Annotated in this window: 77 protein-coding genes, 1 tRNA gene and 1 other RNA gene (1 of these 79 only partly in view); 68 read left to right on the forward strand and 11 right to left on the reverse strand. The window is 34.5% G+C overall.

The genetic code is table 11. The features are described 5' to 3' along the window. The 3 genes from BN3326_RS13100 to ppnP all read left to right on the forward strand — a co-directional run. Window positions 1-203: the 3' portion of a DUF2225 domain-containing protein gene (locus BN3326_RS13100; protein WP_069999691.1), read on the forward strand. The gene continues 616 nt to the left of window position 1, outside the view; 203 of the gene's 819 nt are visible here — the last part of the coding sequence; the start codon falls outside the window, past its left edge; the stop codon is at window positions 201-203. 426 nt (window positions 204-629) lie between these two features. Beyond that, the gene (gene pyk, locus BN3326_RS13105; protein ID WP_069999692.1) at window positions 630-2,369 is read left to right on the forward strand and encodes a pyruvate kinase; all 1,740 of its coding nucleotides are present in this window, start codon (window positions 630-632) and stop codon (window positions 2,367-2,369) included. A 54-nt stretch (window positions 2,370-2,423) separates the two neighbouring features. Next, complete coding sequence (gene ppnP, locus BN3326_RS13110) at window positions 2,424-2,741, forward strand: pyrimidine/purine nucleoside phosphorylase (RefSeq protein ID WP_069999693.1); 318 nt, start codon at window positions 2,424-2,426, stop codon at window positions 2,739-2,741. Between the two features lie 21 nt (window positions 2,742-2,762). Here ppnP and BN3326_RS13115 read toward each other — a convergent pair whose 3' ends face one another. From BN3326_RS13115 to BN3326_RS13125, 3 genes are all read right to left on the reverse strand, one after another. Continuing rightward, a complete protein-coding gene (locus BN3326_RS13115; RefSeq protein WP_069999694.1) occupies window positions 2,763-3,521 on the reverse strand; it encodes a hypothetical protein in 759 nt (252 codons plus the stop codon). A gap of 339 nt (window positions 3,522-3,860) precedes the next feature. Continuing rightward, a complete protein-coding gene (locus BN3326_RS13120; protein WP_069999695.1) occupies window positions 3,861-4,424 on the reverse strand; it encodes a chromate transporter in 564 nt (187 codons plus the stop codon). Continuing rightward, window positions 4,421-4,966 (reverse strand): chromate transporter, encoded by a 546-nt coding sequence (locus BN3326_RS13125; protein WP_069999696.1) that lies wholly within the window; start codon window positions 4,964-4,966, stop codon window positions 4,421-4,423. The genes BN3326_RS13120 and BN3326_RS13125 overlap by 4 nt, the downstream gene beginning before the upstream one ends. 201 nt (window positions 4,967-5,167) lie before the next feature. Here BN3326_RS13125 and BN3326_RS13130 point away from each other — a divergent pair, with 201 nt between their 5' ends. From BN3326_RS13130 to BN3326_RS13140, 3 genes are all read left to right on the forward strand, one after another. Further along, complete coding sequence (locus BN3326_RS13130; protein ID WP_069999697.1) at window positions 5,168-6,052, forward strand: isoamylase early set domain-containing protein; 885 nt, start codon at window positions 5,168-5,170, stop codon at window positions 6,050-6,052. 17 nt (window positions 6,053-6,069) lie between these two features. Continuing rightward, entirely contained in the window at window positions 6,070-8,661 is a 2,592-nt protein-coding gene (locus BN3326_RS13135) for a PEP/pyruvate-binding domain-containing protein (RefSeq protein ID WP_069999698.1), read from the forward strand. A gap of 79 nt (window positions 8,662-8,740) precedes the next feature. Further along, the gene (locus BN3326_RS13140; RefSeq protein WP_069999699.1) at window positions 8,741-10,192 is read left to right on the forward strand and encodes a peptide chain release factor 1; all 1,452 of its coding nucleotides are present in this window, start codon (window positions 8,741-8,743) and stop codon (window positions 10,190-10,192) included. Window positions 10,193-10,312: 120 nt separating this feature from the next. Here BN3326_RS13140 and BN3326_RS13145 read toward each other — a convergent pair whose 3' ends face one another. Beyond that, the gene (locus BN3326_RS13145; RefSeq protein ID WP_069999700.1) at window positions 10,313-11,074 is read right to left on the reverse strand and encodes a DeoR/GlpR family DNA-binding transcription regulator; all 762 of its coding nucleotides are present in this window, start codon (window positions 11,072-11,074) and stop codon (window positions 10,313-10,315) included. Window positions 11,075-11,304: 230 nt separating this feature from the next. On the opposite strand from BN3326_RS13145, the gene BN3326_RS13150 reads away from it, so the two are divergent. The 9 genes from BN3326_RS13150 (at window position 11,305) to BN3326_RS13190 (ending at window position 21,120) form a co-directional block, all read left to right on the forward strand. After that, the gene (locus BN3326_RS13150; protein WP_069999701.1) at window positions 11,305-12,144 is read left to right on the forward strand and encodes a class II fructose-bisphosphate aldolase; all 840 of its coding nucleotides are present in this window, start codon (window positions 11,305-11,307) and stop codon (window positions 12,142-12,144) included. A 13-nt stretch (window positions 12,145-12,157) separates the two neighbouring features. Then, entirely contained in the window at window positions 12,158-13,159 is a 1,002-nt protein-coding gene (locus BN3326_RS13155; RefSeq protein ID WP_069999702.1) for a carbohydrate kinase family protein, read from the forward strand. Between the two features lie 37 nt (window positions 13,160-13,196). After that, window positions 13,197-13,742 carry a D-lyxose/D-mannose family sugar isomerase gene (locus BN3326_RS13160; RefSeq protein ID WP_141722916.1) on the forward strand — a complete coding sequence of 182 codons (546 nt, stop codon included), beginning with the start codon at window positions 13,197-13,199 and terminating at the stop codon, window positions 13,740-13,742. A gap of 203 nt (window positions 13,743-13,945) precedes the next feature. Further along, window positions 13,946-15,277, forward strand: coding sequence for a sensor histidine kinase (locus tag BN3326_RS13165; RefSeq protein ID WP_069999703.1), 1,332 nt, complete (start codon window positions 13,946-13,948; stop codon window positions 15,275-15,277). Continuing rightward, window positions 15,270-15,947, forward strand: a complete 678-nt coding sequence (locus BN3326_RS13170; protein WP_069999704.1) for a response regulator transcription factor — start codon at window positions 15,270-15,272, stop codon at window positions 15,945-15,947. Before BN3326_RS13165 ends, BN3326_RS13170 begins: the two co-directional genes overlap by 8 nt. Continuing rightward, window positions 15,944-17,281, forward strand: coding sequence for an ABC transporter substrate-binding protein (locus tag BN3326_RS13175; protein WP_069999705.1), 1,338 nt, complete (start codon window positions 15,944-15,946; stop codon window positions 17,279-17,281). The genes BN3326_RS13170 and BN3326_RS13175 overlap by 4 nt, the downstream gene beginning before the upstream one ends. Before the next feature lie 127 nt (window positions 17,282-17,408). Then, a complete protein-coding gene (locus BN3326_RS13180; RefSeq protein ID WP_069999706.1) occupies window positions 17,409-18,416 on the forward strand; it encodes a sugar ABC transporter substrate-binding protein in 1,008 nt (335 codons plus the stop codon). A 160-nt stretch (window positions 18,417-18,576) separates the two neighbouring features. Next, a complete protein-coding gene (locus tag BN3326_RS13185; RefSeq protein ID WP_069999707.1) occupies window positions 18,577-20,085 on the forward strand; it encodes a sugar ABC transporter ATP-binding protein in 1,509 nt (502 codons plus the stop codon). Window positions 20,086-20,157: 72 nt separating this feature from the next. Next, window positions 20,158-21,120, forward strand: coding sequence for an ABC transporter permease (locus tag BN3326_RS13190; protein WP_069999775.1), 963 nt, complete (start codon window positions 20,158-20,160; stop codon window positions 21,118-21,120). Between the two features lie 62 nt (window positions 21,121-21,182). On the opposite strand, the gene BN3326_RS13195 is transcribed toward BN3326_RS13190, so the two are convergent. After that, the gene (locus BN3326_RS13195) at window positions 21,183-22,610 is read right to left on the reverse strand and encodes a spore germination protein (RefSeq protein WP_069999708.1); all 1,428 of its coding nucleotides are present in this window, start codon (window positions 22,608-22,610) and stop codon (window positions 21,183-21,185) included. Window positions 22,611-22,778: 168 nt separating this feature from the next. Between BN3326_RS13195 and BN3326_RS13200 the strand changes: the two genes are divergently transcribed. From BN3326_RS13200 to ffs, 4 genes are all read left to right on the forward strand, one after another. Then, complete coding sequence (locus BN3326_RS13200) at window positions 22,779-23,762, forward strand: Gfo/Idh/MocA family protein (RefSeq protein WP_069999709.1); 984 nt, start codon at window positions 22,779-22,781, stop codon at window positions 23,760-23,762. Between the two features lie 29 nt (window positions 23,763-23,791). Further along, window positions 23,792-24,259, forward strand: coding sequence for a tRNA adenosine(34) deaminase TadA (gene tadA, locus BN3326_RS13205; RefSeq protein WP_069999710.1), 468 nt, complete (start codon window positions 23,792-23,794; stop codon window positions 24,257-24,259). A gap of 16 nt (window positions 24,260-24,275) precedes the next feature. Next, window positions 24,276-24,710 (forward strand): hypothetical protein, encoded by a 435-nt coding sequence (locus tag BN3326_RS13210; RefSeq protein WP_069999711.1) that lies wholly within the window; start codon window positions 24,276-24,278, stop codon window positions 24,708-24,710. An 83-nt stretch (window positions 24,711-24,793) separates the two neighbouring features. Continuing rightward, window positions 24,794-25,058: signal recognition particle sRNA large type (gene ffs, locus BN3326_RS13215), an RNA gene on the forward strand. Window positions 25,059-25,130: 72 nt separating this feature from the next. Here ffs and BN3326_RS13220 read toward each other — a convergent pair. Continuing rightward, window positions 25,131-25,979, reverse strand: coding sequence for a transglutaminase domain-containing protein (locus BN3326_RS13220; protein ID WP_069999712.1), 849 nt, complete (start codon window positions 25,977-25,979; stop codon window positions 25,131-25,133). A gap of 374 nt (window positions 25,980-26,353) precedes the next feature. Here BN3326_RS13220 and BN3326_RS13225 point away from each other — a divergent pair, with 374 nt between their 5' ends. From BN3326_RS13225 to BN3326_RS13240, 5 genes are all read left to right on the forward strand, one after another. Further along, window positions 26,354-26,860: a thioredoxin family protein gene (locus tag BN3326_RS13225; protein WP_083258711.1), complete on the forward strand. Its 507-nt coding sequence runs from the start codon at window positions 26,354-26,356 to the stop codon at window positions 26,858-26,860. Beyond that, window positions 26,857-27,549 (forward strand): cytochrome c biogenesis CcdA family protein, encoded by a 693-nt coding sequence (locus tag BN3326_RS13230; protein ID WP_242876000.1) that lies wholly within the window; start codon window positions 26,857-26,859, stop codon window positions 27,547-27,549. Before BN3326_RS13225 ends, BN3326_RS13230 begins: the two co-directional genes overlap by 4 nt. 24 nt (window positions 27,550-27,573) lie before the next feature. Then, window positions 27,574-27,696 (forward strand): thioredoxin family protein, encoded by a 123-nt coding sequence (locus BN3326_RS21745; protein ID WP_141722917.1) that lies wholly within the window; start codon window positions 27,574-27,576, stop codon window positions 27,694-27,696. A gap of 37 nt (window positions 27,697-27,733) precedes the next feature. Further along, entirely contained in the window at window positions 27,734-29,593 is a 1,860-nt protein-coding gene (locus tag BN3326_RS13235; RefSeq protein ID WP_069999714.1) for a hypothetical protein, read from the forward strand. 110 nt (window positions 29,594-29,703) lie between these two features. After that, window positions 29,704-30,105 (forward strand): arsenate reductase ArsC, encoded by a 402-nt coding sequence (locus tag BN3326_RS13240; RefSeq protein ID WP_069999715.1) that lies wholly within the window; start codon window positions 29,704-29,706, stop codon window positions 30,103-30,105. A gap of 81 nt (window positions 30,106-30,186) precedes the next feature. Here BN3326_RS13240 and BN3326_RS13245 read toward each other — a convergent pair whose 3' ends face one another. Then, window positions 30,187-30,504: a winged helix-turn-helix domain-containing protein gene (locus tag BN3326_RS13245; RefSeq protein WP_069999716.1), complete on the reverse strand. Its 318-nt coding sequence runs from the start codon at window positions 30,502-30,504 to the stop codon at window positions 30,187-30,189. A gap of 186 nt (window positions 30,505-30,690) precedes the next feature. Between BN3326_RS13245 and BN3326_RS13250 the strand changes: the two genes are divergently transcribed. From BN3326_RS13250 to arsB, 13 genes are all read left to right on the forward strand, one after another. After that, the gene (locus BN3326_RS13250) at window positions 30,691-31,020 is read left to right on the forward strand and encodes an ArsR/SmtB family transcription factor (RefSeq protein WP_069999717.1); all 330 of its coding nucleotides are present in this window, start codon (window positions 30,691-30,693) and stop codon (window positions 31,018-31,020) included. A 135-nt stretch (window positions 31,021-31,155) separates the two neighbouring features. Beyond that, a complete protein-coding gene (locus BN3326_RS13255) occupies window positions 31,156-32,154 on the forward strand; it encodes a PstS family phosphate ABC transporter substrate-binding protein (RefSeq protein WP_069999718.1) in 999 nt (332 codons plus the stop codon). A gap of 64 nt (window positions 32,155-32,218) precedes the next feature. Further along, window positions 32,219-34,315, forward strand: coding sequence for a methyl-accepting chemotaxis protein (locus tag BN3326_RS13260; protein ID WP_171903833.1), 2,097 nt, complete (start codon window positions 32,219-32,221; stop codon window positions 34,313-34,315). 17 nt (window positions 34,316-34,332) lie between these two features. Then, window positions 34,333-35,121, forward strand: coding sequence for a metallophosphoesterase family protein (locus BN3326_RS13265; protein ID WP_069999720.1), 789 nt, complete (start codon window positions 34,333-34,335; stop codon window positions 35,119-35,121). 125 nt (window positions 35,122-35,246) lie between these two features. Then, window positions 35,247-36,149 carry a phosphate ABC transporter permease subunit PstC gene (gene pstC / locus BN3326_RS13270; protein ID WP_069999721.1) on the forward strand — a complete coding sequence of 301 codons (903 nt, stop codon included), beginning with the start codon at window positions 35,247-35,249 and terminating at the stop codon, window positions 36,147-36,149. A gap of 23 nt (window positions 36,150-36,172) precedes the next feature. Next, the gene (gene pstA, locus BN3326_RS13275; protein WP_069999777.1) at window positions 36,173-37,021 is read left to right on the forward strand and encodes a phosphate ABC transporter permease PstA; all 849 of its coding nucleotides are present in this window, start codon (window positions 36,173-36,175) and stop codon (window positions 37,019-37,021) included. Window positions 37,022-37,053: 32 nt separating this feature from the next. Beyond that, window positions 37,054-37,812 carry a phosphate ABC transporter ATP-binding protein PstB gene (gene pstB / locus BN3326_RS13280; RefSeq protein ID WP_069999722.1) on the forward strand — a complete coding sequence of 253 codons (759 nt, stop codon included), beginning with the start codon at window positions 37,054-37,056 and terminating at the stop codon, window positions 37,810-37,812. Window positions 37,813-38,025: 213 nt separating this feature from the next. After that, entirely contained in the window at window positions 38,026-38,349 is a 324-nt protein-coding gene (locus BN3326_RS13285; protein ID WP_069999723.1) for an ArsR/SmtB family transcription factor, read from the forward strand. 16 nt (window positions 38,350-38,365) lie between these two features. Next, window positions 38,366-38,737 carry an arsenite efflux transporter metallochaperone ArsD gene (arsD, locus tag BN3326_RS13290; RefSeq protein WP_069999724.1) on the forward strand — a complete coding sequence of 124 codons (372 nt, stop codon included), beginning with the start codon at window positions 38,366-38,368 and terminating at the stop codon, window positions 38,735-38,737. A 28-nt stretch (window positions 38,738-38,765) separates the two neighbouring features. Further along, window positions 38,766-40,511 (forward strand): arsenical pump-driving ATPase, encoded by a 1,746-nt coding sequence (gene arsA / locus BN3326_RS13295; protein WP_069999725.1) that lies wholly within the window; start codon window positions 38,766-38,768, stop codon window positions 40,509-40,511. Continuing rightward, window positions 40,493-41,209 carry a metallophosphoesterase family protein gene (locus BN3326_RS13300; protein WP_069999726.1) on the forward strand — a complete coding sequence of 239 codons (717 nt, stop codon included), beginning with the start codon at window positions 40,493-40,495 and terminating at the stop codon, window positions 41,207-41,209. Before arsA ends, BN3326_RS13300 begins: the two co-directional genes overlap by 19 nt. A 61-nt stretch (window positions 41,210-41,270) precedes the next feature. Continuing rightward, window positions 41,271-42,911, forward strand: a complete 1,641-nt coding sequence (locus tag BN3326_RS13305; protein ID WP_069999727.1) for an FAD-dependent oxidoreductase — start codon at window positions 41,271-41,273, stop codon at window positions 42,909-42,911. 211 nt (window positions 42,912-43,122) lie between these two features. Then, window positions 43,123-44,181, forward strand: a complete 1,059-nt coding sequence (gene arsB, locus BN3326_RS13310) for an ACR3 family arsenite efflux transporter (protein ID WP_069999728.1) — start codon at window positions 43,123-43,125, stop codon at window positions 44,179-44,181. A gap of 120 nt (window positions 44,182-44,301) precedes the next feature. On the opposite strand, the gene BN3326_RS13315 is transcribed toward arsB, so the two are convergent. Further along, complete coding sequence (locus BN3326_RS13315) at window positions 44,302-44,550, reverse strand: HPr family phosphocarrier protein (protein ID WP_069999729.1); 249 nt, start codon at window positions 44,548-44,550, stop codon at window positions 44,302-44,304. A 269-nt stretch (window positions 44,551-44,819) separates the two neighbouring features. Between BN3326_RS13315 and BN3326_RS13320 the strand changes: the two genes are divergently transcribed. The 11 genes from BN3326_RS13320 (at window position 44,820) to BN3326_RS13370 (ending at window position 58,302) form a co-directional block, all read left to right on the forward strand. After that, on the forward strand, window positions 44,820-45,347 hold the full coding sequence (locus BN3326_RS13320; RefSeq protein WP_069999730.1) for an RNA polymerase sigma factor: 528 nt from the start codon (window positions 44,820-44,822) through the stop codon (window positions 45,345-45,347). After that, window positions 45,334-46,641 carry a DUF4179 domain-containing protein gene (locus BN3326_RS13325; protein ID WP_069999731.1) on the forward strand — a complete coding sequence of 436 codons (1,308 nt, stop codon included), beginning with the start codon at window positions 45,334-45,336 and terminating at the stop codon, window positions 46,639-46,641. Before BN3326_RS13320 ends, BN3326_RS13325 begins: the two co-directional genes overlap by 14 nt. 172 nt (window positions 46,642-46,813) lie before the next feature. Then, on the forward strand, window positions 46,814-47,335 hold the full coding sequence (dcd, locus tag BN3326_RS13330; RefSeq protein ID WP_069999732.1) for a dCTP deaminase: 522 nt from the start codon (window positions 46,814-46,816) through the stop codon (window positions 47,333-47,335). Window positions 47,336-47,369: 34 nt separating this feature from the next. Then, entirely contained in the window at window positions 47,370-48,476 is a 1,107-nt protein-coding gene (locus BN3326_RS13335) for a GIY-YIG nuclease family protein (protein ID WP_069999733.1), read from the forward strand. Between the two features lie 46 nt (window positions 48,477-48,522). Further along, window positions 48,523-49,263 carry an EcsC family protein gene (locus BN3326_RS13340; protein ID WP_069999734.1) on the forward strand — a complete coding sequence of 247 codons (741 nt, stop codon included), beginning with the start codon at window positions 48,523-48,525 and terminating at the stop codon, window positions 49,261-49,263. 21 nt (window positions 49,264-49,284) lie between these two features. Beyond that, window positions 49,285-49,905, forward strand: a complete 621-nt coding sequence (locus BN3326_RS13345; RefSeq protein WP_069999735.1) for a DUF488 domain-containing protein — start codon at window positions 49,285-49,287, stop codon at window positions 49,903-49,905. A 167-nt stretch (window positions 49,906-50,072) separates the two neighbouring features. Then, on the forward strand, window positions 50,073-52,547 hold the full coding sequence (locus tag BN3326_RS13350; protein WP_069999736.1) for a heavy metal translocating P-type ATPase: 2,475 nt from the start codon (window positions 50,073-50,075) through the stop codon (window positions 52,545-52,547). A gap of 158 nt (window positions 52,548-52,705) precedes the next feature. Then, window positions 52,706-53,809: a sensor histidine kinase gene (locus tag BN3326_RS13355; protein WP_069999737.1), complete on the forward strand. Its 1,104-nt coding sequence runs from the start codon at window positions 52,706-52,708 to the stop codon at window positions 53,807-53,809. Next, on the forward strand, window positions 53,806-54,432 hold the full coding sequence (locus BN3326_RS13360; RefSeq protein ID WP_083258712.1) for a response regulator: 627 nt from the start codon (window positions 53,806-53,808) through the stop codon (window positions 54,430-54,432). Before BN3326_RS13355 ends, BN3326_RS13360 begins: the two co-directional genes overlap by 4 nt. A 167-nt stretch (window positions 54,433-54,599) precedes the next feature. Continuing rightward, complete coding sequence (locus tag BN3326_RS13365; RefSeq protein WP_069999738.1) at window positions 54,600-56,309, forward strand: methyl-accepting chemotaxis protein; 1,710 nt, start codon at window positions 54,600-54,602, stop codon at window positions 56,307-56,309. 283 nt (window positions 56,310-56,592) lie between these two features. Continuing rightward, window positions 56,593-58,302: a methyl-accepting chemotaxis protein gene (locus tag BN3326_RS13370; protein WP_069999739.1), complete on the forward strand. Its 1,710-nt coding sequence runs from the start codon at window positions 56,593-56,595 to the stop codon at window positions 58,300-58,302. A 74-nt stretch (window positions 58,303-58,376) separates the two neighbouring features. On the opposite strand, the gene ytaF is transcribed toward BN3326_RS13370, so the two are convergent. Next, window positions 58,377-59,000 carry a sporulation membrane protein YtaF gene (gene ytaF, locus BN3326_RS13375; protein ID WP_069999740.1) on the reverse strand — a complete coding sequence of 208 codons (624 nt, stop codon included), beginning with the start codon at window positions 58,998-59,000 and terminating at the stop codon, window positions 58,377-58,379. Window positions 59,001-59,247: 247 nt separating this feature from the next. On the opposite strand from ytaF, the gene BN3326_RS13380 reads away from it, so the two are divergent. The 20 genes from BN3326_RS13380 (at window position 59,248) to xylB (ending at window position 83,361) form a co-directional block, all read left to right on the forward strand. Beyond that, window positions 59,248-60,183, forward strand: a complete 936-nt coding sequence (locus tag BN3326_RS13380; RefSeq protein ID WP_069999741.1) for an ABC transporter ATP-binding protein — start codon at window positions 59,248-59,250, stop codon at window positions 60,181-60,183. A gap of 10 nt (window positions 60,184-60,193) precedes the next feature. Next, on the forward strand, window positions 60,194-61,315 hold the full coding sequence (locus tag BN3326_RS13385) for an ABC transporter permease (RefSeq protein WP_069999742.1): 1,122 nt from the start codon (window positions 60,194-60,196) through the stop codon (window positions 61,313-61,315). Between the two features lies 1 nt (window position 61,316). Continuing rightward, entirely contained in the window at window positions 61,317-62,435 is a 1,119-nt protein-coding gene (locus BN3326_RS13390) for an ABC transporter permease (RefSeq protein WP_069999743.1), read from the forward strand. Window positions 62,436-62,539: 104 nt separating this feature from the next. Further along, window positions 62,540-62,680: a hypothetical protein gene (locus BN3326_RS22045; RefSeq protein WP_171903834.1), complete on the forward strand. Its 141-nt coding sequence runs from the start codon at window positions 62,540-62,542 to the stop codon at window positions 62,678-62,680. Window positions 62,681-62,939: 259 nt separating this feature from the next. Further along, window positions 62,940-63,012, forward strand: a tRNA-Met gene (locus tag BN3326_RS13395). Window positions 63,013-63,151: 139 nt separating this feature from the next. Further along, on the forward strand, window positions 63,152-64,495 hold the full coding sequence (locus BN3326_RS13400; protein ID WP_069999744.1) for a hypothetical protein: 1,344 nt from the start codon (window positions 63,152-63,154) through the stop codon (window positions 64,493-64,495). A 244-nt stretch (window positions 64,496-64,739) separates the two neighbouring features. Next, window positions 64,740-65,774, forward strand: coding sequence for a substrate-binding domain-containing protein (locus BN3326_RS13405; RefSeq protein WP_069999745.1), 1,035 nt, complete (start codon window positions 64,740-64,742; stop codon window positions 65,772-65,774). A 43-nt stretch (window positions 65,775-65,817) separates the two neighbouring features. Next, window positions 65,818-67,323, forward strand: a complete 1,506-nt coding sequence (locus BN3326_RS13410) for a sensor histidine kinase (protein WP_069999746.1) — start codon at window positions 65,818-65,820, stop codon at window positions 67,321-67,323. 4 nt (window positions 67,324-67,327) lie between these two features. Continuing rightward, window positions 67,328-68,935 carry a response regulator gene (locus tag BN3326_RS13415; RefSeq protein ID WP_069999747.1) on the forward strand — a complete coding sequence of 536 codons (1,608 nt, stop codon included), beginning with the start codon at window positions 67,328-67,330 and terminating at the stop codon, window positions 68,933-68,935. After that, window positions 68,919-69,962 carry a sugar ABC transporter substrate-binding protein gene (locus tag BN3326_RS13420; protein ID WP_069999748.1) on the forward strand — a complete coding sequence of 348 codons (1,044 nt, stop codon included), beginning with the start codon at window positions 68,919-68,921 and terminating at the stop codon, window positions 69,960-69,962. Before BN3326_RS13415 ends, BN3326_RS13420 begins: the two co-directional genes overlap by 17 nt. Before the next feature lie 183 nt (window positions 69,963-70,145). Continuing rightward, window positions 70,146-71,288 carry a multiple monosaccharide ABC transporter substrate-binding protein gene (gene chvE, locus BN3326_RS13425; RefSeq protein ID WP_069999749.1) on the forward strand — a complete coding sequence of 381 codons (1,143 nt, stop codon included), beginning with the start codon at window positions 70,146-70,148 and terminating at the stop codon, window positions 71,286-71,288. Window positions 71,289-71,391: 103 nt separating this feature from the next. Next, on the forward strand, window positions 71,392-72,936 hold the full coding sequence (gene mmsA / locus BN3326_RS13430) for a multiple monosaccharide ABC transporter ATP-binding protein (protein ID WP_069999750.1): 1,545 nt from the start codon (window positions 71,392-71,394) through the stop codon (window positions 72,934-72,936). Beyond that, a complete protein-coding gene (gene mmsB / locus BN3326_RS13435) occupies window positions 72,933-74,093 on the forward strand; it encodes a multiple monosaccharide ABC transporter permease (RefSeq protein WP_442857207.1) in 1,161 nt (386 codons plus the stop codon). The genes mmsA and mmsB overlap by 4 nt, the downstream gene beginning before the upstream one ends. 65 nt (window positions 74,094-74,158) lie before the next feature. Further along, window positions 74,159-76,177, forward strand: coding sequence for a methyl-accepting chemotaxis protein (locus tag BN3326_RS13440; RefSeq protein ID WP_069999752.1), 2,019 nt, complete (start codon window positions 74,159-74,161; stop codon window positions 76,175-76,177). A gap of 147 nt (window positions 76,178-76,324) precedes the next feature. After that, window positions 76,325-77,938: a DNA polymerase III subunit gamma/tau gene (gene dnaX / locus BN3326_RS13445; RefSeq protein ID WP_069999753.1), complete on the forward strand. Its 1,614-nt coding sequence runs from the start codon at window positions 76,325-76,327 to the stop codon at window positions 77,936-77,938. Between the two features lie 12 nt (window positions 77,939-77,950). Continuing rightward, entirely contained in the window at window positions 77,951-78,283 is a 333-nt protein-coding gene (locus tag BN3326_RS13450; RefSeq protein WP_069999754.1) for a YbaB/EbfC family nucleoid-associated protein, read from the forward strand. Window positions 78,284-78,306: 23 nt separating this feature from the next. Then, complete coding sequence (gene recR / locus BN3326_RS13455) at window positions 78,307-78,885, forward strand: recombination mediator RecR (RefSeq protein WP_069999779.1); 579 nt, start codon at window positions 78,307-78,309, stop codon at window positions 78,883-78,885. Window positions 78,886-79,083: 198 nt separating this feature from the next. Further along, window positions 79,084-80,217, forward strand: a complete 1,134-nt coding sequence (locus tag BN3326_RS13460; RefSeq protein WP_069999755.1) for an ROK family transcriptional regulator — start codon at window positions 79,084-79,086, stop codon at window positions 80,215-80,217. A gap of 128 nt (window positions 80,218-80,345) precedes the next feature. Next, window positions 80,346-81,665: a xylose isomerase gene (gene xylA, locus BN3326_RS13465; protein ID WP_069999756.1), complete on the forward strand. Its 1,320-nt coding sequence runs from the start codon at window positions 80,346-80,348 to the stop codon at window positions 81,663-81,665. 199 nt (window positions 81,666-81,864) lie between these two features. Then, window positions 81,865-83,361: a xylulokinase gene (gene xylB, locus BN3326_RS13470; protein WP_069999757.1), complete on the forward strand. Its 1,497-nt coding sequence runs from the start codon at window positions 81,865-81,867 to the stop codon at window positions 83,359-83,361. Window positions 83,362-83,418: 57 nt separating this feature from the next. Here the strand turns inward: xylB and BN3326_RS13475 are convergent, their stop codons facing one another. Together BN3326_RS13475 and BN3326_RS13480 are read right to left on the reverse strand one after the other, a co-directional pair. Beyond that, window positions 83,419-83,715: an ArsR/SmtB family transcription factor gene (locus BN3326_RS13475; protein ID WP_069999758.1), complete on the reverse strand. Its 297-nt coding sequence runs from the start codon at window positions 83,713-83,715 to the stop codon at window positions 83,419-83,421. A 146-nt stretch (window positions 83,716-83,861) separates the two neighbouring features. Then, window positions 83,862-84,061: transketolase-like TK C-terminal-containing protein (locus BN3326_RS13480; RefSeq protein ID WP_141722919.1), on the reverse strand; the 200-nt coding region annotated here is incomplete at its 5' end.

Consider the following 84,061-nt stretch of genomic DNA (forward strand, 5'->3'; position numbering starts at 1 on the left):
AATTGGATGAATTAACAACAGCCTATATTATTTCAGACCTTTACAGACGCTTTAAAGAATACGATAAGGCACTGCAATGGGTAGGGTGTGTTATATTAGAGAGAAATGCATCTTTAAAGCTTAAAACAAGAGCGCTACATTTGAAAAGTTTAATTCGAGAAGAAAAAAGTGCTCAAGTAGAAAATCAATCCAAAAGCAAATGATAATAGACGTTTATGTTGTAGTGGCAGGCCTTGCGGTCTGCCCTTTTATTGTGAAATAGTAAAGTTCGTCTTGCTCGCAAGGAATCAAACTTTATTATTTTACAATTGCGTGCATTTTTTGTACGCCACTTTGTTAAATATAAAACTTACTCGATTAAAATATACCAATTTTTTCTTTAAAAATCTTTATATTTTTGAGAAAATGCTCATAGTTTATCATGCTAAAATCAGGTATTATTATAAGGAGATGTCTATTGAATTGTAATAAAGTGCTATTATATAATAGCAATATATAATAGCATATCAAATAAGAAACATATAATTTTGAATAACTCTAATGAGTTGGGAGAAAAATATAATGTAGTGTATTTTACAAGATTTATGAACTTAGTTTTAAGAATTAATAATGAATATTGGAGAGATGATATGAGAAAAACAAAAATAATATGTACATTAGGTCCAGCTACAGACGATGAGCAAATTTTAAAAGAATTAATAATCTCAGGTATGGATGTAGCCCGCTTTAACTTCTCCCATGGTGATCATGACAGCCATAAAGAAACATTTGACAAACTGGTAAGACTAAGAAAAGAACTTAATAAACCGATTGCTACGCTGCTTGATACTAAAGGTCCGGAAATAAGAATACAGAAGTTTGAACAGGGCAAAGTGGTTCTTAATAAAGGGAATACATTTACTTTAACGACAAGAGAGATAGTAGGTAATGAAGAAGAGGTAAGTGTAACTTATAAAGAAATGCCAAGAGATGTGCGTGAAGGACAACTCATTCTACTGGATGATGGACTTATAGAACTTTCTGTACAAAGAATTGAAGATACTGATATCATATGTAAGATTATGAACAATGGTGTTATATCTAATAATAAAGGGGTTAATTTACCAGGAACCCGTCTTTCAATGCCTTATATAAGTGCAAAGGACAGAGCAGATATTATTTTTGGTATTCAAACTGGCTTTGATTTTATAGCGGCTTCTTTTACAAGAACGGCTAAAGATATACTTGAGATCCGTCAGATTTTAGATGAGTATAATTGTCATACAGTTAATATTATAGCTAAAATTGAAAACAGAGAAGGCGTTGATAATATTGATGAGATTATTCGCGTAGCTGATGGTATTATGGTCGCAAGAGGAGATATGGGAGTAGAGATACCAGCAGAAGAAGTACCAGCTCTGCAAAAAATGATCATTACTAAGGTTTACAATAGTGGCAAGCAGGTTATTACAGCTACACAAATGCTAGACTCCATGATGAAAAATCCAAGACCAACAAGAGCTGAGACTAATGATGTAGCTAATGCGATCTATGATGGAACAAGTGCTATTATGCTTTCAGGAGAGACTGCAGCAGGTCTTTATCCAGTAGAAGCAGTTAAAACTATGGTTAGAATAGCTTTAAGAACAGAAAATGATATAGATTATATTAAGCGTTTTAAAAATAATTCAAATGATGAGCTTCCTAATGTAACGAGTGCGATTTCTCATGCTACTTGTACTACAGCTCATGATTTAGGAGCTGCAGCGATTATTACGGTCACTAAATCAGGAAGAACGGCTAGAATGATTTCAAAGTATAGACCGGTACCCCCTGTTATTGGATGTACAAGTTCACCACATGTTTATCATCAGCTTAATTTGTCTTGGGGGGTTACACCACTTTTTATTCCAGAGGAAGAAAATAGTGATTCATTATTTGAACGTGCAATAGAAGCTGCAGAGAATACAGGTATTGTACAAAGTGGAGATTTAATAGTTATAACAAGTGGTATTCCGCTTGGGATTTCTGGGACAACTAATATGATAAAAGTTGATGTTGTAGGGAATATTTTAGTCTCAGGAAAAGGTATTACAAATAAAAGTGTTTGCGCTAATATTTGTGTTTGTAAAAATGATGAAGAAGCAATTAAGAAATTTAATGAAGGCGACATTCTTGTTATTCCTCAAACATCTAACGAACTGCTGCCGCTTTTAAAGAAGGCTGCAGGTATCATTACAGAGCAAGATGGATTAAATTCACATGCAGCTATTGTAGGACTCGCAATAGACATTCCAGTTATTGTAGGAGCATCACAAGCTACAAGTATTCTAAAATCTGGAACAGTTGTTATGATAGATGCATTAAGAGGCATCGTCTCTAACAAATAAGGGTTAAAATTAAAAAGGCAGCTTTAAAATCTAACTTTAGAGGAGAATAGGGACATGTCGAAGTTTGAAAATATTACAATTGTTAAAAAGGCTAATGTATATTTTGAAGGTAAAGTAACAAGCAGAACAGTGATTTTTGAAAGTGGGGAAAAGAAAACCCTAGGCATTATGTTGCCAGGGACCTATACATTTTCTACGGCTGATAAAGAAATTATGGAAATATTAGGGGGAAGTATGGAAGTAAAACTGCCTGGAAGTGATGCATTTATCACCTATAAAGAAGGCGAAAGTTTTACAGTGCCTAGTAACTCAAGTTTTGATCTTGTTATTAACGAAGTCAGCGACTACTGCTGTTCCTACATTAAAGAATAGTATAGTACTTGAAAATATATTTTAAGGAACAAGTTCAACAATATCTAAATGTGAAATCTTAACGACTTCACCTTCTTTTAAAGATATTTTAAGAGCTGTATCAGGAGCTAGGGATGAATGCATAGTAAGCAGCTCGTTAAATCTGATATGCTGTGTGTCGTCATAAATAATAAAACTTCCGGATCCTTCGGGCGTTACAAGGGTATAATCTCCTACAGGGACATCTCTTCCAACTAAATGATAGCCAGGGAGTAGGATTGTTTTTTGAAATATAGGGGCTGGGGAAAAAGTAACACTATCGAGGCCGGATATCAAAATGAGATCTCCTTGATCTATATTGGTTTCTATTTTAGTTACACCAACTGTAGAGTCAGAATTATGAGGATAGGTAAGTACTTCATTGATATAAGGTAGCTCTTCTTTATAGATAAAAAGATTGCCTATTCCTTTAGTAGTAGTTATAATATAGCGTCCTGGGAGAATATCTTTACCGGTTATAAAAGAGCCGGAAGTTAATGTTAGCGTTAGAGGTGTTTTTGGACTGCTAAATACCTCACCTATTTGTATGGGAGAGCGACCAGCAGGCATAAGAGAGCTATCTTCTTTAGCGTTGGTATAATCAGATTTTGATGTAAAAACACCTAATACAACGAAGGTAAGAAGTATAGGGATCACCCATAACCAGCCACTCATATGGATTGGTGTGTGTACAAGCTTTCCGCACTTGTTGCAGACTTTGTGAGTGGGATTAACAGTATGGTTACAGAATTTACATTTCATATTTAGTCCTCCAAATTCTATAAATATATCCATAGTATTCCCAATAATAATCAAAGCATACTTAAAGAAATATAGTTAAGATAGCGCATTTTAATCAACAATAAGGCATTAAGAATATAAAAAAAAGTAACCTATAAGATAGACATGTAAAAAAGTCTACCTGAATAGGTTCTTTTTTATTACTTGAAAATTTTTATAAAATGAAAAGGACATATGTTAGGGAGAAAGGAATCTAACATATGTCCAGGGAAAGGATGCTACAAAGCAGAACACAATAAGAATAGCGCTAATTGCATTAAAAAACAAGGTATGGGGGGTAAAAAAGATAGACTAAAAAGATTAAATTTTAAATAGGATTCCCACAATAGCTGCGCCTAATATATAGACAATTGGGTGCTTTTTTGTTTTATTAGTTATAAAAAGTAAAGCTACAAATAATAAAGTTGCTTTAATATCAAAAACGTCTATTAATTTCTGAGAGAGTTTAAATTGTTCAAGTGTAATGATGGACACCTTAAATACTTCAAAACCGGCAAGTGCAATAAGTGCTGTTACTGCAGGTCTTAGGCCATAGAAAGCACCTTGGACATAAAAGTTCTCATTAAATCGATTAAGAAATTTTGCGACAAGGATAATAACAATAACAGATGGGGTGATAAGGCCTAATGTTGCTATAATGCCTCCTAATACACCAGCTGAAGAGTAGCCGGCATAGGTAGCCATATTAACCCCAATAGGGCCAGGCGTAGATTCTGAGATAGCTATCATATCAGGTAGAACGGCAGCATCCAGCCAGGAATATTTATCTGAGAGAGCATATAAAAAGGGCAAGGTAGCCAGCCCGCCTCCTACAGCAAACAAGCCGATCTTAAAGAATTCTATAAAAAGGATTAAATAAATCATAGTTTTTTTACCTCACGTATCTTTTGGGCAAGAATACCTATAAGTGCAGCAGAAACGATAATGTAGGCTGGAGAAATATTAAAAAGTATGCCTATTGCAAGTGATCCTATAAATAGAACAACCCCTATCCAATCGATGATGGCTGTTTTTAGCATTTTGACAACAATATTAATAACTAAAACAGAAACAATAACACGTACACCAGCAAATGCATGTTGAACCACCTCAAGATCGTTAAAGTTTTTAAGAATAGAAGCAATAAGCGTAATGATAATAAGTGAAGGAAAAACCATTCCTAAAGTTGCAGCTACGGCGCCAATAATGCCCTTATGTTTATAACCTATAAAAGTTGATGTATTAATAGCAATAACACCAGGTGTGCATTGGCCTATTGCATAATAATCCATTATTTCTGACTCAGTTGCCCAGCCATGTTTATCTACAATCTCTTTTTGCAGCATAGGCAGCATGGCATAACCACCGCCAAAGGTAAAACAACCTACACGGGCAAAGGCAGAAAATAAAATCCACAGTTCTTTCATGATCTAATCTCCTTTTAAAATTTTTATGCGCTATTATTATAACAGTAATAGGAATGATTTATAAGATTAAAATATAAAATAGTAAAGTAGCTGCCAATAAATTATTTATAAGATGCTTATTTAACTTATCTGCTGAATAACTTATAATAAGATATAAGGCTGTAAATAAAGGGCGATAATTGTAGAATTGGGGGGGCGGAGATGCAGCAAAATAAAAAGGATCATTCAATAATTATAGGTCTTAGTATTTCATTAGCTATTATAGTATTTGGGGTTATGTTTTTTATAGTGCTTGGAATATTGGGGTATACAAGTCAATCAGTTGATAGGAGCGAGGTAGTTATTAAGAATACAAAAATTATGCCGCATACTATAACACCAGAAGTAAAACAAAAGCCTTATTTCACTTATGAAGAACAACAAGGTTTTAAGATATATAGTGTGTCTGTAATAGGGGCATTTAATAACTGGAATAAAAGCGCAACACTGTGTCAAAGAGATGATGCTGGGGTGTGGTTTGTTACAGTTGATTTAGAACCAGGTGAATATGAATATAGATTTTTTATTAATAATGAACTTGTACTTAATGATCCGTGGGCGGATAAATATATGCTGGATCAAAACAATGAAGTAGTATCCGTTGTAATCATAAATGATGACGGACAAAGAGCAAATACAACGGGTGTGCAGTATGATCTTTCTATAAGACAGTATGCGACACATTCTTTTGAACAAGAAGACAGGATTTTTGAGAACTATAAAATATTTAATATTTATAAAGATAAGCAGGTCGTTCATTCTATAGATTGTACAGATATAAGCGGGTTAAGTGCTATAGTAGCTGTTTGGTATAGACCGGATGGCAGATTGTATGGCTATACGGGGGAGGTTTTGAGTGCAAGCAGCAAGGATGAGGGCTATTTTCTTTATTATAGCTTTCCGATTGATGAAGGCACTATGCTTGGCAAGTGGAAGGTGCATATTTTTGCAAATGGTTATTTTTTAATAGAAGATTCTTTTACAATTACAGATGGCAATTCTATAGAAATACAAGATATAGTGCAAGAAGGAGAAGAGATACTGTAGAAAGAGGAGGCATGTATATGGGAACGTTTGATAAGATTAACTCAGGTATTGAAGGCATAGATAAGGCCCTGCATTCTATTAGAATCGGTGACAATGTAGTATGGCAGGTTTCTGATATTAAAGCGTATAAATATGTGGCAGTATCTTTTGCTAAACAGGCACTCTTAGAACAAAGAAAGATCATTTACATTCGTTTTGCTGAACATGAAGCCATCTTAGAAGAGGATCTTGGTGCTAAAATTATAAAACTTGATAGTGAACCAGGTTTTGAAGGCTTTACCGTAAAAGTAAATGAGATTATTACCGAAGAAGGTAAAGAAGCATTCTATGTTTTTGACTGTCTTTCGGAACTACAGGCTGTATGGGCTACAGATCTTATGATGAGTAATTTCTTTCAAGTAACGTGTCCTTATTTGTATGAAATGGATACTGTGGCATATTTTGCTTTGCTTAGGAACAGGCATTCTTACGCATCCATTGCCAAGATAAGGGAGACTACGCAGCTATTTATAGATATTTACAGTAAGAATCAAGATATGTTTATACATCCATTAAAAGTTTTTAATAGATACAGTTCAACAATGTTTCTGCCCCATGTTTTTAAAGATAAATTAGGTATAAGATTAGAACCGTTAGTTGATGGCATAAGTGCCAGCAAGTTTTATTTTATTATGTCTGAGAGTTATAATGGGCAAAATGAAAAAGCGCTTGATAATTGGGATAATTTTTTTATCAAAACAAATGTGGAGCTTCGAGGCGGTGTTGGTGATAAGCACCTTATATTAAAAAAACTCTGTAAGATGTTTATAGGAAAAGATAAGAAAATTATTGAGCTTGTAAAAAATGAGCTAACTATAAGCGATTTTTTTAATATCAAAGAAAGAATGGTAGGTACAGGGTCTATAGGCGGAAAAGCGGTAGGGATGCTTTTAGCCCGCAAAATAGTAGAAAATCATCTACCGGCTTTAGGGCTGTTTATGGAGCCCCATGACTCTTTTTATATAGGGGCTGACGTATTTTATACTTTTATTGTACAGAACGGCTGGTGGAGGTTAAGAATAGCTCAAAGAACAAAAGAAGGGTATTTTACAGCAGCAAAGAGGCTCCAGGAAAAAATCTTAGACGGACATTTCGCAGAAAGTATAAGGGAGCAGTTTAGGAGACTCTTAGAGTATTATGGGCAGAATCCAATTATAGTACGCTCAAGCAGCTTATTAGAAGATGGATTTGGCAATGCTTTTGCAGGCAAGTATGAATCCGTTTTTTGTGCAAATACAGGGACGTTAGAAGAGAGACTTAAGGCTTTTGAAAAGGCTGTGAAGAAAGTTTACGCAAGTGCTATGGATGAATCAGCCCTTGTATATCGTAAGCAAAGGGGTATGGGGGAACAAGATGAACAAATGGCAATTTTGGTTCAAAGGGTATCTGGTTCAAGGTTTGAGGATATCTTTATGCCCTGTGTTGGTGGGGTAGGCCACTCTTATAATGCTTATGTATGGCATAAAGATATTGATCCTAAGGCTGGTATGGTAAGAGTTGTATTTGGACTTGGAACAAGAGCTGTTGACAGAACTGATGGGGATTATCCAAGAGTAGCTGCACTTGATAGACCAGAAATGACTACAGCGATGAGTACAGAAGAGAAATATAAATTTTCACAGCACTATATAGATGTTATTAATCTTACTGAAGGTAAATTAGATACAATAGGTATTAAGGCTTTGAGTCAAAAGGTGCCGCAGTGGGTAAAAAATGCATTGCTGGAAAATGATTATGAGGCTGAAGCAAGGCTTAGGGAACTTGGCAGAAGAGAAGAGGTTTTTGCTATAACCTGCGATAAAATACTTAAGAAGCAAGAAATAGTAAGCCATCTTAAAGAGATGATGCATATTTTGCAAAGCACCTATAACTATCCTGTAGACATTGAATTTACGATTAATATCTCTGACCAAGGAGAATATGTTGTCAATTTACTGCAGTGCAGACCGCTGCAAGTAAAAGGCCTTGGTAAAAATATTACACTGCCCCAGATAGAGCGCCAAAAGGCACTGTTTGAACTCACAAATGCAACGATGGGGGGGCCGATTTTTCAAAAGATAGATCAGGTAGCAGTGATTGACATGCATAACTATTATCATGCTCCACTTCATATAAAATATAGTGTTGCAAGAATAATAGGACAAATTAACTTTTGGGCAAAGAAAAACAAACAAGTTGTTATGCTTATAGGGCCGGGCCGGTGGGGAACGAGTTCGCCGGAACTTGGCGTTCCTGTGAAGTTTGCAGAAATCAGCTATATTAAAGTTTTATGTGAAGTGCCTTATGAAGGGGTAGATATTATGCCAGAGCTTTCATATGGCAGTCATTTTTTCCAGGACTTAGTTGAGACAGATATTTTTTATGCAGCCATTATAAAAAATAACAGCACAAATTACTATCAGCCTGAGCTCTTAGAAAAAACCAAAAATATTTATAGAGAGATTATACCTAATAGCGAAGAGTTTGAAGCCATTATTAAAGTATATGATGTGAGAAACATGAGTCTTACACTCATGTCAGATACAATAACGCATAAGACCGTATGTATGTCGTATAAAAATGTTGAATAAAGTCTGTAAGTGTAATTCTATATGCAGTATAATGAAATAAAGTGCAATAATAAATGATTAAGGATATGAGGAAGTACATATGGAAAAAATAAAAGAAGAACTTAAACGATACAAATGGCTTTGGATTTTTGGAGTCGTAGTGGCATTAAGTATGGGAGTGCTGGCAGCTAATATGCACGTCATCACGTTTATGCACGCTTATATAAAAGAGGATACTGCAAATGTTATCAGGCTGATAAGTAAAGATATAAAAAATGAAGCGAGACAAGATAGTTGGTATTTTAAGAAGGGAATAGACTATCTTCTTGAGGATGCATCAGAGGAAAGCCTCGATTTTCTTGAAGAAAGTCTAGAAGAACTTAATGCAGATAGGCAATATGATGTTATAAAAGCGTATAACAGCAAAAAAATACTTTTCAAAGATCATAAAGTGGTTATCCAAATACTTATGCAAGATTTAGGAAATAGTATAGCTCAAGATTATCTCAAGCGAGTAGATGTAAGTAAACTCGATCAAGAATTATTTTACTATTTTGGAGATAAACCGGCTATAACTAATGAGTTTATAGATACACTCTATCAAATACTAACTGTTTATCCAAAACAATTGCCCTTAGATCAATTCCAGTTTGATTTATATAATATATTAACGCTGGAGGGAGAAGAGGGAGAGACAAAAAAGAGTCAAATATTTAGTAAGCTTGAACCAGAAGCTGCAAAATTACTTTTATTTAAAGAACTTAAAACTAAACCAGTTGATTTAGATGTACTTAATACGTGGGTCGAATTTTTAAATAAAAGTAAAGTTTTAACAGGTGAAGAATATGCAGGATTTACTAATCATTATGCTCAGATTCAGCTCATGCGTAGTCAGTATAAACGCTTAAGTGAACAAGAAGTCGATCTTAAGAATAAAAAAGAAATGATAGAGGTAGAAATTGGAGATAAACTAAAGCTTTTAGAATCAAACCAAAAAGCAATTAATGCACTAAAGTATGAAGTATCTGACTTAGAGCAAGAGCTTGAAAAGCTTACAGACTATGCACATATGGCATTTTATATTGATAAAGCCTATGGAAATGGGGAGTATGAGGCTTCAGTTCCAAGAAAAAACCTATTTGGCAACTATAAATCGTCCAGCCAGAAGTATATTCTTAAGTTAAGTACAACAGAGTTTTATCAAGAAGGCGTATACTATGTAGATGTTTATTTAAATGGCACGAAAGTAAATCCTAAAGGCAATGAGTATCCGCACTACATAGAAGTACCAAAAGGCAATTTAGAACGTATCAGTACATTAAGCCGCAGCAGGGGGCTAAAAGTAGATGAATTAGAAAGTCTCACCAATGAAACAGCTAAGCTTCAAACTCAAGTAGAAAGCGTAAAAAAAGAAACAGGCTATGAGGAGAATGAATTAGCTTTAGAAAATCTTCATAAGGAAAGAGAAGGGTTGACTAAAAAGATAGGGAGTAAAATAGTAGAGATTAAAAATATGCTTGGAATAGGCAATGTAAGTATGAGAGATCTATAATATAAGCTAAAAATAGGGTTAAAAAAATAAGAGATATAAAAAAGCACTTATGTAATCTAATTGCTTGAAGAAAATACCTTTCTTCATTGCTATTAAAGATATATAAGTGCTTTTTAGTTATTAAGGATAAATAAGTTGAACATTTTGTGTGTGAATATGCTCGAGGATATCTTGAGGAGGTTTTTGATTAAGGATAATAGTATGAACATCTCCAACACGGGCAAATGTGAAGGGCAAGACACGATTGAGTTTTGATATATCTAGCAAAATAATAACGTGTTTAGCCATATTAATTACTTTTTGCTTTAAGCTGCATTCATCAGAATAAGCATTAGTAAAACCACTTGTTAAAGAAAAGCCACTAGCAGCAATAAAGGCGATATCAATATTTAAGTGATCTAATTCTTGCAATGGTATAGCACCTGCAACAGAAAGGGTTGATTTATTAAGAATACCTCCTAGCAAAATAACTTGGGCATTTGGGTTTTTTAGAAGTTCAATACCTACATTCGGTGCATTAGTAATTCCGTGAATTTTAAGATTTGAAATATTTTGGGCGAGCTCAAGCGTTGTACTTCCTGCATCAAAAAATATAGAACACTCGTTATCTATAAAAGAAAGGGCCTGCTTAGCAATAATAGATTTTGAAGTTTTATTAAGTGTTGCTCTTGTATCAAAATCATAGGCAGAATCAGGTGATGAGGGGAGAAGTTTAGCACCTCCATGAGTCCTTACTAAAAAGCCTTTTTTAGCTAAAAAATCTAAGTCACGTCGAATCGTCATCTCAGAGACATCAGGAAGCAGAGCAATCAGCTCACTAATACGTAGTTCATTATGTTTATTAAGTTCCTCTAAAATGAAATCGCGTCTTGTCTGTTTCAAATAAGCGTCCTCCTTGGTATGTGTATATTTGTGAGTTTATAAAAGAAGTATATCAAAAAAAATTTAATAAATAAAGAATAAACTTAAAATATAACATATAATAGCAATGAAATAACATTATAAATAAAAATATAACAATTAATGTTTGATTATATAACATATAATGATATAATAAACATATAATTTATCATAATAACAATAAATGATATTATGAAAAGGGGGAAGTAAATATGGCAATTGTAACACTGGCAGATATATTAAAAGATGCTAAGGAAAATAAATATGGTGTGGGGATGTTTAATACTGTTAATCTAGAAATGGCTAGAGCAGTTATTGGGGCAGCAGAAGAGGAAAACTCACCTGTAATTATTGCTCTTGCAGAGGTACATATCCCTTATGGAGATTTAAATACTTTAGCACCGATTATGGTTAAGTTTGCAAAGGAGGCAAAGGTGCCGGTAGCGGTTCATCTTGACCATGGAATGAGTTTTGAACTTATTTTAAAGGCTATGCAGTCAGGGTTTACATCTATTATGTATGATGGTTCAACATTATCTTATGAAGAAAATATTGAAAAGACCAGGGAAATTGTAAAAATAGCTCATACATTAGGTATTTCGGTTGAAGCAGAGCTTGGTCATGTGGGGGGAGCAGAAGGCGGCAATGAAGATGGACATGAAACCTATTATACAAAAATAGAAGAAGCTGGCGAGTTTGTTCAAAGAACAGGGATTGATGCTTTAGCAGTAGCTATTGGTACCGCTCATGGAGAATACAAGGTTAAGCCTAAACTGGATATCAATAGACTTAGGGATATCCACAATGTAGTAAGTGCACCTTTAGTATTACATGGAGGTTCAGGATTATCAGATGATGATTTTAGAAATTGTATTGAGAATGGAATCAGCAAGGTGAATGTTTTTACAGATATGTCAATAGCAGCTTTAAATGCTATTGCAGACAGACCCAAAAAAACAAGTTATCCCGATCTTATTAACTTAACAATGGAAGCTATTAAAGCTGAAGTAGCATCTAAAATAAGGTTATTTGGCGGTTCAAACCGAGCATAAAGAGGTGAAGAAAATGGAGAAGGGAATAATTGTAGCAGGGAACTTACTTGTTGATTATGTAAAAATGATTGACAACTATCCTAAAAAAGGTATGCTCGCTAATATAACGCATGTTACAAGAGGAGTTGGCGGATGTGCTGCTAATACACTATCTAATTTAGCGATTATTGACTCAAGTATTCCTCTAAAGTGTATAGGCGCTGTGGGGAGAGATGAGAATGGTAGGTACCTTATGAACTTTCTTGAAAATCTGGGAATTGATATAACCTGCGTTAAAGAATGGGATAAGGAAATGACTTCATTCTCAGATGTAATGACAGTTAAAGAATCGGGAGAAAGAACTTTTTTTCATGCAAGAGGTGCTAATGCTGTTTTGAGTGAACAAGATATTCCCTTTGAAACTATCACGGCGGATATTTTTCATATAGGCTATGCACTGCTATTGGATCGATTTGATAGGGAAGATGCGGAATATGGAACGGTTATGGCAAGGGTACTTCATAGGATTCAAAAAACAGGTATAAAAACTTCTATAGATCTCGTAAGTGAGGATAGTGAACGTTTTGAAAAGGTTGTCAGGCCAAGCTTAAAGTATTGTAACTATTTTATTGCAAATGAGATAGAAGGAGGCAGAACAGTATCTATTACACCAAGAAAAGAAGATGACACGATTGATAGAGAACATATTAAGGCTATTTGTAAGGAACTTTTAGATTTAGGTGTCAAAGATTTAGTAGTCATTCATGCACCAGAAGGCGGATGGGCTATGACTCGTGAAGGTGCATTTTATGATGTACCAGCCTTGCAACTGCCATGTGGGTATATTAAAGGGAGTGTAGGCGCTGGAGATGCGTTTTGTGCGGGGATGCTTTATGGCATTTATAAACAGTATGGTATAGAAGAATGTCTTCAAATTGCCTGCGCGGCGGCGGCAGCAAATCTTGCATGTAGCGACTCGGTGTCCGGTATGAAGCCAATAGAGACTATCAAACAACTTTACAATTTATATCATTAATAAATGAATGATACTATATTAGATGGGGGATGGTTAGATGATATCAAAGGAGCAATTTGAGAAGTATCAACAAATTACTATAAACTATTTTAATAAAGCAGGTATAGTACTTACAGAAGAAGAGAAAAAAAGAATTGAAGTAGCTGATTTGGGACTTGGGCAATTAGAAACAACTGGTTTACAGCTTCTTACTTATGTTAATACGGATAGATGCTGCGCAAAAGAGCTAGTACTTATTCCTTATCAAACATGCCCAGAACATAGACATCCAAATATTGGAGATCGATCAGGTAAAGAAGAAACCTTTAGATGCCGTTTTGGAAAAGTATATCTTTATGTTGAAGGAGAACCCACTCAAAATATTAAGGCAGTTATTCCTAAGGGGAAAGAACATGCCTATACTGTTTTTAATGAGATAGAGTTAAATCCTGGAGAGCAGTATACCTTAGCACCTAATACGCTTCATTGGTTTCAAGGTGGAGAAGAAGGAGCTGTTATATCAGAGTTTTCCACTGCGAGCACAGATGAATTAGACATTTTTACAGATTCAGAGATACAGCGTATTCCTGTAATAAATGAATAGAGTGTAAGAGAAAGCCTTATCATTAAGTTCTGATATGAACTAATGATGAGGCTTTAATTTATTACTAATTTAGAAATATCTATAATTATTAGATTTTATTAAATAATAATATAAAATACGATTAATTTTGGTATAATAGATTAGAAATAGAAACTATCCTAAAATAATTCACTTTAATGCTAGTTACATTAGGAGATGATTACATGAGTAAGTGGTCGAGTGTTAAATATTTGCATTGGTCAATGTATGTTATTAATTTTATTATTATTACTTTTATAGCACTTATTATTTACAGTACCTCACATGAGATATGTGACAGTTTTAGGGCAAGGTCATTTCTAGAAGAAGCTAAGTACCTGCCGATGATACCTTGGAAAGTTCCAGTATATGCTATGGGGTGTTTTGTTCTCCTAGGTCTGTCTAATTTATTGAAAGGTTATGTGAGTCAAAATGCTAGTTGGTTTCTTATTGTACTATTTATAGGAGATATTTTACTCTGTGGATTCATTACATATTCTATTAACTTTAGTTATACCGGGCTTTACCTCATTCTTATAGCGAGTATTTTTTTGTATATTCCAAACCTAGGGGCTAAAATATTCTTTTTAGCTATTGCTCTTGGGAGCTTTATTTTATTGGACTACGACATGATGACGGTAAAGACAAACGTAGTTTCTTTTCAGGATTATATTAATTTTTATAATACAGGAGCCAGGTTATATTTGTATGGTATTAAAAATATTTTGGACTCTCTTAATCAAGTTTTTTTTATAATCTTTTTCTCACTGCTTATACAAAATAAGATAACTGAAAATAAGCAATATATAGCATTGAATAACATGCTTATTGAAAAAGTAGAAGAACTAAATGTTGCTAATAAAAAATTAGAAGTATTAACTGAAGAATCGGCACAGATGGCTAAAATGAAAGAGCGAAATCGCCTAGCAAGGGAAATCCATGATATATTAGGACACTCTTTAACGAGTATTATAACAGGCTTAGATGCTTGTATAAGTTTATTAGATATAGACTTAGAGATTGCAAAAAAACAGCTATTTAAAATACGAGAAATAGGGCAGAAGGGGTTAGTTGATGTTAGACGTTCTGTAAGAGAACTTAAAATAGATACCATTCAGAAATATGATTTTATACCAGCAATAGAAAATCTTATAGAAGAACTTAATACTTTGTCCTCTGCACATATTAACCTTGAGATTACAGGGCAGGTTCTTAAAATGAAAGATGATGAAGAACAGACTATTTATAGGATTATTCAAGAAAGTCTTACAAATGCCATACGGCACGGAAAAGCAGCCTATATTACTGTACAACTGTCTTTTACATACCATGAGCTTGATTTGCTTATAAAAGATGATGGGATAGGATGTGATGCTATAGAGAAAGGGTTTGGGTTAACGCATATAGAAGAAAGAGTTCATATGCTGAATGGACAAGTAATATTTAATACTAGAGAAAGTGAAGGGTTTGCAACACATGTAGTTATTCCAATAAGATGGGGGAATGCATATGATTAAAGTTTTAATTGTAGATGATCAAGAATTAATCAGGGAAAGCCTTACACTTATACTTAATGTAACAGAGAATATTGAAATAGTAGGCTCAGCATCAAATGGAAGAGAGGCAATAGTTTTAACAAGGGCTTATAAACCAGATGTCATTTTAATGGATATTCGCATGCCAGAGGTAGATGGCATTGAATGTATCAAAATGATTAAAGAGTTTTATAGAAATACTAAAATTATTGTTCTTACCACTTTTGATGATGATGAATATATTTATGAGTCTTTAAAAAATGGTGCAGATGGCTTTTTATTAAAGGGAATATCTAAAGATGAATTAGTAAAGGCTATCCTAACAGTCTATAATAATGGCGCATCTATTGATCCAGAGATCATTAAAAAAGTATTCTCGCTTTTTGGTAAGCTTGCAAAATCAAGTGTTGTCAGTAAAGTGGAGGGGCAAGATGTAGAATCCTTATCTAATAATGAAATCAGAATTATTCAGCTTATTGGCAGAGGGCTATCTAATAAAGAAATTACTCAGGCGTTAAATTTTAGTGAGGGGACGGTAAGGAACTATATTAGCAGTATTTTAAGAAAATTAAATCTAAGAGATCGTACGCAGATCGCTATTTTTGCAGTTCAATCTAGTATTATGTTAAAAGATATAGAGGATAAGGCATGAAAAAAAATGAGAAGAAGTATAAAAGGATGATAGGTTTTTTAGTCATTATTGGACTACTAATAATGGTTGGGCTTTGGGTACAAGCACATACTGAAAAATCTATGGTACTCAATGTTGCACTCTATTCGGGGAACAGCTGGGGGGTCCCTCAAAAACATACGTATAAAATTTATGATGAAGCGGCTGAGCTTTTTGAAGAAGCCTATAAAGACCTTGATGTACGTATCCACTATAAAACTGGCATGCTGATTCAGCATTATTCAGAATGGTTTGCAGGACAAGTATTAAGAGGGGTAGAGCCAGATGTTTTTTTAGTATTAGAAGAAGATTTTAGTACTTATGCTTCTATTGGATTATTCGAAGATTTATCCCCGTACATACAAAAGGATGCTGAATTTAAAGAAGAATACTTTTATGCTAAGGCCTTACAAGCGGGGCAATATGAAGGCAGCCAGTATACTTTACCTTTTCAAATAGCCCCCTCTTTTATGGTAGTTAATAAAACTTTACTTGAAAAAGAAAACATTACGATAAATCCAGATAACTGGACATGGGAGCATTTCTATAATATTTGTAAAAGAGTAACTAAAGATTTAGATAAAGATGGGGTATTAGATCAATTTGGTGTCTATGGATATGAGTGGGAGCATGCTTTTTATACCAATGATCACTACCTATTTACTAACAATGGAAGTAAAATGGCTTTTGATGATGAGCGACTTTATGAAAGTATTGAATTTATGAAGAAAATGTATGGGCTTAATAGAGGAACTATTATCAAAGAAAGTTATTTTGATAAGGGTCAAGTTGCTTTTAAAACCTTTACTTTACCAGAATATAGAGCTTACGGAACTTATCCTTACCGCATATTAAAATATGAAAGTTTTAAGTGGGAAGCTATTCCGTTTCCTAAAGGACCCTATGGGGAAAGTTCATCTAAACTTTATACTGTCCAAATTGGCATGAGTTCCAGATCTGACTCCAAAAAACTTGCCTATGAGTTTATTAAGTTTATTACTCAAAATGAGGCAGTGCAGCAAAAGGTGTGGGATGATACCTATGCTTTATCAACAAATAAAGAATTAGTAGAAGAAATCTATGCCTCAGATCACCCAGAAATACTACAAAATAAGGTAGTTAATGGAGTATTTCTCAATGATATTATAGGCAAGTCTTATATCATTCCTAGGTTTAAACTTTATAGACAGCTTAAGAGTGTTATGGATCAGAAAATTTTTCAAATTATTGCACAAGATAGTGATACGCGTATAGGCATAAAAGAGTTAAAAGAAGACATCCAACATGCTTTAGATGAATCCCAAAGAGATTTTTAGGCCAAGCATTTATTTTGTCATAAGATAGGTGACAAATGTCACTTGTAAACTGTGACAAATTGTAATTATTTTTTTTTGAGTTAAAGAATAGAATAAAACTATATTTACATATTAAAGGGGGATTACAATGAAAAAGACCTTATCAATTATTTTATCAGCTGTTATGATGTTAACAGTTTTTGCAGGTTGTTCAGGCGCTCAGCCTACAGCAGCAGAATCAGCTGAGCCTGCTGCAAAAACAGCAGAAGCAAAGCCAGCAGAAACAAAGACTGAAAGCAAGAAGCAGTATAAGTTTGGTTATACCTGTATGACTATGAACAACCCTTTCTTCATTACACTTGAAAAAGCAATCAGAGAAAAAGTAGAAGCTAATGGAGACGTACTTATTACAACAGATCCAGCTATGGATGTAGCTAAGCAAATTAATCAAATAGAAGATATGATTACACAAGGCATTGATGCTATTTATCTTAATCCAGTTGACTGGGAAGGGATAAGGCCAGCTCTTGAGGCTTTAAAACAAGCTAATATTCCAATTATTAACTTTGATACACGTGTTAAAGATATGGATTTTGTAACAGCATATGCAGGTTCTGATAATAAAAATGCAGGTAAAGTATGTGGGGAAGACCTTGTAAAAAGATTTCCAAATGGCGGTAAAATTGTTATCCTTGATTCACCAACTATGAATTCTGTTAATGACAGGATTGAAGGGTTTATGTCCGCTATTGAAGGTAAGGGGTTTGAAATTGTAGCACAACAAGATGCTAGAGGAGACCTTCAGACTTCACTTAAAATATCTGAAGATATTCTTCAAGCCAATCCAGATATTGTAGCTATTATGGGTGGAAATGACCCTACGGCTCTTGGAGCATTGGCAGCATGTAAAGCAGCTAATCTTCCAGATATTCTTATTTATGGGGTAGATGGTTCTCCAGAAGCTAAAGCAGAAATTGCTTCTGGTGGTCAGTTTACAGGTTCTGGGGCTCAATCACCTATTTCAATAGGAGTTGAATCAGTAAACTTAGCTTATAAAGTACTTAATGGCGAATCTTATGAAAAAGATATTCCAGTTGAAACATTCTTAATTAATAAAGATAACGTAGCAAAATATGGTACAGATGGGTGGCAATAAAACTGTAAAGTAAAGGCAGGCTTTCGTGCCTGCCTTCTTATTTTGCAATAGGAAAGTGCGTCTTGCTTACAAGGGACCAAACTTTTCTATTTCATAAGCGTGTGCGTTTTTTGCACACTTTCTTGAACTATCATGCATCTATAAAAGGAGGGTGAGATGAGTGGAGAACAATACGCTGCTTGTAATGAAAGGCATAGATAAGCAATTTCCGGGTGTGTATGCCCTTAAAAGTGTAGATTTTGATTTAAGAGCAGGAGAAGTACATGCACTATTAGGAGAAAACGGAGCCGGAAAATCTACATTGATTAAAATATTAGGGGGGATTTATACTATAGATCAAGGTGAAATATTTGTTGAAGGAAAACAAGTAGCTATCCATAGTGTAAAAGATGCACAAGCTAATGGGATTAGTATTATACACCAGGAATTGGTTCTTGTTCCTTATATGACCGTTGCTGAAAATATATTTCTGGGAAGAGAAAGTATTAATGCTGTGCGTTTTGTAAATAAGCAAGACATGATTAGAAAAACAGAGGAACTTTTAAATGCATTTGGATTAGATATTAAAGCAACTGCTAAAGTAGGCAGTCTGACAACAGCGAACCAACAGATGGTAGAAATTATTAAGGCCATTTCTTTTAATGCCAGAATTATTGTTATGGATGAGCCCACTTCTTCACTTTCAGAAAAAGAAGTATCTCATCTGTTCGAAACGATTAAACGTTTAAAATCTCAAGGTGTAGGTATTATTTATATTTCCCATAGAATGTCTGAGTTAATGGAGATTACAGACCGTGTAACGGTTATGCGTGATGGAGAATATATAGGTACCAAAATGACTAGTGAAACTACTAATGATGAACTTATTGCTATGATGGTAGGGCGGGAACTGACTCATTACTATACCAGAACTTATAATAATCCATCAGAAACAGTTTTAGATGTTAAAAACCTAAACGCTGGTTTTCTAAAGGATATCAACTTTGAACTAAAAAAAGGTGAAATACTAGGTTTTGCAGGATTAGTAGGAGCAGGGCGTAGTGAAGTTATGAAATGCATATTTGGCATTGACCCAATAACTTTAGGAGAAATATGGGTTAATGGAAGAAAAGTTGCTATTAAAAATCCTAATGATGCTATTGGTTATGGTATAGGCTTGATACCTGAAAACCGGAAAGAAGAAGCTTTATTTTTACAAAGAAGTGTCAAGTTTAATATGACTATAAAAGTGTTGGAGCAGTTTATTAAAGGTATTTTTGTTAATATAAACAAAGAAAATGAAATAGCTCATAAATATGTAGAAGGGATGTCCGTTAAAACCCCTCATTTAAATCAGTTGGCGGGGCATCTAAGCGGGGGGAACCAGCAGAAAATTGTAATAGGAAGATGGCTTGCTACCCAGCCTAAAATCCTTATATTAGATGAACCTACCCGGGGGGTAGATGTCGGAGCAAAAGCAGAAATTTATGCCATTATGAACGAGTTGGTTAAAAATGGGGTATCTATTATTATGATTTCTTCAGAGCTTCCAGAAGTTATTAATATGAGTGATAGAGTAGTTGTTATGTGTAATGGAAGAATTACAGGGTGTTTGGACAGAAGTGGACTTAGTCAAGAAAAGATTATGCATTTAGCAACAATACAAGAAGATACTTTAAAAAGCAGTTAGTAGAATGGAGGGAATACAAAAATGATATCACCAAATAACGCACCTGCTATCAAAACGCATAAGTCTAGTAATATGTTTGTAGGATTTTTAGAAGGCTGTTTAGAATTTGTAAAAGAGAATTTAGGCATACTTATAGGATTTTTAATACTATGTATTATTCTTTCATTTATATCACCTGTATTTTTAACACAAAAGAATTTGTTAAATGTCCTTAGACAAACGTCTACCAATCTTTATCTTGCCTGCGCAATGACAATGATTATTATCCTAGGAGGTATTGATTTATCAGTAGGATCTGTTATCGCTTTATCAGGCGTTGTAACAGGAGGACTTATTGCTTTTAATAATTTCCCTGTACCTGCAGCCATTATTTTTGGCTTGTTATCGGGGCTTTTAGTAGGTGCATTTAATGGGATGATCGTAGCTAAAACAACTATACCACCTTTTATTGTGACACTCGCTACAATGAATATTGCCCGTGGGGCAGCATACCTTTATACAGGGGGGCAACCTATTAGAGTTATGTCAGATAACTTCAATTTTATAGGAGCAGGATACGTAGGTCAGATTCCAACTCCTATTATTTATCTCGTTATTATTTTAATTATATGTGCACTTATTATGAATAAAAGCCGATTAGGAAGACATATCTATGCAGTTGGAGGCAACAGACAAGCAGCTAAGTTTTCGGGGATTAAAATTAATAGGGTTTTATTTTTTGCCTATACATTCAGTGGTTTTTTAGCTTCCATTGCAGGTATTGTTCTTGCATCACGTATGTTTTCGGGTCAGCCTACAGCAGGAGATGGCGCAGAGATGGATGCTATTGCAGCTGTTGTACTTGGAGGAACAAGTATGAGCGGAGGTATAGGGAAAATTGGTGGAACAGTGATTGGTGGATTAGTTATTGGCGTACTCAACAATGGCCTTAACTTAATGAATGTTAACTCTTTTTGGCAATACATTGTAAAGGGAGTTGTTATTCTGATAGCTGTTTATGTAGACTATATTAAAAAGCAAAAATCAAAAATTTAATAATAAAAGGACTATAAATGCTATAGCGTGAGCAGCATTTATAGTCCTTTGTTATTTGAATACTAATTTTTTTTAACAGACTGTTTGACACCTAGCCTTGTTCTAAAAAGCAGGTGACTAAGGGCATTCCAGTTAAAGGGAATAAGTGGATAGATATAGGACTGAGCAGTGAAAGTTTTAGTAAAGCCAATAGTTAAAAGTGTGATAATGGCAGCTATAATGAAGCCTGGTGTGCCTAAAAGGCCTGTTAATAGCAAGAAAAGCATACGGCAGAATTTTAGGGCGTAGGTTAATTCTATGCTAGGCTGGGCAAAGCTGGATAAGGCAACAACCGCCATATAAAGAATAGCTTGAGGAATAAGCCAGCCCGTTTTAACAGCATAATCTCCCAGAATAAGACCACCGATAATTGACAAGGAAGTTCCAAGTACATCAGGGGTACTTACTGAGGCCAGCATAAGACCATCAATACCTATTTCAAGCAGCAGAAACTGCACAAATATAGGAATGTTGTAAGGCTCTCCAGGAAATAAAAAGTTTAGCCCAGCTGGGAGCCAATCAGGATTCTGCATTAAGAGTACAAATACAGGAGTAAGCATTAAGTTGACGATAAAAATGATATAACGTATAAGCCGCAGATAATTGCCTGTAAGAACAGGCATATAATAGTCATCTACGGTTTGCATAAAGTCAAATATATTAGTAGGCAGGATAAGCGCTGTAGGGGTATTATCTACAAGTACAACCACTTTGCCCTCGGCAATATGCGCAGCAGCAATATCAGGTCTTTCAGTGTAACGCACCTTTGGAAATGGATTAAGCCAAGATTTAGAGTGAATGGCTTCAACAAGACTTTGATCCCCTAAGGTAAGCGCATCTACACTTAAGGTTTCCAGATATTCCTGAACCTTAGCGAGTGTTTTTGTATCAACCTTATTACGCATAAAGCCTACAGCAACATCGGTTTTTGATACTTTTCCAACACTATACATCTTAAATATAAGGTGAGGGTCGCGAATACGTCTGCGAATAAGAGCTGTATTAAATACAATAGTCTCTACAAAGCCATCATGTGCACCTCTTAGGACTCTTTCTTTTGCTGGTTCTTCGGTACCTCTTGCGACATAGGTTCTAAAATCTAAAAGAAGGGCTTCATCAAAATTGGGACCTAAAAAAGCTGTTTGACCAGATAGAATTAAGGTAACGATCTGACCTAGATCGCGTTCTGTTGCAACTTCAATAGAACTAAGTGCCTTTTCAGCAAGATCCTTCATAGAAGTGATGCTGTCAAAGTCTTCTTTTTTGAAATTATATAAGTCGCGGCGCGCATGTTCAAGATTGAGATCTTTTACAAACCCGTCTAAATAATATAAATAAAATTTAGTACCATGTATATTAATAATTCTTTCAATAATGTCGAAACTTTCTCCTACTTTTAATGCAGACTTAAGCTTTAGAAGATTATCTTCTAAGTTGTTAGTTAGGTTCACTCTCTCACCACCATTTCTATAATTAATAATAGATTTCCTAGATTTTATCAAAATATACCAAGAAGAATAGTGTTTCTAAAAACAGATTATTAAAACAACAAATTTAACTATGGAAAGATTAACCAATACATTATATAATTTAAGAGAGAAAACAATAGGAGGTTAAGTATGACAAAACAATTTAATATTGGTTTTTTAGGAGCAAGCAGAATTGCTAGAAAGTTTGCATCAGATGCTAAATGTGTTCAAAGTGCTAAGCTTTATGCAGCAGCGGCTAGAAATTTAGAGTCCGCAGAAACGTTTGCACAAGAATATGACATGGCATGCAGCTATGGCTCGTATGAAGAATTGGTTAACGATGAAAATGTAGATATTATCTATATTTCTACGCCAAATTCACTTCATAAAGAGCATGTCATACTATGCCTTGAGGCAGGTAAAGCAGTCATTTGCGAAAAGCCCTTTGCTTTAAATGTGCAAGAAGTACAAGAGATGATACAAATAGCGCAAGATAAAAATGTATTTTTAATGGAGGCCATGTGGACAAGATATTTGCCAAGCATCAATAGGGCAAAAGCGTGGATAGATGAAGGAAAAATAGGAAATATTAAAATGTTTCAAGGTGATTTTGGTTTTAAAAGTGAAAGTCAGGATGATATTAGGTTTCAAAAAGCGCTTGGGGGAGGTGCTTTGTTAGATGTTGGCATTTATCCAGTTTCTTTAGCTTCCTTCATCTTTGGCAAGCAGCCAGATCATATAGAAGCCAAAGCCGTCTTAACGGAGCAGGGGGTAGATGAGACAATTGCTATGCAGTTTATCTATGGCAAAGGGCAGATGGCACAGCTGAACGCTTCGATTAACTTATGTACACCAAGAAATGCGTATATTATTGGTGAAAATGGCTATATTCATCTGCCGGGGGCGTGGTATGGAAAGCTTGCATATCTCTATAACAGTGAGGGTAAACTAATAGAGCACTTTGTAGATCAAAGTAAAGAACTAGGCTATAATTTTGAATTAGAAGAAGTTATAAATTGCTTAACGGCAAGTAAAACAGAGAGTGATAGAATGCGTTTGCAAGAAAGCTTGGAAATTACTCAAACACTTGATGCCATTAGAAATATTATTGGCGTTAAATATTCTATAGAATAAATAGACGAGAAGCTATTAAAGGTGACATAATGAATGAAGATTTATTATTTATGCAAGAAGCTTTACTAGAAGCCAGAAAAGCTTATGAACTTGATGAAACCCCCATCGGAGCGGTTGTTGTATATCAAGGAAAGATAATAGGAAGAGGCTATAACAGAAGAAATACAGAAAAGAACGCACTAGCCCACGCAGAAATGATCGCTATTAATGAGGCGTGCAGCGTTATTGGAGACTGGCGGCTTGAAGAGTGTACGATGTATATTACACTTGAACCCTGTCCAATGTGTGCGGGTGCTATTGTACAAGCCAGGGTACAAAGAGTAGTATTTGGGACAAGAAGCCCTAAGGCTGGATGCGCAGGCTCAGTCATTAATATTTTACAAATGAGTGAACTTAACCATCAGTGTGAAATAATAGAAGATGTGTGCAAAGAAGATTGCAGTATGCTTATTAAAAATTATTTTAGACAGATGAGAAATAAAAACAATATTTTATAAATCATGGGGGAAAACAATGGCAACTTATCCAAGACACAAGAAAGCAAGACTTCTAAGAGATTTTATGATAGAAACAGACATGGTTAAATTATTTAAAGAAGACGAAACAGAAAATACGATTCTTTTTAGAACAGCTTACCCAATGCTTGGAGAGCATAAACAAGTCGTTATTAATATAGATGATTCAATATACGTAGGAGTTCAAACTTTATTAATAGAAGAGGTTCCAGCGGATAAAAGGGAGGTAGTACTTAACTGCCTAAATGATTTTAATTTACAGTATCCGACGCTCAAATATGTACTTACTAAAGATCATCATGTTATGACATCCATGTTTTTTAATGGAGATGAAAATACATTTAATGCCAATTTAATATTAGGAACTACTATTCAAATGATGAAAAATATAGCAGACCAGCATTATGGTGAGTTAAAGAAAATTTTAGGATAATAATGGTAATATAGATCCCGTTGACATATAGCATGAAACGCTGTATACTAATAGATGCGACATCTATAGATGTCAAACAATTTCCGTGCTAGCCGGGGAGGTAGCGGTGCCCTGTACCTGCAACCCGCTGTAGCAGGGGTGATGCTTCGACTGAGGCAATAACTTGTGCGGCTCTGCCCTTAGCAAGTGGCGATGATAATTGGGTCTTACGCAATAGGCACTTATGAACCGTGTCAGGTCCGGAAGGAAGCAGCACTAAGTAAGACCGTCTATGTGCCGTAAGGGTGCCTGGCTTGAGTTAACTACTAAGGTAACGCGCATAGGTTATTGTCGAAGCGAAGTGCACGGATTCTAATTTAAAATATGATAAGAGCTATTCTTTTTAAGAATAGCTCTTTTTGTGCTACTTTTAAGTATGGGTTAATAAATAGTATAGCTATTTGGAGAAGCAGGATAGTCACTTTCATGCCAAACACGTCCGTTATGTAGCAGAACTTGATCGGAGGTGAGGAAATATTTGGCTTTGTTTTCTGAATAGATCGAATCGCCCCAAGTAGGATCGATGTTGTACCAATTGCCATTAAGTTTAACTTTATTCCAGACATGGAGCTCACCATAAGCTGTGCCCATTACGATTACATTTTCGATTTCTTTGGCGGTAAGCATTTTAGAAAGAAGCATAACATACGCATCGCATACAACTCCATTAGTTCCTTTTAATCCATTCAAAAGATTTCTTTCTAAAAGGATATTTTCAGTATCCGTGTCATCTACGGCCATTTTTTCATAACGATAGGTTTTAAGCACATAGTTATAAATAGCTTCTATAGTTTTGTAGTCATTTTGACATGCAGCAGTTATTTGTTTGAGAACATCATTAACGATAAGATCAACTTCTTGCAGTTCTTGAGCAGAGTTCTTATACTGAATTTCATACTGTGCAATCCGTAGGAGTTGTTTTTTTCCTACTGGCTGTTCTGCTGAAAGCATTCTTATACTGTAAATATTTTGTTTGTCAAAAGTAGATAAATTTTGAGCAGACTCATTATAAAGTTTATGTAATTGAGAGCCAATCTCTGTTTTTAAAAATTTCTCATTACCTAAGTAATGAATTGTAATAACCTCTTTATAATCAGACATTCCCCTTAAAAGAAATTCGGTATACTCTTTAAAATTTTTTGCGGTATAATTTTTTGCATAAACTGTTGGGCTTATAACCAGAGAAAGCAATAGGGTTAGTACAATAACTTTTATTTTTAGTTTATTCATCCTTCAACCTCCTTGTGCAGACCTATAAGATGTAGTTATTCTATAATGTTATAAATGCGTATGACGTTTTTAGATTTTTATCTTAGTATAACTTATGATACTTATAATTGTAAATTCTATATTTTAAACTTTCTATACTCTACATATAGACAAATATCTATATGTGAAGCATACTTAATGTAGAAGTTTAGTAGGTGTATTTGTTGGGATTGTTGCAAGTGGCATTGTTTTTATAGGCTATGTGTTTAATTTATTTGGATATTTATTTAAATAACATAATTTTATAGTATAATAAGAGTTCAAGATGGCAGAGAATGGACAAATGAGAGTAGAATTCGAAAGGCTATAGTTATAAGATGAAGGAGGATAGCGTGATGAAAAATTATAAAAAGATTGTACCTATTATAGTAGTGCTGGCGATTATAAGTATTTGGTTTTACAAAAATAATACGTCTAATAATACTAAAACAGCATCTGATAGTTCTGAATTTGCATTAGATGCTACAGAGAATTTTGATATGGAGCAGCTCAAATCTTATGGACTGCCTATTATTATTGCTTTTGGCTCAGATGGATGTCAGCCTTGCAGAGAAATGGCACCCGTTTTAGAAGAAGTGCATGAGACATATCAGGGAAAAGTGCTTATAAAGTTCGTAGATGTTTGGAAAAATACAGAGGCGGCTAAAGATTTTCCCTTAAGAGTTATTCCAACTCAATTTTTCTTTAATGCAGACGGCACACCACTTACCCCTGAGAATAATCAGGATAAATTTATATTATATTCAAAAAAAGAAACAACAGATCATGTATATACAGCACATGAAGGGCCTCTAAGTAAAGAAGAATTTATACAGGTGATAAAGGAGATGGGCATAGAGTGATAGAAACATTGCTGCAGTATATATCGGAAATGATCATGTCTAATGTGTGGATTGCCCCTATTATGGCGCTTGCTGCAGGTGTAATAACTTCTTTTTCACCTTGCTGTCTTTCAAGTATACCTCTTGTTATAGGTTATGTCGGTGGAACTGGAGGCAATGATACCAAGAGAGCTTTTAGATTATCCTTAACTTTTGCTGCGGGGTCAGCTATAACGTTTACAGTACTTGGAACAATAGCTTCAATAATCGGAAAACTCATGGGGAGATCTGCCTCATGGTGGTATATTCTATTAGGTATTTTGATGACACTTATGGCACTCCAAATTTTGGAGATTTATGAGTTTATTCCATCGACGTACTTAATGTCCAAAAGTACGAGAAAAGGCTATTTAGGAGCATTTAGTGCAGGGGTTCTTGGAGGCATCTTTTCTTCGCCTTGTGCGACACCGATACTGATTGTGCTTTTAGCACTTGTAGCCCAAAAAGGGAGTCTTATATGGGGTGTTATGCTTCTTTTATTATATGCGATAGGTCACAGTACCCTCGTACTAATAGCCGGAACCTCAGTTGGGTTTGTTAAAAAGCTTACGTCCAGTAATAAGTATGGGAAATTTAACCGAATAATTAAGATAGTAATGGGAGTTCTTATTCTAGCTATAGGATTTTATATGTTTTATTTAGGATTTTAAATACTTGATAGGGAGAGAATGCTTATGCGTATTAAAATTTTAGGTTCAGGCTGCAAAAATCTCACGCTACTTGCAGAAAACACAAAAGAGGCGCTTAAAACGTTAAATGTTCAGGCTGAGATTGAAAAAAATAAACTAATTAACTAATTGTCTAAACTAAACTATAAACATAATGGGGGACATGATGAGTAAACAATTTAATATTAATTACAGTGAAATTTTATTAACGGATGAGATGTTAGCCTATAATGACCTAAAATTACATTTCAAAGATTTATCTGGGAAGTGGCAAGCGAATTTTGAAGAAGACTATAGAAAAAAATATCAAAAGATTGAAGATGTAGTACAAGAGGTATTTGATTTAGGGTGTGTCTATATTCAGAAGTCAGTAGAAGAGGCAATAAATATCTTAGCGCAGCAAGGTGTTTTTGATATTGATGAAAAAGTTTTTGTCAATAAGTACTTTGATAAATATTTTGATTGGGAAGAGGAGTATCAAAAAGTTGAAGATAAGTATATGGCAATTGTTTTAGAACAGCAAGATTTGGATGAATATCGCACAGCGAGAAGACATAATAGAGGAAAATGGCAAGGTGGAGGTTTTGGGTTAAGTGGCGCCCTTGTAGGTGCAACACAAGCTGGAGCTGTAAACCTTGCAACAGGAGCAGTACATGGTCTTGTAAATTTAGGGGGAAAAGCAATTAGTTCAGCTATTGCAAAGAGCGACAAATCAAAATTATTTAAAGACACCGGCACATTACAAACTTTGGCTGATGGTGTTATGAATAACTGTTATAAAGTGCACTACGCTCTAATTGACGCATTAAGAGACAAAAGAATTACAATAGGTTGTTATGTGACACAGCCCAACAGTGAAAAAGCACAAGCTTTATTTAATAATTATAGTAAAGGAATTATTGATAAAGAACAGCAAGCAGGTATTTTAGAAGAAATTATAACGCTTAATCCCTATCACTATAAAGTATATGAGTTTATTATTAAAGAGTATGGTGATGAAAAAGGTGAAGTTGATAGATTGACACAACTTTTAGGACTGGACATGACTTATTATAAGAACAAACTTGTTGATCAATATTACAAAGCTTTGTCAGTAGATACAGAACAATCTACGTTAGAATCTCGAGAAAAGTTTATTCAATATAGTAAATTTTTAGGGGTAGAAGATATTAAGATATATCTAGATGAAATGGCTGATATTTTAACTGAACATGATAGAAAGATTCGTACAGTAGACGAAATAGAATTTTCTACAAGAGACGAAGCAAAAAAGGCAGCAGAAGAGCTTAGTATAATTAAAAGAATTCTAGCCGGGATTTCAGAAGAAAAAGAAGAAATTTTACTCGAAGGGCTCGAATGTCTGATTCATGCAAATATCACTACTTGCTTAAATGAAAAATATCAAAAACAGTTAGAGCAGAGAATTCAACAAGCTATTCAAGATGCAGATCAAGCTTATATGGATATAAAGTTTAATTTAACTGAGTTAGAGACAGAAATAGAACTTAATCAAGCTTTAGAGAATATTAAATCGATAGAATTAAGAACAATCTGGATTATAGAAAATAAGGTGAAAGATCTAGAAGCAAAACGAGAGCTTATTATAGAAAATCAAGATAGAGCTTTTATTGAAAAGATATTTGAAACCTATTTATTTCTAACACCTTTACATATAGAACAAGTTATTCATCAAATTCAATCAGCCTGTATTCGTACGGAGAAAGTAAAAGAAGAAAAGATTAGATGGATTCAGGCATCTAGTGAAAAACTTATAAAACAACATAGTAAGCATTTAGAAAAAGCTATTCAATATGAAGATCATATGAATGCACCAATAGTAGTAAAAGAAGAGAAGTCAAGCTTTTTTGGACGGCTTTCAAAGGCCATTTCGACGAGCATAGATGTTGTAAAAGATAAATTGTTTATAGAAGATCAAAAAAGATCATGGGAATTTGTTATGCAAAAGCAAAATGTTAATATTAAAGGCATTATAGCAGCAAGAAATCATTCACTTAATCAAAATTAATTCATAAATAGAACTTTTAGTAAAGGACCTTATTATAAAATAAGTATAATGTGTATAGATACTTACTATTAAAGAAATAGTAAGTTAAAAGAAGAAACGGGGTGTTACTTATGAAAAAAGTAGTTGGGTTTATATGTGTGCATAATTCCTGCCGCTCTCAAATGGCAGAAGGGTGGGCCAAAAAGCTAGGAAGTGATGTGTTAGAGGCTTATTCAGCAGGGACAGAAGATTATCCGGAAGTTAAGCCTTTAGCTGTACAAGCGATGGAAGAAGCAGGTGTAGATATGAGCAGTCATCGTCCTAAATTATTAAGTGATATTCCAGCTGAACTTGATATCCTTATTACGATGGGGTGTAATGTAGCTTGTCCATATGTACCTTGTAAACATAGAGAAGATTGGGGGCTTACAGATCCGTCTGGCGGGCCAGTAGAAGATTATAGAGAGACAAGTCAGCTCATTAAACATAAGGTAGAAGAGTTAATCAAACGTATTAAACATAATGAAATTTAAATAAATAGAAAGTTTATCAGGATTAAAGGCACTTCCCACTCAGATCGGAAGTGCTTTTAATAGTTAGAAGAGTTATAGTATTTAATCTTGAGTCAAATGCTGCAGGCGTAATAGATCGTCCTGATAAAGCGGATTTTGATTCATTTGGGCAAGAGCCATTTCATAAAAAAATGGATTGTCTTCTATAAAAGAATCATTTATACGGCACATATCAAGTGGTGAGGTTAAATCACAGTTGATAAGACCTATTTGATGAAGTTTTTTTAGGTGTTGCCGTATTTCGTTTATTGGCATATTAAGAATCTTTTGTAAGTCATCTGCAGATAATCTTTTGTTTCTTAAAAGGTTCATTAGTCGAAAGTGAATAGGGTCTCGTATAACTTGATAGGATCTAAACACATCATTACCTCCTTATATGTTGATGTGTTGATATAATATCATATACGCGTTAGAGGTAAGCGTTTATTTTGAGAAGTTTAGGTTAAAATAAGGTTAAACCGTAAAGAACAGAGCTAAGATATTGCTAATAAATATAGATATGTGTTAATATCATTGTATGATAATATGTGAGGAAGGTATAGGAATATGGAAAATACAGAAGCAAAGCTTTCTAAAATTAGATTGCTCAGCAAACTGTTTAAAGGTTTTGCGGATTACTCAAGGCTTATGATCTTTTATAGCTTGCTTGAAGGTGAAAAAACAGTTAGTGAACTTGTAGAGGCAAGTGGCATCAGCCAATCAGGTATTTCAAACCATTTAAAGTGTTTGAGAGAATGTGATCTTTTAATAGACCGACAAGATGGGAAATATGTATATTATAGTATTAAGGATGAACGTGCCAAAGAAATATTACTTTTAGCAGAAAAGATGATGGCAGACATATCAGAAGAAAAATACCAATGTATGCGATACTGAGTTATTCGAGTATCGCTTTTTTTGTGGCTTAATCTAAACTTAACATAGACTTTACCTAAAATATATTTACGTTAAAACATATCATGATATAATGATACATGTAAGTACTACTGAATTTAAGAAGGAGATAATGATATGAAAAAAATAATAAGATTGATTTTGGCAGGTTCAGTCCTTTTAACGCTGTTAACAGGCTGTGGGACTAAAACAGAATCAGATGCGTCTAGTCAACAACCAACAAATGAAGTAGCTACACAAAAACAAGAAAATTCGCAGACAGAACAAACTAATGCAGCACCTAGCTTATCGGGGGATATTATTATTGATGGTTCAAGTACTGTATTTCCAATTACAGAGGCAGTAGCAGAAGAGTTTAGAAAACTTCACCCACAAGTAAATGTGCCTATTGGCGTATCAGGTACAGGTGGCGGATTTAAAAAGTTTGCACTTGGAGAAATAGATATGAATGATGCATCAAGACCTATTAAAGACGGTGAAAAGGAAGACGCTAAAGCAAATGGCATAGAATTCATAGACCTTGAAATAGCTTATGATGGATTATCAATTGTTGTTAACTCAGCTAATGATTGGGTAGAGAGTATGACAATAGAAGAACTTCATACAATATGGGGACCAGAAAGTACTGTGAAAAAATGGAGTGACGTTAGACCAGAGTGGCCTAATGAGACCATTAAACTTTATGCGCCAGGAACTGATTCAGGCACATTTGATTACTTTACAGAAGCTGTTAATGGCAAGTCAGGTGCAGTTAGAACAGATTTTACACCAAGTGAAGACGATAACGTATTAGTACAAGGGATCGCAGGCGATAAATATGCCTTAGGATTCTTTGGATATTCTTACTATGAGGAGAACAAAGATGTACTAAAAGCTCTCCAGATAGACGGCGGCAATGGCCCAGTAGGTCCTACATTTGAAACGATAAAGAACGGTTCTTACGCACCACTTTCAAGACCACTTTTCCTCTATGTTAATAAGGAGTCATTAAAACAAGAACATGTTAAAGAATTCTTAAGATTTTATTTAGGTGAAGGTACTAAGGTTATTAAAGACGTTGGTTATGTAGAACTAGAGCAAGCAGATTATACAAAACAACTAGATTTATTAAAATAGTAGTTTAATCCCCAGGAAAGGATGTCTGATGCAAGACATCCTTTTTAAAATCAAGGAGTATGGCATGAATCTAAAAATATTCAAAAGACAACTCAAACTCAAATTACCTTCTTTACAACTTAATAAAAATATTAATAAATCTTTGAAATTTCAACTGATCACTATCTTTTTGCTGATTGCACTTACGCCGTTAATCGTTGTCAGTTTTATTATATATAGTCAAACTATTCGTAATATAGAAGAAGAAAAAAGAAATATAATGCTTGCCTATGCTGAGGGGATTGCACAGAATGTTGAACTGCAGATGGAGGGGGCAGATAATTTGCTGAAGGTATTGCAGGCGCAATCGGATATTATGGTGGCGCTGGAAGACTATAATATAGACGCAAAACTAGATGATATTGCAAGATATAACAATATTTTAATGTCACTAAAGAATGTTGTTAATCAATCTGAAGAACTTTATGAAGCGATTTTTATAACAGGAGAAGATGGGAAAATCATTATTGCGGGTTCGCCGTATGCCAATATGTATAAAGACAGCTTGTACCATAATATGGATGATTTTGAAGTGCTTAAAAATACTAAAGATCTTTTAATAGGGCTTGCCATTAAGTCTCAAGCTACAGGACACATTGTGCTGCCTGTATCAAGACCTATACGAAGCTTATCAGGTTTTTTAGGAACAGTAACTATTTTATTTAATTTAAGTGAGTTCAATGAAGGCATTAATTTTGTTACCATGGGCCAGTCGGGTTCTGTTTATATTATTCAGCAAGATGGAAAATATTTATATCATAATAAGGAAGAGATGATTTATCAAGAAAGTCTTATAAAGAATTTAGATGATTATTTGGTAAGTACCAAGGAGCAAGCAGCAGATTTTAAGGTTATTACAGAAGATAAGCTTAAAAAAGCCGTTGCATACAGTTCATCAAACCTAACCACATGGATTATAGGTCTAGATATGGATTATAATGAATTTACAGAAGGCGCTAGAGCTTTTAGGAAACTTATAACATTTGTTATTTTGGGTATAACATTTATAGCAGTAATACTTTCTATTACATTTTCCAATACGATTATTCAGCCTATTAAAAAGATACTTAATATTATCAAAGTGATTGAAAAAGGAAATCTTAACACGACTCCAAGTGTAAGAGCGGCTACTGAAATTGTAGAGCTTAAGAGTGGTTTTGATGGGATGGTTATAAATTTAAAAAACCTTATTCATCAGATAGCAGAGGCTTCTAAACAAGTAGGGGGGGCATCCAAAAATCTTTTTGCAACCTCACAGAATGCGCTTGCTATTGGTAATCAATCGCACCAAACCATCAGTGAAATATCAGATGGGATGAGTCATCAAGCTGAGGGAACCAAAAATGCCAGAAAGAATATTGGGGAAATGGCAGTAAGAATAAAACAGGTAAAAGACTTTTCAGAAGAAATCAAAGATACAACAAGGGCAATGAATGTGAGAATAGACGAGGGAACCCATAGATTGCATATTTTAAAGCAAAAATCAGAAGACAGCTACCAAATGACAAAGATGATTGATACGATTATTGGTGTGCTGAACGATGAAATTATAGAGGTTAATAAGATAGCAAACACAATTTCTAATATAGCTAAGAAGACTAATTTATTAGCACTTAATGCAGCAATAGAAGCAGCTCGGGCTGGAGAATCGGGCAGAGGTTTTTCGGTAGTTGCCCATGAAATTAAAGAACTGGCTAATCAAGCAACGATTGAGGCAAAAGATATTCATACCATTATATCAAATGTTCATAAAAAAGCAGAAGAGTCTGTAGCACATATCAAGGAGGCAGGTCACACTGTTGAAGAACAAAATAGAGCAGTTCTTGAAACGCAGGAGGCTTTTATAAGTGTAGATCAATCTGTAAAAGAAATTACACAAAAAGTTGAACTCATTACAGAAAGCTTACAAGAGATGGATATCGAAAAAGATGATATTGTACACGCCATTAATGCTATACATGTTATTTCAGAAAGGTCAGCTGATGCTTCACTGCGTATTAAAAATATGGCGATCCAACAAGTTGATATTAACGAACATGTAACAAAATATGCAGAAGAACTTAATTATTTAGCAGATGATCTGCAAAGCTGTATTAAGATATTTCAATATGATATAAACTAAGTATGAGGTGATATGAAATGAAAAGAATTGCTATTATTTCGGACATTCATGGCAATATTGAAGCTTTAAATGCAGTTCTTAAACATATAAAAGATCAAAAGTGTGATCAAATATTCTGTACAGGAGACTTAGTGGGCTATGGACCAAGACCTAATGAAGTGATTGAAACAATTAGATCCCTTCGTATACCTACTATTATGGGAAATTACGATGAAGCAGTAGGATTCTTATTACCAGCTTGTGGCTGCTATAATAGTGATGCTAATGCAAAAAAATATGCTGCTAATTCTCTGAAATGGAGTATTACCCATACTACGCAAAAAAACAGAGAATTCTTAAGAGGGTTGCCGGAACAATTAGAAATTGAAGTAGGCGATAAAAAAATGCTGCTTATTCATGCGACCTCAGATTCTATTAGTGAATATGTCTATGAGAATGACACTGAACGTTTGATGGATTTATTAGACTATGTATCCCAGGATATTTATGTATATGGACATACGCACTTTCCTTATAGTGTTACACTACCAGGCAGAAATAAAACGATTATTAATGCTGGAAGCGTAGGCAGGCCTAAAAATGGAGATGCCAGAGCCACTTATATCGTGCTAGGGGTGGAAGATGGGAGCGTCTCTGGTGTTATTCATAAGGTTTCCTATGATGTTGCAAAAGTCATAAAAGAAATTGAAGAGAGTGGGCTTGACAATTACTTTGCAGAGTTCTTGAAAAATGGCGGGGCTCATGTTAAAGACTGCAAGTGTAGTGGAGAAGATACTACATACAGCATTAGTCCAAAATGCACTTAATCTATTTATTTGTGCAATAATTAAAGATAATTTATTGAAAAGAACTATAAAATATGCTAATGTATCATTAAATTGTGATATGTAAATATGATTATGAGATTGAGTATAATGAGGAGGGTAAGTGAATGAAAACGCCAAGCAGAGATATACGGCTAAAATATACAGAGGTATTTATAAAAAACATATTGCTTTTTTGTGCAGTACTTTCTATTTTTACGACCATAGCAATTGTATTGTCTCTTTCTTTTAATGCCATAGAGTTTTTTAAAGAGGTATCTGTTTTTGAGTTTTTATTTGGGACTGAGTGGACACCACTGTTTATGAATCCAAAATATGGTGTTTTGCCCCTGATTTCTGGAACACTTATTGTTACAGTCGGGGCTGCTATTATAGCTATACCTATTGGATTATTTAGTGCTATTTATTTGAGTGAATATGCACCTAAAACGATAAGAAAAATCTTAAAACCATTTTTAGAAATATTGGCGGGGATTCCCTCTATTGTCTATGGATTTTTCGCGTTAACTTATATTACACCGCTTCTTCAAAAGCTCATTCCAAGAACAGAAATCTACAATGCAGCCAGTGCTAGTATAGCGGTGGGGATTATGATTATGCCGATTGTAGCGTCACTTAGTGAAGATGCTATGATGAGTGTACCGAATGCTTTAAGACATGGGGGGTATGCTTTAGGAGCTACCAAGTTTGAAGTCGTAAAAGGTATTGTTATTCCTAGTGCGCTATCAGGCATTGTAGCGTCTTTTGTACTAGCTGTATCAAGGGCTATTGGAGAAACGATGATTGTCGTTTTAGCAGCAGGCGCAAGACCTAATTTAACGCTTAATCCACTTGAAAGTGTTCAGACACTAACAGCATTTATTGTGCAGGCGAGCAAAGGGGATCTTCAGCATGGTACAAGAAGCTACTACGCACTATATGCCGTAGGTATGGTGTTATTTATAATTACATTTGGAATGAATATTTTCTCAAGATATATTGTAAGAAGAAGAGAGGTGGCGATGAAATGATGATTCCAGATAGTAAAAAAATAATGAAAAAAAGAAAAAAAATGAATGATCTTGCCCATGCTATTTTTTTATTATGTACGCTGGCTGGAATAATGATACTCTTTATTCTGATTTATGATATTTCAAAAGATGGTTTCAGATGGCTTACAAAAGTGTTTTTTGAAAATTTCCCTTCTAGATTTCCAGATCAATCAGGAATTAAACCAGCCTTGTATGGCAGTATGTGGATTATTGGGTTTACAGCACTGTTTTCAATACCTGTAGGAATTGGAGCTGCTATTTATTTAGAGGAGTATGCTAAAAATAATTGGTTTAAAAAATTAATTGTTATTAATATAGCTAATCTGGCGGGTGTACCTTCTATTGTTTATGGGATGCTTGGACTCACAATATTTGTCCGTACTTTAGGCTTTGGAAGAAGTATTTTATCAGGAGCACTTACGATGTCACTGCTTGTTTTGCCTATTATTATTGTAGCCTCTCAAGAAGCCATAAGAACCGTTTCGATTGCAATGAAAGCAGGTTCATATGCCTTAGGAGCGACTAAGTGGCAAACTATTACAAAAATTGTAGTTCCCACAGCACTTCCTGGGATGCTAACAGGTATTATCTTTGCTATTTCAAGAGCACTTGGAGAGACAGCACCGCTTTTAATGGTAGGCGCATTTAGTTATATTTCTACATTGCCAAAAGGTCCTATGGATTCATTTATAGTCCTTCCGATTCAAATATATATGTGGGCAGGAAGGCCACAAGCTGATTTTAGAGGTATTGCAGCAGCAGCAATTATTGTCCTTCTTGCACTGCTTTTAACAAGTAATGGCTTAGCTATTTTGCTCAGAAATAAATATCAGGTAAGATCTGAAGAATAACTAGAAAGACTATACTATACAAGGTGAGGCTTATGGAGAAAATTGCAAAGTTTGACGTTAAAAATTTAAGTTTCTATTATGGAGAGGTACAGGCACTTCAAAATATTAATATGACAATACAGCAAAAAGAAATCACTGCTTTTATAGGGCCTTCAGGGTGTGGCAAATCTACTTTTTTAAGAACCTTAAATCGTATGAATGATTTAATTGAAGAAGTAAGAATAGAGGGGACTATTCTATTAGATAACAAAAATATTTATGAAGATCTCGATATCATAAAGTTGCGTTCGCGAATTGGAATGGTTTTTCAAAAACCAAACCCATTTCCGATGAGTGTGTATGATAATATTGCTTATGGTCCAAGAATCCATGGGATTAATAATAAAGCGGCCTTAGATGAGATTGTAGAAAAAAGTTTACGGCAGGCATGTATTTGGGATGAAGTAAGCCACTATCTTAAAAGAAATGCATTAAGTTTTTCAGGAGGGCAGCAGCAGCGTATTTGTATTGCAAGAGCACTTTCTATACAGCCAGAGGTGATTTTGATGGATGAACCTACATCGGCACTTGATCCTATTTCAACATTAAAAGTAGAGGATTTAGTTACAGAGCTTAAAAAAGACTATACGGTTGTAATAGTTACCCATAATATGCAGCAAGCGGCGAGAATATCAGATAAAACAGCATTCTTTTTATCAGGAGAGCTTATTGAGTATGATGAAACTAAAAAAATATTTAATCATTCAACGCACAAAAAGACAGAGGATTATATAACAGGACGTTTTGGATAAAAATAAGGTGGAAGGGATAATGCCCAATCACCTTATTTTTTTGTAATAATAGGTGGATTCACCTATTATTATATAAATGCATAATATAACTATAAATAGAAGATAATATATGTACTGTGATATTTTATATAAAGGATATAAAGATATATTGACAATACATAGAAGATGATCTATATTATAGATAGAAGAACATCTATATAAGGAGGTGGCTGAATGAAGATGAATTATGAAGAAAATGCTAAAATTATTAAAGCATTAGCTGATCCCAATAGATTAAAGATTATTGATATCTTGTCTTGTGGAGAAAAGTGTGCTTGTGATCTGCTGGAAGAGTTTGATTTTACCCAGCCTACTCTTTCACATCATATGAAGGTACTTATGGAGTGCGGACTTGTAAGCTGCAGAAAAGAAGGGCTGTGGAGCCATTATTCTCTGAATCGTGTCCAGTGTGATAAACTGATGTTATTTTTAATGAATTTAGTAACAGATACAGATGAGTGTATTTGTAAAGATAAATCCCATTGTGGATGTAAATGAAAAGGAGTGAATGATTATGAAAAAGATGATTATTTTTGAACCAGCAATGTGTTGTTCTACAGGGGTTTGCGGGCCTTCAGTTGATCCAGAATTATTACGCATTTCTACTGCGCTTAATAATCTTAAAAATAAAGGGATAGAAGTAGAGCGATATAACTTAAACAGTAATCCTCAAATGTTTTTAGACAATAAAGTTATCAATCAAATTTTAACTGAGGATGGTGTTGAAAAACTCCCTGTTACACTAGTCGATGATACTGTTGTCAAAATAAAAGCTTATCCAACGAACGAAGAACTTTGCGAACTGCTAGGCATACCAGAAGATTACCTTAAAGCTAAAGCAACGGCTAAAAGAAGACGATGTGGCTGCAAAGATGGAAGCTGCTAAACTGCTAAAATAGAAAAGAGGGATATCAATGTTAAAAAACTTCAATGTATCAGACATTAAGCTTACAAAATATTTATTCTTTACAGGAAAAGGCGGTGTAGGTAAAACATCAACAGCTTCTGCAGTAGCGGCTACACTTGCTGATGCAGGCAAAAAGATTATGCTGATTAGTACGGATCCGGCGTCCAATCTACAGGATGTTTTTAATACAGAATTAACTAATAAAGGAATAGCCATCAAAGAGATTCCGGGACTTGTTGTAGCTAATTTTGATCCAGAAGAAGCAGCTGCTGAGTATAGAGAAAGTGTAGTAGGGCCTTATCGCGGTAAATTACCAGATGTTGTTCTAAAAAATATGGAGGAGCAGCTTTCAGGTTCATGTACTGTTGAAATTGCAGCCTTTAATGAGTTTTCAAACTTTATTACAGATGAAAAGGCCAAAGATGCATATGATCATATTATCTTTGATACTGCACCAACAGGACATACGTTAAGAATGCTTCAGCTGCCATCAGCTTGGAGTAACTTTATTAGTGAAAATAAGCATGGGGCATCATGTCTTGGGCAGCTTGCAGGTCTTGAGAGTAAAAAAGAAGTTTATAAAAAGGCAGTAAGTACTTTAGCTGATGGTAATATGACAACACTTGTACTTGTTGCCAGGGCAGAAGCCTCGCCTTTAAAAGAAGCCGAAAGAGCTTCAAAAGAGCTTCAAGATATAGGGGTCAATAACCAAATATTAGTGATTAATGGGGTATTAGAAGCCCGTGATGATACGCTTTCAACTGCAATCTATGAAAAACAGAATAAGGCACTTCTTAATATGCCGCAAGGTTTGCAGCATATTGAAAAATTTAAAATTCCATTAAGACCTTATAATGTTACAGGAATAGAAAATGTAAGAGCCTTTTTAAATAAAGATGCTATGGAACGTCATACTGAAACTTTAAAAGTTGACCAAATGCCAAAATTAAAAGATGTTATCGAAGACCTATATGCCAGTGATAAAAAGATTATTTTTACAATGGGTAAGGGTGGTGTAGGCAAAACAACTCTAGCTGCTGCCATAGCCGTAGGGCTGGCACAGAAAGGCAAAAGGGTCCATTTAACAACAACTGATCCTGCAGCGCATTTAAAGTTTGTATTAGATGAAAGAGATGGGATTACACTTAGTCGTATTGATGAGAAGGAAGAACTTGAAAAGTACAAAGAGCAAGTACTTGCAAAAGCAAGAGAGACGATGAGTGAAGCGGACTTAGAATATGTTGAGGAAGATTTAAGATCGCCTTGTACCCAGGAGATTGCAGTATTTAGAGCTTTTGCAGAGATTGTAGAAAGATCAGAAGATGAAGTGGTAGTCATTGATACAGCGCCAACGGGGCATACGCTTCTATTATTAGATTCGACGCAAAGTTATCATAAAGAGATTGAAAGATCTGCGGGCGATATTCCAGAGTCGGTTCGAAAACTTCTTCCTAAACTGCGAGATGAAAAACAAACGCAAGTTATTATTGTTACCCTTGCTGAGACAACACCAGTTCATGAGGCTTATAGACTTCAAAAAGATTTAGACAGAGCCGGGATTCATAGTAAATGGTGGGTTATTAACGCAAGTCTTTATGCTGCCAAGACAACTAATGAAATTTTAAGTGCAAAAGCAGATAATGAAATAGAGTGGATTAATAAAGTAAGTGAGATATCAAAAGGAAATTTTGCAATGATTGAGTGGATACCAGAGGATGTTAAAGGGGATAAACTATGCGATTTGCTGTTATAGGAGATGTGCATAGTAATATCTTTGCACTAGATAGTGTTTTAAAAGATATCGAAAATAAGCAGGTTGATTTTATAATTTCGACAGGAGATTTAGTAGGTTATATGCCTTTTCCTAATGAAGTTATTGAGAAGATTAGAGCGAGTAGAATACTTGTTATACAGGGCAATCATGATAAGGTGATTGCCCAGGCTGCGGAGGTATCTGATGAGTTGATTCGTAACATGTCTGACGTAGAAGTACAAAAAAGTGCTTCCGCAGCTTTTACTAATTGGGTAATTACTAAAGAGAATAGAGCGTATCTAAGAAATCTTCCAAGACAGCTTAGAATAAGCAGTGGCAGATTAAAGGTACTACTTGTACATGGGAGTCCTAGAATGATTGGTGAATATTTATACGAGGACATAGAAAAACTAACTGAGTTATCAAAAGAAGTGGAGGAAGACATCATTATCTGCGGGCACACCCATAAGCCTTATCATCAAATAATTGATAATAAGCATTTTATTAATGCAGGCTCAGTAGGTAAGCCTAAACATGGAAGCTCTCAGGCTACATATGTTATTGTAACCATAGAAGGGGATACTGTGAAGAGTGATATCATTGAAGTGAACTATGAGATAGAAAGCATTATTGAAGCGATTAAAGCAAACCCAATGATAGCAGATGAATTGATACCAATGTTAAAACGAGGACTTTAACATGTTAAAAAGGATTTGATTTATTACAACAGATATTTTAGATTATAAGGGAGGTTTGAGAATGCGAATACTTGTAATAGGAGCTGTAGCAGCGGGGACATCAGCGGCTGCGAAGGCTAGAAGAAACAATGATAAGGCAGAGATTGTGATTTATGAAAAAGACCAAGACATTTCTTATTCTGGATGTGGGCTTCCGTACTATATTGGTGGAGAAATAGAAGATATTGGAGAACTTACTCCGAGAGACCCTTTGTTTTTTAGGAAGAAATATAATATAGATATTCATACGGGACATGAGGTTATCAAGATTAATCCCGAAGAGAAGAAATTAGTGATTAAAAATATACAAACAAATGAAGCATTTGAAGATTATTATGATAAATTAGTTATCGCAACAGGGGCGACACCTTTTGTGCCACATGTTAATGCCAGAGGGAATCAACATGTGTTTTTTCTACGAAATGTACAGAGTGCAAGAAGTATTAGAGATTTTATTGAAGTACAAAAGCCTCAACGTGCACTTATTGCAGGAACAGGATTTATTGGATTTGAGATGCTTGAAAACCTTATGGCTGAGGGAATCGATGTAACCATCATTGAAAAAGACAGTAAAATAACGCCAAACCTTGATGAAGATATGGCAGCTTTTCTAGAGAATACTTTAATTAAAAAGAACATAACCATCTTAAAAAATAACAGTATTACTACAATAAGTGAGAAGAGTGTTATTTTACAAGATGGGACAGAAGTAACAAGTGACATGGTAATTATGGCGGCAGGGGTAAGACCTAATGTAACTTTAGCTAAGGAAGCTGGTATTGTGCTTGGCGCAACAGGGGCAATTAAGGTTGATCATCAGATGAAAACCAGTGTAAAGGATATTTATGCTTGTGGAGACTGTATCGAAACTTTTTCGGTTATTACAGGGAAACCGGTCTATAGACCTCTTGGTTCAACTGCTAATAAGACAGGAAGGATTGCAGGAGACGCCCTAACTGGAGGCTCATTAAGTTATAGAGGCAACTTAAGTACAGGTATCTTTAAGTTATTTGACCTAACGGTTGCCAATACGGGGCTTACTGAAAAAGAAGCGTTACAAGAAGGGTATGATATAGTTATCTGTCATAATATTAAGCCAGATAAACCCTCTTATTTTCAGGGCAAAGAAATGGTGATTAAGGCTATTGCTGATAAAAAAACGCAGAAGCTATTAGGTGTACAAATTATAGGTTATGAGGGTGTGGATAAGCGTATAGATGTTTTTGCAACGCTCATTACTTATGGGGCTAAAGTGGATGAACTTTTTCATCTGGACTTAGCTTATGCACCGCCGTTTTCAACCACTAAAGATCCTGTTCATTATACCGGTATGATACTTGATAATGCACTAAGCAAGGGAAGACCTATTATTACAGCTAAAAAAGCTAGAGAACTTATTAGTAAAGGGGAAAAGGTACAGGTCGTAGATGCAAGGGTGAGTAAACAGTATGAAGAAGCCCGTGTGGATACGGCAGTCAATATGCCTCACAGTAAGCTTAGAGAAGAGATCAAGAAGCTGGATAAAGAAATTCCGACGATTACTTATTGTAATAAAGGGGTTACGGGCAATGCAGCTCAAAATATACTGATTAATGAAGGCTTTAAAGAGGTTTATAACCTTTCGGGGGGGCATAAGTTTTATAAGGCGACTAAGGGGGAGTAAAGGGTATTATCACTAGGGTCGCTTGGGTGGAGGGAGTTTTTGGGGCTCCCGCCTACCCACTGCCAAACCCGAGTCGCCCCAAAAATTCCCCCCACCCAAGCTAGGATTCTATCAGGCATAGGCTTTTAGAATGAAGTAAAATGGGGAATGTTTTTGAGATGGATTTGAGATGTAAAATTAAATCATAAAAAATGATGGAGGAAGATTTGTTATGGCAGAAAATCAAGAGGTTAAGGGAAAAGGTTTGAGTGTTTTTGAAAAGTATTTAACAGTGTGGGTTGCGGCGTGTATTATTGTGGGGATTTTAATAGGACAGTTTTTACCTATCATTCCGAATACGCTTAGTAACTTTGAGTATTACAATGTATCTATACCGGTAGCTATATTGATATGGCTGATGATTTATCCGATGATGCTTAAAATAGATTTTACAAGTATCGTTAATGCAACTAAAAAGCCAAAGGGGCTTGTTGTAACTTGTGTAACGAACTGGCTGATTAAACCGTTTACAATGTATGCCATAGCAGCATTCTTTTTCTATGTTGTATTTAGTAACTTTATTGCGCCAGATTTAGCTAAAGAATACCTTGCGGGTGCAGTATTATTAGGAGCAGCTCCTTGTACAGCAATGGTATTTGTATGGAGCCATTTAACCAAAGGAGATCCCGCGTATACATTGGTACAGGTTGCTGTTAATGACCTTATTATACTGGTAGCTTTTGCACCAATTGTGGCGTTCTTATTGGGGGTTAGTAATGTCATAGTACCTATTGAAACTTTAGTTTTATCAACTGTATTATTTGTCGTGATACCACTGGCATTTGGTTATATAACAAGAACATTAATGATTAAGCAAAAAGGGCTTGATTATTTTCAAAATACTTTTTTGAAGAAGTTTGATAATGTAACAATCGTTGGACTACTTTTAACACTTATTATTATCTTTTCTTTCCAAGGTGATATTATTTTAAATAATCCACTTCATATTGTACTTATTGCGATTCCACTTACGATTCAGACTTTCTTTATCTTTGGGATTGCATACATTTGGGCAAAGCTTTGGAAACTGCCTCATAGTGTTGCTGCACCAGCCGGAATGATAGGAGCAAGTAACTTCTTTGAACTTGCTGTTGCCGTTGCAATCTCATTATTTGGACTGCAATCAGGCGCTGCACTTGCAACAGTCGTTGGGGTGTTAGTTGAAGTACCTGTTATGCTGGCACTTGTTAGGATTGCTAATAATACAAGAGGACATTTCCCACAGGAATAAAAAGCAGATAAAAATAGATTTAAAAAAGAATCTGTATATCTATCAAACATAGATATGCAGATTCTTTTTTACGAGTAGATTGGGTGATAGTTTAAGTTAGTTTTAACGTAGAATACGTTACTAGGCAAAAAACTCCTTAATCTTTTGGGCCATTAGTTCTTCATCCTCACCATTAACTGCAACCTTAAGTTCATTGCCGTGGCCAGCAGCAAGTGTAAGTATCCCTAAGATACTTTTGGGATTTATTTCAAACTCATCTTTAGCCAGCGTAATATCTGAGACGGATGTCTTGCAGACATTAACGAGTTCTGCTGCTGGTCTTGCATGAAGGCCTTCTTTGAATGGTACTTTTACTGTAAAGTGAATCATGTTATGTCTCCTATTCTATTGCTTTTTTGATAAATCAAAGCGTAAGCTGCTTTATTAATTGGTCCATCCATATTAAAGACCATTATAAGATTTTTATTTACATTTATACTTTATCACGGGAAGCACATAAATACTATATATAACATATAGAGTATTTAAACCGTTAAATGGATGAGATCCAACAGTTTAAGAGGCATTATAAATTTTATCCTTTATAAATGAACTTTTTATAGGTTAGAATACTCTTAGATAAGAAAAGAGGTGGGAAAGTGGAAGTAGAGGAAGTCATAAAGAAAGCCAAACAAGGAGACAAAGAAGCGTTGGTTAGGCTCGTTATGTTGCAAAAAGAGGCTTACTATAAACTTGCATATGTATATATGAAAAATAAAGAAGATGCCTTGGATGCCATACAAGATATGATAATCATTGTATACGAAAATATATATAGACTTAGAAATGAAGAAGCATTTTATAGCTGGAGTAAAACCATTCTTGTAAATCGCTGCAAAGTGCTTTTAAAAGCCAAAAGCAAAATTAACTCATTGGGGAGTGCGGAAGAAGGTGCTTATGATGCAGCTATTTCACAGCAGGAGGATCGACTTTTATTAGAACAATATCTATCACAATTAAATAAAAAGCATCAAGAAGTCATTAGGCTCCGTTATTTTTTAGACTTAGACTATAAAACGATAGCTGACTTACTTAAAATACCATTGGGGACAGTGAAATCTCGCATTGCCATAGGTCTTAATAAATTAAAAGAATGTTTAGGAGGTGAAGAGCATGCAAGGGATTGAAAGAATGTTAAAGGATAAAAAAACAGAAATGGATGTAATAGAAGTGCCAATAGAATTAGAAGAAAGATTAACCCAGGCATTGAAAGACAAAAGCAGGGCGAAACAAAGGCAAAATAGTTGGTTCACAAAGACTGCAGCCGCTTGCTTAATTGTCTTATTAATAGGTTATAACTTTGATACATTAGCTTTTTATGGTAAGAAACTTATGGGGTATGACACCATTATGAATGGTACATTGCAACAACTTAATGAGCTCGGAAAAGGTCAAGTCATTGGAAAAAGCTATACATTTAGGAATGGTGTGGTAGTAGTGCTAGATGGGATTATGATTGATGAAAATCAACTGCTGGCCTTTTATTCTATAAAAGATCCTGACAACTTGGTTGATTCTAGCAAAATGCCAATACGTCTTTTTATTAAGGGTAGTTTAAGAACCTATAATATGCAAAGTGGACAAGGAGAAATGGATATTGAAAATAAAGAAGTAAAGTGGATTTCAAGTTTTGAAGTTCCAAGCTTTTATGAAAAAACATTAGATTTAAAGATTGATTTAATAGTTAATGGTATAGTAGAACAGGGGGAGATAACTTTTAAATTAGATAGAGATAAAGCTATGGGATATACCCTTAAAAAGGCTATTAATCAAACATTTGAGGCTGAACAGACTAAGGTGAGATTTGAATCTATTGTTGCATCTCCTACACGCACAGTTATAAGTGGATCAATGCAAAATATCTTTGAGTTAGCAAAAGATCAACTAAGTGGGGAGCGGATACGACCTAAAAATATAGAGATCAAACTCATTGCCAGTGGTAAAGAAATAACCTTGCAAGGGGGAGGAATGAGTACAAGTTCAAAAGGAAGTAAGTTTCGTAAAGAATTTGATGCTTTGCCACAGCAACTAAACTCGCTTGAGATACACCTAGAAAGTTTTTCAGCAGATCATGACGTGAATAAACTAATAAATTTAAATAAATTAGATAAAAATAAAAGTATTAATATACAAGGGCAAACTATAGAAATAAATAAAATTTATGAATCAGAAGGAAGTACTTTCATTACAATTACGACTAATGAAAGCACAACCCTTACAAGAGTATATCTAGGCTTAGATGGTAATAAAACGGAGCTTGAAGAAACTATAGAAAACGATTTGATTAAGCAAAAAGATGGTAATATCCTGCATACTAGGACAATGCGCTTTGCTGGAACAGGGAAGAATCATGAACTTAGTATTGAAAGAATGACCTATGCTGAGTCATATAATAAGGTAATAGATATACCTATTCATTAAATACTAAAGTATACTGCCTCAATAAATTTTTACTGAGGCAGTATGTTAAGTTCGGTATGTACTATGGTTTATTTTGATATATAATTAAGAGGAAGATAAATAGATGGATACAGCAGAAAAAGATGTTTTATCTGAATACAATAGAATGAATTGAGAAAAGAGGAAGATAATAATGATACTTTCAGGGAAAGAAATTTTAAAGCAGATTGATAAAGAAATATTCATCAAGCCATTTGATAAAAATAAGATAAATCCTAACAGTTACAATCTATCATTACATAATGAGCTATTGGTGTATGAAAATCACACTTTAGATATGAAAAAGCCTAATCCAACACAGCAAATCATCATTCCCGAAGAGGGGCTGTTATTAGAACCTAATAAGTTATATTTAGGAAGGACAAACGAATATACCAGTACGAATAAGTATGTGCCTATGCTGGAGGGGAGATCTTCAACAGGAAGATTGGGTTTATTTATCCACGTTACAGCAGGGTTTGGAGATATTGGATTTGCAGGATACTGGACACTTGAAATTTTTTGTATTCAGCCTATTAGGATTTATCCAAATGTAGAAATATGTCAAATTTATTACCATAGTATAGAGGGGGAATATGACCTATATGCTAGCGGAAAGTACCAAAACAATACGGGTATTCAACCAAGTCTGATGTATAAAGATTTTGAAAAATAGGATGAAACTAAGGCCACTATAAAGCAGGTGTAAAATGACAATAGATGAGTTGCAGCAGAAGGCAAAGCTATTACCTAGCTTACCAGGAATTTACATGATGAGAGATAGTCTGGGAAATATTATTTACGTTGGAAAATCTAAGGCACTTAAAAAACGTGTAAGTTCTTATTTTGGTAAAACCATAAAAGATGAAAAGCACAAAATGAAAAGAATGGTAGCCAGTATCGTAAGTTTTGATTATCAGGAAACGGATACGGAACTAGATGCTCTTTTATTAGAATGCAAACTTATAAAGGAGCTCAAGCCCATCTATAATAGTTTACTTAAAAACGATAAAAGATATCGTTTTATTGAAATTAACCGAGAAGCAGAACTGCCTCGCGTAAATGTTGCTTTTGAAAAAGGAGACGTTGGTGAATATTTTGGCCCGTATGATATACCTTATCGCTTAAATATTGGGGTAGAGGCAATAAATAGCTACTATAAGCTGCCCTTATGCAAAAAAAGAGTTCAGAAGAAAGAATGTCTGGCCTATCGCATGAAACGATGTATAGGGCCTTGTCAAGAAGAGAAAGCTATTCTTATAGATTATGAGAGCAGGCTTCAAGAAGCTGCGCATTTTTTAGAAGGCAAGGATTTGGAGATTTTAACTTATTATGAAGAAAAAATGCAAATGGCCTCAGAAAGACTTGAATTTGAAAAAGCTGTTCAATATAGAGAGTATATAGCAGTTCTAAAAATGCTGGGTTATAGAAAAGAGGCTATTGGATTTAGCCTAGATAATAGAAGAGGTATTGCTTTAGTGAAAATACCCAGGGGAGGGTTTAAACTTTATTTACTAAGAGGTACTCAGATTGTCTATACTAGGTGTTTTGAAGAGATAGCGGCCCCCGTTCAGAAAGAACACAAACAAATACTTCAAAAAGCCATTTTAGAAGCAGGGGATAAGTACTTTAAGCAAAGGCTGCAGTCAAAAAAACATTTAGAAAAAGGCGAAGTAGATGAAGCGATGATTACTTATTATTACCTTAAAACAAAACGCGAAAGCTGCTACGAAGTTATTGAAGAAAACGACTATGGTAAAGTTCAAAAAAGACAAATCAATCAATTTCTAAATAAGGCTTTTAAAAATTTTCAATAGAAGAATAACGGGTAATTTATTTATATAAGAGCGGGGAGAATAGTACATGGATAGTTATAATCATAGAGCTCAAAAAGCGTTAAAGAAGTGGCAGAAGAAAATGTATCTCAGCCCTTCTTTTATGGATAAGACAACAAAAAAGGTACAAGATCAATTTAATCAAATGCTGCCTGAGAGATATCATCAATTTATGACAGAGTCTATAAAGCATATGACGCAGGGGGTATTATTAGGCTCTCAATATATTACGCATACACCTTATAAAAATCTATCACTTATTGAAAGAGATGACTTTTTAAAAGAAAAAACAAAGCTATATAGTAAAGTCGCAATGGCAGAAGGGATAGGGACGGGAGCAGGAGGTATTTTATTAGGCTTTGCGGATTTTCCGTTGCTACTTAGTATTAAAATAAAGTTTCTTTATGATATAGCGGCGGTCTATGGTTTTGATACGAATGATTATAGGGAGAGACTATACATCTTATATATTTTTAGATTAGCTTTTGCGAGTAAGCCTAAGATGCAGGAAGTACTTGAAATAATGAAGAATTGGGACAGTTATGTAAAATCGCTGCCTTATGATATGAATTCATTTGACTGGAGAACATTTCAGCAGGAGTATAGAGACTATATCGATCTTGCAAAATTATTACAGCTTGTGCCAGGGATTGGTGCAATAGTTGGTGCCTACGTGAATACAAAGCTTATCAATCAGTTAAGCACTACGGCAATGTATGCCTATCATCTGAGGTTATTACAAGATCAAATAAAGTATATAAAATTATAGATAAAAGGTTGATGATGTTATATGGATCTGTTTACAATAGGACATTCTAATTATTCAGTGGATAGGCTCATAGATATGCTAAGGTACTATCATATAAATTGTATAGTGGATATTAGAGGTACACCCTATTCTAAGTATAATATTCAGTTTAACAAAGAGACTATAAGACAAACACTCATTGATCAGGGTTATAAATATATTTATATGGGCAAAGAATTTGCAGCTCAAAGGGAAGATAAGCGTTTATATAAAAACGATGGATATGCTGATTTTGAAAAAGTCATCTATGATAAAGATTTTTTAAATGGGATAGAACGATTAAAATCTGGGTGTAAAAAAGGCTATAGAATTGCCCTTATGGGCGCCATGCAAGATCCAATTAATTGTCATAGGTGTATTTTATTGGGGAGAGCTTTACAAGAAGAAGGCTTTAATTTAAAACATATATGCGATGATTATAGCTTAGCATCTCAAGAAGATCTGGAAGAAAGGCTTTTAGAAAAGTATTATTATAATAAGGATCAAATAACTGTAGATGTTTTGTTAGGCACTGAGTTATCAAGAGAAGAAATGCTTGGGGAGTGCTATAGACAAAGTAATAAAGAAATTGGGTATAGAGTAGAAAAACTTAAGAGAAAGTAAAGGTCTTATATGAAAGTGGCCAAGCAAACCTTCTATTTCAGAAAATTGTCTGATAAAGAAGGTTTTTATATATCATATCTATTGACAGATCTTAATAGTGTGATATTATTATTATATACCCCCCTGGTGGGGTGGGGTATATAATATTGGTAAAAGGAGTTGGCCTTATGAGTTCACAAAAAAATGTGGAAAAACTTAATCTTAAAATAGGAAATATGTCCTGCACAAGTTGTGCTGCAAATATTGAAAAAGACCTAAAGAAAAAACAAGGGGTAATAGAGGTAAGTGTTAACTATGCCAATGAAAAAGCGCATATTGTATTTGATCCTCAGCTTATCCAGGATACAGAATTAATTCAAAAAGTAAAAAATCTTGGATATGAGGTATCTCCTCTGAAGGCAGAAAAAGATGAAGTGATTACTCTTAAAATAAAAGGTATGAGCTGTACATCTTGCTCGAATAGAATAGAAAAAACCTTAAATAAGACAGACGGGATTCTTGAGGCAACAGTTAACTTTGCATCAGAAAAGGCAAGAGTACGCTATTTACCTGCTAAAATAAGAGCTGTAGAAGTACAAAAGAAAATAGATGAACTAGGCTTTGAGGCAGCCGTAGAGGAAGAAATAAGTAACGAGACAGATGAAGATGAAATCAAGGTACAAAAAGCTAAGAAAACAATGTTGATATCTGCCTTTTTTTCCACACTGATTATGGGATTTATGATGGTGGATATGTTTGTTATGATGATACCAGGATATCTGGGGATAACAGCCCTCTTAGGTTTTCCAATTGTATTTGGTACAGGGCTGCATGTGCATCAGGCAAGCTTTAAGGCTATTAAAAACAAAACGCCTAATATGGATGTGCTAGTAACACTTGGATCGCTCCCCCCTTATTTAATAGGTTTATTGGGGTTTTTCTTTCCAGTACAGACTTTTATAGAGATGGCAACTACTATTATGACATTACATTTAGTAGGGAAATATTTAGAAATAAGAGCCAAAGGAAGAGCTTCACAGGCTATCAAAAAGCTTATTCAAATGGGAGCTAAGACAGCTAAGATATTAATAGATAACGAAGAAGTGGAAGTACCAGTAAAAGAATTACAAGTGGGTCATGTTATGGTGATTAGACCAGGCGAAAAGGTGCCGACAGATGGTATTGTAATAGAAGGTAGCAGTTTAATTGATGAATCCATGGCAACGGGAGAATCTATGCCTGTTAAACGTCAAAAAGGAGATAATGTTATTGGAGCAACCCTTAATAAACAAGGGTTGTTAAAAGTAGAAGTTACTAAGATTGGAAATGATACTTTTCTCTCACAAGTTATTAAATTGGTTGAAGAGTGTCAAGGATCCAAGGTTCCAATACAAGAATTTGCAGATCGTATAACAGGGTACTTTGTGCCGGCTATTATTTTGATTACACTCTTTACTTTTATTTCGTTCAACTTATTCCCAGAAATTCATTTAAGTATTATCCGCTGGGGAGCAGGATTTCTACCGTGGATTAACCCTAATTTAAGTCCGCTTACTTTGTCTTTTATTACTTCAACAGCAGTTTTAGTTATTTCGTGTCCTTGTGCATTAGGGCTTGGCACACCAACTGCTTTGATGGTAAGCAGCGGAATTGGTGCAGAAAAAGGGATTCTTATTCGAAATGGAGAGGCTGTTCAAACATTTAAAGATGTAAAAGTAATTGCCTTTGATAAAACAGGTACGCTTACAAAAGGCAAGCCAGAAGTTACAGATCTAATAGCATCTGAGGCAGCCTTAAAAGATGAATTGCTTTATTTTGCAGCTACCCTTGAACATGCATCTGAACATCCTTTAGCGCATGCTATTGTAGAAAAAGCAGTAAATAACAAAACAGTCCTTGGTACTGTAACTGATTTTGAAGCGATTATAGGAATGGGCGTAAAGGGAAGTATAGATGGTCATGAAATTTTAGTAGGCAACAGAAAACTAATGAGAAATAATCAAGTGGTCTATGATCACTATGAAGAGACGTTGATTCGGCTAGAAGAAGAAGCGAAGACTGCTATGATGATTGCAAGAGGTAATAAGCTTATGGGAGTTATTGCTGTAGCAGACCCGTTAAAAGAAGATTCACTACCAGCTATAGCTGAACTTGAGAGTATGGGAATTAAAACCGTGATGATAACGGGGGACAATAAAAGAACTGCTGCTGCTATTGGTAAAACTGTAGGGATTAGTGAATTTGCTGCAGAAGTTCTGCCAGATGGTAAAGTCGCTGAGATTGTAAGATTGCAAAAGCAATATGGTTTAGTGGCAATGGTAGGAGACGGTATTAATGATGCGCCGGCACTTAAACAATCTAATGTAGGGATTGCTATAGGCACGGGTACTGATATTGCTATTGAAGCTGCTGATGTGACTCTTGTAAGAGGAGAACTGGGGGATATTATTTCTGCCATTAAATTATCTAAGAGTACCTTTAGAAAAATTAAAGAAAACTACTTTTGGGCATGGATTTATAATGCCATTGCTATCCCAATTGCAATTTTAGGCTTGTTGCATCCGATGATAGGAGCAGGGGCGATGTCACTTAGTTCTCTTAATGTTGTATATAATTCTTTAAGACTTAAGAAAGTTGATATTGAACCAAACTATAAGAAGTAGTGGGTTATAAAATAACGAAGAGGATGTCAAAACAAACGTTTGAGCGTCCTCTTTTTGTGTTATTATTTTTTAAATATCTAACTTGTAAAATGTAAGAGCACATGCCTATAATAATAAATAGACATGTGTTTTATATAAAATAGGAAGAGAGGGGTACTATGGGGAATATCTGTATCTTATTACAATGCATATTGAGTTTTCATATCTTCTATAGTGCACTTACAGCAGAGAGGATGGCTTTTGGAATTGTTGGAAGTATAATAGTACACCTTATTATTTACTTAGTCAATCATCTGTGTCGTTCAAAAAAAATGAGTGCCTCTCTTTACATAATAGATATTATACTGTTAATTTTAATGGCTTATAGCGTTAATGAACACTTTGGATTATTAGCAGCATCTATAAATGTAGAATTTATAGCCCGCTATAAGTATAGAATGATAAGTAATTTTATACTACCAGGATATCTTTTTATAACAAACGGCATATGGCTAAGAGAACAATGGCTCCTATTTGTTCTACTCATATTCTTTTTAAGTATGTTATTTAAATATGAAGAAAAAATAAAAAGTATAAAAAGAAACAACGAAGACCTCAGAGATAAACTTTATCATGCCAATATAAAATTAGAGTCTATTCAAAAAGAGGCAAGTCACATTGAAGAAGCGGCCAAATTACAGGAACGTAATATTTTAGTGCAAAAGCTGCATGATAAAATAGGACATACTTTAGCCGCTAATATTATGCAGTTAGAAGCCGTTAAAATCATACTTCAGAGTAATATCGAAGAAGCTGGTAAGATGCTTGCATTAACAATAGAAAACCTTAGAAACGGCATGGATGATATTAGACATACTTTAAAAGATATTAAGCCGGAGTGTTCAGAGGTAGGGCTTAATCAGATTAGATATATTTTGGAAGATTTACAAAATACCCATGGTATTGAAACAGAATTTTTATTTGAAGGAGACGTAGGAGCAATAAGTCTTAGTATATGGCATGTTACACTTCAAAATCTAAAAGAAACAATTACAAATCTTCTTAAGTATTCAAAAGCCGATCGCTTTACCGTAAGAATAGAGGTTTTTCATAAGATCATTAAAATTCAATTTAAAGATAATGGTACGGCTATAGAGCAGTACGAAAATGGTCTGGGACTAATGGGGATAGAAGAAAGAACTCAAAGCATTAATGGCAGGTTGGTAATTAACACAAATAGTGGCTTTGAAACCTTAATGATTCTAAAGAGGGAGGATATATGATTAGATTACTAATAGCAGATGATGATATTTTAATAAGAGAAAGTCTTAGGATTATCATCGGAACAGATGCAGATATAGAAGTCATAGGAACTGTGCAAAATGGAAAAGAATGTATTGATTATATTAAAGAAAAGCAAATAGATATTATTTTGTTGGATGTAAGAATGCCTATTATGGATGGCATAGAAGTTTTGAAGTATCTTGAAATCCATAAATTACGGCAAACAGGTTTGAAGATTTTAGTTTTAACTACATTTGATGAAGATGAGCATATTAGAGCGGCTATAGCTAATGGCGCTTCAGGTTTTTTACTTAAAAACAGCACGCCTGATAAAATTATTGCGGCTATTAAATCAGTTGCACTTGGAAATGGAGCTTTTGAAACAGAAGTTATCAATAGGCTTAACACCTTAAAGAGCAATAAGCATATAGAGAGTTATGGGCTTTCAAATAGAGAGCTGGAGATTGTAGATCAGATTGCAAAAGGCCTTTCAAATAAGGAAATTGCATGTAAGCTCTTTATATCAGAGGGCACAGTTAAAAATTATATTACTTCGATTTTAAGCAAAATGAACCTTAAGCATCGTACGCAGATAGCCATAGCTTATTTAAATAATATGTAGGATCAAAAAAGCAGAGATATTTTTATCCAAACTCTTTAATAAAACTTTCGTTTTTTGTTGTTTTATGATATATTTTATATTATAAATAAAGATAATGTTGACATATAGGTCATAATATAAGTACACATTTATAATAATATAAAAATTTATTAGAGGGTAGGAAAGATATGAAAAAAATTTTTAAGATAACGCACACAAAGCTCATTAGAAAATACCAAATTAGTTTGCTGATAAGCGGATTAATATTTGCTGGTGTTATTTTAGTTGTAGGTCAAAAGATGAATGATGTGCAAAGAAAAATTGAACGCTTAACAGAAGAAGACCTTAAAGTGCAAAAAATGAGTGAGTTACAACAAAAATACTTAGAAGCAGATGTTATTGTTGCAGAGTTTCTTTCTTTTGGAAAAGTTGAAACAATTGAAACGTATAATCAACTAATAGATGAGATTAAGGTTATGCAAGATGATTTAATAAATGGTGAGGCAGATGCAGACATTAGAAATCAGTTGCAATTAACTCAAAATAGGATGGATATACTAAAAGAAACCTTTGAGAAAAAAATTGTTTATGGGGTTAGCAGAAACTTAAGAAGCATGTTCATACCCGCAAGACAAGAATATGTAGGTCTTAATACTGAAGTGATTAGTATTTACAATAAAATTATTGAGCGGTTTAATGAAGGTAAAGCAAATGCAAATACTGACTTGTATACGATTCTAAGACAGACAAGCCTGATTGTTGTTATCCTTATTTTAGGGGCTATCATTATTGCATTTATATGGATTTATATATTAACTTCAAAAGTCAGCAATCAGTTAAAGAGACTGGTACAAGTTAATCAAGAGATTTCACATAAGAACCTTAGTGTAGATAAAATACATATTAAGACGAAAGATGAAATTGGACTACTCTCAGAGTCAGTCAATACAATGTTAGATACATTAAAGATGATTGTAGGTGAGATGACTCAAGTATCAGTTGAACTAAATAGTAAAGGGGAAACACTAAGTCAGTCAACCAATCAAGCGAAAAATAACAGCAATGAAATTAATGAGACAATGGTACAACTAGCAAGTGCAGTGAGTGAACAGGCTGAAGATTTAAATAAGATACTAAGTAATATTGAAATTTTAACAACACAAATTATGGAGGCAAATAGTCAAAGCCGAGATTTAACAAGAGCATCAGGAGAACTGCATAAGATCTCAAATCGTGGCAATGAAAGTATGGGTAGTTCAATTCGAATTATGAATAATATTCAAAGCATTGTGCATGACTCTGTACAAAAGATAAAAAAATTAGAAGAACATTCTAACGGCATTTCTTCACTAACTGATGTGATTAGTAATATATCAGAGCAGACTAATTTACTTGCGCTTAATGCATCTATTGAGGCAGCAAGAGCCGGAGAAGCGGGAAGAGGTTTTGCAGTTGTTGCCGATGAAATAAGGAAGCTTGCTTACCAAGTAAGTAACTCCGTTCTGGATATAGAACAGATTACAAAAGCTATTCAAAATGAAACCAAAGTAGTTGCTACTTCGCTTAATGACAGCTATAAAGAAGTAGAAGAAGGTACTAAGCAGATTAAAAGTACAGAAGCGGAATTTATAGAGATTAATAAAGAAGCACATAACATAGAGAGTAAGGCAGTAGCCATTGATAAAAATTTAGATATTATAGAAGTGAGTGCAAAAAATACGAATGAATCTTTAGAAAGAATATCTGCTATTTCAGAAGAGACATCGGCAAGTATTGAGCAGACATTAGCAGCAATTGTAACGCAAGATTCTTCATTAGAGGAAATTGCAGAAAACTCAACGCAACTTAAGTCTTTAGCAGGGGAACTAAGTAAAATTATTAATCAATTTAAGCTTTAGACGATATAAAAACACTTTAACTTTTATCGGAAATAAGTTAAAGTGTTTTTTTGTATATATACATTTTGGATAAGTGATATTAGTCTGGGCCTTTAAAGTAATTAATTTATACCAAAAAAAATTTTAGAGACATTTTTGCACAAACTCTTTAATAAAAACTTTCATTTTTTGTTGTTTTATGATATATTTTATAGTATAAATGAAACTAATGGTGATTGATAAGCAATAATGATAAGTACATATTTATAGTGTGATAAAAATTTATTTGAGAGTAGGGGAAAATATGAAAAAAATTTTTATGCCCAAACATACGAAGTTAATTAGAAAATATCAGATTAGTTTGCTAATATGTGGATTAATATTTGCAGGGGTTATTATAGTTGTAAATCAAAAGATGAATGATGTCAGAAGCAAAATTGAAATTTTAACAGAAAAAGATATGAAAGTACAAAAAATGAATGAGCTGCAGAAAAAATATTTAGAAGCAGATATTATTGTAGCAGAATTTCTTTCTTATGGAAAAGTTGAAACTATTGAGATTTATAATAAACTGGTAGATGAAATTAAAGATATGCAGAATGATTTAATAGAGAGTGTGCCTGATGGTACTATTAAAATTCAGCTTAATCTAACACAAGCAAGAATGGATGTGTTAAAACAGATTTTTGAGGAAAAAATTGTATATGGTGTTAGTCGAAATTTAAAGACTACGTTCATACCCGCAAGACAAGAATATGTAGGGTTAAACTCTGAAGTGATAAGTATTTACAATAAAATTATTGAACAGTTTAATGAAGATAAAGCAAATGCAAATACTGATTTGTATACGATTCTAAGGCAGACAAGCCTGATTGTTGTTATCCTTATTTTAGGGGCTATCATTATTGCATTTATATGGATTTATATATTAACTTCAAAAGTCAGCAATCAGTTAAAGAGATTGGTACAAGTTAATCAAGAGATTTCACATAAGAACCTTAGTGTAGATAAAATACATATTAAGACGAAAGATGAAATTGGACTACTCTCAGAGTCAGTCAATACAATGTTAGATACATTAAAGATGATTGTAGGTGAGATGACTCAAGTATCAGTTGAACTAAATAGTAAAGGGGAAACACTAAGTCAGTCAACCAATCAAGCGAAAAATAACAGCAATGAAATTAATGAGACAATGGTACAACTAGCAAGTGCAGTGAGTGAACAGGCTGAAGATTTAAATAAGATACTAAGTAATATTGAAATTTTAACAACACAAATTATGGAGGCAAATAGTCAAAGCCGAGATTTAACAAGAGCATCAGGAGAACTGCATAAGATCTCAAATCGTGGCAATGAAAGTATGGGTAGTTCAATTCGAATTATGAATAATATTCAAAGCATTGTGCATGACTCTGTACAAAAGATAAAAAAATTAGAAGAACATTCTAACGGCATTTCTTCACTAACTGATGTGATTAGTAATATATCAGAGCAGACTAATTTACTTGCGCTTAATGCATCTATTGAGGCAGCAAGAGCCGGAGAAGCGGGAAGAGGTTTTGCAGTTGTTGCCGATGAAATAAGGAAGCTTGCTTACCAAGTAAGTAACTCCGTTCTGGATATAGAACAGATTACAAAAGCTATTCAAAATGAAACCAAAGTAGTTGCTACTTCGCTTAATGACAGCTATAAAGAAGTAGAAGAAGGTACTAAGCAGATTAAAAGTACAGAAGCGGAATTTATAGAGATTAATAAAGAAGCACATAACATAGAGAGTAAGGCAGTAGCCATTGATAAAAATTTAGATATTATAGAAGTGAGTGCAAAAAATACGAATGAATCTTTAGAAAGAATATCTGCTATTTCAGAAGAGACATCGGCAAGTATTGAGCAGACATTAGCAGCAATTGTAACGCAAGATTCTTCATTAGAGGAAATTGCAGAAAACTCAACGCAACTTAAGTCTTTAGCAGGGGAACTAAGTAAAATTATTAATCAATTTAAGCTTTAGGCAATAAAAAACACTTTAACTTTTATCAGAAATAAGTTAAAGTGTTTTTTTTGTATAAATAAATCTTGAAGAGCTTATAGGAGTTTTAGTATGGCTAAGACAATAAGTACAGCACCACTCATCCAAGACAAATCGATATTTAATTTTTGGGCGAATTTTCTTCCAAGAATGCCGCCTATTAGGAGTGATATGGCATTAAACACCAATGAGAAGATAGTAATTTCGTAAAAATGAAAAGTATCGAGACCAGCACCAAGTCCCACAACTAAACTGTCTAAGGATAGAGCAATTCCTAGATAAAGAGCTTCTTTCATACTGAGGATTTTGGAATGGTCAATATCAGCGAGAATAGAATCAGCATAAACATTAAGTATAAGTTTAAAATCGAAAAGAGTAAACTCAATATGGTCGGACGACAGCGCTTTTTTACAGAGAAAGTTTTTTAAGACACCCTCAAATAATCTGCTTATACCTAAAAGAAAGAGAATGCCAAAGCATATGCCCAGGGTTATGTTAGCAGGTAGAATGATTTTAATCAGTGATCCTAAAGAGAGAGAAATGATTAAAAACAAGGTGGAAATACAAGTTATGACTGTACCTGATAAAAAGGGAATTTTAATTTTACTTGTGCCATATGCAAAACTTGCTATAAAGGCATCTATACATAAAGAAACAACTAACAAAATGGATTCTAACATGATAAGGTCCTCTTAAAAATTTAGGTCTATATCATATTATGGTAATAAATGTAAAAAGTAAACTTGTATTAATAAAAATCAGTGGAAGATGACTTTTAATAACTGTTAGAATAAATTGAGTGATAGGAAATATGACCTTAGTCATGGTCAGGAGATGACCTTTGATACTAAAAGGGAGAGTGGATCATGACATATAATAAGCGTATAAATAGTTAATAAATAGGTGTATATAAGAAGGGGGAGACTCATGAAGGTTGTAGCAGTTAACAATATCTATAAGAGTTTTGGGGATAACATAGCGCTTAATAATCTATCTCTTGGGATAGAGGAGGGAGAAATATTTGGGTTATTAGGTCCTAATGGCGCAGGCAAGAGTACAACGATTAATATACTAAGCGGTCTTTTAAACCAAGATAAGGGAGACATTAGTATATTTAATAAAAATATTAGGATGCATCTCAATGAGATTAAACAAAATATGGGGGTTGTACCTCAGGATCTAGCGATTTTTGAAGAACTTACGGCCTATGAGAATATTAGCTTTTTTGCCAGCCTATATGGTATACAGGCAAAAGAAAGAAACAAAAAGACTATAGAGGCCCTGGCTTTTGTAGGACTTGAAGAAAAGGCAAAGGAGAAAGTTAAATCTTTCTCAGGAGGAATGAAAAGAAGACTTAATATTGCTTGTGGCATAGCGCATAAGCCAAGGCTTATTATTATGGATGAACCTACTATAGGGATTGATCCTCAGTCAAGAAATCATATTTTAAACTCTATTAAAGTACTTAATCAAAAAGGTGCATCTATTATTTATACAACGCACTATATGGAAGAGGCGGAAGCATTATGTGACAGGATGGCTATTATAGATAAAGGCTGTGTTATTGCATCAGGAACAGCTGAGTCATTAAGAGATATCATAAGTGATAAAAATACTGTGTTTATTGGGTTAAGAGATATTAGTAAAGTAGATGAGAGCATTTTGCTAAATATTAAGGGCGTAGAAGATATTTATTTTAAAGATGGTGTATTACAAGTTGTTTCTAAAAAGGAAGTTATTTGTTTAGATAAAGTTATTGCTTATCTAGCAGAAGCTGGAGCTTCTATTATGGATGTAAAGACTAAGTCACCAAATCTAGAAGATGTATTTCTAAATCTTACTGGAAGAAGTTTAAGGGATTAGGAGGGGTAGTGTGAAACTCAATTATATTATAATGAATAGTCTTAAGAGAAAATTAAAGGATTATAAAAGCCTTGGTTTTATGATTATCTTTCCTATTGTTTTGACTTTTATTTTTATTACTGTATTCGGAAATATTGATAACGGTTTTAAAGCAGAGGATAGCATAACTATTAAGTTGAGTATTTATAGTGAAGCAGAAAGTGTTTTTAATGAATCCTACTTAACATTTTTAGAACAAGCAGATAAATCAGAGCGTATAAGTTTATTTTATCAGCTTGCTTCAAGTGAAATAGATGCAATAAGCTCTTTGCAAAGTGAGAAAATAGATATTTTAGTTAAAATAGATCAAAACGAGCAGGTCACTTTATTGCAGGGTAAAGACAGAGCGCAGCAAGCAGCGGTAATAAGAGGGATAACGCAAGGGTTTATCCAAAACACAGCACTTCAGAAAATAGCTTTAACCAAGGATTTAAAAATGCCTGAGCAACTATATAAGAATGAACAGTTATATAACATTACAAGGCTTGTAAAACCTGATAAAAATTATTATATACTCTCAATTGCGGCTACTATGATTGTTTTTACGGTGCTTATAGCTGGCAGCTATGGAAGTACAGGGGTACATTATATTCATAAAGAAGTAGGCAAAAGAGTACAGAGTGCACCAATATCTAAAAATACTATTTACTTGGGGGAATATATTGCAAGTGTTATTTTGACTTTTAGTCAGGGGTGTATCATTGCAGCAGTAGTGGATGCTTATTTTATGATTGGGTTTAAAAACAATCCGTTACAGATGATAGTTATAATAATTTTAATAAGTATGATGTCAGTGGCCTTGGGTGTTTGTATAGGTGCGCTTACCCAATGTGAGAAGACATCAGAGGGGATAGTATCAGCAACAACGATACTCCTATGTTTTACATCAGGTGGATTTAATCCCAACATGGATATAGGGAAAATTACTGCATTTTCACCAGTTACGGTTATTAATAAAGCCATCATAGATATCTGCCTAAATTATAGAGTGGAAGACTTTAATCAAACACTGCTTGTGATACTTAGTTTTACTTTGATCTGTTTAGTGATGTCGTATATTCGCATAAACATTAAAGTAAAGGGGGCAAAGTAGCATGAGAAATATATATAACATAGCTAAACATAGTGTAAGAATGTTCTTTAATAATCAGTTTTCTATTTTGCTTCTCGTTGCACCTATATTTGTAACGGTATTGTTGGTAATGATGCTTAGTGGCAACAAATTCTCGTCCGGGGCGCAGATAGGCGTTGTCAGATCCGAAAAGACAGTTGGTGTGCAGGTATTCTTAGAAGAGATGGGAAAGGAGTTAAACATAACTTATTTAGACGAAAAAACAGCTAGGGCATATCTAGAGCAAAAAAAGATAAATGGCATTTTAATTATTAGAACGGATAATCTCTTAAGAGACCTTATGGAAGGTAAAAAGAATTTAGAAGTTATAGGGGTAGGTGATGATCCCGTAATAGAGTTTATAGTGGCACAGCTCGAGCGAGCACTAAGTAGCACTTATACATTTGCTAAGTTAAGCAGCGCAAATGAAAGTAAATTTGAAGCACTTTATGCAACGTATAAAAGTGAGATAAAAGAGGTAAAGGTAGATCAAAGTGATTTTGAAATGATAAGAGCTGTAATCGTTTTTGGAATGTTTGTCATGATCTTTTTATTTACCTGTATTAAGAGTCTGCAGGCTATGGCGGGAGAAAGGGAAAGCAAGATTTATGAACGTATCTGCATAAGCTCAATTAAACACTATGAATATGTTTCGGGGCACATCTTAGGAGCATATGGTATTTTGATGATTCAAATGATTATCCAAGGCATAATCATGAATGCACTGGGCTTAACATTTGGATTAAGATTATTTTCATTCATAGGTATTTGTATGGTACTCGGGGTAGTTGGACTTTCTCTTAGTTTAGTGATACTTGCATGTACTAAAAATACACAGGGGTATTTTGTTGTTGGAAGCTTTGTTATTTCGCCATTATGTATGTTGAGCGGCTGTATATTTCCTAAAGAATTTTTGCCGGATATAGTTAATAAGGTGGCGCTATTGTCTCCTGTGAGGTGGGTGATGACACTCTACAATGCTGTAATAACAGGGGCAAGTTTTGAAGAAATATTTGCCAGTGTACTAGTTGCACTAGGGCTATCAATTGTACTGGTTTTAATGGGAATGGCTACCCAGAATTCCAGAAAAATGATGAGATAGAAGAAAATACTTCTTTGGAGTAAAAAGATATTTATATAATGTATAAATAAGCCTCAAATAATCCATCCTATAAGATGAAAATAATAAATGATGAGGTGAAGTAGATGGATGAGGTAACTAAGCAAAATATTCCTCAGCAAGGGTCACAAAAAAGCAGAGAAAGAAGTGGGTTAGAGAAAGATCCGGGGACACAGACTACAGATTTTAAAAAACATTGGAATAAAAATAAAAATAATAATCGTTAATCAAATAAAGAATGCTATAAAAGTTTAATAACTTTTTAGGCATTCTTTTTATATAATAGAAAATATTTGATAATGTCCTTTTATTTGTAACTAGGACAAGGCATTAGAACGTTTTTTTATTCTTTTAAAAACCCTATTAAGGGTAGAAATATACTTGTTAGATAATGCATAGGGTAGCTTTTAATGCTGAATTACCAAATATACCCATTGCTATAATCTCATAAGTATGTTAACCTAGTAAATGTAAAGAACATAATATCGCGGGATGGAGCAGTTGGCAGCTCGTTGGGCTCATAACCCAAAGGTCGTAGGTTCGAGTCCTACTCCCGCTATTTTGAATGATGAAAACCTCTTATATCTTTTGATATAGGAGGTTTTTTGAGATAAAACTTTATTTTACTTAAAATAGTAATAATCCTATGGCTTCATAGCATAAAGTAATACCACGAAGTGTAAAGGAGCCTCTTAGTTATGCAGAATTTAAGAAATGAAGATCTATTAAATGAAGTGCTTAGTAAGTGTAAAATGATAGTTGATAAAAACTATTTTAATAATATTCATGAGCTTACCTTTTGTTCATCCCCTAGCAAGGAAGGATGTATCAGACTACTCAAAATAGAAATACTCACAGCACCTATATCACCGGAGTTTTTTACCTTTGTACTTAACGCATTAGGTAATCTTCAAGAAGTGTTTGGCTATATTCTTAAGTCTTTTGAAGATACACTCATTTTATATGTGGGGCTCAAAACGGCCAAAAGTATGTGTACTGCAATAGATATTCTTAAAAACGGCCTAAAAAACTCTTATCCCAACAGCAAATTTAGAGAACTGTCCCCAAAGGAGAGTTCTTTGATTTTAGAGGATTTATTTGATCCAAATGTTTATCATGCTCTTTCTTCAGCTATAGTGATTCCTAATAATACATCTGCAAGCAATGCCCCTATTAATCAAAAATTAGTGGATTTGATGGGCAGTGAAGACTTTGTAGCCTTTTTTTTAGCTTCCGCTCTTACATACTCACAAATACAGTGCTTTATTTACGAATTAAAAGAATTGTACACTAAACTATCTTCTTTTTCAGAGAGTGATTATGGTTTCTCCCATAGTTTGGCTAAAAATACTGCTGTTCATATAACAAAAAGTACTGCAGAAAATAGTAGTGCCACGTGCTCAGAGAATAATGGATCAGAGAATGCCAAAAGTGCTTCAAAATATACACTTATTACACCTGCTGCTATTATACCACTCGAAAATTTACGTACATTTAGCATAAGTATTGCACTTAATGAAACATGCGGTATTGCAAATGTTGCTCTTCAATCTGTAGGTAAATCAGAAACCAAAGGATGTACTGTTACGAATACGAAGCTTCATATTAATTCATCTACCCATACAAACAGTGATTCGTTATCCTATACTACCCAAAATAAATTTGTTATAGAGCTTTTAGAAAAAATTGATGCGCTTATCTTACGATTAACATTAGCCTCCGGCGATCCCTTCTTTTGTTTTGGCGCCTATTTTCTTTCACCCTCTTCGGCAACGAGTATTCGAGCGGCGTCTACTTATTTGGGACTTGCAAAAGATAACACGCTAAATATTGAAGATACCTTTATCAACACTTGGGAAGATTGCGACAGTATTTTTCCTAATTTATTAGATAGTCTTAGACATTTTAATCAACTATCTTTTGAGGTAGGTTCAAAAAATGAGTGTATTACAACGACAACAATTATTAACGCGTCAGAGCTAGTGAATACTTTTTATTTTCCTTATTCAAAGGCGTCAGATAAAGCTAATAGCTTCAATTGAGATTATTAGATGAAAAAAATACTAGAGAAGCTATTAAATAGTTTTCAATTTATTTTTAAATGTATTTTTAAATAGGTTTTAAAATGTAAAATGAATAGTTGGATTAATTGGATAACCCGTGATATACTAAGAGTAATCTACAAAAAAAATAGGGACATTCCTATTTTTTTGTGCATATACGATAAGGAATCTACAACAAAATAAGTGGTTTGTGGGTAATAAGTGAGCGGAAGGAATTCATAGAATGAATATGAAAACATCTAATAAACATGGGAAAATAATACCTTTAGTTATATGCTGTAGTATAAGTGCAATCATCCTTACAACGCTGTGCGGTATTTTTTATTTTAGACAAAAACTCTTGGCTGCAGCGAGCTCAAATGCTATAAGTTATGAGAAATACGACAAGCACTACGCACTTATCACAAGCAATAAAGATTCACCGTTTTGGGAGTCAGTTTATGAAGAAGCTAAAATAGAAGCTAAAAAACATAATGCATATGTAGAATATATAGGTAAAAGTTTATCGGCGGCCTATGATATTCAGGTATTATTAAGGATAGCTATTGACAGCGCAGTAGATGGCATTATTATAGAAGCGAGTGAAAACCTAGAGGTAGCAGAACTTATTAACGAAGCAGTAGAAAAAGGTATTGTGGTTATTACCGTTTTAAAAGACAGCCCTAAGAGTGAGCGTCAGAGCTTTATAGGAATTAATAATTATAATCTAGGGCAGACCTATGGTCAGCAAGTTTTAAATATATGGGATGAGGATACCAGAAGAATTTTAGTACTAATGGATTCAAATAAACAAGATACAAATCAAAATGTCATTTATTCAAGTATTAAGGAGACTATTTTACAAGAAACTGATAAGAGTAAGCAACTGGATATTCGAACCGTGACTGTTAACAATGAAAACACTTTTAGTTCGGAAGAAGTTATACGGGATATCATTATGGATACAAATAATTTGCCTGATATTATCATTTGCCTTAACAGCATAGATACGAGATGTGCTTATCAAGCGGTAGTAGACCATAATAAAGTAGGGCAAATCAATATCCTTGGTTATTATAATTCAGAAGATATTTTAAAAGCTGTTCAAAAGGAGATTATCCACTCAACGATTTCGATTGATGCAAAACAGATGGGAGCTTTGTGTGTACAAGCTTTAGATGAGTATAAAACGACGGGGCGTGTCAGTAATTATCTGCCAGTTGATACACATCTAATTACGTTGAAAAATGTTAATAAATACTTGAAAAATGAAAACTAAGGGATGCTTATTTCATAAGCTGTCAATTGAGGTGGAGTCACTAATGAATAGGATTATAAATCATTTAAAGTATAAGTGGTATACTCTGACCATTCGCATTAAACTTGTGGCTGTTTTTATGTTTACATGTTTAATCATCTGTATCGTTAATATTTTTATGTACGTTAATATTAATACTATGATCGGCAAAATTAATGAAGTATACATAAGTAATGTTAATTTAAATGAGTTATCTGATTCATTAGCTTCTATCCAAAGGAGTATGACTGATTATCTCGGGACAAAAGGATCAGAGGCCCTAAGGGAGTACTACTCCTCAGAGCAGAGTTATGGGAAGCTGCTCGAAAATTTAAATACAATGATAACAGATAGCCATATGTTGCTTATGGAGAAAAATATTAAGAATATGTCTGAAGCCTACCTTGTTCTTACTAGAGAAACTATGCAGGCTAAACGGGCACGTAATGTCGAAAAGTATAAAAAAAATTATGATGAGGCTTCGGACTTGTTTACGTATATTAACACTTATATTAATAGTTTAAATAATGAACAGTTTAAGGATAACTCGGATAATTATAAAGTGCTTTTAATTTCTATGGGTTACCTCAAGATAATTAGTACAACTATCTTGATTACTGCAATTATATTGAGTATTTTCCTGGTATACATACTCACCCATAGTATTACTAGACCTTTAATTCAGCTAGCTAAGACTGCTAATGAGATAGGAAAAGGCAATTTTAAAATCAATTTAGTAGAAGTAAGATCATTAGATGAGATAGGTGTTGTATCTAAAGCTTTTAATCAAATGATTTTAAGTATTGAACAGTATATTGATAAAATCAAAATTAATTTAGAGACAGAAAACATGATGAAAGAAAAAGAACTTATTATGGCAAGTCATTTAAAAGATGCCCAGCTTAAATACTTGCAAGCTCAGATTAATCCCCATTTTTTATTTAATACTTTAAATGCAGGTGCGCAGCTGGCTATGATGGAAGAAGCTGATAAGACTTGCTTGTTTATTGAAAATATGGCTGACTTTTTTCGGTACAATATTAAGAAAATAAATGAAGATTCAACGTTAGAAGAAGAAATAAGACTCGTAGATAATTATATCTATATTTTAAATGTACGTTTTTCGGGGGAAATTCACTTTGAAAAAGCTGTAGAAGAAAGCCTGTTGAAAGTATGCGTACCCAGTATGATTTTACAGCCTATCGTAGAAAATGCAGTTAATTATGGTATTAGAGATGTGGAGTGGACAGGGGTTATTAAACTAAGGGTTTATCAAAAGGATGATTATATTTATATTAGTATTCAAGATAACGGCGTTGGGATTAAGCAAAGTAAAATTGATGAGATTATGAGAGGGGAAATTATTGAACCAGACCTGTCTAAAAACTCTAATGGTATTGGACTTGGGAACGTTATTAAAAGACTAAAGCTTTATTACAATTGTGAACATGTAATAGAAATTAAAAGCCATGGTAAAAATCAAGGAACAGAAGTTCTTATTTGTATTCCGAAAATGATGCAAAGGGGTTAGAGTTGTGTACAAAATTATGTTAGCAGATGATGAAGGGATTGTTATTGATTCTTTAAAATTTATTATTGAAAAAAATTTTGAGGGTATTTGTATTACAGATTTTGCCAAAACAGGCCGTAGTGTTATTGAGCTTGCAGAAAGATTTAGACCTGATATTGTTTTTATGGATATTCAAATGCCTGGTATTAATGGCATTGAGGCGATGAGAGAGATTAAAAGATTTAGTCCATCTACTGTTTTTATTGTACTATCAGCCTATGACAAATTTGACTATGCAAAAGAAGCTATTCATTTAGGGGTGCTGGAGTACTTAAATAAACCTGTTAATCAAAAAGTTATTGTCGAGATTATACAAAAAGCTATGCAGATCATAGATAATGAAAAGGAAAAACGGAGTTATGATTTATTAGTAAAAGAGAAGCTGGAGATTGTGGTGCCCAGCATAGAAGCAGGTCTTATCTATGCTATTCTTTTTCAAGAAGAGTGTCCTGAGGACATGGTTAAGTATAATGAGCTCCTGGGGGTTAAGGAACAGTATGGGTATCTTATGGTGCTAGAATACGGAGATACTGTTGAAGGAACTGATTTGAGTAATACAGTAGGTGCAAGCATTAAGGCCCAATCGTTTTCCTACCATTTAAGAGAAATTGTTAAGGAATATGTGGCGGGGGTAGTAGGGGCAAATATGACTAACAAAACGATCGTTTTTATTCCTTGTAATCAGTCTCAAATAGATTATAATGAGCGTATGAAAATAATAGAAAATGGTAGGCAAATGATCCGCACACTTACACAAAAGATAGATGTGGAATTCCGCTTGGGGATTGGCGATATAAAAAGTCAGAGCAGGCTCGTAGAGTCCTATAGAGAAGCCATAAGCGCTATGAGGAATTCAAGCGGTACAGTGGTGCATTTTAAAGATTTGCCTTTAAGTTGTATGTATGAAGAGAACTACCCTATTGAGACAGAACAAGCTTTATTTAGTAATATTCGCTTAGGGAAACTCTCAGAAGCTAAAGTAGAAGCAGATACATATTTTGATTGGATGATAAGAAATTATTCAGATTGTGAAATGGATATTAAATTAAAAGTACTTGAGCTTGTTTTATACGGGGAGAGAAAAGCTTATTTAAGTGGCGGGATGACATATACCTTCACCAATCGAAAAGATTATTTAAGTACGATTATTGAGATGCATACTTATGAAGAACTTAAAAAATGGTTTGTACAAAAAATCTGTGAAGCCTGCACCAATGTTTTGACTAAAAAAAATGAACACTCCAATCAATGTATTGAAAAAGCTAAGGCGTATATTAAAGAACATTATAAAAAAGATATTTCATTAGAGGAGGTGTCACGCAAAGTAGATATTAGTCTTTATTATTTCAGTAAGCTTTTTAAAAACGTAGTAGGAGAAAATTTTATTGACTATCTCACACGCATTCGTATTGAGGCTGCTAAGGCGCTATTATATGATGAGATGAGCATCAAGGAAGTTGCACTAGAAGTAGGCTATAGGGATTCTAATTATTTTAGCCGCCTATTTAAAAAATGTGTAGGGATAACACCAACAGAATTCAAGGAGGGGATAGTGTATGATAAAAAGAAGTAGTGTTTTAACTTTACTTTGCATTTGCTTGCTAGGAAGTGTTGGGTGCTCTAAAGAGCCTTATGCTAAAACACAATTTCAGGAAATAAAAGACACTAAAATAAAAATTGGTTTATCTGTTGACTCCTTTATCATTGAAAGATGGCAAAGAGAAAAAGATATCTTTATATCGAGAGCAGGGGAACTGGGGGCAGAAGTGAATGTTCAGGATGCGAATGGGGATATTAAGGAACAAATTGCTCAGGTCGAGTATTTAATTGATAAGAAAATGGATGTTATTACAATTATCCCAATTGATGCAGATGCTCTTGCAGATGTTGTAAGAAAAGCAAAAAGGGCTGGCATCAAGATTATTGCTTATGATCGGATTATGACACATGTTAACGTAGACTTATATATTTCTTTTGATAATAAAAAAGTAGGAGAACTCATGGCAAAAAGCCTTATTAAGAGTACACCTGAAAAAGGTAATATCTTAATGCTTTGTGGACCTTTAATAGATAATAATGTTCTACAAGTTACAGAAGGTTTTAAGGAGGTATTGTATAAAAGTAATTTAAATGTCATTGATAAAGTACACGTCGAGCAGTGGGTGCCAGAGAGAGCTTTTGCACTTACTAATGAAAAACTTAGATCATCTTATACCATTGATGGAATTATGTGTGGTAACGACGGTTTAGCAGGGCAGGCTATAAAGGCACTGGCTGAACGGCGGATGGCTGGCACAGTGAGTGTAGTAGGTCAGGATGCAGATGTTGAAGCTTGTCAAAGAATTGTAGAAGGTACACAAAATATGACGGTTTATAAGCCTGTGGATAAGCTGGCAAAAAAAGCAGTAGAGTATGCCGTTAGACTTGCACAAGGAGAGACACTTGAGATATCTGAGACGTTTTTTGATGGCACATTTGAAGTACCTTATGAAAAATTAGAGCCTATAGCTGTTACAAAAGAGAATATAGATGAAGTTATTATTGATGGTGGGTTTCACCCCAAGGAAGATGTGTATCTGAATATATTAAATAGTAATTAGTATCGGTACATAGTCTAGAGAAATTTGTCTAGACTTTATTTTTTTGCACAAAAAAGTACTACACAGTTAAATAAAATATACAGTACACCAAAAATATGAAGCAAGTTAAAAACAAAGTCCTATTTTAACAGTGATATAGTAAAGGAGAAGAAATTATTAATTAAATTCAAGGGGGATTATATTATGAAAAAGAAACTGCTAAGTGCGTTATTATGTGGTGCAATGGCTGTGACTATGTTAGTAGGCTGCGCTGGGAATAAAGCACAACCAACAGAAAGTCAACAAGCACCAGCTGCAGAGCCTGCTAAAGCTGCTGAAGCTGCACCAGCACCGGCTGCATCTGCTGGCGGAAAAATCGGGGTAGCTATGCCAACTAAAGACTTACAACGTTGGAATCAAGATGGTTCTAACATGAAAGAACAGTTAGAAGCTGCAGGCTATACAGTAGACTTACAATATGCAAATAACGATATATCTACACAAGTATCTCAAGTTGAAAATATGATTACTAATGGTTGTACTGCACTAGTTATTGCATCAATCGATGGTGGGTCACTCGGAACTGTACTTGCAAAAGCTAAAGAAGCTAATATTCCTGTTATTGCTTATGACCGCCTCATTATGGGTACAGATGCTGTTTCGTACTATGCAACCTTTGATAACTATATGGTTGGAACTATTCAAGGGAACTATATTGTAGATGCTCTAGACCTAAATAATGCAGCTGGACCATTTAATATTGAACTTTTCACAGGATCTCCTGATGACAATAATGCACGCTTCTTCTTTGGTGGAGCAATGGATGTTTTAAATCCTTATATTGATGCTGGTAAATTAGTAGTTGTTTCTGGTCAAAAGAAATTTGAAGAAGTAGCTACGCTTAACTGGTCTACAGAAGAGGCTCAAAAACGTATGGAAAACCTTATTACTGCAAATTATGCAAATGGTACTAAGCTTGATGTTGTGCTTTCTTCTAATGACTCATGTGCGATTGGGATTAGTAATGCCCTTCAATCTTCTTATCAAGGAGATACATTCCCAGTACTTACAGGCCAAGACTGTGATATTACTGCTATGAAAAATATTTTAGCAGGTAAACAATCTATGTCTATCTTCAAAGATACACGTACTTTAGCTGCAAAAGTTGTTGAAATGGTAGATGCTATTGAAAAAGGAACTGAAGTACCTGTGAATGATACAAAAACTTATGATAATGGAAAAGGAATCGTACCAACTTTCCTTTGTGAACCTGTATTTGCAGACAAAAATAATTACAAAGAATTATTAATTGATTCTGGATACTATAAAGAAGATCAATTAAATTAATACGCGCTTTATAAAGAATAAGAGTTTAATAATCTAAGCAAGAGGGCTATGTTTTAGGGCATTGCCCCCTTGCTGTATACTACCTATTTTAGGAGGGGTAAACTTGGCAGATATATTGCTGGAAATGAAAAATATTACTAAAAATTTTACAGGGGTCAAGGCACTTGACAATGTAAACCTTGTCGTAGAAGAGGGGGAGATTCATGCATTAGTAGGTGAAAATGGTGCAGGTAAGTCTACCCTTATGAATGTGTTAAGTGGTATTTATCCCTACGAAACTTATGAGGGTGAAATCTTATACCAAGGTGAACTATGTAAATTTAATAAAATAAAAGATAGTGAAGAAAAAGGTATTGTAATCATACATCAGGAACTGGCGCTGGTACCTTATATGACCATTGGAGAAAATATATTTCTAGGCAATGAGCAGGGTAAAAAAGCAGCTATTGACTGGAGTGAAACTTATAAAAAAGCAGATGAGCTTCTTAGAACAGTAGGACTCAAGGAATCTTCCTATACGCTTATAAAAGATATTGGCGTTGGTAAGCAGCAACTGGTAGAAATTGCAAAGGCATTTGCTAAAAATGTTAAGCTTCTTATTCTAGATGAGCCTACGGCTTCCTTAAATGAGGCGGATTCTCGCAAACTACTGGATTTATTACTACAATTTAAAAAAGAAGGTTTAACTTCAATTATTATTTCGCATAAGTTAAATGAAATCTCATATATTGCAGATAAGATCACAGTTATCCGTGATGGGGCAACTATTGAAACTTTAGATAAGACAAAAGATGATATTACTGAAGAGCGTATTATTAAAGGGATGGTTGGCCGGGAGCTCACGGATCGCTTTGCTAAACGGGAAAAACATGATTTTGGAGAAATTAGCTTAGAAGTTCAAAATTGGAATGTCTATCATCCGATTTATACCGAGCGTAAGGTTGTCAATAATGTTTCTTTAAATGTACGCAAAGGAGAAGTTGTTGGTATTGCAGGCCTTATGGGCGCTGGACGAACAGAGCTTGCCATGAGTATTTTTGGCAAAAGTTATGGCACGAGTATCTCAGGAAACTTGTTTATAAACGGGAAAAAAGTGAATTTAAATACTGTAGAGCAAGCTATCGAAAATAAAATTGCTTATATTACAGAAGACCGTAAAGGGAATGGGTTAGTTTTGGATAATTCTATATGCATCAATACAACACTTGCTAAATTAGATAAGGTAAGTAAATATAAAATTATCGATAAAGACCTAGAAAATAATATAGCCAATCAATATAAAGAAAAACTTAAAACAAAATGTCGTTCAGTTGAACAAAATGTAGGCAGCCTAAGTGGCGGCAATCAGCAAAAAGTACTGCTTAGTAAGTGGATGTTTGCAGATCCTGATATTATGATACTTGATGAGCCTACAAGGGGCATTGATGTTGGTGCTAAATATGAAATATATTGTATTATTAATAACCTTGTGGCTGAAGGTAAATCAGTCATTCTTATTTCTTCGGAACTGCCTGAGGTTTTAGGAATGTGCGATCGTATTTATATTATGAATGAGGGGTGTATGGTAGGAGAAATTCTCCAAGAAGAAGCTACTCAAGAAATAATAATGTCTCATATTTTAAAATCAAGTATAAATAAAGGAGAATAAGTATCATGACTAGAGCAAAAGAAATTTTGAAAAAAAATTCAATGATTATTGCAGTTGTAATTGTTACACTGTTCTTTACGATTCAAACAGGAGGCACACTACTTGCACCACAAAATGTCAGTAACTTAATTGCTCAAAATGGGTATGTTGTTATTTTGGCAGTAGGGATGTTAATGTGTATTTTAACAGGGGGGAATATCGACTTATCCGTAGGGTCTATAGTGGCTTTAGTGGGGGCTGTAGCAGGAACACTGATTGTCAATCAAAAAATGAATATTACGCTCGCAATTCTGATCTGTTTAGGTGTTGGTATTCTAATAGGTGCTTGGCAAGGATTTTGGATTGCTTATGTACGTATACCTGCTTTTATTGTTACTTTATCTGGGATGCTTTTATGGCGTGGTGTTGCGCTTATTGTTTTAGATGGACTCACTATTTCCTCTTTTCCAGAAAATTATTTAGTGCTTTTTAATAGTTATATACCAGATGCCTTTAATGGTGAATTTAATATAATATGTTTAGTTACAGGGATTACTATCTGTATTATTTACATACTAGCAAAGCTTGTAGGTCGTTTGGATAAAGCTAAAAAGGGTTACGAATTAGAAAATTTGAGTGTACTAATCGGTAAGATGGTTGTTATTTGTGGCATTGTGCTTGCGACGTCTTATTCTTTAGCAAATTATAAAGGGATTCCAGCTATTTTAATTTTGCTTGCAGTTATTGTGTTAGCCTATGCCTACTATACTTCTAAGACTGTTCCAGGCCGTCATCTTTATGCGCTTGGGGGCAATGAAAAAGCAGCTAGACTTTCGGGGATTAATACCAATAAAATTCTTTTTGGTGCGTATGTTAATATGGCCTTTTTAAGTGCAGTAGCTGCTCTTGTATGTGTGGCGCGCTTTAATTCTGCTGCACCTACTGCAGGAACTAACTATGAACTGGATGCTATTGGTGCTTGTTTTATTGGCGGGGCTTCCGCTTACGGTGGTACTGGAACAGTAGGGGGAGCTGTAGTTGGGGCTATCTTTATGGGGGTTCTCAACAATGGTATGTCTATTATGGGCATTGACTCAAACTTCCAAAGAGCAGTTAAAGGCCTTGTTTTACTGGCGGCTGTTGCATTTGACGTACTATCTAAACAAAGAAGTAAATAAAAAAATAGAGAGAGAACATAGGAATAAATAGAGTAAGTAAAGGTATAGAATCAGGGGGGATGATATTGAAGTATCAGCACTTAAAACGCGCATTATCATCAAGAAATACATTTGTACCTATCAAACGGTATTTAATCACAGTTTGCATTTTGTTTGCTATTATTCCGTTACTTATTGTTAATTACCTTTCATATTCTATTTCTAAAGATGCCCTAAGGACAACAAGTAAGCAGCTCACCATACAAATGGTTAACCAGATAGGCATTAATGTAAATAGTTTTGTGGGAGGCATTGAAAGTAATATAGCTGAATTTGTTGTATCTAACCTTGTGCAAAATAACACCTTAGCGCATTATTTCTCTGACGATTCCAAAACTAAACGGGATGCCTCTCAAAGCATTTCTAAAGCAATTACTTCCTTGGAAAGTTTAAATAGCGCTATTGACAGTGCACATATTATTTTTGAAGATGATGAGATTATTTCTAGTATGACAAGTATAAGTAGACAAGATCTTCTTAAGATAAGAGATTTAAAAGAGGGTGGAAAGCTTGTATGGCAAAAAGGAGTGGGGGATTCTGCTGATTCGCTCTATGTGATCAGAGATGTCATTGCAACGGCTAATAAGGGGACAGCTACTATTTGTGTAGCAATTAGCCCAGATAGTATTGCTGCTATTTTTAATAACATTGAATTACTAGAGAATTCTACGCTGATACTGATTGACCCTAATAAAAATATTATTTTTAGTAATCAATCTAAAGATGCTGCTATTGATGAAACCCTTTGGTCTATAATCAATAACCAAGAAGATTTAAACACATTATTTAGAGCAGACACTTTGACAACCTATGTGACACTTTCAAATGGATGGAAATTGGCTGCTAGGATACCGGAACGTTCTCTTACCAAACAACTCACTGGGGTTACTGTCTATATATTTATTCTGATTATCATCACCTCACTTATAGCTGTTGTAGTAGGGTTAACTATTGCCAAAAAGTTTTCAGATCCTATTATTAATCTAATGAAATGTATGAAGAAGGCAGAAGAAGGGGATTTGACTATTCAAATAGAGCCTAGAGGTAATAATGAGATTACGCAGCTCTGTGTAAGTTTTAATTATATGATTGCGAATATACATGGGCTACTGAAAGAAACAAAAAAAGTAATTGCTAATAGCTTACAGGAGAGTAAGCTTTTAGCCGAGTCCACGCAGTGTTCTGTAGAAACCTTCGATCAATTGGCAAACTGTGTAACTGATATTGCAGATGGTACAACAAATCAGGCCGGTTATGCGCAAAAAGGCGAACGCGCTATGGAAAACTTATCTTATGGCATTCAGAAGGTCATACAAAAAAGTGATACTATTTATGAAAATACCCAAGGGGTAAAGTTGCTTATTCAAGAAGCCACGAGCTGCATCGAACTTCTAAAGACAACGATGATTTCTTCAGTTCAAATGTTTGGAAATGTTGAAAACAGTATTTTAGAGCTTAGTAAATTGAATAAAGGAATCGGAGATATGATGCAGCTTGTTAATAATATTAGTAACCAAACTAATCTATTAGCACTTAATGCAAGTATTGAAGCGGCCCGAGCTGGAGAAGCAGGAAAAGGTTTTGCTGTAGTTGCAGGCGAAGTAAGAAATTTAGCAGAACAATCTAGAACATCAACTGCGGCTGTTCAACAAACACTTAGTAAAATTCAAGAAAAGAACGTAAGCACCAATCGCCTTATTCAGGAATCTAGCTACATATTTAATAGTCAAGAAGAAGCTGTTCAAAAAGCTTCTGATATCTTCTCAAGTATTATTCAAACTTTAAAAGTGATGGACACTGAACTAGGGGAAATTAATTATCAAATGAAAGACATAAAAGTTTTAAAAGATGAAACGCTTATAGAGATAACTCATATTGCCTCTATTACTCAAGAATCGGCAGGGGCCGCAGAGGAAGTAAATGCATTAAGTGAAGAACAGACAAATGTTATTAATAATCTATCCAAACTCTCTGAGCGATTGACAGTTACTATGCAAACACTTAATAATTCTATTGGGTCTTTTAAACTAAATAATAGAAATTAATAAATTTAAAAATAGGCCTACTTCACTAAGAAGAGGCTTATTTTTCTTTTATTTTAGAAAGCACAAACATGTGTTAGGAATGTTCATTTTGTGGTATAATACTGCATAAAGATAAAATAAACAAAATCTTTTTAGAAGGGAAAAAACATGAGTTATTTAGCTTTGTATAGAAAATACAGACCCAATACCTTTGATGATGTAGTTGGACAAGAGCATATTGTCAGGACACTCAAAAATCAAATTAACTCAAACCGCGTAGCTCATGCTTATTTGTTTTCAGGAAGCCGTGGTACAGGAAAAACTTCTATAGCTAAAATTTTTGCCCGTGCTGTAAACTGTGAAGATCCTATAAATGGCTCTGCATGTGGCAGATGCAGTGCGTGTGAAAAAGTCCAGGATGGTTCTGGTATTAATATTATAGAAATGGACGCCGCTTCTCATAATGGAGTTGACAATATACGTGAGATTAATGAAGAGGTTAAATATACGCCAGCTGTAGGAAAATATAAGGTTTATATTATAGATGAGGTACATATGCTTTCAACAGGAGCATTTAATGCCCTTCTTAAAACATTAGAAGAACCACCGGCTCATGTTATCTTTATTTTAGCTACAACAGATCCTCAAAAAATTCCGGTAACTATTCTTTCAAGATGCCAGCGTTTTGATTTTAAAAGACTATCCGCTAAGGAGATACAAGATAGACTCTCTATTTATATGAAGCAAGAAAGCATTAGTATTGAGGAGAAAGCACTCGCCTATATTGCAAAGCTTGCAGATGGAGGGATGCGTGATGCCCTCAGTATACTAGAGCAAAGCATCTCTTTTTACTTTGAGGAGACCATTACTTTAGATAAAGTACTTTATCTTGTTGGTGCTGTAGACAGCAGTATATTATTTAATATGATTTATGCTATAATTGCACAGGATACTAAGAAGGCTCTGGAGCTATGCGAAGAGGTTAATAGGTTAGGACGCAGCATCAGACAATTTGCGAGTGATCTTTTAGAACATAGCCGCAATTTGTTGGTAGCTAAGACTACAAATGGCATGGAGAGTGTGTTAGACTATAGCAGTGAGTATATTTTAGAACTTCAAAGGCAAGCAGAGTCTATAAGTATTAGTGAACTTATGCGTTATATCAAGCACTTTGGTGAACTCGAGTATGAACTAAGAAATGCTATCTCCCCAAGAATACTCTTAGAAATAGCTGTTCTTAAGCTCTCAGAGGTACAAATGGATCATTCACCAGAGAGTATGATGACAAAGATGCAGCTTTTAGAACAAAAGCTAGAGAAACTCGCTCAGGAAGGACTAAAAGTAGCAGCCAGTCAGCCCGTAGAAATGCCAAAAGGATCTTCTAAAGAGGTAGTGCCCAAAAGGCTTCCAAAAGCAGTTTCGGAAGATGTGAGAGAACTTATAAAAAAGTGGCCTGAGATAAAAGCCGGGCTTGGAAGAGCTGCATGGTCTATATTTGAGACTGCTGAAGCAGGCTTTGTTGAAGATGATGTTTTTTATGTAGTTTACAAAGATGGTATGGATGTACTTGTAAATGCACATTTAGAAGAACTTAAAAAAGGTATCAATGAAGTGGCCGCTAAAGACGTAAAAGTAAGGGCAATTCATGCAGATGAATATGCTTCTAAATGTATAGAAGTCTATGGTTCACATCCAGAACAGACTGAGGATATAAAAGATATGGCGGATGTTATAAAAAATGTAGCTGCTAAAATTAATTTCAATATACAAATTAAAAATTAGGAGGAATAAAAGATGAAAAATTTCGGTGGCGGTATGCCTAACATGCAACAACTTATGAAGCAGGCACAGAAAATGCAAAAACAAATGGAAGAAACACAAGCACTTCTTGAAGAAAAGGTTATTACAGCTTCTTCAGGCGGAGGGATGGTAGAAGTTACATTAACAGGGAAAAAAGAAGTTAAAGCAATCAAAATTAAAGAAGAAGTTGTAGATCCAGATGATATTGAAACTTTAGAAGATCTGGTTCTTACGGCAGTTAATGAAGCTATTCGTCAAGCAGAAGAGTTCTCACAAAAAGAAATGTCTAAGGTAACAGGAGGGCTTCCAACGGGAGGTTTATTCTAGTGAGCGGTTATTATGGCGATAAGATGGTAGCACTTATAGAAGAGCTATCAAGACTTCCAGGGATAGGTACAAAATCTGCACAAAGACTCGCTTTTCATATCATTAGTCTTCCAAAAGAAAAAGTTCAAAGGCTCGCAGATACACTTGTAGATGCCAAACAAAACATCAGTTATTGCAATAGATGCTGTACCATTACTGATGATAAGCTGTGTCCTATTTGTAAAGATGAAAAAAGAGCTAATCGCCAGATTATGGTTGTGGAAGATTCAAGGGATATGGCAGCCTATGAAAAAACCAAAGAATATAAGGGTCTTTATCATATTTTGCATGGTGCAATTTCACCTATGATGGGAGTCGGTCCTAGCGATATTAAAATTAAAGAGCTTTTAGAAAGAATTCAAAAAGAAGAAGTGGAAGAGATTATTATTGCCACTAACCCCAATATAGAAGGGGAAGCAACAGCTATGTATATTAGTAAACTCTTAAAACCCTTAGGGATTAAAACAACACGTATTGCGCATGGGGTACCAGTAGGCGGCGATCTGGAATATGTAGATGAAATAACTTTATCTAGAGCGCTTCAAGGCAGAAGAGAAATGTAAGCGTCATTTTGTTAAAAACATGGTATAAGAAAAATATAATAAATTTTTCTTATACCATGTTTTTTGCCTTTTTCATAAGTCATAAAAAATATACTGCTTGAAATATATGATTATAGATTGTAAACTTAAACTACATGATAATGACAAAGATATGAGATAAAATCTAACAGTTATAAATTGCAGAAGGAGGAAGTGGTATTGCAAAATAGGAGAAGAAATGATAATGAGAAAACAATACTAGCTAAAATCAGAGAATATGGTCCTATGACTAAGTATGACTTAGCAGAAAGGATGAATGTTAGTATCCCTACAGTTACAACTAATGTGAATAAGCTTTTAAATGAAAAGGTGTTAGAAGAAGCGGGGGTAGCAGAAGTAGATTATGGACGTAAACCTATACTGATAGATATCAATTACAACAGGTATTTTAGTATAGGCATTGATATTCAGAAAAAATCTGTTTATTATTGCCTTATGAATCTTAAGTTAGAAATTGTGCTGGAAAAAATAATTATGAATGCTGAACAATCAATAGAAAACTGCATTCGGGTTATCGTTGCCGACGTTTTAGAAGAAGGTAAGCTTAAGAAAGAAAATATAATAGGGATAGGTATATCCTATCCAGGACTTGTAGAAGAGGAGAAGCTGCTGCTTAAGAAAGGACCTAATATAAGCGTTTCTAACTTAAGTTTAGAGGCTTTAAGAGATGAACTGGAAATTAATTTTTATGTGGGTAATGAAGCTAGACTGGCAGCTTTTGCAGAAAATATTATTGGTGTATCCAAACAGTATATGAACTCGTTGTATATCTCGATTAAAGAAGGTATAGGGGCAGGCATTATTGTAGATAAAAGATATTATGCAGGAAGCAGTGAGGCTGCAGGTGAAATAGGGCACATGGTTATACAAAAGGATGGTAAACTTTGCAACTGTGGGAATAGGGGATGTGTGGAACCTTATTTATCAACACATACACTTATAGCTGCCTTTAGTAGCATAGCGGGCAAAACACTAAACAGTCTTGAAGAGGTATTTGCAATTTATGATATTAATATAGAATCGCACAAACAAGCGATGAAAGAATACGTAGGGTATTTAGTACTACTTCTTAATAATGGGTTTCTTATCTTTGACCCGGATTGTGTAATAATAGGTGGAAAAATGAGTGAATATCAAGTGCAAATAGAGCCGCTGATGAAAGAAACTATGGCAGACAACCCTTGCAGCATGCTTAAAGCAAATCGCAAAATAGAGTTTTCAGCACTAGGCTATAAAGCTTCAAAATATGGGGCAGCACTTAGAGCTATAGAAGAAATTACTGCACTTGTATAAGGGTATAATTTATTTTTGATATAATTTTAAAGATATTTTAAAAAGTATTTTAAAATAGTATTGAAAAATATGTCGGATAAGTATATAATAAACATAGATCAAAAAAATTTTAGAGAAGGTGGCGTGTCATGAAAGAATATTTTCCAAATGTAAGCAAGATACAATATGAAGGAGAAACATCAACTAATCCATTTGCATTTAAGTATTTTAATCCTGATGAAGTGATAAATGGCAAAACAATGAAAGAGCATCTTAGATTTACGCTTTCTTATTGGCATACACTTTGTGGAGCTGGTTCAGATCCATTTGGAAGTGGCACAATGGAAAGACCTTGGTTAGATATAAAAGATCCAATAGAATTTGCTAAAGCAAAAATGGATGCTTGTTTTGAGATTATGGAAAAATTGAACATAGACTTTTTTGCATTTCATGATAGAGATATTGCACCAGAAGGCAAAACTTTAGTAGAAACAAATGCAATACTAGATGAAGTTGTAGCATACTGCGATAAACTGATGAAAGAAACAGGCAAAAAGTTATTGTGGGGAACAGCAAATATGTTCTCACATCCTCGTTTTATGCATGGTGCATCAACAACATGTGAAGCTGATATTTTTGCATTCGCTGCAGCACAGGTTAAAAAAGCAATGGAAGTTACAAAACTGCTCGGAGGCGAAAATTACGTATTCTGGGGCGGTCGTGAAGGCTATGAAACGTTACTTAATACAAACATGAAACTTGAAGAAGAAAACTTCGCAAGATTCCTTAAGATGGCTGTTGACTACAAGAAAAAAATTGGTTTTACTGGAGAACTTCTTATCGAACCAAAACCAAAAGAACCAACAAAACATCAATATGATACAGATGCAGCTACAGTACTTGGATTCCTTAGAAAATATGGGCTTGAAAAAGAATTTAAACTAAATATTGAAGCTAACCATGCGACGCTTGCTGGACATACTTTTGAGCATGATGTACATTTAGCAAGAATTAACGGTGCATTAGGAAGTATCGATGCTAATATGGGTGATCCAAATCTAGGATGGGATACTGATCAATTCCCAACAAATATTTATGATGCAACATATTGTATGTACGAAATTATTCAAAATGGTGGTCTTGGTAAAGGTGGACTTAACTTTGATTCAAAACCAAGAAGAGCATCTTTTGAACCAGAAGATATTTTCTTAAGCTATATTTCAGGAATGGATACGTTTGCAAAAGGTTTTAAAGTAGCTTTAAAACTTATTGAAGATGGTGTACTTGAAAACTTTAAAGCAGACCGTTATGCAACATTTAATGAGGGTATTGGTAAAGATATCGTAGAAGGTAAAGTTGACTTTGAAACACTTGAAAAATATGCTTTAGAACATGATCAAATCAAAGTAAAATCTGGCAGACAAGAAATGCTGGAATCTATCGTTAATCAATATATTTTTAGTAAATAGTCTATAAGCTCTATATCAATAAAAGTAGAGGCAGGTCTTAAGTGCCTGCCTCTACTTATCATTTTTTATGAAATAGGAAAGTGCGTCTTGCTTGCAAGGGACCAAACTTTCCTGTTTCACAAGCGTGTGCGTTTTTTGCACACTTTCTTGTAAAAGCTGTGTTATAATCTTAATTTAAGGGTGAGAGAGGAGAAAAAAGATGTATTTAGGGATAGATGTAGGTACAAGTTCAGTTAAAGTTATTGTAATGGATAAGCAGGGAGTTATTATAGAGAGTGCTTCTGAGAAATATCCTCTTAGCTTTCCAAAACCACTATGGAGTGAACAAAATCCAGAAGATTGGTGGCAGGGAACAGCAGATGCAATCAAAAAGATTTGTACTAAAAACCCTGGATTGGGTGAACAAATTGAGGGGATAAGTTTTAGCGGACAAATGCATGGGCTTGTTATTTTAGATGAGGCCGGAGAAGTTTTAAGACCATCTATTCTTTGGAATGATGGCAGAACACAAAAACAATGTGATTACCTCAATGATATTATAGGAAGAGATAAGCTCTCAGCCTATACAGGAAATATTGCCTTATCAGGCTTTACAGGGCCTAAGGTGATGTGGGTTAAAGAAAATGAACCAGAAATCTTTGATAAAATAGCACATATTCTTCTGCCAAAAGACTATATTAGATTTCGTTTAACAGGAGAGTATAAAATAGATGCAGCAGATGCAGCGGGGACCCTTTTCTTCGATGTAAAAAATAAAGCATGGTCAAAAGAAATGGTAGATATTTTATCCATAAAACCAGAATGGCTGCCAGAAGTTTATAACTGTTATGAAGTAACAGGAATTGTTCAAAAAGATGTAGCAGATGAACTTGGTATAAGTGATAAGGCAAAGGTGATAGGCGGAGGCGGTGACCAAGCTGTTGGCGCAGTGGGTACAGGAACAGTAGCAAGCGGTGTTGTCAGCGTAGCATTAGGTACATCAGGTGTTGTCTTTGCATCTGTTGATGATTATAAGGTAGATAAAGAAAATAGGATGCATTCCTTTAATCATGCAAATGGTAAGTTTACGCAAATGGGGGTTATGCTTTCAGCTGCATATAGCCTGCAGTGGTGGGTTGAAGAAGTTAATAAAGATATTCAGGCAGAAAATCCTTACAAGGTGCTTAGAGATGAAGCTGCGAAGGTGCCAGCAGGAAGCGAAGGTCTTATATTCCTGCCCTATTTATCAGGAGAGAGAACACCACATGCAGATGTTAATGCTACAGGGGTATTTATTGGTCTTAAGCCTTCGCATACAAGAGGACATATGACCCGCGCGGTTATGGAAGGGGTAGGCTATGGACTTCGCGATTCCCTTGAGATCTTAAAAGATATGCAGATTCCTATTCATGAAATGCGCATTACAGGCGGTGGTGTTAGAAATGAACTTTGGGTAGAGATATTAGCTTCTATATTTAACTATGAACTTAATATCGTAGAAGCATCAGAGGGGCCAGCATATGGTGCAAGCGTACTAGCAGCAGTGGGATGTGGATTGTTTAATAGTGTGGAAGAAGCTTGCCGAGAGCTCATAAAAGTAAGTAAAATTATTAAGCCTTGTGAAGAAGATGCCAAGGTTTACGATAAGTATTATCAAGTATTTAAAAAGGGTTATGGACAATTAAAAGATATCTATAAGGATCTTGCAGAGTTATAAAGAGTAAAATCAATGCGTAAATGGCAAGCACGTTAAGTGCTTGCCATTTGGGTTTTATTATCCAAAAAAAAGTTTAACAAGTGCAGTTACTTTAGGATTTGAAACGCTATAAGTTATTTCGAGTCCGTTTCTGGAGCCTGTAATAATACCGCAGCTTTTCAACTTTGCTAGATGCTGGGAAATAGTTGACTGAGGCATATTTAAACAAGAATGAATGTTTGTTACATTACTGCCACCCATCTCAAGAAGACCTCTTACAATGCAAAGCCTGATGGGATGAGAGAGGGCTTTAAGCAATTCAGCTGCATCTTCGTATTGTTTTGGATTCTCTAAGAAACTATCTTTAGTATTCATCAAACACCTCCCTATATTATAATGTAATGATATATAGATAATAGAATGTAACACATCAACTGTCAATACAGACTACTAAGTTTTTAAAAAATTCTTATAAAAAGACATCCTAAAAGATCATTTGATCTTTTAGGATGTCTTTTTTACTACTTAAGTAAACTTTTAGCAGCAGATACAACGTTATTGGTTGTAAAGCCATGTTTTTCAAATATAAGGTTTGCTGGTGCTGATTCTCCAAAGGTATCTATGGAAATGATTTTGCCTTCAAAACCAGTATATTTGTGCCATCCAAAGCTGGTTGCAGCTTCTACCGCGACTCTTTTTACTTTATTTGATGGTAATACAG

This window comes from Cellulosilyticum sp. I15G10I2, from assembly GCF_900095725.1.
Taxonomy (GTDB): Bacteria; Bacillota; Clostridia; order Lachnospirales; family Cellulosilyticaceae; genus FMMP01.

What these genes read in the sequence shown, in the direction of transcription:
- pyk (WP_069999692.1), top strand. Translation starts at nt 630, where the DNA reads ATGAGAAAAACAAAAATAATATGTACATTAGGTCCAGCTACAGACGAT.
- ppnP (WP_069999693.1), top strand. Translation starts at nt 2,424, where the DNA reads ATGTCGAAGTTTGAAAATATTACAATTGTTAAAAAGGCTAATGTATAT.
- BN3326_RS13115 (WP_069999694.1), bottom strand. Translation starts at nt 3,521, where the DNA reads ATGAAATGTAAATTCTGTAACCATACTGTTAATCCCACTCACAAAGTC.
- BN3326_RS13120 (WP_069999695.1), bottom strand. Translation starts at nt 4,424, where the DNA reads ATGATTTATTTAATCCTTTTTATAGAATTCTTTAAGATCGGCTTGTTT.
- BN3326_RS13125 (WP_069999696.1), bottom strand. Translation starts at nt 4,966, where the DNA reads ATGAAAGAACTGTGGATTTTATTTTCTGCCTTTGCCCGTGTAGGTTGT.
- BN3326_RS13130 (WP_069999697.1), top strand. Translation starts at nt 5,168, where the DNA reads ATGCAGCAAAATAAAAAGGATCATTCAATAATTATAGGTCTTAGTATT.
- BN3326_RS13135 (WP_069999698.1), top strand. Translation starts at nt 6,070, where the DNA reads ATGGGAACGTTTGATAAGATTAACTCAGGTATTGAAGGCATAGATAAG.
- BN3326_RS13140 (WP_069999699.1), top strand. Translation starts at nt 8,741, where the DNA reads ATGGAAAAAATAAAAGAAGAACTTAAACGATACAAATGGCTTTGGATT.
- BN3326_RS13150 (WP_069999701.1), top strand. Translation starts at nt 11,305, where the DNA reads ATGGCAATTGTAACACTGGCAGATATATTAAAAGATGCTAAGGAAAAT.
- BN3326_RS13155 (WP_069999702.1), top strand. Translation starts at nt 12,158, where the DNA reads ATGGAGAAGGGAATAATTGTAGCAGGGAACTTACTTGTTGATTATGTA.
- BN3326_RS13160 (WP_141722916.1), top strand. Translation starts at nt 13,197, where the DNA reads ATGATATCAAAGGAGCAATTTGAGAAGTATCAACAAATTACTATAAAC.
- BN3326_RS13165 (WP_069999703.1), top strand. Translation starts at nt 13,946, where the DNA reads ATGAGTAAGTGGTCGAGTGTTAAATATTTGCATTGGTCAATGTATGTT.
- BN3326_RS13170 (WP_069999704.1), top strand. Translation starts at nt 15,270, where the DNA reads ATGATTAAAGTTTTAATTGTAGATGATCAAGAATTAATCAGGGAAAGC.
- BN3326_RS13175 (WP_069999705.1), top strand. Translation starts at nt 15,944, where the DNA reads ATGAAAAAAAATGAGAAGAAGTATAAAAGGATGATAGGTTTTTTAGTC.
- BN3326_RS13180 (WP_069999706.1), top strand. Translation starts at nt 17,409, where the DNA reads ATGAAAAAGACCTTATCAATTATTTTATCAGCTGTTATGATGTTAACA.
- BN3326_RS13190 (WP_069999775.1), top strand. Translation starts at nt 20,158, where the DNA reads ATGTTTGTAGGATTTTTAGAAGGCTGTTTAGAATTTGTAAAAGAGAAT.
- BN3326_RS13200 (WP_069999709.1), top strand. Translation starts at nt 22,779, where the DNA reads ATGACAAAACAATTTAATATTGGTTTTTTAGGAGCAAGCAGAATTGCT.
- tadA (WP_069999710.1), top strand. Translation starts at nt 23,792, where the DNA reads ATGAATGAAGATTTATTATTTATGCAAGAAGCTTTACTAGAAGCCAGA.
- BN3326_RS13210 (WP_069999711.1), top strand. Translation starts at nt 24,276, where the DNA reads ATGGCAACTTATCCAAGACACAAGAAAGCAAGACTTCTAAGAGATTTT.
- BN3326_RS13220 (WP_069999712.1), bottom strand. Translation starts at nt 25,979, where the DNA reads ATGAATAAACTAAAAATAAAAGTTATTGTACTAACCCTATTGCTTTCT.
- BN3326_RS13225 (WP_083258711.1), top strand. Translation starts at nt 26,354, where the DNA reads ATGAAAAATTATAAAAAGATTGTACCTATTATAGTAGTGCTGGCGATT.
- BN3326_RS21745 (WP_141722917.1), top strand. Translation starts at nt 27,574, where the DNA reads ATGCGTATTAAAATTTTAGGTTCAGGCTGCAAAAATCTCACGCTACTT.
- BN3326_RS13235 (WP_069999714.1), top strand. Translation starts at nt 27,734, where the DNA reads ATGAGTAAACAATTTAATATTAATTACAGTGAAATTTTATTAACGGAT.
- BN3326_RS13240 (WP_069999715.1), top strand. Translation starts at nt 29,704, where the DNA reads ATGAAAAAAGTAGTTGGGTTTATATGTGTGCATAATTCCTGCCGCTCT.
- BN3326_RS13250 (WP_069999717.1), top strand. Translation starts at nt 30,691, where the DNA reads ATGGAAAATACAGAAGCAAAGCTTTCTAAAATTAGATTGCTCAGCAAA.
- BN3326_RS13255 (WP_069999718.1), top strand. Translation starts at nt 31,156, where the DNA reads ATGAAAAAAATAATAAGATTGATTTTGGCAGGTTCAGTCCTTTTAACG.
- BN3326_RS13260 (WP_171903833.1), top strand. Translation starts at nt 32,219, where the DNA reads ATGAATCTAAAAATATTCAAAAGACAACTCAAACTCAAATTACCTTCT.
- BN3326_RS13265 (WP_069999720.1), top strand. Translation starts at nt 34,333, where the DNA reads ATGAAAAGAATTGCTATTATTTCGGACATTCATGGCAATATTGAAGCT.
- pstC (WP_069999721.1), top strand. Translation starts at nt 35,247, where the DNA reads ATGAAAACGCCAAGCAGAGATATACGGCTAAAATATACAGAGGTATTT.
- pstA (WP_069999777.1), top strand. Translation starts at nt 36,173, where the DNA reads ATGAAAAAAAGAAAAAAAATGAATGATCTTGCCCATGCTATTTTTTTA.
- pstB (WP_069999722.1), top strand. Translation starts at nt 37,054, where the DNA reads ATGGAGAAAATTGCAAAGTTTGACGTTAAAAATTTAAGTTTCTATTAT.
- BN3326_RS13285 (WP_069999723.1), top strand. Translation starts at nt 38,026, where the DNA reads ATGAAGATGAATTATGAAGAAAATGCTAAAATTATTAAAGCATTAGCT.
- arsD (WP_069999724.1), top strand. Translation starts at nt 38,366, where the DNA reads ATGAAAAAGATGATTATTTTTGAACCAGCAATGTGTTGTTCTACAGGG.
- arsA (WP_069999725.1), top strand. Translation starts at nt 38,766, where the DNA reads ATGTTAAAAAACTTCAATGTATCAGACATTAAGCTTACAAAATATTTA.
- BN3326_RS13300 (WP_069999726.1), top strand. Translation starts at nt 40,493, where the DNA reads ATGCGATTTGCTGTTATAGGAGATGTGCATAGTAATATCTTTGCACTA.
- BN3326_RS13305 (WP_069999727.1), top strand. Translation starts at nt 41,271, where the DNA reads ATGCGAATACTTGTAATAGGAGCTGTAGCAGCGGGGACATCAGCGGCT.
- arsB (WP_069999728.1), top strand. Translation starts at nt 43,123, where the DNA reads ATGGCAGAAAATCAAGAGGTTAAGGGAAAAGGTTTGAGTGTTTTTGAA.
- BN3326_RS13315 (WP_069999729.1), bottom strand. Translation starts at nt 44,550, where the DNA reads ATGATTCACTTTACAGTAAAAGTACCATTCAAAGAAGGCCTTCATGCA.
- BN3326_RS13325 (WP_069999731.1), top strand. Translation starts at nt 45,334, where the DNA reads ATGCAAGGGATTGAAAGAATGTTAAAGGATAAAAAAACAGAAATGGAT.
- dcd (WP_069999732.1), top strand. Translation starts at nt 46,814, where the DNA reads ATGATACTTTCAGGGAAAGAAATTTTAAAGCAGATTGATAAAGAAATA.
- BN3326_RS13335 (WP_069999733.1), top strand. Translation starts at nt 47,370, where the DNA reads ATGACAATAGATGAGTTGCAGCAGAAGGCAAAGCTATTACCTAGCTTA.
- BN3326_RS13340 (WP_069999734.1), top strand. Translation starts at nt 48,523, where the DNA reads ATGGATAGTTATAATCATAGAGCTCAAAAAGCGTTAAAGAAGTGGCAG.
- BN3326_RS13345 (WP_069999735.1), top strand. Translation starts at nt 49,285, where the DNA reads ATGGATCTGTTTACAATAGGACATTCTAATTATTCAGTGGATAGGCTC.
- BN3326_RS13350 (WP_069999736.1), top strand. Translation starts at nt 50,073, where the DNA reads ATGAGTTCACAAAAAAATGTGGAAAAACTTAATCTTAAAATAGGAAAT.
- BN3326_RS13355 (WP_069999737.1), top strand. Translation starts at nt 52,706, where the DNA reads ATGGGGAATATCTGTATCTTATTACAATGCATATTGAGTTTTCATATC.
- BN3326_RS13360 (WP_083258712.1), top strand. Translation starts at nt 53,806, where the DNA reads ATGATTAGATTACTAATAGCAGATGATGATATTTTAATAAGAGAAAGT.
- BN3326_RS13365 (WP_069999738.1), top strand. Translation starts at nt 54,600, where the DNA reads ATGAAAAAAATTTTTAAGATAACGCACACAAAGCTCATTAGAAAATAC.
- BN3326_RS13370 (WP_069999739.1), top strand. Translation starts at nt 56,593, where the DNA reads ATGAAAAAAATTTTTATGCCCAAACATACGAAGTTAATTAGAAAATAT.
- ytaF (WP_069999740.1), bottom strand. Translation starts at nt 59,000, where the DNA reads ATGTTAGAATCCATTTTGTTAGTTGTTTCTTTATGTATAGATGCCTTT.
- BN3326_RS13380 (WP_069999741.1), top strand. Translation starts at nt 59,248, where the DNA reads ATGAAGGTTGTAGCAGTTAACAATATCTATAAGAGTTTTGGGGATAAC.
- BN3326_RS13390 (WP_069999743.1), top strand. Translation starts at nt 61,317, where the DNA reads ATGAGAAATATATATAACATAGCTAAACATAGTGTAAGAATGTTCTTT.
- BN3326_RS22045 (WP_171903834.1), top strand. Translation starts at nt 62,540, where the DNA reads ATGGATGAGGTAACTAAGCAAAATATTCCTCAGCAAGGGTCACAAAAA.
- BN3326_RS13400 (WP_069999744.1), top strand. Translation starts at nt 63,152, where the DNA reads ATGCAGAATTTAAGAAATGAAGATCTATTAAATGAAGTGCTTAGTAAG.
- BN3326_RS13405 (WP_069999745.1), top strand. Translation starts at nt 64,740, where the DNA reads ATGAATATGAAAACATCTAATAAACATGGGAAAATAATACCTTTAGTT.
- BN3326_RS13410 (WP_069999746.1), top strand. Translation starts at nt 65,818, where the DNA reads ATGAATAGGATTATAAATCATTTAAAGTATAAGTGGTATACTCTGACC.
- BN3326_RS13420 (WP_069999748.1), top strand. Translation starts at nt 68,919, where the DNA reads ATGATAAAAAGAAGTAGTGTTTTAACTTTACTTTGCATTTGCTTGCTA.
- chvE (WP_069999749.1), top strand. Translation starts at nt 70,146, where the DNA reads ATGAAAAAGAAACTGCTAAGTGCGTTATTATGTGGTGCAATGGCTGTG.
- dnaX (WP_069999753.1), top strand. Translation starts at nt 76,325, where the DNA reads ATGAGTTATTTAGCTTTGTATAGAAAATACAGACCCAATACCTTTGAT.
- BN3326_RS13450 (WP_069999754.1), top strand. Translation starts at nt 77,951, where the DNA reads ATGAAAAATTTCGGTGGCGGTATGCCTAACATGCAACAACTTATGAAG.
- recR (WP_069999779.1), top strand. Translation starts at nt 78,307, where the DNA reads ATGGTAGCACTTATAGAAGAGCTATCAAGACTTCCAGGGATAGGTACA.
- xylA (WP_069999756.1), top strand. Translation starts at nt 80,346, where the DNA reads ATGAAAGAATATTTTCCAAATGTAAGCAAGATACAATATGAAGGAGAA.
- xylB (WP_069999757.1), top strand. Translation starts at nt 81,865, where the DNA reads ATGTATTTAGGGATAGATGTAGGTACAAGTTCAGTTAAAGTTATTGTA.
- BN3326_RS13475 (WP_069999758.1), bottom strand. Translation starts at nt 83,715, where the DNA reads ATGAATACTAAAGATAGTTTCTTAGAGAATCCAAAACAATACGAAGAT.